The organism is Aeribacillus sp. FSL K6-8210 (assembly GCF_037963925.1).
Lineage (GTDB): Bacteria > Bacillota > Bacilli > Bacillales > Aeribacillaceae > Aeribacillus > Aeribacillus composti.
On the sequence record NZ_CP150172.1, the window covers coordinates 1,836,788 to 1,952,130 of the forward strand.

The following is a 115,343-nucleotide window of genomic DNA, read 5'->3' on the forward strand; positions in this document are numbered from 1 at the left end:
ATGTACTTCCATTAATTCATGAGCACCTAATTGATTCATACCTTCAATCCCTCCTAAGTAATTTTTTAACAGTTAGTATTATGTTTGAAATTTTTAATTTTATACAAAAAACCCCTCAGTCTGCGATACTGAGGGAAAACATTTAAGAAATTATTTTTACACGCTCTTTTCCAGAAAAGCTTTTACATACTAACATCTGACTAAATCTATTAGAATAATTTGTACGTGCTTGTATCGTTCCTTGTTCATCCATTGTGAGGATCCATCCTGCAGGCAATTCTCCTTCAAAATATTCAATGAAAGATTGAAGCTTTTCAGTCGATTCAGGGATCGTTACATACCCTTCCGTTAGTTGATACCATAAATCTCTGACAGAACGAAGGGCTTCTTTTAGTTTATATTCTTTTTCCAGTTGTTTGACACTTCGATAGATCATTTGATATTCACTCCCTAATAAAAACTTATAACATTGAAGAGTGAATCACTATGAAAAAAATTTTCCAGTTGAAGGTAAAAAAGCCAGACAATTTGCATCTATAGCCTAGTTGTGCGTGTATCTATTTGCCATCTTCTTGTCATTTGTTGTATACCCAGCCGATGCTTCGAATCCAGCTATTTTTGCATAGATGTCACTGTCCATTTTGTACTGAAGCTTTCTTTTTAATTTTCTAAACCTCTTCAATCTTTTGGGCAGCCATCAACCGAGCGGAAAGTGACTTTCTGGCAAATCAAGCTCTTTGACCGATAATGCAGTGATTTTCTTGTAAACAGGAAATCTTTACAGCGATCAGGACGATTTTGATAAAATAGGTAAGAGAAAAATAAGAAGTTTCTTTATTATTTTAAAAAAAGAAAGGAATTGGGATGAGGATATGAAATGTTTTTCAATTGATTTAGATGGCACACTATTAAATTCGCAGCATGAAATTTCACATGAAAATTTATCAGTTTTACATGAATTGAAAAAGCAAGGACATGAAGTCATTTTAAATACGGGACGTGCATTTCCGGACGTCATCAAGATTAAAGCGGTTGAAGAGCTCCAAGTGCCGATTTTTTGTGTTAATGGGGCTGTATTATATTCCGATAAAAGAGAGCTGATGTATGAAGCAACAATAGATGAAAAAACGTTTAAAGAAATTTTTGCAGCAGTAAATGCTCTGGATGTCGGAATTCTCGTTTACACCAATCAGGGTGGCTTTCCATCCACTTTACCGCCTTTGCATAAGCTGAGCTGGAAAGAGATCGAAGAGATGTTTCGCCAATTTGATTATGACTCTATTTTCAAGCTGGAAAATGTAAAAATCTATAAGCTGATTGGATTAGTGAATCATGATGAAACGGAAAAAATCGATCGAGTGAAGGAAGCTTTAAGCGAAAGAAGCGACCTCTCCATTGCCTCATCATTTCCGAATAATATTGAAATTACCTCCAGCGAAGCACATAAAGGAAAAGCGATTTTACGCTATCAAAAAATGAAGCAGCTGACATTTGAAGAAATTTATGCGTTTGGCGACGGAGGCAACGACATTTCCCAATTCGAGATCGCGACCACATCGGTTGCAATGGGAAATGCTCCAAAGGAAGTGAAAGAAAAAGCCGATTTTGTCACGAAAACGAACGATGAGAACGGCTTTGCCTATGCGGTAAAAGAACTGTTGAAGGCTGTATCAGTTTAAGCAATGCTTCATGCTGCCCGAAAGAATTCATGTAAAGCAGGAAGCCGCTTATTTTACTTATTTATATAAAATATAGAAAACGATTTTTTTTCCATTTTTGGCTTAAGTCAATATATTGTTTGAGCGGGGATAAAGACTCGCAAAAAAGGATTCTAAATTTAGTGAAAGCTTATCAAGATATGTCAGATATTTATTCCTTGTTTTAGCAAATGTAGTGGAATCTGCCTTCTATTTTGACTTGTATTAGAGAAAAGTCCGCATTGGAAAACTAGCTTAATAGTTTTCCTTGCTGGAAGGCAAATTTTTTTGAAAAATATTATCGAAATTTGCAAAAAAATAATGAACGTTTTGGACATATTGCTAAATAATTTGTTACTATATGTTATCATAGAACTGTTAACAAATGATGGGGGAGTGATACATGTGGCGATGCCAAAATATATAACAAACATCGACAAAATTGAACAAATCCCAAAAGAGGAACGGGAAAAGCTGAAGCCGATCACAGAAAAATATGTGTTTCGGGTCAATGATTATTATTTAAGCCTGATCGACTGGAATGATCCAAACGACCCTATCAGAAAATTAGTTATTCCAAATGAAGGAGAAATGCGAGAGTATGGGAGGTGGGACGCATCAGATGAAGATACAAACTATGTCGTTCCTGGCTGCCAGCATAAGTACAAAACAACAGCATTGCTGCTAGTTTCTGAGGTTTGCGGAGCATATTGCCGCTATTGCTTTCGAAAAAGATTATTTAGAAGTGATGTAAAAGAAGCGATGGCAGACGTACAGCCTGGTATTGACTATATTCGCAAAACTCCTGAAATCAACAATGTTCTTCTAACTGGAGGGGATCCTTTAATCCTTGCTACGAAAAAATTGCGCATGATCATTGAAAGCTTACGAGAAATCGAGCATGTAAAAATTATCCGCATCGGCTCCAAAATGCCTGTCTTTAACCCTATGAGAATTTATGAAGATGAATCTTTACTCCAACTCATTAGAGAGTTTTCATCTCCTGAAAAACGAATCTACATTATGGCTCACGTCAACCATCCGAGAGAAATTACGAAAGAAGCAAAAAAAGCTTTTGAAGCGCTCCATGATGCCGGAGCAATAGTGGTCAACCAAACTCCAGTATTAAAAGGAATTAATGACGATCCTGTTGTTTTAGGCGAATTATTAGATAAGTTATCATGGGCGGGAGTAACACCTTATTATTTCTTTGTGAATCGACCTGTTGCTGGCAACAGTGACTTTGTATTAACATTGAAAGAAGTTTACGATATCGTTGAACAAGCAAAAGCAAGAACGTCAGGTCTAGGCAAGCGCGTCCGCCTGTCAATGAGCCATACCTCTGGGAAAATCGAGATTTTAGCTATCGAAAACGGAAAAGCGTATTTGAAATATCACCAATCTAGAGATGGCAATTATGGACAATTTATGGTGCTTGATTGCCCTGATGATGCAACATGGTTTGATGATCTGCCTGGCAACGAAAAGTATTGGAAAAAACCAAAAAAGAAAACAGACCAAGTTGTTTCAGTCAATGAATTGCCAGATCATCCTAAAAAAATAGCACAATAAAAAGTGATGGACAGGGGCTGTCTAATAAGTCGATTTTCCGGCTTATAGACGCCCCTTAATGTTTTAGAGACGTTGATATATCGACGTTTATGATTTTTTGTTTTCGATAGGGATTTGACTTTCTGGATAACCACTTTTAAAAAAATACATTATAAGAAAGGCAATTTATGACGTGAAAAAAATAACGAAAAGAAGGTACAGGTTGTTCTTGTGAATGAAGTGGAGCTGATGAGAATTTTGTTCAATAATAGCATGTATGATGCATTTGTATACAATAGAAGATTTTACCCCTTGGTATGGCCGTTCAGATATTATAGCAAGAGAATTTTTTTGCAAAAATTAGGAAGGCGATAAATTGAAGGGAAGTCTGTGCAGAACAGCACACCGACTCATCAGTTTTAATCGAAAAGAATTGAAAAACGATGAAATTTGCGGTTGTTTTTATTGTTTAAAAATATTTCATCCTTCTAAAATGGTGCGATGATGAAAAGACTGCCATTTGCCCTTTTTACGGCACCGATTCAATGATCGAGCAAGTTCCGGTTATCCTATCACAAAAAGTTTTTGAACCGCATGTGTAAGAAATGGTTTTAGTCTATTAAATTATTTATCATTTGGAATGAATTAGAAAGTTGAGGAAATGAATTTGAAAATCGGAAAAATGGCTCGAATGTACTTTTAGACCGAGTAAGTGTCCTGTAATTTTTTTCTACAAGACTTTTTACATCATTTTAAACACCGTCATCTCAGAAGTAATGGAGATTTCGAAACGGCGCCAAGCGTTTTATATGAATTAACGAACATTTGTAAAACTAAACGGAAGCGATATTGTAAAGACAATAAGACCCTTTTTTTAGCAGCTCCACAAATAAGCGGGGGATGAGTTGTATTTGGAAAAGAAACAGCTTCTCCCATCATCGTTACAAAGAAAATTCCAAAAGATAAAAGCTTTGCTTCTTTGTCATACGTGTATGATTTCTTCAGAACTTTTTTAAAAATAATCTGAATGGATTGCGGCTGCACAAAGGCGCCGGAAGAGAACGGTGCAAATGTCTGTAACCGCCACCCATTATTTAGTAAATCCTGATTATTTCCTCATAATTTTTCTTCAGTTTTCCTGAAAAACACCGAACTCCATTTGTATTCAAGCAGAATCATTCCTCTTTTCATATGTCATCTTATATACGAGAATATTGAAGGGAAAAGTTGCAGTTATAGACGAAATACCGCTTCTTTCAATGAAAAAAGAAGGGTTTTCGGAAAATTTTGCGAATACTGGAAGAGAAATTTTTTTATGAAAGGATGTGCCTGTCTGTATGGAGAAGGAAAACGAAATATTACGGCATTTGCCAAGAGGGAAAAAGTCAATGTCAGATATTTCAGGCTACAGTTATATATCATTGCTGAGAAAAGGAAAAAAAGCTTCTGTTTATCGGGGGATACGCGATCGTGATCATCAATGCGTTTTGCTGAAAGTTTTAACATCACAATCCCCATCGATAATTGATCATGCATCTTTTTTGCACCAATATGACTTCTACTCGCAGCTGAAGATGAAGGAAATTGTGACGCCTATAGAAGTTGAGCAATTGGGGAACACGTATGCACTTGTTTACCGAGATCCTGGGGGAATGTTATTAAAAGAATATATCAAAATTCATCGTCCACGAATTAGCGAATTTCTTCAAATTTCTTTACAACTTGCAGAAAAATTAATCGTCCTTCACGAACAAAACATTTCCATCACTATACTAAGTCCAGCTCACATTTTCATTCATCCTGAAAAACTAGATGTGCAATTTTTTGATATTGGAGGAGCCGAAGAGGATGATGAAATTTACGATATTTATCATTCGCCGGAACAGAGCGCACAAATCAATCCATCCTCCAGCCATCTCAGCGATATTTATTCGCTTGGTGTCATTTTCTATGAACTATTAACTGGCCGTCTGCCTTTTGACGTTGACTCTGATTTTGAATGGATGCATGCTCATATGACAAAAAAGGTCATTCATCCGTCTGAAAGACGTCAAGATGTGCCGAATGTGGTTTCCGACATCGTTTTGAAAATGCTTGCAAAAGCACCTGAAGATCGTTATCAGTCGGTTTTCGGACTGAAAGAAGATATTTTCCATTGCTTAAAGATGCTGGAACAAAACGGAACAGTCCAATCATTTCAGATTGCCCGATACGACTTTTCTTCACAATTTCAAATTACAAGCAAGTTATACGGAAGGGAGAAAGAAATACAAAGCTTAATGGAAGAACTGAAAATGGTTCGATTTGGTTTGACGAAAATGGTGCTTATTTCAGGAAGCGCCGGAACAGGAAAAACAGCGCTTGTGAATGAAATTGAAAAGTTATGCGCAAAAGAAAATGGTTATTTTGTTTCCGCAAAATTTGATCAATTTCAGCGGGATATTCCATATGAACCGTTTATTCGCGGATTTCGTCAGCTGATTAATCAATTATTGGCGGAAAGCAGAGAAGAACTTCAACGTTGGAAAAGAGAGCTTCTTGAACATTTAGGTTCAGGAGCGGCGGTTATCACGGAGGTCATTCCTGAACTGGAACTGTTGATCGGCAAACAAGACGCTGTACCTTTATTGCCTTCTTCCCAATCGAAGCTTCGTTTTCATTGGGCATTCAGGCGTTTTATGCAAACATTTGCGAAAAAAAGCCATCCATTGTTATTCTTTTTAGATGATCTTCAATGGTGTGATACAGCATCGCTAGAATTGCTGCAATCCATACTGAACGATCCAGAGTTTGAAAGTTTGCTCATCATTGGGGCTTATCGCGATGATGAAATGAAAGAAGGACATCCTTTCTTAACGAAATTAAAAGAAATGAAAAGAAGCAAAGAAAATATTAGGGAATTTCCACTCGGCATGCTGAATGTTGATCATATTAACCAAATCATTGCGGAAACGTTGGGATGCAGCCCGGACGATGTTCGCGAGCTTGCCATTGTACTATATGAGAAAACAGCGGGAAACCCATTATTTTTTAAACAGCTTTTCCAAACAATATACGATGAAAAGTTTCTATGGTGCAACTTAAAAAGAGGAAAATGGGAATGGAATCTCAACAAAGTGAAGGAGCAGCCCGAATACGATGAAATGATCGGATTCATTGTCAGCAAAATTGAAAAACTGTCGCCGTTAACCCGAAAACTTATCTTGACAGCTTCCTGTCTTGGACATCGCTTCGATTTTCAGTTTTTGTCTTTTCTTCATGATGGAATCAATACGGAGAAAATGACCGACGCATTGTCCGAAGCAGTCCAGGAAGGGATGATAATCCAGGTTTCAGATCAAGGAAGGTATCAGTTCATTCATGACCGTGTCCAGCAAGCTGCCTATTCATTGCTTGATCAAAGGAAAAAACAAGAAATTCATTATAAAGCAGGTCAATTCCTCTTCAAAAGAACAAGTAAAGAAGAACATGAAAAGTTTTTTGAAATGATCAACCATCTTAACTTGGGCCGGAGGTTCATTCAACATCCCGAAAGAAAAGCAGATTTGGCTGAGCTCAATTGGTCGGCGGGTGAAAAAGCTAAAAACGCAGCGTTATTTGATCAAGCATTGAATTATTTTCAAACAGGGATTGAATTGCTACCCGAAAATTATTGGGAATCCTGTTATGAATTAAGTTACAAGCTTTTTTTAGGCAAAGGGGAAAGCGAATATTTAAATGGACTTTTTCGGGATTCGGAAAGGACATTTAACGAAATGTTAACATATGCCAAAACAAAGGAAGATCAATTAAAAGTCTACAATATGAAATCTTTGCTGTTTTCTCATCAACAGCAGTTTGAAAAAGCGGTTGAGGCAGGGTTAAAAGGCCTTCGATTGTTCGGATGGAAGCTCCCGCAGCATCCGGGCAAGTTTAAAGTGCTGCTCGAGATGATTTTAACAAAAACAGCGCTTAGAGGACGTTCGGCTGCTGATCTCACCGCTTTGCCGACGATGACAGATAGGAACAAACGTTTACTAATGGAGATTTTAATTAATTTGAACAGAGCCAGCTACCAGTATGATCAATATCTAGTCAGCATTCTCATGCTTCGGGCGCTCCGGCTTACATTACGACATGGAATGACTGATGTGTCCGCTCTTGCTTACAACAATTATGCATTATTTTTAAGCGCCGGGTTTCAAGATTATGAGGGAAGCTTTCAATTTGGACAGCTTGCTTTACACACAGCTACCCGATTTCAATCAAAACACCTAATGGGGCGGGTCGATTTCGTTTTTGGCACATTTGTGAACCACTGGAAAAAAACGATGGAGGACAATCTTTTTTATATTAAACGTTCACAAAAACATTGCGTTGAATCCGGCAACCTTCATCTGGCCGGGGAATCGAGCTCATTTCTGATCATTACAATGTTGATTAAGGGGGAACCGCTCAATCAGTTGTTAGTAGAAATTGAGAAGCAGCTAGAGTTTGTCTTGCAAATTAAATTGGAACATTCCATTAAGTTTTTAAAAGCGGTGAAATCTTGGCTGCAATGTCTCGTTCATCTTAATGCGAAATTTACTATGTATGAAGAAAGAGAAAATCTAGATGAATCATCGGTTATCGTTTATGATACCATTCAATTGAAAATCGCATTTTTGTTAAAAGAAGATGAGCTGGCATATCAACTGGCGGTCCGTCTTGAAAAACTTGTCAAAAAATCACTGTTGCTCATCATTTCGCCTGAATTTTACTTTTATCATAGTTTATTGTTAATCAGGCGTTGCGAACAGAAAGACAGGAAAAACATGAAAATAGTTAAAAAACAGCTGAAACGGGCTTTGAATCAATTTAAAAAATGGTCTGAGCATTGCCCTGACAATTTTCGACATAAACAGCAATTACTTTTGGCGGAATGGGACAGATTGCAAAAAAAAGAGACAGAAGCCATGAAATGGTATGATGAGGCAATTCATTCCGCAAAAACTTCTTCTGACATTCAGATTGAAGCACTCGCTAATGAATTGGCAGGGGACTTCTATGCCAAAAAAGGCATGCATCGCATTGCGCAAACATACTTACGTGAAGCGCATCGATGTTATCGGCTGTGGGGGGCGCACAACAAAGCGGAACAGCTGCAGCACGATTATCCTGAATTTACTTTGATTGAGGAAACAAATCAAACAAAAAACGATCATAAAAGCATGATAACGTGGGAAGGGACCAAACGAACAAAAGGTGAGGAACGGGGCTTGTCCGCCATCATTCAAGCAGCAGCCTCTTTGTCTGAGGACATGAACTTAGAGCAATTGCTCGGGAAATTATTAATGCTCATTGCCAGATTTAAAGGGGCTGAAAAGGTATGCTTCATCAGGCCAAATGGAAAAGAAACCGTTTTTTCGATTGAAAAAGTCATTTCCACACATGGCGAAACAAACGAAATGGATCAAAACGTTGGCGAAAACATTCCGATTTCTGTTATCCAGTATGTGCACCGTATAAAAGAAACGATAAAGCTCCAGGATGCAGTAAATGATTTTACTTTTTCAAAAGATCACTATATTCAAAAAAACAAAGTCAGGTCAGTGTTATGTTTTCCTGTCGTCCAACAAAAAACGGTCAAGGGGATCTTTTATTTAGAAAATAATCAGTTAAAAAACGCCTTTGAATCCGAGAATATGGAAGTGTTGACAACCATCGCATCACAGGCTGTCTATGTACTTGAACTGCTGTATTCATTTGGAAAAGAAACAAAAATCGCAGTCGAGAAAAAAGCAGAGACGATCAAGAATGAGTTGGTTGATCCGTTGACAGAACGCGAATTGGAAGTGTTAAACCTTGTTTCAATCGGCTTAACGAATAAAGAAATTGCAGAAAGACTTGGTTTGGCTGTCGGAACGGTAAAAGTCCACTTAAACAATATTTTCAGCAAATTGCAAGTAAATCGCAGAACAAAAGCAGTGGTCCAAGCAAAGGAGTTAAACTTGTTGTAAGGGGCTTGTCTAAAAAGTCCATAAAAACAGAGCGAATGGAGAAAACAATGAGTTTTTCCATTCGCTCTGTTTCCTTATTTTTGAAATTGGTTTGGGAATTTGCGGCCCATTTCAGTATGTTGTGGGCCATTGCCACAATCCCGAATTCTGTTCGGACTTTATGAAGCCCCCGTAACAGAAATCGAGTGAAACGCAAATTGCCCTTGATGTTACCGAACACACTTTCGACATCCACTTTACGCTTCGCATAAAGAGCTGCCTTTTGTTCGTCACCAAGAGCTGCTTTGGCTTTCGCTTTCATTTCTTCATAAATCGTGTTCCAATATACTCGACGATTTCCTTTGGCTTTCGTACACCCATTCTTCAACGGGCAATCCGTACAATCTTCACACTCGTACACTTTCAAATCTTGTATGTATCCAGATGCATTTTTTCTTTTTTGATAATACTTGAATACGACTTTCCGATTGTTCGGACAGATAAAGCAATCGTCTTCTTCGATGTATTTCCAGTTTTGTACTTTTGATAAATCCTTTTTAAACTTTTTACTTTGTTCCTTCAAATAGGTTTGGTATGGGGCTAATAATTCAAAACGAGGTTCTTTTTCTTCGCCAATCGCATATAAATAGTTTTCTTCACTCGCATATCCTGCATCGGCAATGACATACTTGAGTTTCTTTTCCTTCGGCATCGATTCCAATAACTTTTCCATAAATGGTTGGAAACAGCGAGTATCTCCTGGATTTTGATAAATTTCAAATCCCACGATAAATTGATGTTGTGTGGCGAGTTGAACATTATAACCCGCCTTGAGTTGGCCGTTTTTCATATGGTCCTCTTTCATTCGCATAAAAGTGGCCTCATGGTCGGTTTTCGAGTAGCTATTTCGTTCACCTAGAATCTGTTTTTGTACTTTGTATTTTCGTAATCGTGGAAGATAATCCGTTTGAATCGTTTTCAGTTGTTTGGTGAGTTGGGATTTTTTAGAGCGAAGTTCTTTTTTTCTTTCTTTGTCTTCTTCCTGTTTATAATCTTTTTCCAAAGCTTCTATTCTCTCAGAAAGTTGTGCCGATGATTTTTCTAATTCTTCTTCTAATTGTTCTTCTTTTAATTCCTCCAAGGCGATTTGGTGCGCTTCTTGTAGAAACGATTGAATTTTGGCTCGTAGTTTCTGATCATATTTTTCTACGGATTTTCGCCATACAAACGTATATTTGTTGGCATTCGCTTCTATTTTCGTACCATCCACAAAAATATGGTCGAGGTCGATAAGTCCTTGTTCTACTAGTTGAAGGACAAATTGTTCAAATACAGAATCCATCATGTTTGACATACGAACACTACGAAAATCATTTATTGTGCGATGGTCAGGGGTTTGCAATCCCGCCAACCACATCATCGGAAGATTTTCTTTCACCATTTGCGCTATTTTCCGACTTGAATAAACATTTTGAGTGTACGCATCATTAGCATTGCATAAATATAGTTAGAATTTTCTGTTAATTAATTTTTGTGAATTTGTGCCAAAAAGACAAAACCTAAAGAAAGGTGGCACTGCCCATTTGGTAAATATATACAGTTAAACCAGAGCGACAACGACAAAAGGGAGATTATGGACTGGCTCGCCCATCAAATTTTCGCAACCAAACATAAGCTGGTTTCCACAGAGCTCTCTTTAACCAACGAGTAATTCGAAGTAGGGATTTCTTACTTTTCATCTCCAATTGAATGAGAACATGTAAGCAATACGTGATCAGGGCTAAGAAAATTTGATTTTGAATAGCTGTTTCACTCATTCCATAAAAGTGCTTAATTTCTACGTGTTGCTTGAGCCATTTGAAAAAGAGTTCAATAGCCCAGCGAGATCGGTAAATATCACTTATCTCTTCTGGTTTTAAATCAAATCGGTTGGTGATGAAACGAAGTAAGTTCCCTTTTGTGTCCATAACTTCTAGTAGACGAAAGACATTTTCAGTACGATTTTGTGTGGTACCAATGTAGACCATTTTATCGGATAGAACGTGACAATCATCAGGAAGTGAAAATGTATAGACTTCACGAATGACTGCGTTTTTCTTCAGTCTTGAAACGAAGAAATAGCCATCATCTGTCATCCGATCAAAACGTTCATAGTCCACATAACCGCGGTCAAACACATACATGGCTTCTTGATCATCCACTAGGACTTCGAGTTGATTTCGGTCATGTTCTTTTGCTGTCGTAATCACTGCTTTTTCAGGATAGACGGTGTCTTTATCCATGAAAACGAGCCGTAAGTGTAGCTTTACACCAGCTTTTGTTTTACGGAATTTTGCCCATTTATAATGGGTCAAATTCAACGGGAGTGTACTTGAATCAATGATTTTCAGTGGCATATTCTTTCCGTTTTGATAATGGTACCGTTGAATTTTCCAAACAAGATCCAAGAACAAATTTGCAAGAATTAGTGGGTTGATCTGATTGTTTTTTCGGGATAGCTGAGAGGCACTTATCGATTCAAATCCGAGTGCTTTTTGAAGATCTTCGTCTACAAGTGCATCACTCATTTCCTCTAAGCTCTTAAATTCGAGCAGCTGGGCTACCAATAAAAGTTTAATATAGGCTTCTGTTGTCAGCTTTTTTGTGTAATAGTCCTGTTTCAATTCTTTGACTTGTTCGCTAAGTTTTTGAATATTTATGGGTGAAACCCATTTACCAAATGATGAAATTAGTGTATTCTTGTCCATAACAGTTATCCTTTACGATTGGATTTGGACAGGAACCACCTGTACTTCCATTGTAAAGGATTTTTTTGTTTCGAAATCAATAAAAAATTGAACATTCTTAGTATTTTGAATCATCAGATTTAATTACTGCAATGCTAGTGTGTACGCATATAAAATCACTTTCAATAACATTTTAGGGTGATAGGGTGCACGACCCCCACCAACATAATGAGTATACAACACTTCATCCGGAATCGATTCCACCATTTCATCCACTAAACGGGCGACATGATTTTCAGGAATATACATTTCGATATCTAAAATGCTCATGACTTGACGATTGCAATAAGGTTGGAAAACTAGTTTTTTGCGTTTCTTATTCTTTTGAACCTCTATTTTTTGAATACCCTCTAGAGTCATTTCTAATTGCGTGTTATAATTTTCTTGAATAGTCATTTGATTATTCATAAGAAATCGTCCTTTCTGTAGAATGTTTTTTGGTCAATTTCATTCTATAAAAAAGGACGATTTTTTTGTACCCTAAAAACAGAAAAAAGGGCTGAGCCCAAGGTCGATTCAATCGACTTTTCGGACAGCCCCTTTCTTACCTCTAGTCAAGTATTTTTTATTAAATAATTTGGTTAATATAGATTTTATTTTGGAAGGAAGGGGGACCCCTTCCTTCCAAAATAAATTTTCGCATGACAAATAGACCTCACGATTTCCATTTTTTTCGTCAGGTCTTTGTGATATAATCTTACTTACGATTACTGATGCATTGTTGCCTTTTCGTAATCGTATTTCAGATTATGTGTGATAAGGTGATAAGCCGATTTCAAGAACTTATTCACGCATGCTATGGACGCAACTTTATGAGGTTTCCTCTGGGGTTGCGTTTTTAATTTATCATAATAATCTACAATATGATTTTGTGTGTTTTTCCGTAGTTGGATCATGGTCTGGATCATGTAAAATAGAATCTTTCTAAGTTTGTTATTTCCTCTTTTATTAATCTTGTCTTTATAAAAGGTATTCCCAGATTGATATCTCATAATATCAATACCGACGTAAGCATTCAGTTGTTTATGGTTTTTGAATCGTCGAATATCTCCTAATTCTCCAATTAAACGAACTGCAGTCGTTTCTCCGATTCCTGGAAATGAAATTAAAATCTGATACTCTTGTTTATCTTTCGATAATTTAACCATCTTTTGGACAAGTTGATCTCTTTTCTCCTTCAAGTCTGCAATCCGTTTGACATAATCCCGCACTTGTTCACAGCGAATATCATCTTTTGAAATTGCTGGATACGCTTCTTTTGCTGCTTCGATTAAAGCGATCCCTTTTTCTTCAGCACGTGCCAATGATAAGTTTTTTCTTGTGTTGGCTTTTAAACGATTACGAATCACTGTTTTTGAACAAACTAACACATGATCCGGATGAGGGTATAATTGAACGACATTCAAAAATAAAGCAGAACGTTTACTGAATAGCTTTTCTAACTCGGGAAAACTCAATTGTAGAATCGCATGTAAACGACTATATAAATGCGTCATTTCACTACTTAACTGTAGATGAGCAAATTCACTAACATAAATTTACATCCGAACAAAAAAGGAGACATGAACCCGATTCCTTGATTAGAATAGATGTGTCACCAAACCATTCTCAAGGAGGTTCATGTCTCATGAATAGACTACCACATCACCAAGGAATCGACAAGTTTTTCGCAATGTTGGGGCTGGCCCTTTATTTCTCTAAGCCGGTCATGAAGCATCTCGTTCATATTATCGATGCGCTGACAACGAAAGGATTTGTGGGAACCTTGACCGATCTGCATCATGAGAGCTTTCATCCCAACCATCGAACGACACTGAGCCATTTTTTCACGAAAAGCCCTTGGGATGAAGAAATCTTGCTTCGCAAACTCCAGCAGTGGATGCTTCGTCATGTGGAACGAACGGCCAAGCGAAAGAATCACCCCATTTTTGTTTCGATCGATGATACGATCTGCCGAAAAACGAAGCCTTCGTCACAGGCGAAACACGCTATTGAAGGGTGTAATTGGCATTATTCTCACGCGGACAAAAAGTCGATTTGGGGACACTCTCTCGTCTGGCTCATGGTTCATACGATGACGCAAGCCTTTCCCTTTGCGTTTCGCCTCTACGACAAGGCGGATGGGAAAAGCAAGGGTCAATGGGCCATCGAGATGCTTTCTTCTTTGGATGTGCACGGTTCTGTTTATGTGCTGATGGATTCTTGGTACCCATCGAAAACACTCGTGGAAGCCTGCCTGAAAAAAGGATTCCACGTCATTGCGATGCTCAAGACGAATCGGGTTCTTTATCCAAAAGGCATCGCCATCCAAGCCAAACAGTTTGCCCGCTATATCGAACCGAACGACACCCATCTCGTCACGGTGGGAGAAGAGCGTTATCGCGTGTATCGCTACGAGGGAGCGCTGAAAGGTCTCGATGATGCCGTTGTGTTGTTGGCTTGGAAAGCCGATCAGCCGATGACACCTGAACATCTTCACTGCGTCTTGAGCACCGACCGGGAGCTAAGCGATGAAGAGATCTTGCGCTACTATGCCCAGCGTTGGTCGATCGAATGCTTTTTTCGACAAGCGAAAGACCAGCTGAAGCTCGATGGGTACCGCGTTCGTCAACGTCGGGCGGTGAAACGGTATTGGATCTTGGTGCAACTCGCTTATGTGTACAGTATGGTCGAATCCAACAGCGATTTCTCTACCGGGCTTGACTTCCTTCGAAAGAAGAAAGGACATAGCCTCGTGGAGTTTATTTACGATGCAGCGAAACAAGATATTCCCATTGATGTCGTTAAAAAACAGCTTCATGTGGCATAAGGGGTACTCCGTTTGTCTCTTTTTACATGGTAATTATTGTAATGAAAATTGCTCAACTACAGTACTTAATTCATCATAATATCTCGTCATTGCACGCATTTGTTTATAATATTCCCCTTCTTGATAAGTTTGTTCACGTTCAACTCTAAAGTGAGTTTTCGCAAGTTCATGAGCGTCGCTTTTATCTGTTTTTTGTCTCCTCATTGAAGCCATTTGAATATTCGCTTCGAGTGGGTTAACTCGATAATACATATAACCTTGATCACCTAAGAATCGTTCTAGTGGTTTTGAATATACGCCTGTTGCTTCAAAGACAATATCAGGTGCCTGTGCATCTTTTTGTGTTAAAGATATAAGGGTTTCGTTTAATTTCTCGAAAGAGTAGCGGTTATGGGTTATTTCACCCTCATATTCGCATTGACGATAACGGTCATAAATGACCATTGTACTTTTCCCCATACTGACATCAAATGCCACTACGTGTTTCATATTTTCTGCCTCTCCTTTTTAGCCAAACATAGAAGTTCTTCACATTGCCTTATTGATTCCATTTTCTTATACACGGTCTCTTCGGACCCAACATACTAAACTGATTCAAATAAGGATGTGAAGTTGGTCTGTTTTTAATACGGACTCTATTTGGTCCCAGGGGATGTTCGACCTTCCTTCACTTCTACTATAAAAAAATAGTAGCACAAACCTTGGCCTAGGTCTGTACTACTAATGTTAGTATGTTTTTTTGCGAAATTTGCCCATCTATAACTTTTGATATATGACAATTTCAAGAAATCAATGTATTGTGTTTTCAGTGACAGATGGAAAGGAGGATGGAAACATGAACAATAAAGAATTGGAAGAACAACAAATATTGGATATAGAATGGGTTGAGCTTATATTAGAAGCTAAAAAACTCGGATTAACAGCTGATGAAATTCTTCATTTTTTACATAACAGTGAATTTTATAAATATTGGATGAAAAAAGATATATCTACAAAATAATTAAAATAAACTAGAGTATGCATCCATGAATATTTTTAACTGTCAATTTAAATCACTACTTTCAACAAGATGATAATACAGAACGTATTATTCTAATAAATGAAATTACATAAAGCATATGACTAAAAGCCAAGAAATGGTGGTACTGTTCATTTAGTAAATAGTTATGTACGTTTTGATCGAATGACAGGAGATGGATCGTGAAAAATGCCTAATATGCACTTATTCACACGTAAATACGAGTGACTTCATGAATTTGAAAATTGTTCAATTGTTTGGGCTGGCTATTACAAATGCAATGGACAACCCCATTTACGCTATAATCCCTTTTATAAAGAAATAAAAAGGGCCTTATGTGAGACAAAGGGAACAAACTCAAAGTCTAGGCAGAAGGAGTGTTCAGTTATATTAAAGGCATCGGTGCTTCAGCCGTTTTTCGCTAAGATTCTGGAAAAAGCGATATTGTGTTTTATCTAAAACGGCAAGGCTCACAACTTCCTAAAGATGGAAGGGAAATGCTCCTATTACTGTAAAAAACCACAGAAATTCATTGAAGAGTTCTGTGGTTTCATATTTTTTAAGGAGCTTTTAAAAAGAACCCGTTAACTAACGGCATTATGTCGAGTAGACATGAAATGGAGAATACTTCAAGTTTTCATTCAAACTCAATGTCCGGCCTTTTCCTCGTTGCAAAAGTCTCTTCAGAAAATATCCACAAAGTTCCGCAAATGCCGTTATCATCACAATTTGCTTTTCGTCTCTTGCTTGTTGGCCCATCCTTTGCAAAATACCTTGTTACAAGATGTGTTTTGTTAAAAAACATTTTCCCAAAATTTGAATGTCCGTCAGCAATTACGAATATGATAGAAAACGATATATGACATTTATCATATTTTGAATATGACATATATGACTACACAGATCGATTTCCCTCATTTATGATTAGAAATATCAAATAAAGAAGGGAATCGAAACATGATGAAACAAATGCAAAAAAAATTAAGAAGGCAAATGGCTCCTTATGAAAAACCTAACACGCTGAATAGTGTTTGGCAGTTGATCAATACGACTGTGCCGTTTTTTCTGTTATGGTTTTTAGCTTATCAAAGCTTATCCATTTCTTATGTTCTTACTTTCGCTATTTGCATGATCGCAGCTGGATTTTTAGTTCGACTTTTCATCATTTTCCATGATTGCTGTCACTATTCCTTTTTTAAAAACCGCCTTGCCAATAAAATTTTTGGAACAATAGCTGGTATTTTAACGTTGTTTCCGTACAGCAAATGGCAGCACAACCATTCAGTCCACCACGCAACCAGCTCAAATTTAGATAAGCGCGGAACAGGGGATATATGGGTTTTGACAGTTGATGAATATTTGTCAGCACCGCCTTTAACTAAATTCGCCTACAGGGTGTATCGAAATCCGTTCGTGATGTTTGGGCTAGGACCGATTTACGTTTTCCTTATTAAAAATCGGTTTAACAGAAAAAATGCGAGGTTAAAGGAACGCATCAACACATATATAACAAACATATCAATCGTTGCCTTAGTTGGACTGCTTGGTTGGACGATCGGATGGGGGCCGTTTCTTATCGTTCAAGGCACAATCTTTTTCATTTCAGGCACTTTAGGCATTTGGCTTTTTTACGTACAGCACACATTTGAAGATTCTTATTTTGAAGAAGATGAAAACTGGGAGTATGTGAAGGCAGCTGTTGAAGGGAGTTCATTCTATAAGCTTCCGAAACCGCTGCAATGGTTTACCGGAAACATCGGATTTCACCATGTGCATCATTTGAGCCCAAGGATACCCAATTATAAGCTGGAAGAGGCACACAATCAAACGTATCTTTTACAGAATGTACCAACCATCACTCTAGCGACAAGCTTAAAATCACTCCGATTCCGCTTATGGGATGAGCAAGCGAAAAAGTTTGTCGGGTTTAAAGACTTATCGAAAAAGAAGGAAAAAAAGCCGAAAGTCCATATTGAACCTGAATTGTAAAATCTTTAGAGAATAGCGGCAAAGTTTTGAAGACGCAGTGTACCTTTTTATGATAAGATAACATGTAAAACAAATTTATTTAAGAGGATTTGACCATGACAAAAAAGTATATGATCTTAGAGAAATTCTCGGGAATTTCTCCTTATATATGGAGCGTTTTTAGCATTTTGCCGTTTTATTTTATTTTTCAATCTTCCTCCACTAAGGAAATCATTGCAGGGATCGTGCTGACAATTATCTTTTTCTTTGTATATCGTTTAGCTTTTATTTCCAAAAAGTGGCCTGTCTACTTGTGGACATCAATTTTAATTGGGATTTCCATCGCGATGACGATTCTTTTTCAATTTATCTATTTTGCCTTTTATATCGCTTATTATAACGGCCATATCAAAAACCGAATTGCTTTTTTAACATTGTACATCATTCACTTAGCGGCAACGACCATCTCAATCAACTATAACGTGGTTCTGCAGGAAAAGTTATTTTTAAAGCAATTGCCATTCGTCATCATTATTTGGATTAGCGTCATCCTTCTCCCATTCAATATTTACAATCGAAAAAAGCAAGGGCAGCTTGAAGAACAGCTCGAAGACGCCAACAAAAGAATTTCCGAGCTCGTTAAACAGGAGGAGCGTCAACGAATTGCTCGAGATCTTCATGATGCGTTAGGCCAAAAGCTGTCCCTCATCGGTCTAAAAAGTGATTTGGCAAGGAAATTAATTTACAAAGACCCTGAACAAGCCCGGAGCGAATTGAAAGACGTTCAGCAAACTGCCAGAACTGCATTGAATGAAGTAAGGAAAATAGTTTCGCAAATGCGCGGGGTTCGATTGAAAGAGGAAATCATACATATAAAACAACTACTCCAAGCAGCTGAAATCATGTTAGTCAGTAATGAAGAAGAATTCACACTATCAAACGTATCCCCGTTTATTGAGAACATTTTAAGTATGTGTTTGAAAGAAGCAGTAACAAATGTCGTCAAGCATAGCAAAGCTTTCACTTGCCGGATTGCCATTCAGCAATCTTGGAACGAAATATGTATGACGGTGCAAGACGACGGAATTGGCATTAAGGAGGAACGGGATCTTGCAAAAGGAAATGGACTGATCGGAATAAAAGAACGTTTGGAGTTTGTAAACGGCAGTCTGGATATTTATTCGGAAAAAGGGACTACATTAATCATGAAAATACCGAATGTAGTAAAGCAGACCGTTAAGGAGGGACTGAAATCATGATTCGAATTGTCATAGCTGAAGACCAGCGTATGATGCTCGGCGCCTTAGGAACATTGCTCAATCTGGAAGAGGATATGGAAGTGGTGGGGCAGGCGACTAACGGAGAAGAAGCTGTTTCTCTTGTGAAGCAATATCAGCCTGATGTTTGCATCATGGATATCGAAATGCCCAAAAAAAGTGGACTTGAGGCAGCTGAAGAGCTGAAAGATCTGGAATGTAAAGTGATCATTTTAACAACGTTTGCCCGTACTGGTTATTTCCAACGGGCTTTAAAAGCTCGTGTCAGCGGCTATTTATTGAAAGACAGCCCCAGCGAGGAGCTGGCAAGTTCGATCCGCAGCATCATGGCAGGCCGGCGAATCTATGCACCCGAGCTGATGGATGATGTTTACAGTGAAGAAAATCCTCTCACGGAACGGGAAAAAGAAATATTAGAACTTGTAGCCGATGGGAAAAACACAAAAAAAATCGCGGACGAACTGAAACTAAAAACCGGAACGGTCCGAAACTATATTTCAACGATTTTGGATAAGCTTGAGGTAACGAACCGGATCGAAGCGATTAAACAATCTAAAGAAAGGGGATGGTTTAAATAGTGATGTTAGACTAAAAAGTAGACACAGATTATTATAGTAATAATAGACTGAAAAATGAAGTGTCTACATGACAAAAAAACAAAGGCGGTACGAGGAAGACTTTAAGCGTCAACTATAGACATAAGAAAAATTGTTTTTTCGCAACTAAATCAAAACATGATAAGAGACGGAACCGAAATCTTGCAAGCGAACAAAATGAACAGTTATTAATACCTTTCCCAAAAACACGATAAGTTCCTCAATATATTTCGTGGAACGATGAGATTCAGGTTCCGCCTGCCAATAAATTCACGTATCATATTCATTCTGGTTAAGCCGATAACGGCACCCTGTTTGTTTGAATTTATATTTTTCTAGAAAAAATGATTATTATATGATTCTCGTTATACCATTTATGAGTTTTCAAGCATCGCGGGCCAAACAATCGCTTTGTGAGAGCCTGTGTGCGTCATGCTTCTCGGTATACGAATTATAGAAAGAATTGTTTTTCATAGATAAGTTTATTTCTTAAGTTCTGATATGCGCTTACTTTTTTACTGAACATAATCAAACATTGTACTAGTAAAGCCGCCAAAACTAGACAACTGGCAGCAAACGGAAGGGAGGAAGGCGCCAATCCTGCACGCAATACAATCCCTCCAAGAGAAGAACCTACTGCACTTCCTAAATAATTAGCGGAACTGTTTAAAGCTACAACAGCAGCGTCATGCTCAGGCTGGTAACGAAGCCGTTCATGTTGTTGCGGGGCTTGCGAAGCCCAGCCCATCGCCCCCCATAGAACAAAAGGTAAAAAGGATCGCATCGGGAAAGAGAGTGCAAATGGTATGCAGATCATAGCTAAAGCCATTATGGCTATAATTCCGGCCATAAGCATTTTCGGTCGTGCCGTCCGGTCAATGAAATATCCAACGGAAAAGCTCCCGATAACGCCCCCAATGCCCCATGCCCACCAATAAGGTGCAAGCGTGAGGGTGTCTTTTAAGTTATCCAAAATGGTTGAAATATTAGTATAGAGTCCCAAACTGGAAATGATTGTTAAAAAAGTTGCGCTGATGATTGCAGCAACTCGTCCGTTCGCCATCATGGCAAAACGTTGCTGCATCGATGGCGGTGCCAAAGCAGGAAAGTTTGGAAACGAGATAATCCCTATCATAGCGACAAAACCTAATTCTCCTATTTATAAAAAGGGATAAGCTTGAATTCTATTACGAATATGTAAAATCGGTGTCTTCTTCATTGATCGTTTCAATTTTCCGACCTTCCTAATCTCGTTCGAATCATACGTTTATTTTAAGCAAACATCTTCAGTCCCTTTATCGTTTATAATAGAACAATACGGCGAACTGGAGGAAGTAATTGCATCTAAAAATAAAAAGCGTTGACTTTTAGAGCAATGTTTTGTAATATTGAGACCATAAATACCCATACATGTATATGTAAAATGATTAGTTTAAACCAAATTTACAACATTCGATAGGAGGAAGAAGGGAATATGACGGTAAAAACTATCACGGTAAAAGAAATTGCAAACAAAATCATTCGCGGGGAAGACTTGTTTATAGTCGATGTACGCAATCAAGAGGAGTATGCTGATTGGAGAATTGAAGGAAAGAACGTACAAGTTGTAAATATTCCTTATTTTGAAGTTCTTGACGGTGTGGATCCATTTCTTGAGCAATTGCCTAAAGAGAAAGAAAACGAAATTTATGTGGTCTGTGCCAAAGGAGCATTCCTGTTAGAAAGGTTTTCGGGGACTTGAAAGAAAAAAGTCCTCTTAGTATGATGCAGGGGTGTCAACAAACACCTAACATCAGACCAAGGAGGACTATACAATGAATTGTACACAAAATCGCAAAATTGAACAAGTCACCGACCAAACGTTAGTGATTGGAATGGACATTGCCAAACAAAAACATTATGCGTCAATGGTTGACGCACGAGGTCGGGTGCTGAAGAAGCCGTTTCCTGTGATTCAATCGAGATCCGGATTTGAACAGTTCTATGCGTCGATACAAGAAGCGATGAAGGAATTTGGCAAAACCGAAGTCATCGTCGGAATCGAGCCGACCGGACATTACTGGTTGAACCTCGCCTACTTCCTCGAGGAAAAAGGGATCCCGTTGGTGATGGTCAACCCGATGCATGTCAAACGGTCAAAAGAGCTCGACGACAACTTGCCAACGAAGCATGATGCCAAAGATGCTCTTGTCATTGCGAAACTGGTTAAAGACGGACGCTTTAGCTATCCACGTATTCTCCATGAGGTGGAGGCGGAATTGCGGGCAGGAAGTACGTTTCGAGAGTCGTTGACAAAAGAGTTGAATGCCGTCCAAAATCAAATGATTCGTTGGCTCGATCGTTATTTTCCTGAGTTTGTGCAGGTGTTTCCGTCGTTTGGCAAAATGGCATTGGTGGTGTTAGAGAAAACGCCATTTCCGATGGACATTGCGAATCAGACGGTAGAGGGGCTAATGGAGCGTTATCGGCAAAGCGAGAGGCTAAAATGCCCACAGAAGCCGAAAGTGCAAAAGCTGTTAGAGGTGGCCCGCCATTCGATTGGGATAACGGAAGGACAACAGATGGCCCGTATCGAAATCGCCACGCTTGTCCGCCGATATCGCCAATTGGAACAAGAGATCGCAACCCTCACAGAAGAGTTGACGGCACTTGCTCAAACAACCGCCGAATACGAATGGCTCCAAACGATCCCAGGGCTAGGAGATGCGACGATCATTGAACTGTTATCGGAAATCGGAAGCTTTGCCCAGTATCAAGATCCGAGGCAACTCATCAAATTAGCGGGCTTGACACTGAAGGAGAACTCGTCAGGGCAACACAAGGGGCAAAAACGAATCTCGAAGCGAGGACGAAAACGGCTACGCGCCCTTTTATTTCGGGTGATGATGCCATTGATTCGCCATAATGAGGCTTTCCGTCAGTTGCACGAGTACTATACGACACGCCCAATCAACCCGTTACGTAAGAAGCAATCGATCGTCGTGTTATGTGGCAAGCTATTGAAAGTACTATACGCGGTTTGTGTGAAACAGCAAGCATTTGATGGGGAACGAATGATTCAAGATATCTTTTCCCAATTCCAAGCGCAGGCAGCCTAGAGTCGCCACCTTTCGCAAAAAGAACTGTCTGAACAACCAGATGACACGGAGAAGCTGGCACGATTTCATCCATTCGACCTAGAGTCCCTTAAGGAGCTTAGCCGGCCTCTGCCTGGTGAAGAGACCGAACGAAGGAATGTTGGCACAAGGATGCCCAGAGACATGGGAGGGTTCGTCCTCATCAGTTGTGCAGAGATCCAAGGTGCGTCGCATACACATCCCCCCACTGGAGTAAAAAATACAAAAATATCCAGTGGCCCCGAAGCGCACCCATGGACTGTTAGATATCAACAAAAATTCAAAAGTATGTGATGAGTTTTGTCGAAAAATATTTTTTTGGCATCCCTAAGATGCCAAGAAACCTTGATATATCAACATTTCTAGAGGGAGGAAAAATATACTCGTTATCCAGTTATTGATGGCGATAAAGATCACGTTCTTGGACTTATTAATGTGAAAGAAGTGTTTACCGATCTTGTGACAAATCCATCCGAAGAAAAACAAATGAAAGATTATATCCGCCCAATCATTCAAGTGATTGAATCAATCGCGATCCATGATTTGCTTGTGAAAATGCAGAAAGAACGCATCCACATGGCCATTTTAGTCGATGAATATGGCGGTACGTCGGGACTTGTTACTGTCGAGGATATTTTAGAAGAAATTGTTGGAGAAATTCAAGATGAATTTGATGTAGATGAAATTCCGTTGATCCAAAAAATTGATGAAACACGTACGATTATCGACGGGAAAGTGCTGATTAGCGAAGTGAACGATTTGTTTGGCCTTTCCATTGATGATGAGGATGTCGATACGATTGGAGGATGGATTTTAACGAAGCATTATGATATTAAAGTAGGCGATAGCGTCGAAATCGACAATTACTTGTTTACGGTGAAGGAGATGGATGGTCACCACGTGAAGACGCTAGAAGTCGTGAAGCAGGAAAAAGAAGAGAGAGAAGCAGATAATGAACTCGGTGAAAAAGAGGAATTGCATTTATGAGGCAGACGTTTATAGGACGTCTGCCTTTTATGGTGGATCCATGTAAAACCGAGCGATATCAACAGGAAAATCATCAACGTGAGCGATGCATGAAATCATTTCGTTCGTAAAAGGATGCAAAAATGATAGTTTAACGGCGTGAAGTGCTTGTCGATGAAATGTGTCTTTTCCGCCATAAAGAACATCTCCGACTAACGGATGACCGATGTAACTCATATGGACGCGGATTTGATGAGTGCGCCCGGTATCGAGGGAAAGCTCTACGAGCGATGTTTGTTCATCGGGAAACGTATGTAAGACGCGGTAGTGTGTTACCGCTTTTGCACCCGTTTTCGAAACTCTGCGTCTCGTCGGATGATGGCGATCGCGTCCAATCGGTGCAGAAATCGTTCCTGATTTATTTTTTAGGATGCCATGGACGAGCGCTACATACGTCCGTTTGATGAGCCGTCTTTCCAACATCCGATCAAGCGTGGCTCCTGCAAGCGTATGTTTGGCAAACAAAATCGTTCCCGATGTGTCACGATCAAGCCGGTGAATATGCCGTACTTTCGTCAAAATCCCTTGTGATTGTAAATAAAAAGCGACCGCGTTCGCTAAAGTCCCTATTTGAGAAGGTTCAGAAGGATGGATATCGATTCCAGCGCCTTTATTAATAATAAGGAGATGCTCGTCCTCCCATAAAACGGAAAGCTCTCGATATTCAGGAATAATGATGGAAGGTTCAGGTTTATAAAGATACAACTGCAGGCGGTCTTTTTCTTTTAATGGCGTTTGCCATGATACTTCTTTTCCGTTGAGCTTGATTCCTTTTTCCATTCGCAGTTGATGAGCTAACTTTTTAGAGGCGCACCATACTTCTTTTAGCAACGATTCAATCGTACGTCCTTCCCAAAAAGAAGGAATGACACATTCAAGCCAGTCTCCTTTTTTGGACCACATCATTATTTCACTCCAAAATTTCAAAACAGTGGAAACACTTTCTACCTCAATATATGTATCAGATATGATACACTCATAGTAGCGTTTTATAGTATGTTATGCAAGTGCGAAAAGGTGGTAAGAACATGAAAATGGTTTATGCAGCCACGAAAGAACAAGAGGAATATATGAATTATTTAGTCAATTATTTTTACACAAACATTTTTCCGTATTATTTTGATGATGAACAAATTAATAAGTTTGAAAATTCGAAAATCCTTTCATTACCAAGGGAATACGTTACATACAATGGAACGATGAAAGAAGCGTTTCAAATTATTTCATCACTTCAATCGTTAATTACTGTGATCGAATATGTAGGAGAAAGCGGAGATTGCGAACGGTATCGTGATCTATTTGAGCGGAACGTCAAATTACTTAGGCGGTACGGTATTACGTTTCCGTTTATGATCGAGCAGTTTATGAGCAAGCGTCATTACCCATGCAGTATGTATTTGCCTTCACAAAGCGATTGGTTAATGTAAGATGGAGCTCGTCCATCACAGGGCGAGCTCCTTATTTATTGCTATGTTGAATCGAAGAAAACCAGTCACGGAAAACTGCTTTTTCATGATAGCCATCGATTCGTTTTACTTCTTTCCCTTTTTCATAATGAACAAGGGTTGGTGTTCCATCAATATGGTACTTATCCCATCCATCTTCAAATTCAAGCAAATTAAACATTTTTAAGTCAATGCCCATTTGTTTTGCCAAAGGGACGACGATCGGAGTTATTTTTTTACAGTGCGGACAAGTCGGGCTGTAAAAATAGACGGTGACCGTTTCTTTGTTTTTTAACTTCTGTTCTAATTCGTTCGGCAAAATGATGTTTTGATAATTTGGATCATCAAGCTGCGCAACAGTTGCAGGGTCAAGTTCTTCTTTATGATAAGGATTATTTTTGGCAGCTTGTTTTTGCTGATACGATGTGATAAAGGAGATCGCCGCAAACAGCGCTACAATAATCGATCCGAAGATAAGGAGCTTTTTCAACTTATTTTCCCTTCTTTCTCTTTACGAATAATGAAGATGCTTAATACACTAATGAGAAAAAATGCAACTAACGCTAAAAATGGAATCGTAATAAAGCCAAGCCAATTAATGTACTGTCCCGTGCAAGGGACGCGGCCGCACGAAATCGCATGGGTTTGGAAAAACGAAATTTTTTGCAGAGCATAATGGTAAAGAGAAATCGCTCCACCGATGATGGATAATGCAAGGCTATAGCGAGCGATGCCATATTCTTTCCGAATGGCCGCAAGCCCTAACAAAACCACCTGTGGATACATAAAAATGCGTTGAAACCAGCAAAGATCACAAGGGATAAATTTTAAAATTTCGGAAAAGTAAAGGCTACCAAGCGTCGCGATCAATGAAATTCCCCAAGCGCCGATAAGCGCGTTTTCCAATGTTTTGGCATTGTTATTCATACTGTAGTCCCCTTATTTCTCATGTTTATTGCCATTTTCATTATATTGGACGAAAAGGAGGATGATGTATAAAATTTTGTGTAAAGCATTTTGCTAGACCAAAAGAAAAAAGGTAGGGTATTCTCTGATTGGACGAAAAACATTCCAGAGAAAGGAGAACCCTACCTATGTCTAAAAGTATATCGAATATCGACTGGGCAAATCAACTGGAAAATGCCATTCGTCAGTTTGTGAAAGAAAAATTAGAGCTGATTATGCGGGAAGAAATTAAAAATTTCCTCGAAATCGAACAAGCGGACACATCCAATATGAGAAATGGCTACTATCAACGAAATCTAGATACACAATATGGCCGGATTGAAGGGCTTTTGGTCCCAAGAGACCGAAATGGAGAATTTCAAACGCAGCTGTTTGCCCCTTACCAACGACACACCGGCTGGCTGGAAGAAGCCATCATCAAGATGTATCAAAGCGGCATGAGTACACGGGAAATTGGCAAGTGGATCGAACGAATTCTAGGAAGTACCTATTCTCCTACGACGATCAGCCATATTACCGATGTCGTAAAGGAAGACATCGAAAAATGGCGCAACCGTCCACTACACAAGCGTTATTCCGTCTTATATTTGGACGGTTTGTATGTGAAACTTCGCCGCGATACGGTAGAGAAAGAAGTCATTTATGTGGTGTTAGGAGTAAATGAAGAAGGATATCGCGAAATTCTCGATTTTTTCGTGGGAGGACAAGAAAGCGCCTATGGATGGCGGGAGATTCTCCAACAGCTCTACAAAAGAGGAGTCAAGGAAGTGTTTTTAGGCGTATTTGATGGTCTTCCGGGGCTGGAGGAAGCCTTTCGGGCGGTTTATCCGAAAGCTGACGTACAGCGTTGTGTCGTTCACAAAGTCCGTAACACCCTCAGCCGTGTTCGGAAAAAAGACCAATTCGAAATGGCGGAGGATCTGAAACTCATTTATCGATCTCCGAGTAAAGAAATCGCATTGGAGATGTTTCGACAGTTTGAATCGAAATGGTCGAGCAAGTACCCAAGAGAAGTGCAATCTTGGGCCAATGAGTTGGATGTCCTCCTCACCTTTATGAATTATCCAAACAGTATTCGAAGTGTAATTTACACGACGAATGCCATCGAACGAACGATCAAGGAGATTCGGAAACGTCTAAAACCGATGAATAGTTTGAGCAGTTTAGAAGCCGCGGAAAAAGTCGTGTATTTGACGATCCAAGACTTTAATGAGAAATGGGCGGGGCGAAAGTTGCGAGGATTTGCCGAAGCGCAGGAAGTCCTCCAGCGAATGTTTGAAGAACGTTACAATTAACCATATATTGTAAACGAAAATAAACAAAATAAGGGGATTCTCCCTTTCCCCACAGGAGACTGAATATTCAGTCTCCTGTGGGGAGGAAATCGGTTCCCTATCCATTCCAAATCCATTTCAGAGATACCCTATCCATCTTGCATTACACAAAATTCTTGACGGTACCAAAAGGGAGAATGTAAAATTTTAATAAATATATAAGCCGCTATTTTTATTTTATAGTACAATGCTTGTGTACAACTGGACATAGAGGTGAGAAATTTGGAACGAGCATGGTGGAAAGAGGCGGTTGTGTATCAAATTTATCCGCGCAGTTTTTACGATTCCAACGGGGATGGCATTGGCGATATCCGCGGCATTATCGCGAAACTTGATTATTTAAAAGAACTTGGCGTGGATGTGGTATGGCTATCTCCGGTATATAAATCGCCAAATGATGACAACGGATATGATATAAGCGATTATCGGGAGATTATGGATGAATTTGGTACGATGGAAGATTGGGAAGAAATGCTTGAGGAAATGCACAAACGCGGGATTAAGCTAGTGATGGATTTAGTCGTCAATCATACATCAGATGAGCATCCGTGGTTTATCGAATCAAGAAAGTCAAAGGACAATCCGTATCGCGACTACTATATATGGCGGCCTGGAAAAGATGGAAAGGAACCGAACAATTGGGAGTCAATTTTTAGCGGTTCAGCGTGGGAATATGACGAAACGACGGAAGAATATTATTTGCATCTTTTTTCAAAAAAACAACCAGATTTAAACTGGGAAAATCCAAAAGTGCGCCGCGAAGTGTATGACATAATGAAGTTTTGGCTTGATAAAGGCGTCGACGGCTTCCGAATGGATGTCATCAACATGATTTCGAAAGTGCCAGAATTACCGGACGGAAAACCGCAGGAAGGGAAGAAATACGCTTCGGGAAGCAAGTATTTTATGAACGGTCCGCGCGTTCATGAGTTTTTGCAAGAGATGAACCGCGAAGTATTGTCAAAATACGACATTATGACGGTCGGAGAAACGCCGGGAGTCACACCAAAAGAGGGAATTTTATATACCGACCCATCGCGTCATGAGTTGAACATGGTGTTTCAATTCGAGCATGTTGGTTTAGATTCCGGACCTGGAGGAAAATGGGATATTCGTCCATGGTCGTTGGCCGATTTGAAAAAAACGATGACAAAATGGCAAAAAGAGCTAGAAGGAAAAGGATGGAACAGTCTTTACTTAAACAATCATGATCAGCCACGCGCTGTTTCTCGCTTTGGCGATGATGGAAAGTATCGTGTGGAATCGGCGAAAATGCTTGCAACATTTCTCCATATGATGCAAGGAACACCGTATATTTACCAAGGTGAAGAGATCGGAATGACCAATGTGCGCTTCCCGTCGATTGAATACTACCGCGATATTGAAACATTGAACATGTATAAAGAACGTGTGGAAGAATATGGTGAAGATCCGCAAAAAGTGATGGAGAAAATTTATTATAAAGGGCGTGACAACGCGCGCACACCGATGCAGTGGGATGACAGCGAAAACGCAGGATTTACAACGGGGACGCCATGGATTCCAGTAAATCCAAATTATAAGGAAATCAACGTAAAAGAGGCTTTAGCGGATCCAAATTCGGTGTTTCATTATTATAAAAAATTAATTCAACTTCGCAAGCAGCATGACATTATTGTCTATGGAACATATGACTTAATTTTGGAAGACGATCCGTATATTTACGCATACACACGCACATTGGGAAATGAAAAGCTGATTGTTATTACTAATTTTTCTGAAAAAACTCCTGTTTTCCGGCTTCCGGATGATATCACCTACAAAACAAAAGAACTGCTTATCAGCAATTACGATGTTGATGAAACGGAAGAACTGAAAGAAATTCGCTTGCGTCCATGGGAGGCGCGCGTATATAAAATCCGTTTGTCATGAAACATTTGCTTTTTCCGGTGCCAATACTAAGCGATACAAACATTATTTTCTACCTATATCCTCCCGCCAATCCGCCCATAATAATCGGTGAAAGGGGAGGATCACATGAATAATAACAACAAAGTTCAAGACGTTATGACGAAAAATGTAGCGACAGTTTCTCCTAACCAAACAGTTCAAGAAGCTGCGCAAATCATGAGCCAAAAAAATATTGGGGCTCTTCCAGTAGTGGAAAACGGTCAAGTAAAAGGAATGATCACGGACCGTGATATTACACTTCGTACATCGGCGCAAGGAAAAGATCCAGCTTCCACTCCTGTATCGGAAATAATGACGAATCGCGTGGTCACTGGTACGCCTAATATGAGCGTTCAAGAGGCGGCAAGTGTGATGGCGCAACATCAAATTCGTCGTTTGCCAATTGTCGAAAATAACCAAATTCAAGGAATTGTCGCTTTAGGCGATATCGCGACAAACAGCGCGTCCGATCAAGCGGCGGGACAAGCATTGACAAACATTTCTGAGCCGTCGCAACCACAAGGATAAAAAAATGAAGGATGTCTCTGACTTATGAGACATCCTTTTTCTTGTGCGCCCGGCATGGGTGTAATCTATAGGGTGAAAGTCCCGAGCTGCGAAGGCAGAAGTAGCAGTTAGCTTAACGCAAGGGTGTCCGTGGTGACGCGGAATCTGAAGGAAGCGAGCGGCAAACTTTGGGTCTCTCGGAACACGAACTTCATATGAGGCTAGGTATCACTGGGTGAGTTTGCAAGACAAAACAAAGCCCTTTCTGCCGAAGGTGATACAGAGTAAATGAAGCAGATGGATGGAAGGAAAGATTACACTCTTACCCGGGGAGGTCTGGCTGGCACGCCAAGTAACCTTGGTAACCTATCTAGTGATAGATAGCTGAACAGTCAGAAGTCAGCAGAGGTCATAGTATTAGTTGGTCTAGAACAACTAAGAAGGACCGAACAATTAAGAGAGAATAGCCCTTGGCATTCAGTGAGTCATGATGAACACAGAAAACGTAGTACCTCACTTGAGGGAGGAAGCGGTGAATCCCGTGGGAGATCTCTTGGAGGGTGGAGTGACCACTGGCATAAAGAGAACAGCTATTCACGGAAGTTATAAAGACTTGCGTCAATTATCTTAATTGAACCGCCGTATACGGAACCGTACGTACGGTGGTGTGAGAGGACGGGAGTTAATCGCTCCCTCCTACTCGATTTATGAAGGATATTGTATGATGATAACGAATATATAAAGAAAGGGAGGGATGTCCGTTGGATTGGAAAAATAAATATGAACAATGGTTAGCACATAAGTCATTAGACAAAGAATTAAAGCGTTTATTAACAGAGCGTCAAGACGACCTGAAATGGCTGGAAGATTGTTTTTATAAAAACTTAGAATTTGGCACAGGCGGCATGCGGGGAGAAATTGGTCCGGGGACAAACCGGATGAACATATACACGATTCGGAAAGCATCAGAAGGTTTGGCGCGATACATAGAGTCCTTTGGCGAAGAAGCAAAAAAACGCGGTGTTGTCATTGCCTATGATTCGCGGCATAAGTCTCGGGAATTTGCGATGGAAGCAGCGAAAACATTGGCTACTCACGGCATTCAAACATATGTATTTGATGAGCTGAGACCAACGCCGGAGCTTTCGTTTGCTGTTCGTTATTTGCAAGCATTTTCCGGCATCGTCATCACCGCAAGCCATAATCCGCCAGAATATAATGGATATAAAGTATATGGATAAGATGGGGGGCAGCTTCCTCCAGACACGGCAGATGCGGTGATTCGATAAAGTGGAAAATGAACTTGATATCCATGTTGAGGACGAAGCAATTTTAAAAGAAAAAGGGCTCATTCAAATCATCGGCGAAGAAGTGGACAATGCTTATATTGACGCTGTAAAAACGGTCTCCCTTCAACCGAAGCTTGCGGAAGAAGTCGATATTCACATCGTTTTTACACCGCTTCACGGCACATCAAACAAACCGATTCGCCGCGCGTTAAAGGAACTTGGATACCGAAATGTATTTGTTGTTAAGGAACAAGAGCAGCCAGATCCGAACTTTTCCACAGTTGCATCGCCAAACCCAGAGGAGCATGCGGCATTTGCGTTAGCGATAGAGTACGGCAAAAAAGTCAATGCTGACTTGTTAATTGCGACAGACCCTGACGCCGACCGATTAGGGATTGCCGTAAAAAATGAAAAAGGCGACTATGTTGTATTGACCGGAAATCAAACAGGAGGCTTATTGCTTCATTACCTGCTATCCCAAAAGAAAGAAAAAGGGATATTGCTGCAAAATGGCGTGGTGCTAAAAACGATTGTAACCTCCGAGTTTGGCCGCGCGATTGCGCAATCTTTCGGCTTAGATACGGTGGATACATTAACAGGATTTAAATTTATCGGCGAAAAAATCAAAGAATATGAACAAACGGGGCAATATACGTTCCAATTTGGCTATGAGGAAAGCTACGGCTATTTAATCGGTGATTTTGCCCGCGACAAAGATGCGGTGCAAGCAGCGGTATTGGCTGCGGAGGTATGCGCATTTTACAAAAAACAAGGGATGTCTTTGTATGAAGGATTAATACAATTGTTTGACCAATACGGCTATTACCGGGAAGGACAGCAGTCATTAACGTTAAAAGGAAAAGAAGGAGCAGAAACGATTCAAGCGATTTTAACATCGTTCCGCAATGAGCCTCCGACAGAAGCAGCAGGAAAAAAAGTAACCGTGATCGAAGATTATAAAACGAAAGAACGGATCCATACGTTGACGGGCGAAAAAACAGTGATTACCCTTCCAACTTCCAACGTATTAAAGTATATATTGGAGGACGATTCATGGTTTTGCTTGCGTCCTTCGGGAACGGAGCCGAAAATCAAAGTGTATTTCGGTGTGAAGGGACAGTCATTGGCCGACAGTGAAGCAAAGCTGCAGCAACTTTCCAATGTAGTGATGAAACGAGTTCATGACTTTCTTCGCACTGCTTCGTTATCTTAACCGTAAATAAACGAACGCATACAGAAAGGATCATGCTATATGTTAACAAATCAAGTAGCGATTGTTACAGGGGCTTCTCGAGGAATCGGAAAAGCCGTTGCATTTCAATTAGCGGAGCAAGGAGCAAAATTGGCGCTGGCGGGAAGTTCTGAAGGGGTTTATGAAACGGAAAAAGAGCTGAAAGAAAAAGGATTCTCTTATGTGAAGGCGTTCCAAGTGGACGTTGCCAATGAACAGCAGATGCAAAAGATGGTCACAGAAGTATTAGAAGAGTTTGGACAAATCGATATTCTCGTCAACAATGCAGGAATCGGATTTTTTAAAGAAGTGGAAGAGACGACCGTGGAAGAATGGGAGCGCATCTTTGCCGTCAATGTTCAAGGTGTGTTTATTGGGGTAAAAGCCGTGCTTCCGCATATGAAAGAAAGAAAATCGGGAACAATTATTACCATTTCTTCCGATGTCGGCCGCTACACGATTCCGAACGGGGCGGCATACACCGCGACCAAATACGCCGTTCAAGGATTTTCCGGTTCGCTTGCGCAGGAAGTAAGAAAGTACGGCATTCGCGTTGGCACGATTAACCCGGGAATGGTTGATACGTACTTTGCTAATTCGATTCAAGGCGTTCCGGAAAAACGCGATTGGCTGAAAGCCGAAGATGTCGCAAAAGCGGTCGTGTATATGGCAAGCGCTCCAAAGCATATGCTTATTGATGAGATTATTCTTCATCCGCTCATTCAACAATATCCTATTGCATAAGACAAAAAAGACAATGCCGATGGCGGCGTTGTCTTTTTTTCGTGCGCCCGGCATGGGTGTAATCTATAGGGTGAAAGTCCCGAACCCCGAAGACAGAAGTAGAGGTTAGCCAAGAGCAAGGGTGTCCGTGGTGACGCGGAATCTGAAGGAAGCTGGAGGCAAAACACCGGTCCGAGGAACACGAACCTCATATAAGGCTAGGTATGATTGAGTGAGTTTGCGAAACAAAACAAAGCTCTTTCTGTCGAAGGTCATATCGAGTAAATGAGGCGGATAGATGGTGTGAAAGTGCATGTACTTACCCGGGGAGGTCTGGCTGGCACGCCAAGTAACCTTGGTAACCTATCTAGTGATAGATAACTGAACAGTCAGAAGTCAGCAGAAGTCATAGTACTCTTTCAAGCTCGAGATGGAAGAGGAAGGACTGAACAATTAAGGAGAACGAATCGCTAGGCGTTCACCTTCTGTGTGGAAGCAGACAATCCGATAGGACTTACTTGAAGGAGGAAGTGGTGAATCCCACGGGGGACTTCAAGAGGGTGGAGCAGAAGATGGCACAAATAGAAGAATTCGTTCACGTGGAGAGGATATCAATGTTGATGGAAATGATTTTGTCACGGGAAAATCTCCTGGCGGCACTGAAACGAGTCGAACAGAATAAAGGAGGTCACGGAGTAGATGGCATGTCCGTAAAAGACCTACGAAGACACCTCTACGAAAATTGGGACTCCATTCGACAGTCGTTGAGAGAAGGAACCTACAAGCCCTTACCCGTCCGTCGAGTCGAAATCCCGAAACCGAACGGTGGAGTAAGACTTCTAGGGATCCCTACCGTGACGGATCGTTTCATCCAACAAGCGATTGCCCAAGTGTTGACGAAAATCTTTGATCCGACCTTCTCGAACCATAGCTATGGTTTCCGACCAGGTAGAAGGGGACATGATGCGGTTAGGGAAGCAAAGGGTTATATCAAAGAAGGATATCGTTGGGTAGTCGATATAGACCTAGAGAAATTCTTTGACAAGGTGAATCACGACAAACTGATGGGGATCTTGGCGAAAACGATCAAAGATCGAATTCTACTGAAGGTAATTCGCCGGTATCTTCAATCAGGCGTGATGATCAATGGAGTGGTAATGGAAACGGACATGGGAACGCCTCAAGGCGGCCCGCTTAGTCCACTTTTATCAAACATCATGCTTCATGAATTGGATAAAGAGCTTGAGAAACGTGGACATAAGTTTGTTCGGTATGCGGATGACTGTAACATCTATGTGAAAACAAAGAAAGCAGGAATTCGTGTCATGAACTCCATTACGAACTTTATAGAGAAGGAGTTAAAGCTCAAGGTAAATAAAGAGAAATCGGCGGTAGACCGTCCTTGGAAACGGAAGTTTCTCGGTTTCAGCTTCACACTCAATAAGACTCCAAAGGTACGGATTGCGAACGAAAGTGTGAAACGTTTGAAGAACAAGATCCGTGAAATTACATCAAGGTCGAAACCGTATCCAATGGAGAAAAGGATTGAGAAACTGAATAAGTATTTAATGGGATGGTGCGGATATTTTGCCTTGGCAGAAACACCAAGTAAGTTCAAAGAATTTGATGAATGGATTAGACGAAGGCTTCGGATGTGTTTGTGGAAAGAATGGAAAACCCCGAAAACAAGAATTCGGAAACTCAGAGGATTAGAAGTTCCAAGCCATAAAGCATTCGAATGGGGCAATACACGCAAGAAATATTGGCGGATTGCCTGCAGTCCCATTCTACACAAAACCCTCGACAACTCCTATTGGAAGCGTCGAGGGTTAAGAAGTCTATTCGAAAGATATCAAGCACTACGTCATACTTAATTGAACCGCCGTATACCGAACGGTACGTACGGTGGTGTGAGAGGTCGGGGGTTAGTCACCCCCTCCTACTCGATTATACGATTGGAGCGAAGGGGGAAGAAAAATGAGCAAGGACAAGCAGGATATTCAAGAATTGCTTACATTAAAATCCATTGCCGAAACATTGAATGAGTGCAATGATTTAAAGGAAATGCTGCAGACGGTATTAAAGGAATTAATACAAGTGATGAAACTGCAATGCGGCTGGATTTTTTTTGTTCATCCAAAAGAAGGATACTCTCTTATTGCTGACTATCAATTACCTCCTGCACTGACATGGGAAAATAAGAAGCCGATGTGCGAAGGAGGCTGTTGGTGTTTGGAACGGTACAGAGATGGGCGGCTGCAGCGGGCAGCGAATGTCATTGAATGCAAGCGGCTTGAAAAGGCAATCGAAGAGCAATGGGGAGATACCAATGGCGTTACCCACCACGCGAGCATTCCTCTTCGTGCAGGGGATGAGAAATTTGGAGTGCTCAATGTAGCTGCTCCGCATAAAACGAGCTTTACAAATGAGGAACTGGCATTATTAGAAGCGGTTGCTTATCAAATCGGGACAGCAATAAAGCGAATCAAGCTCGCCGAAAATGAACAAAATCTCGCGTTAATAGCAGAACGCAACCGCTTAGCGCGAGATTTGCACGATTCGGTGAGCCAATTATTATTTTCGCTGCAGTTGACGGCCCGCGGCGCAAAAGAAATGACTCAAGGCGAAACAATAAAAGATACGTTCGCCTACATTCAGCAATTAGCGCAAGAAGCCCTTCAGGAAATGCGGGCGCTTATTTGGCAGCTTCGTCCGCACGGGTTAGAACATGGGCTAGCCAACGCCTTTCAGCATTACGGAGATATGCTCGGGTTAAAAGTAACCGTGGATATTAACGGACTGATCGATTTATCTAATGAAGTCGAAGAGTGTTTATGGCGCGTGGGACAAGAAGCATTGAATAACTGCAAAAAACACGCGGGAGTGTCTGAGGTTGATATGGCGATCCACGTCCAAAAGCACTATGTCCATATGAAAATACATGATGAGGGATGCGGATTTTCCAAGACGGATGGACATCCTTTTTCTCTCGGCTTAAATAGTATGAAAGAGAGGCTTCAGAGCCATGCCATTCTCCTTGACGGACTTTTCTCTCGGCTTAAATAGTATGAAAGAGAGGGTCGCATCGTTAAATGGAGAAATTCATATTAAAAGTGCCGCAGGAGAAGGAACGGCGATTGATGTCATCATTCCGTTGAAAAAGGGGAGAGGATAATGGGGATCAATGTACTTATTGTGGATGATCATCATGTTGTTCGGCGAGGATTAGCATTTTTCCTCAACACGCAAAAAGAAATTAACGTAGTCGGTGAAGCGTCCAATGGAAAAGAAGCGGTGGAACGGGTGAAAGAACTGCAACCAGATGTCGTGTTAATGAATTTGGTCATGCCGGTTATGGATGGCGTGGAAGCCACGAAAAAAATAAAGGAGCTGTCTCCTCATACGAAAATTCTCATTTTAACAAGCTTTTCTGATGTGGATCATGTTATTCCCGCCATTCGTGCCGGCGCGTCGGGGTATCAATTGAAGGATGTAGAACCAGATCAGTTAGTACAAGTGATTATATCTGTGTACCGAGGCGAAAATCAGCTTCACCCGAAAGTCACCACGCATTTAATGACTCATGTGTCAAAGGGAGGGGATCGTAAGGAACAACTTATTGAAGTATTGACGAAGAGGGAAAAAGAAGTGCTTGCGGAAATTGCGAAAGGAAAAAGCAATAAAGAGATTGCCGCAGCATTAATGATTACAGAAAAAACGGTCAAAACGCATGTATCCAATATACTGGCTAAGTTAAATCTTGCGGATCGCACCCAAGCGGCTCTTTATGCTGTAAAACATCTCAGACTTTAGTTGTATTTTGAGGCTTCGGCTACTTTCGTATGTACAGCTCCCCCGATTTGCCGGTGAAAGAAGCCATTCCTTTGATTACACTATAATCAGAAAAACAAGGAAAAAAGGAGAGAAATGCCACGCATATCGTTGTAGTGAACGGAAGTTAATAGAGCTTATGAGGGGGATGACGAAAATATGACGAGGCAAGCAATCAAGAATGCTCTCAAGGATGTTCTTGACAAAGTTTTGGATAAAGCTGTAGGCAGGGCTGGAGGCGTACCAGGAGTGGTTGCAATGATAACTGATCGCGAGGGCAACATCTACGAAGGTGCAGCCGGGGTGCGCGAACTCGGAAAGGAAACGCCGATGACCACCGACACAGTGTTTGCTCTTTTCTCGACCACTAAAGCCATCACCGGCACAGTATTGATGCAATTGGTCGAGGAAGGAAAAGTCAGTCTCGACGATCCAGTCAAAAAGTATGTTCCTGAGATTGCCGAGATTAAGGTTCTTGAGGGATTTGACGCTGACGGGCAGCCTAAAGCCATCTCTCCTCACCGAAGCAAAATAAAGCTGCCGAGAAATGAACGGCAGCTTTTGTCTATTTCAGCAAATATACGCGTGCTTCATACGGTTTCAGCTTAAAGCGTGTTGCGTTTTTATGCGGTTTTACATCATAGTTTTGCAGCACCAAATTTTCTGAGCTTAATCGAATGCCATCATATCGATACAGCGCTGGTTTATCGCTTAAATTGACAATAACCACCGCTTTTTCGTTTCCAAGCGTTCTTGTGTACGCATAAATCGTCGGATGCTTTTCTAAAATCAAATCGTACGTTCCATAAATAAACACTTCGTTCTCCTTGCGAAGCCGAATCATTTTTTTGTAAAACTGAAGGACGGAGTTCGGGTCGCGCAATTGCGCCTCGACGTTAATGGTCTTATAGTTTTCGTTCACTTTCATCCATGGCGTTCCCGTCGTAAACCCCGCGTTTGGCGCGTCGGACCATTGCATTGGGGTTCGCGAATTGTCGCGCCCTGTTTTCCAAATCACTTTCATAATTTCTTCATGGGAGCGACCCTTTTCCCGTTCGATTTGATACATTCTTTTAATAGCAACATCATTGTAGTCTTCAATATTCGAAAATTGGACGTTCGTCATCCCAATCTCCTGTCCTTGATAAATAAACGGTGTTCCTTGCATCAAAAAGTACATCGCACCAAGCGCCTTCGCACTTTCGGTAAGGTACTCCTTATCATTTCCCCATGTCGAGACAGAACGAGGCTGATCGTGGTTTTCTAAAAACAATGCGTTCCAGCCGCGGTTTTCCAGCCCTTTTTGCCATTTTGTCAACGTACGCTTTAATTGGCGCACATCCACTCCGCCATTCGTTCCTTTTTGCCATAACCCTAAATGTTCAAACTGGAAGATCATATTGAAAATACTGTTTTCCTCACCGACCCATTCTTCCGCGTCCTCGACGGTAACGCCATTCGCTTCTCCAACCGTCATAATATCATAGCGTGCAAACGTTTGCATTTTGAGCTCTCTTAAATAATCCATAATTCCCTCTTGGTTCATATGGCCAGCAAAAGACGGAACATAATCTAGCCCTTTCGGATTCGGCAAATCCGGCAATCCCGGCTTTTTCTTAATATGTGAAATGGCATCCACTCGAAATCCATCAATTCCTTTATCCAGCCACCAATTAATCATTTTATACAACGCTTGGCGCACTTCTTCGTTTTCCCAGTTTAAATCCGGCTGCTTTACATCAAATATGTGCAAGTAATATTGATCAGTTTTCGGATCGTACTCCCACGCCGATCCACCAAAGATGCTTTCCCAGTTGTTCGGCTCTTTGCCATTTTTTCCATCACGCCAAATGTACCAATCCCGTTTCGGATTATCCCTTGATGAACGCGATTCAATAAACCATGGGTGTTCATCGCTTGTATGGTTAATGACTAAATCTAAAATCACTTTCATGCCGCGCCGGTGAATTTCCTCGAGCAATAAATCAAAGTCTTCCATTGTCCCGAATTCTTCCATAATCGCATGATAATCGCTAATATCATATCCGTTATCGGCATTTGGCGACTTGTAAATTGGACAAATCCATATGATATCGATTCCAAGGTCTTTTAAATAGTCAAGCTTCTCGATAATTCCGCGAAGATCTCCAATTCCATCGCCATTTGAATCCATGAAGCTTCTCGGATAAATTTGATACGCGACTCCTTCTTTCCACCAAGCTTTCTTCACGGCTGTATCCTCCTCTTTTTGTGCATACGTTTTCACTATTAACTGTACACTACATGATGCCAATATACAATCTTTTTTGCAAAAAAGAAGGCAGCCTTCTTTTGTATACATAGAAAGCTGCGCTTTTTCTATTCTTACTCTGTTTTGGAGCGATTCGCCTCGTAAATTTTTAAATTATGGTACGCCAATTTTAACAGTGGCGTTTCGATTTCGTATTGTTCCGCCAATGAAAGCAAATATCCTTGCAAATGATCCGCTTCAATGAGTTGTCCTTTTTCCATATCCCGCTGCATCGATGATTTCATCGTCGCTTCTATTCGGTTTAATTGCGCCAGTTGTTTTTCTTCGATATCATCGCGGCAATTGGTGCTCCATGAGCCCGCATCACGGCCGCAATCTCTTTTAGCAATCCGAAAATAATTTCTTGTCCGTACTTTCCAGAACGAATTGGTCCAATCGGCGCTCGAAACAGCGTCGTCACCCCTGACATTGTCGCGATAAATAAATATTTATTCCACATATCTGTCGCAATATGCTCGCTTAAACGAAAACGGGCGTTGCAGCCGGAAAATAATTGTTCCAACGCAAGAACGCGCTCCGTCCGCTCCCCGGACCATTCCCCAAATCGAACATCATGGGAAGCGCTTGTTTGCGCGATTTCTCCATGCTCATTCAGCGTTGTTTCAATAAAACAAAGCCCTCCTAACACGTTTTCCTTTCCAAACTCATTCCAAAGTATTTCCATATGCGCCATGCCGTTTAACAGCGGTAAAATCATCGTTTTTTCTCCAACATACGGTTTCACATCGCGAATCGCTTCCGGCAAATGGTATGCTTTGTTGGAAAAAATGACGACATCAAACGGCTCGGCTTGCTCACCCGTTACAAGCAGCTTCGGAGACAGCACCGCATCGCCGTGAACGCTATGAATCACTAGTCCCTTCTCTTGCAGCTGCTTTTTTCTTCGCTTGCGAACAAGAAATGTCACGTCCACTCCTTTTTCGAGCAATCTTCCGCCGAAATAACCGCCAACCGCGCCTGCACCGACTACAAGTATACGCATATATTTATTCCCCCTTATAAAACAAAAAGAAAGTTATTTTTCTTATGACAAAACAGTGAATGAACAGGAAAACACAAACGAAAAAGCTCGTCCTCATTTAACTTGAAATAAATACGAAAAAGGAAAAAAGGGGAATAGTTTCCCCTTTTTATGTCAGCAACAGCGTGATACTTTTCCGCCTTTGCCGTTATAGCGCGCTTCCTGCACTTCGCAGAAAAACTCTTTTCTTGATTTTATCGGCTCTCCTGGATGATGTGTTTTCATATGTTCTACATATTTCTCGTAGTTTGGAACACCAACCAGCACCTGCAACCAATGAAGCACAAATGCGGCAAATCATTATGAACGACTACAATAATGCCGATATATCCAAAATGATCGATAAAATAATGTAAATAATGCTCCACCATTATGCGTAAGTGGCTTCATACGATTCTTAACGGGAATCGTCGCTAGACATATTGCAAAGCAATATGGAGCGCAGCTTATCTGATGTGGCGGTGGTTTTTGGAGTAAAAGGAGTCCAGCTTGCGCACCATAGTTTGTCTGTGCGGAAAGTAAAACATCATTTTCCTTCGTTGTCTATCGGTTGTTCGGTTCATTCGATCGCGGAAGCGATGGAAGCGGAAGAAAGCGGTGCTGATTATTGTATATACGGCCACGTTTTTGCTACTGGAAGCAAAGTAGGGGTACCGCCGCGCGGAATAGAATCATTGCGAAGTGTCGTCAATCACGTGAATATTCCTGTTATCGCGATTGGCGGCATCCATTCCAATAATGCAGAACAAGTACTGAAAGCTGGTGCGCAAGGGATTGCCGTCATGTCAGCGGTATTTTTTGCCGACGATCCTGTTAGCGAAGCAAAGAAACTCGCAAAAATTGTGAAGAAAATGGTATGAATGTGGAGGAAATCGTTAGGAAAAAGAGAAGAGGGGATTTAAATGGAACGTTATCATTATGACGTTGTGATCGTTGGCGGCGGAATTATTGGCGCTTCTATTGCTTTTCAGTTGGCGAAACGTCATTTTCGCGTCGGTGTGCTCGAAAAAGGGCGGATTGCGAGCCAATCGTCAAGCGCGGCGGCAGGAATGCTTGGGGCGCAATCTGAATTTTTCGAAGAAAGTCCGCTTATTCCTCTCGCGATCAAAAGCAGGGGCATGACTCCTAAGCTTGCGGAGGAATTAAAGGAACTCACCGGAATCGACATTGGGCTTGTACAGAAAGGCATGTTGAAAGTGGCAGTAACGGAGGAAGAAGCAGCCGCCCTTCGCCGTCATTACGAATTTTGGCAGCATACCGATTATCCAGTACGATGGCTGTCGGTGGATGAGGCAGCGGAAATAGAGCCGAATGTTTCCCGTGATTTAGCGGGCGCGATGTACATCCCATCAGACGGACAAGTGAGCGCTTCTGATTTCGCTATCGCTTTTGCGAATGCCTCGATTGTCTATGGAGCAAAGTGGCATGAGTATACGGAAGTCATCGATTTACAACGAGCAGATTATTCATACATGATTCACACCAATCATGGAACGATCGCAGCCGATGTTGTGGTTATTGCGGCAGGAGCATGGTCTTCGCGTGTTCTTGCCAAAACGGGCATATCGCTGCCGATGTATCCAGTCAAAGGGGAATGTCTTCTTGTAAAAACAGAAAAACCGTTAATTCAAGCGACCGTATTTGCGAAAAACGGTTGTTATATCGTTCCAAAACGAGGAAATCGCCTGTTGATAGGGGCAACTTCGACACCGCACACATTTGACCGAAAAGTATCGATTCATGGAATCATGAATTTGCTTGAACGTGCGCATCATCTTCTTCCAGAAATGAAAAATGCGGAATGGGAAAAAGCGTGGAGCGGCATCCGCCCGCAAACGAGCGATGGCTTGCCATACATAGGGGAGCATCCGTGCTATCCGAATGTATGGATCGCGACAGGTCATTACCGAAACGGAATTTTGTTAAGTCCGATTACCGGCGTATTGTTAGCCGATCTCATTGAAGGAAAAGGAAGCGAGGTCGACCTTGCTCCATTTTCACTTACAAGACATCAAGCAAAGGTGGGAAAGTGATGGAACTCATTATTAACGGCGAATCGATTCATGTTCCAGATGAAGTGAAAACGGTTAGCGATTTGCTTGCCCATTTTCAGTTAAACAATAAAATTGCGATTGTCGAAGTAAATTTAACGATTATCCCAAAACAGCAATATGAAACAGCGGTGTTATGCAACGGCGATAAAGTAGAAATCGTTCATTTTGTAGGAGGCGGTTGATATGTTAAAAATCGGGCCATATGAATTTCAATCAAGATTGTTGCTAGGAACAGGAAAATATCCAGACTTGGAAGTACAAAAGCAAGCAGTGGAAGTGTCAGGTGCGGAAATTTTAACGTTTGCTGTTCGACGCATGAACATTTTTGAACCAAACCAGCCTAATTTTTTGGAAAATTTAGATCTTACCTGAATCCGTGACAAAACATCTTTACAATGGTCGCAAACCGTTGATACGATAAGGGAAAACGACGTTGACGATTCTTCATCAAGTAGGTGATGTGATGAAAGATTTCCCGATTCGGTTTGTATTGACAGATGAAGCGATTACCCCAAGTGCTGGGCTTGCTCTCGTTGGCTACTTACTCCATCGAACGAAACTGGATAAACGGGTAAACGCACTTCGGCTTCCAACGGTTCGTCGAGAAGTGCACATTTCCCATAGCGATGTCATTCGCTCGATGATTGGCTTGCTTGCCACAGGAAAAACGGATTTCGATCATATCGAAGCGTATCGTCAGGACGATATCTTTTCGGCATCGATGGGGATTCAGCACGTGCCTTCCTCTCCAACCTTGCGACAACGACTCGATCAGCTCGCTTGTCTTCCGATGACCGAAACGATTCTTTGGGAGGAGTCCATACGTCTGTTGATTCAACGACATGCCACTTTGTCCCCTTGTTGGACCAAAGGAAAGACGACATGGCTTCCCCTTGATATAGATGGTTCCCCATTTGACAACTCCGATACGAAAAAAGAAGGAGTCAGTCGAACGTATAAAGGATTTGACGGTTTTACACCGTTGTTTGCGTATGCAGGGAAGGAAGGGTATCTCGTTCATGCCGAGTTGCGTCCAGGGAAACAACATGTGCAAGACAACATGCCCTCGTTTTTAGTCACCGCTATCCGTCGAGCTCGTCAACTGACTTCATCTCGTCTGCTTGTTCGCATGGATGCAGGAAACGATGCAGAAGCGAATGTGCACGTATGCCTAAAGGAAGACGTGGACTTTGTCATCAAGCGAAACTTACGCCGAGAATCGACAGCGCTTTGGTTCCGGATCGCTTCGCAAAAGGGCAAACGTGTCGATGATGGACAAAGCGAAGGAGTACAAACCTATGAGCTATGCCTTCCACAGAAGGCAGCGATCGATGGGAACACGTATACGTACGTTCAAGTCACCCAAGTGACGGAACGGACGATGGAACGCAATGGACAGCTGATGCTCGTTCCTGATTATGAAGTGGAAAGCTATTGGGTGCGGCTCAAAGGATACGAGCATGTTCGAATGAGCGATGTGCTCGCGTTGTATCATGACCATGCGACATGCGAACAGTTTCATAGCGAACTGAAGAGCGACTTAGATTTAGAGCGGCTTCCATCTGGGAAGATGAAAACGAATGCGCTCGTGTTGGTCATGGGAGCCTTCGTTTACAATCTTCTTCGTCTGATTGGACAAGATCTATTAAGCGATCCGAGACATCCGTTGCACCACAAAGTGAAACGCCGCCGCATCAAGACGATTATTCAGACGGTGATCACGATGGCAGGGCGACTCGTCCGTCGATCACGACAGATCTGGATGAAACTGACGCGAAGGAGTGGCTATAGCGAGCCCCTACTGAACGTCTATCAGAAATGGAGAGAGGTAAGATAACGAACGAATGTTCGATCACTGATGTCCAACGTCACTCCCTGGGCTTTTTTGTCTATTTTTTTGGTTCGTATACCTAAAACAGAGATTTGTTCCATTTTCGGAAATAGAGATGACATAGGTCATAAGCATAAAAGGGGTTTATGGATTATCAATCCATCAAAATTACAACAAAATCAAAGTCGATTTCAATTCATCACGGATTCAGGATTTCTTTTTTATGGTAATTTTTGACGTTTTATGGTTGAGGATATTAGGGAATATGTAAAATAAGGTATTGTTTTAGTAGGAGGAAACATCATGAACATTTGCCCGCTATGCAACGGATTACGTAATGTGGCAGTGCATTGTTCGCGCTGTCAGAAGCAAATGGTGGATCAAGGAAAAATTACGGATTATTTTGATGATTACAGCCCGTATATGGATATTGATATGATGAAATTGGTCGATGGGTATCCGAAGACATTGATTCGGCACGAATGTGTGCATCTTTTTTATTGTCTGCATTGCTGTCACGAAGAAGTGCGGTTTATTAATCGAGTAGGAGGGAGCGATTAACTCCCGTCCTCTCACACCACCGTACGTACGGTTCCGTATACGGCGGTTCAATTAAGATAATTGACGCAAGTCTTTATAACTTCCGTGAATAGCTGTTCTCTTTATGCCAGTGGTCACTCCACCCTCCAAGAGATCTCCCACGGGATTCACCGCTTCCTCCCTCAAGTGAGGTACTACGTTTTCTGTGTTCATCATGACTCACTGAATGCCAAGGGCTATTCTCTCTTAATTGTTCGGTCCTTCTTAGTTGTTCTAGACCAACTAATACTATGACCTCTGCTGACTTCTGACTGTTCAGCTATCTATCACTAGATAGGTTACCAAGGTTACTTGGCGTGCCAGCCAGACCTCCCCGGGTAAGAGTGTAATCTTTCCTTCCATCCATCTGCTTCATTTACTCTGTATCACCTTCGGCAGAAAGGGCTTTGTTTTGTCTTGCAAACTCACCCAGTGATACCTAGCCTCATATGAAGTTCGTGTTCCGAGAGACCCAAAGTTTGCCGCTCGCTTCCTTCAGATTCCGCGTCACCACGGACACCCTTGCGTTAAGCTAACTGCTACTTCTGCCTTCGCAGCTCGGGACTTTCACCCTATAGATTACACCCATGCCGGGCGCACAAGAATAGGCTCTAGCATCATCGCTAGAGCCTGTGCAATATTTTGGGGAACGATATCGTTATTTTTCATCCGCAGAAAGGATTCGTTTTTCCGTTTCGATATCGAAAAAGTGTGCTTTGTTCATATCTAAGGCAAGGTCTAATTGGTGGCCTGGCTTGATTTCTGTGCGGGCATCGATGCGTGCGACAAATTCTTGTCCATTAATATTGGAATAAATCATCGATTCTGCACCAAGCAGCTCGGCTACCTCAACGCGGGCGGTAATTTTCGTATTTGGCGATGCTTCAAGGAAGAGTGGTTCATCATGGATGTCTTCTGGGCGAATGCCTAAAATGACTTCTTTACCAATATAGCCCTGGTCACGAAGCACTTTCATTTTTCCTTCTGGAACGCTAATAGTAATATTACCAATGACAAACTTGCCATCTTGCAATGTTCCTTTTAAGAAGTTCATCGCTGGAGAGCCGATAAAGCCACCGACGAAAATATTTTCTGGTTTTTCATATACTTCCCTCGGTGTGCCGACTTGCTGGATGACACCATCTTTCATGACAACAAGCCGTGTTGCCATTGTCATCGCTTCCGTTTGATCATGTGTGACGTAAATCGTTGTTGTTTCTAAACGCTGATGTAATTTAGCGATTTCGGAACGCATTTGCACACGAAGTTTTGCATCCAAGTTCGAAAGCGGTTCGTCCATTAGAAATACTTTTGCGTCGCGGACGATGGCGCGTCCTAATGCCACCCGTTGTCGTTGGCCGCCAGAAAGCGCTTTTGGCTTGCGATCTAAGTATTGCTCAAGGCCAAGAATGCGCGCTGCTTCGCGGACGCGGCGTTCGATTTCTGCTTTTGGGAATTTCCGTAATTTTAAGCCAAACGCCATGTTATCGTAAACGCTCATATGCGGATAAAGCGCGTAGTTTTGGAATACCATCGCAATATCGCGGTCTTTTGGCGCGACATCATTCATGCGCTTGCCGTCAATATATAAGTCGCCTTTTGAAATTTCCTCAAGACCGGCAATCATTCGCAATGTTGTCGATTTGCCGCAGCCGGATGGACCGACAAAGACGATAAATTCCTTATCTTTAATATGTAGGTTAAAATCTTTTACAGCGATTACGTTGTTATCGTAAATTTTATAAATGTGCTCTAAACGAAGCTCTGCCATATTCTCACTCCCCCTATTAGAAAACGTTTTCAACTGCTTTAAGCGTACCGAAAATAGCAGAATTCGTAAATGGACAACATGCACAAAAAAAGAGGGAGATTTCAGGCAAGATGACGAATAGACGGACTATGCGCTTGCCTCGTATGGTGATCCTGGCTTTACTGTAGTTCAATTGTCCGCATATTGCTGTAATAATATTGCTAAATACACAGCGACAGCTCCTTTAAAATGTTTAATATCGATTCCTGTTTTTTCAATAAATTTATCAATGCGATATTGTAAACTGTTGCGGTGCATATATAACTTTTTTGCCGCTAAGGAAACGTTTAGATTGCATTGAAAAAACGTTTTGATGATATGAAGTGACTCGTCATCCAATGTTTCGAGAAAAGGAAGCGACTTCTTGATCATTTCAAGTTCCGAGGAACCATGGATAAGCAATAGCGGAATCACATCTTCCATCTGATATACCGTTTGTGTTGGCATATACGTTTGTGCTAGCTGGAAACATTGTTTTTCGTGGCAAAATAATTCATAAAGATGGTCACCATATGGATGGATGTGCCCGATAAATAGATGAATGGTGATATAAAAATCGGTAGATAATGTATCAATAATTTCAGCAAACGGCAAAGGATCTAGGGTTGGTTTTTGTTTTTTTTCAATAATGACACCTCGGTAGTCGTGTTCCCAAACGATAATAATATGTTCGGAAAACAACCCGCTGATGACATCGAAAAAATCATCTTTGTTGACAACAGAACCTTTTATGAAAAAATGAATAAAGCGATAATACGGGGAGTGGGAGGAAAAATGCTGCAGCAACGTTGAATCTCCATGCGTGACCCAACGATGCCACGCCATTTCTTCATCGCTAATCGTACGGCTGACATCGGGAATCGGCGTGAGAAAAATCGATAATAGCTGTTTTTCCTGTTTCGATAGACGTTGTTTGCAAATTCCAATTTTATCTCCATCTTTTGTATAAAACCATTCATATGCATCAGTGTCGGCTACTTGTTCATTAATGACGATTGCATCCTTATAGTAGGATTTTAGCTGTTTGAGCATGGCGATGTTTCCTTTCTACATCTGAATGATTCCTTTCACTTATTATACAAAAAGAAAAACCGATTTTCCCAATAAAAAGGAAAATCGGTTTTTGAATGGCTACGTTGTTTCATGAGGAGGTTCTTCTTTTGCTAAGTCGCGCGCTTCCTCGATGTTTACGGCATCACCGTGGCCATGGACATAGCCCCCTGCCAATCCCTCATTGATCATACGGTCGATATCCATATAGTGTTCATCGCGTCCTTCATATTGGGAATCTTGATAATTCCGTTTGTTTCGTTCCGTCATAATGCGTCCCTCCTTGTTTTTTGTAGTTTGTATTATAAAAGCATAGATTATTCGTATTCATCATATATATGTCAAAAAGCAGGACAAGCAAGGAGGGAACACAATGATACGCACGGTGAAACAACTGCTGTACATAACAAGAACATCAACGCAACTAGCAGAACAGATGGCAGAAATAGTGAGCGATGAAACGTGGAAACAACAATTTATTCTGTATTTAGAGGATATAACACGTCAATATAAGCTATGGCAATATATTCACTATTTACTTGCCGGGGCATATGAAGAAAGCGACAGTGAAAAGATCGTAACAGCTTCGGTTTCCGAACTGTTGTATGCGCTTTGTTCCAATGAATTAAAAAAAGGAATGTTGTGTCGAAAAGCAAGTGAGATGTTATCGGGAGCTGCACAAAAAGCGGCAGATCACTCATTACAGCAGGCCATTCAATATAGCCAGCTATTTTTTACGATGATAAAAAACCAGCTAATTCATCAAATAGGGAGATAAGCTGTTTGGCACCATGATGTTGAATGTCCGGTTCGTCGAAAATCATCGGTTTGGCGTTCAGTTCGTACATGTACAATTGTCCATCTTTGCTAAGGCCAATATCCGCGGAAAACTCGCCAATAAAACGACATGTACCGTCTACATTGTCATAATACAGAAGAATTGTATGACTTTATCGCACAGCACCACCTTGCCCAATATGAACATATTTTTGTACAAGTTGCAGCCAATAAAGTCGATCAGCTTGAACTTCGGAAAATGATTGGGTTGCTTCAGCGTTATCTTCCACAAGCGCAGCTATTTGGCGTCACATACGGCGAACATTTTGGTTTCGATGACAAATTTTTTATATGTTTTACTGTGTTCGAAAAAGTTAGCGTTCACTCTGTTTTATTATCATACGAAGAATTTGCAAATGAACTTGAGCTTGTAACATATATTTCGGATACGCTTATAACGGAAGAAACAAATCTTCTTCTTTTATTTACTGACCAGAATAGCAATCTTCATTCCCTTATTCGCCATATACCACTAGCAAATGAAAAAACGGTTGTGATTGCCGGGCGAATTAATGAAGGAGAGCGTTTGTTTTCGCATGAAGGATTTGTCACTGGCGGTATGCTGGCAATTAGTTTTAACGGTTCTTCTTTTCGTGTTCAATCATCACATCCGTTTTTATGGGAACCAGTTGGCACTGCTTTTCGAATAACGAAATGCAGCGGAAATAAGTTATACGAGCTTGATGGAAAAAAAGCAATAAAATTGCTGCAACGTTATTTAGGAAAGGAATTTATCGATCGATTGCCTTTTTCCGGAGCGGAATTTCCGTTCATTATTGAGAAAAATGGCCATAAAGAATGTTTATCCATCGTTAAAGTAAATGAGGATGGTTCTATTGAACTAAACGGTTACGTCCATCAAGGGGAGAAGGTTAAGTTTAGCTACGTTCATTTAACGTCATTGGTTTGGACTATATCCGATGAATTAAACAAATTGACGAAAAAATACACGGAAGCGATTTTTTTCTATCGTAGCATCGCCGTACAAGGCTATGCATATCCAGTGCTAGAGCAAATAACGACAACGCTGGAGCAAGTTGCTCCTACTTTTACGCCATTTATATTTGTAGAACTGGTGATCAAGGATAGAGATATACGTTCAGCCACTTTTAGCATGCTTGCGTTATCGGAGGGAAATCAGAACGGAGAGAATAGCAGTGCTTCCGTTTCTTTATCTATTCCTGAGATGTTTCAAGGGGTGATGACGCTAGCGAATTTAATGTCCACCTCCTCTCGAGAAATGGAGAGGCTTCGCGTTCATGTACAAATATCACAATCACTTTTTGAACATAATACAGATATTGTATATTCTACTGATTTACATGGGAATTTTACGAACGTGAATCCCGCTTTCGAGAAAATTCTAGGTTACACAAAAGAGGAAATTTTACATACGAACGCTTTAAAATACATGCATCCGAATGATGTACCTCGTGTTAGCAGACATTTTTATCGAGCTTTGCGTGGAAAAATTCAATATTATAATTTGGAGATTCCTACAAAATCAGGGGAAACATTATTATTCCAAATTAAAAACGTTCCAATTATCGTTGATGGGAAAAAAGTAGGCATTTACGGGATTGGAAGAGATATTACCGAACAAAAAAAGCGGAAGAAAAAATTTCATATTTAGCGTATTATGACCCGGATACCCATCTTCCAAACCGGACAAAGTTTATGGAAATCATCGATGAACAGTTAGAAAAGGCGAAGCAAAAAAATAGGAAGCTAGCAGTCGTATTCATCGATTTAGACCGTTTTAAGCTAGTTAACGATAGTATAGGGCATTATGCGGGAGATGAAATTTTAAAACAAGTCGTTCAGCGCATTCAGCATGTTTTGCCAGCTGGAGCGTATTTAGGAAGGTTTCATGGGGATAAGTTTTGTTTACTTTTAACAGAGCGCACCGATTCAGAAGGAGTGTTTAAAACAGCAGCGCACATTTCAAAAGAAGTGATGAAGCCGATTGTATATGAAAACAAAGAATTTTTTATCACTATAAGTATTGGAATCAGCTTCTATCCAAACGATGGTGTGGATAAACATTCATTGCTCAAAAGTGCTGATATCGCCCTAAATAGAGCAAAACAGAGTGGGGGAAATCGAATACAATTTTATTCTGCAAAAATGAATGAAGAAACGTTATACCGTTTAGAGATGGAAAGATATTTGCGAAAAGCACTGGAAAATCAAGAATTTTTTCTATGCTATCAGCCGATTATTGATATACATAAAGGTGTTATTGTCGGAAACGAAGCATTAATTCGTTGGCGCCATCCAAAGCTAGGACTTGTTAGACCGAATGAATTTATTTCACTAGCAGAAGAGACGGGGCTCATTCATGAAATTGGAAGATGGGTATTAGTAACGGCTTGCAAACAAACAAAAAAATGGCAGCAATTATGGAATCAACAACTCTTCGTTTCTGTGAATGTGTCGGCGAGACAATTTCAGCATGAAGGCTTTATTGATGATGTAAAACAGGCGCTAGAGCAATCGCAGCTCTCCCCAAATTGCTTACATTTAGAATTAACGGAGAACTCTATGCTTCGTAATCTTCATTACAGTATTCAAGTAATGAAAGAATTACAGCAGCTCGGTGTCGGTATTGCTATTGATGATTTTGGAAGTGGATACGCTTCTTTTAGTTATTTAAAAAATTTACCAGTAAACATATTAAAAATTGATCGTTCATTTGTTGAGAAAATGCATACAAATTCTTCGGATATCGCGATCGTAAAGGCAATTATTACGATGGGGCACGGATTAGGGCTAAAAACAGTAGCCGAAGGGGTGGAAACGGTCGAGCAGCTGGAATTGTTAAAAATGCTGCATTGCCATCACGCACAAGGATATGCATTGTATCGTCCGGTAACCGCAGAAGAATTGTCAACATATATGACGGTAAGCCACAAATAGAGAATTGGGGAAAGAAAACAACTCTTTCCCCATTATCCGATGTGCGCGCAAATAAACCGTTTTCCGGTATTAAATGTGATTTCAAAGCGGTCTTTATATGTATCTCCACGCTCATAGTAATGTTGGACGTTGCTAATGAATTCAGTATTATCATAAATAATAAAATTAACACCAGAATATTTTTTAAATAACAATCCATTATAGCAGTATAAACAATCGTATAAAGAAAAGCCGAGTTCATTTAGCCACTGTACAAAATGAAAAAACGTTTTATCCGAAAGCGATTCGAGCCATTGTTGATAAGCGTATGGAAGCCGCTTTCGAAAACGGACGTGTTCGCCGCTTTGAAGAGGGAAAACTTCGATCCCTATATCGACCATCCCGTCTTTTTGTAATTGGCCGCACATCCAATGACCATGGCGGAAAATCTCTATATTTCCTTCTGTCATTTCCTCAAGTAATGATGCTTCCTCATCTTCTTCATCAAAAAAGATCCACTCGTCGTTTACGAATTCAATCGTTCCTTGTATATAAGCTCGTTTTTGTTCATTTATGCATTGAAGACGATGTTCGATGTTCACTTTTCCTCCTCCTCCTTTATTTCCTGTTTTGCCAAATTGTCTTCCATTTATTCACATCGTTCTTACAATCGGACAATTCATCGAAATGAGAGGTGCTGCATAAAATGGAATCATGCCAATACGGAGAATGCCAAATTAAAAAGAAAGCGAAGGTTAAAAAGAAAGCGAAGGCGGGAAGAACTATGATAAAATCCCTCAAGCGCGAGATAGCTTGGCTTAGCTAAGGAAAAGAAAAGGTATGGCGTTCGAGACGTGTTATGTTAAAAATAGCTTTTTTGTTATCTATCAAGAAAGGATTGGTTCGTATGTGTGGTATCACCGGTTGGGTTGATTTTCAGCGCGACTTGCGAATGGAAAAAGAGATTATCTCTAAAATGACAGAAACATTAGCGAAACGTGGACCTGACGATACAAATGCTTGGTTTAGCGAACATGCCGCATTTGGACATAAGCGGCTTATCGTGGTCGACCCAGCAGGCGGCAAACAGCCGATGACAAGAATGAAAAATGGGTATCGTTATACCGTTTGTTATAACGGAGAATTATATAATACAGAAGACATTCGTAAAGAACTATTAAAAAAGGGGTATACATTCCAAGGGCATTCGGATACGGAAGTATTATTAAACGCTTATATAGAGTGGAAAGAGCACTGTGTTGATTATTTTAACGGAATTTTTGCTTTTGCGATTTGGGATGAACAGCGCGAACAGCTATTTTTAGCGCGGGACCGACTTGGCGTGAAGCCGCTTTTTTATCGGCATGTCCATGATAGTCTTTTATTTGGCTCAGAAATGAAAGCAATTTTGGCACATCCGGAAGTAAAAGCAGAAGTGGACTATGAAGGACTAGCAGAAGTGTTTGGATTAGGTCCGTCACGGACACCAGGGCATGGCGTGTTTCGCGGAATGAAAGAATTGCGCCCGGCGCACGCGTTAAAGTTTTCCCGCGAAGGGATAAGAGTATGGCGCTACTGGAATGTGCAAAGCGATGTGCATAGAGACTCGCTGGATGAGACGGTGGAAAAATTGCGTTTTCTTCTTATTGATGCTGTTACGCGCCAGCTTGTTTCCGATGTTCCTGTCTGCACTTTTTTATCCGGCGGGATTGATTCGAGTTCCATTACCGCCATTGCCGCAACGGTGTTTGCGAAAGAAGGAAAAGGACAGCTTCATACGTATTCTATTGATTACGAAGGGAACGACCAATATTTCAAAGCAAATGATTTTCAGCCAAATGCCGATGCGCCTTGGATTGAACTAATGTCAAAAACATTCCAAACCGTCCATCATCATTGTGTCATTAGTCAGGAAGATTTGTTTCATCATTTACAGGAAGCGGTGATCGTCCGTGATGTCCCAGGCATGGCGGATGTGGACTCTTCGTTGCTATGGTTTTGCAAAGAAATAAGAAAAGATTTTGTCGTTAGTTTATCCGGGGAATGTGCGGACGAAATTTTTGGCGGCTACCCATGGTTTCACCGTCCTGACGATTTAGCGCGGAACGGATTCCCTTGGATGCGTTCGACAGAGGCACGGATGGATTTATTAAAAGAAGATTGGAGAAAGAAATTGCAGCTGGATGAATATGTACAAAAGCGCTTTGGTGAAACGATCGCGGAGGTTCCAAGACTGGAAGGGGAAAGTGCGGAAGATGCGAAGCGGCGCGAATTGTTTTATTTGAACATGATTTGGTTTATGACAACGCTTTTGGATCGAAAAGACCGCATGAGTATGGGCGCGAGTTTGGAAGTTCGCGTGCCGTTTGCCGATCATCGGTTAGTAGAATATGTTTGGAATATTCCTTGGGAGATGAAAATGTACGGCAACCGCGAAAAAGGCATTTTGCGCAAGGCATTGGAAGGAATTTTACCAGAGGAAGTGTTATATCGCAAAAAAAGCCCGTATCCGAAAACCCACCATCCGCTTTATACGAAGCTAGTAAAAAATTGGGTAAAAGAATTATTGCACGACCGCTCATCGATTCTTTATGAATTTTTTGATGCGAAAAAATTAGAAGAGTTAGTGGAAACAGAAGGAAAATCATTCCAAGCGCCTTGGTTTGGACAGTTAATGACAGGACCACAACTATTGGCGTATCTTGGCCAAGTGCATGTTTGGTTCCAAAAATACGGCATTACCATAAAAGAATAAGAGCTGCCTTTGTCGCAGCTCTTTTTGTCTATGCAGTTTCTATGCTTGGTATAAGTGATTTTCTCATCCACACTTTCGAACGCCAACGCCATAACATCAGCAATCCACGCAGCCATTCATCAGCAATAAAGGAAATCCATACCCCAATCAGTCCTAAACCAGCCTCAATACCGAGAAAATAGGAAATGGCAACACTAACGCCCCACATGGACAATATCCCCATATATACTGGAAATTTAACATCTCCAGCTGCTCGCAGTGAACTAATGATAACGAGATTAAACGAACGTCCGGGCTCTAATACTATTGTCAATAAGAGAAGCAATCGGCCTGTTTCGATAATTTGTTCATTATCTGTAAACAATGAAAGCAGCTGTCTTGAGAAAATGAAACTAATCGATGCCATCGTGATCGAGATGACGATGGCGCTGCGCAAACTTTTTAAACAACGTGTATATGCTTCTGTATAGCGTCCGGCCCCGACGAGATGGCCGACAAGAATTTGCGTCCCTTGACTTATCGCAATGCCAAATAAAAAAACAAACATCATAATATTTTGCGTATATACTCTCGTTGTCAACGCTTCTGCTCCAAGCCAAGTAATAAAATACGTAATAAGCATTTGCGCCGTATTGTACGCCAAGTGTTCTCCAGCGGATGGAATTCCGATTTTCAATAGATCCCGGATATGATGAAATGGCAAAGAACGAAGAACAGATAATGAAAATGGCATTTTTGTCCGTTTCAATAATAAAGAAAAGATAACGATCAATCCGATGAGACGGCTGACGGTTGTCGAGATTGCCACCCCTTTTACTCCTAATACTGGAAAATCGAACGGTCCAAAAATAAATAAGTAGTTGCCAATCACATTCAGTATGTTCATGCCGATGGTTACGTACATCGTTTCACGGGTAAAACCATAGCTTTTTAATATAGCTCCAATGGTCATAATGAGCGCTTGAATAAATAAAAATCCGCCGACGATCATTAAATAGTCGTTCGCCTCTGTAAGCAAATGGTTCGATAGTTTCATCGTATATAAAATTGGCTTTCCGAAAAAGAATAGCACACTGCTAAGTACAAGGCCGAACAAAAAGTTAACAGCGATAGAGATGAGCGAAACTTCCACTGCATGCTGCTTTCTTTCAGCCCCCAAATATTGCGCCACTAAGACGGCAGTGGCTAAGGCAATAAAATTAAACATGACAATAATCACAGCAATAATTTGATTCGCTACGCCGACAGCGGCAACAGAGTGATCCGAATACTGGCTTAGCATCAATGTATCGGCATTTCCCATGACCATATATAATAGCGTTTCAATAAAAATCGGCCATGTCAGCGCAAATAAGGAAAGTTTTTTCTGATCGGTGTTCATCAAGACAACTCCTTTAATCATTCCGACTTTAAAACTATATCAAGTTTATCTAGTTTATTGCATAATAAGAAGAGAAAAGAGCGATTTGATTTGTATATTTCCGACATGTGAAAGGATGTTTGGAATGGAATACATAACATTTTCTTTTCCGCCGTTTCCGATTTTTATTAAAGGGGCAGAAAGCGTATTTCCAAAAGGACAAAAACATTTTCGACGAACGTTTTCTGTGTTTGATTTGTTATATGTGAAAAAGGGATGCTTATATATGACAGAAGAAAACAAGGAATTTGCTGTAAAAGAAGGAGAATATCTTATTCTTATTCCGGGAAGAGAGCATTACGGGCATTATCCTTGCACGGAAGAAACACAACTAGTTTGGCTTCATTTTACGATCGAAGGAGGATATGACATTGTTCCAAAACAGTCGTTAAGCTGGCAAAATGTCATTGAGAGGGAAGCAACATATGTCGAGTCGGTTCAATATCGTTTTTGGATACGGCAATATGCGAAAGTAAAGCAAAGGGAACGCATCGAACAATTGCTTCAACAATTAGTCGAGCTGAATGAGGAAAGAGATCCAGATCGTTCATTAAAGCAATTACTCTATTTTGTTGAATTCATTTGGCAATTGCAAAAACAGGAGCTGCATATTCCAAGCGCTTCTGAAAAAGTGTGTGCCGAAGCGGTTGCTTACATCGAACGGCATTATGCTGAACCGATTACGATTCAGCAGCTCGCCCAATCATTACGATTTCATCCTGACTACATTACCCGTTGCATGCAAAAAACAATTGGCATGAGTTTTGTGCAATATTTGAATTATTATCGCTTGTCAAAAGCAAAAAAATGGTTGGCAGAAACGAATGAAACGATTGAAGCGATTGCCAAGAGAGCAGGAATTGAAGATGGCGCCTATTTTTCAAGGCTATTCAAAAAAATAGAAGGAGTTACACCGACAGAATATCGCCGTACTGTGCATCGGATGTAAAAAAAGCGAGAGGATACTTCCTTCTCGCCTTTTATCAATTTTCTACTTGATAGAGGAGAAAACCGTATGGAGGAATGTTTGCACGCAATGTTTTTGCTTCTACAGCAAATTGCTCGTTTGTCCATAAGTTCGTTAGCCGTTTTCCTTTAAGAGACAATGGGACCGTGACTTCAATATTTTTGTTGTTATTGTTGATCATAACTAAAATCGTTTCGTGCTTGTATGTTTTCGTATATATTAAATGATTTGTTTCATTATTTGCATCAATAAATGTAATATTTCCTCGACTTCCAAGAGCAGGATGAGTCTTGCGAAGCGAAATGAGTTTTTTCACATGTTCTAATATATCGCGGTTTTGTTTACTTTCATCCCAAATCATACATTTGCGGCATCCTGGATCTTGCCCACCTGTCATACCAATTTCGTCACCATAGTATATGCATGGAGAACCGGTAAAAGAGAGTTGGAATAAAAATAGCAGTTTGACTTTTCGTACGTCATTGTTACATGTCGTTAAAATTCTTGGTGTATCGTGACTGCCAAGCAAGTTAAAAGCGACTTCATTGACGTTTGCTGGGTAAGAATGCAGAACGTTCATAATTATATTAGCAAATTGTTCAGCACGGATTTCGTCTTTGGCGAAAAAGCGGATAACGCCATTCGTAAATGGATAATTCATGACAGCATCAAATTGATCGCCTCGAAGCCATGGCATTGCATCGTGCCAAATTTCTCCGAGAATATAAACATCCGGTTTGATTGCTTTCACCGCTTGACGGAATTCTCGCCAAAATTGGTGGTCTACTTCGTTTGCTACATCTAATCGCCATCCATCGATATCAAACTCGCGAATCCAATATGTTGCTACATCTAATAAATACTGCTTTACCTCAGGATTTTCCGTATTTAACTTTGGCATTTGCTCAACAAATGCGAACGTATCATAGTTTGGTCTTGGGACTGTCCGTAACGGAAATTCGTGAATATGAAACCAATCCTTATATTTTGAATTATTACCATTTTTTAGTACATCTTGAAACGGTGCAAAATAGTAACCGCAATGATTAAATACTGCATCTAGCATCACTCTTATTCCTTTTTGATGGCAAAGATCAACAAGTTTTTTAAATGTTTGTTTATCTCCAAAATGTGGATCGATTTCAAAATAATCTATCGTATCATATTTATGATTAGATGGCGCATAGAAAATAGGAGTAAAATAAATGCCGTTAATACCGAGCTCAACAAGATAATCAAGGTGTTGTATAATCCCTTCAAAATCGCCGCCGAAAAAACTTGTTGGTGTCGGTTCTTCGCTTCCCCAAGGTAGCGTTCCCTCTGGATTCAAAGACGGATTTCCATTTGCAAAGCGCTCCGGGAAAATTTGATACCAAATCGTATCTTTTGCCCATTCGGGCGCATGAAATACATCGATTTTATTTAAAAAAGGAAAGCAAAAATAGTAAGCGGTATCATCTGTTGGTGCCTCGTTGTAAAAACCTTTTTCCGTATATACTATCGTTTCACTGCCTGCTGTTAATTCAAACCCGTAACGAAGGCGGCGGTATGGAGGAACAACTTCAATAAACCAGTAGTCAAACAAATCGTCTGACCCGCTTTTCACCATGGGAGCACGGTTCAGCTGCCAAACGCCGTTTACCCATTCATACGGATCAGCATAAAGAAGGTAAACGGTTTCGATATCATTTTTTTTAGTACGAAGGCGAATATGTAACATTTTTTCATTGTACGCATAAGCAAAGTTATCTTTTGGACGATGATAAATGGCTTCTTTCAACATTTTCTTTGCCACTCCTTTAACAAGAGCAATCGTTTGCACATAAATATGTTTTTGTACTTAAAGAGTAGGATAATTGAACAAAAAAGTCAAATTTTTATTGAAAAAAACTTGTCAAATAAAAAATAGACGATATAATGAAAGTGAGCGGTGCAATCGTTTTCATGGATAACTTACTCTTTTTTTGTAGTTTTGTGCAAACGATTTCCTAATACAAGCGATTGCGCTATAAGTGAATTAACTTTTAGGAGGGGGATATATGAAAAAAGTTGTTTCATTGTTTATGGTGATGATTCTTCTGATCGGCGTTTTGGCTGCGTGTGGTCCAAAGCGTGATACCGAACAAGTGAAAGAAAACAAAAAGGAAACTACAACAGAAAATGTAAAAAAACCAGAAAAATTAGTTGTTTGGGTAAATGATGAAGAAAAGCAAAAACAGGCATTAAGCGATATCTTTAAAAAATACACAGAGAAAACAGGAATCAAAATTGAAATGGTCGCTGTGAACATGCTTGATCAAGCGAAAAAAATAGCGCTGGACGGTCCGGCAGGAAAAGGTCCAGACGTGTTTTTCCAGCCGCATGACCGCATTGGTGACATTGTTCTCCAAGGTTTAGCTGATCCAGTTGATCTTGGCGATGCAAAAAGCGAATATAACAAAACAGCAATTGATGCGGTTACTTATGACGGTCAAACTTATGGTGTACCTTTTGTCGTGGAAACATACGGTCTATTCTACAACAAAGATTTAGTACCTGAAGCTCCGAAAACGATGGAAGATCTTATGAAAATCGCGAAAGAAAAAACAAATGCTGCAAAAGACCAATATGGTTTCTTGATGGAAGCAGCAAACTTCTATTTTGTCTATCCATTCTTTGCAGGGTATGGAGGCTACGTGTTCCATAACAAAGATGGCAAAGTGGACACAAGCGATATCGGGTTGGCAAATGATGGAGCTGTAAAAGGGGCCGAACTTGTTCAATCTTGGTTTAAAAATGGATACATTCCAAAAGAAATTAACGAAGATATTATGAACGGCTTATTTACAAAAGGAAATGTAGCGACGGTTATTAGTGGCCCATGGAACATTGCCACATATCGTGATGCGTTAGGGGATAAATTAGCGACTGCTCCACTTCCAGTATTAGAAAACGGCGAACATCCAAAATCGTTTGTCGGTGTGAAAACTTGGATGTTATCTGCTTATTCGAAGAACAAAGAATGGGCGACGGACTTTATGAAATTTGTGACTAACGAAGAAAATTCACTTCATTACTATGAAGTTGCGGGTGAAATGCCAGCAAATGAAAAAGCGTTAACAAATGAAAAAATTAAAAATAACCCATTAATTTCCGGATTTGCAGAGCAAATTCAATACGGAGAGCCAATGCCAAACGTACCGCAAATGTCACAAGTATGGGATCCAATGGGCAATGCGTTACAATTCATCGCAAAAGGTGATGATCCAAAAGCAGTATTAACGGAAGCAGTAAAAACGATTCAAGATAAAATCGCAGCAAGCGGTGGAAAATGACGTAATAATTTGGTGGATAGAGCTCTCTATCCACCATTCTTATCACGTATAGGGGGGATACAACATGCCTGAAAAAAGGGTGCGGCATAATCCGGTTGTTGCCGTTGTGTTATCGGTCCTTTTTGCTGGCTTAGGGCAATTATACAATCGGCGCTATGTCAAAGGGATTTTATTTATTATCATTGAAGCAGCTTTTTTGATGACGTTTTATAACTTTTTAAACATTGGATTATGGGGACTCATTACATTAGGGGAAATTCCGAAAGTCGATCATTCGATTTTCTTGTTAATTCAAGGTCTAGTTTCTGTCATTATCATCGCATTTGCGGCCGCTCTTTACTATTTTAATATTATGGACGCGCGGAAAGATGCGCTTCGCCTTCAACGTGGAGAACCGTTTCCGTCGCTGATCGAATCTTGCAAAAACGCTTGGGATAAAGGATTCCCATATGTATTTGTCACTCCTGGTCTTGTCATGCTGGTATTTATTGTCGTGCTACCTCTACTTTTTATGGTATCCCTAGCGTTTACTGATTATAACTTATATAATTCTCCACCGCGCCATTTGTTGCATTGGGTTGGGTTTGAAAACTTTAAAAACTTAGTATCCGTGCCAATTTGGCAAAATACATTTTTCAGCGTATTTTCTTGGACGATTGTGTGGACAATTGTCGCTACCACTTCGCAAATTGCGCTAGGATTATTTTTAGCCCTTTTAGTCAATGACCCGCGCATTAAATTTAAACGGTTCATTCGGACTGTATTAATTTTGCCGTGGGCGGTTCCAGCGTTCGTGACGATTCTCGTGTTTGCAGCGATGTTTAACGATAAATTCGGAGCGATTAACCGCGATATTTTAAGCGCATTTGGCGTGATGATTCCATGGATGAACGACCCGTTTTGGACAAAAGTCGCCTTAATTTTGATTCAAACATGGTTAGGCTTCCCGTTCGTATTTGCCTTATTTACTGGCGTGCTGCAAAGCATTTCCCGCGATTGGTACGAAGCGGCGGACATCGACGGAGCTTCTCGCTGGCAAAAGTTTCGCTCGATTACATTGCCGCATGTGCTCTATGCGACGGCTCCGCTATTGATTATGCAGTATGCCGGCAACTTTAATAACTTTAATATTATTTATTTATTCAACGATGGCGGTCCGGCAGTGCGTGGTCAAAATGCCGGAGGAACCGATATTTTAATTTCTTGGGTATATGATTTAACGTTTACGACAAACAACTACAATATGGCTGCAGCGATTTCCATTATTATCGGATTGATTGTGGGCGGCTTTGCTTTATACCAATTTAGACGTACACGTTCCTTTAAAGAGGAGGGGAACATTTAATGAGTCGAAAAACAAAATCACGAATCGAAGTCACGTTGATTTATTTATTTATTGCATTTATGTTTGTTATTATCGCATATCCGCTTCTTTGGACCATTAGCATGTCATTCAATCCGGGAACGAGCTTATATTCTGCATCGTTAATTCCAGAAAAGCCGTCTTTGGAACATTATAAATGGTTATTTACAAGCCCGCAGAGTGATTATTTGCTATGGTATAAAAATAGCTTATTCGTTGCATTTGCCAATTCTATTTTATCTGTCTTTTTTACAGCATTAATTGCTTATGCGTTTTCCCGCTACCAATTTGTTGGACGGAAAATGGGATTATATTTATTTCTTGTGCTACAAATGTTTCCGTCATTGATGGCGATGGTCGCACTTTATATTTTACTAAATATGCTTGGGCTTTTAGACTCTCTATGGGGACTTATTCTCATTTATGTCGGTGGGCAAATTCCGTTTAACGCCTGGCTTGTTAAAGGGTATTTTGACACGATTCCACGTGAGCTTGATGAGGCGGCACGCATTGATGGTGCAGGACATTTGGCTGTGTTTTTCCGAATTATGCTTCCACTTGCGAAACCGATTTTAGCGGTTGTGGCGCTGTTCAATTTTATGGCACCGTTTACGGATTTCTTATTGCCATCAATCGTTTTACGCGATCCAGAAAAATATACGCTTGCAGTCGGATTGTTTAACTTTATTAGCGACCGATTTGCCAATAACTTTACTCGTTTTGCCGCTGGTTCTATTTTAATTGCTGCGCCGATTGCCATCGTATTCTTATTCTTGCAACGTTATTTAATTTCTGGCTTAACAGCAGGTGGAACAAAAGGGTAATAACCGTTATGATAGAATTGGTATTACCCCTTTCCGATGAGTCAAACGATACTAGAGATAAAGGGGGGAAGCGGAAATAGGGAATCGAGTATTCGCTTTATTTATGCTTCCGTTTCTTCTTTTTTGTGCGGTTCCGGTACAAGCTGCTGAAAAAGAAGAACGGACATGGCAAGATGAGGCAATTTATTTTATTATGGTCGACCGCTTTAACAACATGGATCCGACGAATGACCAAGACGTTAATGTCAATGATCCAAAAGGATATCACGGCGGTGATTTAAAAGGAGTGACCGCCAAACTAGACTACATTAAAGATATGGGATTTACGGCGATTTGGCTGACACCGATTTTTAAAAATGAACCGGGCGGCTATCATGGGTATTGGATTCAAGACTTTTACAAAGTCGATCCGCATTTTGGCACGATGGAAGATTTAAAAACGTTAGTGAAAGAAGCGCATAAACGCAACATGAAGGTGATTCTGGATTTTGTCGCCAACCATACCGGCTACCACCATCCATGGCTGAACGACCCAGCGAAGAAAGATTGGTTTCATGAGAAAAACGACATTTTTAACTGGGATGACCAACAACAAGTGGAAAACGGCTGGGTGTTCGGACTGCCTGATTTAGCGCAAGAAAATCCACAAGTAAAGCGCTATTTAATCAATATGGCCAAATGGTGGATTAAAGAAACGGACATTGACGGTTATCGCCTTGATACAGTCAAACACGTCCCGAAATCGTTTTGGCAAGAGTTTGCCAAAGAAGTGAAATCGGTGAAAAAAGACTTTTTCCTGCTTGGAGAAGTATGGAATGATGACCCGCGTTATATTGCCGACTATGGAAAATACGGCATCGACGGGTTTGTCGATTATCCGCTTTACAACGAAATCACGAAAGTGTTCAGCAAGCGCGATCAATCGTTGCGGCCGCTTTACGACGTATGGGAGTATGACAAAACATTTTACGATCGCCCGTATTTGCTTGGAACATTTTTAGACAATCATGATACGGTACGTTTTACAAGACTTGCGATAGAAAATAAGCAAAATCCAATAACGAGAATTAAGCTCGGTTTAACGTATTTGTTCTCTGCACCGGGCATTCCGATTATGTATTATGGAACAGAAATTGCAATGGACGGCGGGAACGATCCGGATAATCGTCGCTTAATGAATTTCCGTACTGACAAGGAAATCATTGATTATATTAAAAAATTAGGGGAACTGCGCCAACAGCTACCATCGCTACGGCGCGGCGATTTTACATTGTTATATGAAAAAAACGGTATGGCTGTCTTTAAGCGGACGTATAAAGACGAAACAGCGGTCATTGCCATTAACAATACCGGAAAAACACGAAAGGTTCATTTGACAAACAATCAACTTGCCCCGGGAAAAGAACTACGCGGACTGCTGGCAGGAGATTTAGTCCGAAGCGATCGCGACGGATATGATCTCATTTTAAATCGCGAGACAGCGGAAATTTATGTGCTTGCGAAAAAGACGGGGCTCAATATTCCATTTATTGCAACGTTAATTGCCATTTATGTGCTATTTGGGTTGTTTTTATATTATGTAAAGAAAAGGTCAAAACAGACAATCTAGGAGGGAAAAAAGATGCTCGAGGATACAAGCTTCGCCATTCAGCCGGAACAAGATGACAAAACGCAAGAAACGCACCGGATCGACATCGGGAATATGCATACATTTTCTCATACGGAACACGTATTTTCATTCCATTGCGACACAGGAATCGTCAAAATTCGATTTTACCGTGAAGATATTGTCCGTATCGCCTTCAACCCTTTTGGCGAAACAAGTTTGTCCACAAGTGTCGCTGTCGTAAAAGAGCCGGAAAAAGTAGATGCCTCCGTACATGAAACCGAGGAAGAGGTGACGTTAACATCGGCAAAACTGACGGTTGTTTTGCAAAAACGACCGTTTCGCGCCCGCATTTACGACAATCATGGACGACTGCTTGTTGCGGAAGGAAAAAAGGGGATGGCGTTTACCTACCAAGGAGAAGTATGCTGTTTTAAAATGATGGATGAAGCTGACCATTTTTACGGATTTGGTGAAAAAACAGGGTTCCTCGATAAGCGTGGCGAAACAATGACGATGTGGAATACGGATGTGTATGCGCCACACAATCCGGAAACGGACCCGTTATACCAATCCCATCCGTATTTTATGACGGTGCGAAATGGAAGTGCGCATGGCATTTTCTTTGACAATACGTACAAAACAACATTTGATTTTCAAACAGCGACCGATGAGTATTGTTTTTCCGCAGAAGGAGGGGCCATTGATTATTACGTTTTTGCTGGTCCAACGCCAAAGGACGTGTTAGAACAATATACGGATCTTACCGGCCGAATGCCGCTTCCGCCAAAATGGGCACTCGGGTATCATCAATCCCGCTATAGCTATGAAACCGAACAAGAAGTAAGAGAGATCGCACAAACGTTTATCGAAAAAGACATTCCGCTTGATGTCATTTATTTAGATATTCATTACATGAATGGCTATCGCGTGTTTACGTTTGACCGTAACCGTTTTCCGAATCTGAAGCAGCTCATTGCCGATTTAAAACAAAAAGGAATTCGTGTTGTTCCGATTGTCGACCCCGGAGTGAAAGAAGACCCAGAATACGTCATTTACCAGGAAGGCATTCGCCATGATTATTTTTGCAAATATATCGAAGGAAACGTTTATTTTGGAGAAGTCTGGCCGGGCAAGAGCGCGTTTCCGGATTTTACAAATAAAAAGGTGCGAAAATGGTGGGGAGAAAAGCACCAATTTTATACGGATTTAGGCATTGAAGGCATTTGGAACGACATGAACGAACCATCCGTTTTTAACGAAACGAAAACGATGGACGTCAAAGTGATACACGACAACGACGGCGATCCGAAAACGCATCGCGAGCTTCATAACGTGTATGGCTTTATGATGGGAGAAGCAACGTATAAAGGAATGAAAAAATTATTAAACGGAAAGCGCCCGTTCTTATTAACACGCGCTGGCTTTTCCGGCATTCAGCGCTATGCCGCGGTATGGACGGGGGATAATCGCAGCTTCTGGGAACACTTGCAAATGTCACTGCCGATGTGTATGAACTTAGGATTATCTGGAGTTGCGTTTTGCGGTCCGGATGTTGGCGGTTTTGCCCATAACACGAATGGAGAGCTGTTGACGCGATGGATGCAAGTAGGGGCGTTTACGCCATATTTTCGCAATCATTGCGCGATTGGGTTCCGCCGTCAAGAACCGTGGGCGTTTGGGGAAAAATATGAGCGCATCATAAAAAAATATATTCGATTGCGCTATCAGTGGCTTCCACATTTATATACATTGTTTGCGGAGGCACATGAAACAGGGGCACCTGTCATGAGACCATTGTTTTTCGAGTACCCGGATGATGAAAACACGTATAATCTGTATGACGAATTTCTCGTTGGTGCCAATGTATTAATTGCGCCGATCATGACGCCGAGCACGACCCGTCGCGTCGCTTATTTCCCGAAAGGAAACTGGGTGGATTATTGGACAGGCGAAGTGCTAGAAGGCGGCCAATACCATTTAATTTCTGCGGATTTAGAGACATTGCCAATTTTCATTAAACAAGGATCGGCTATTGCCTTAGGTGACGTTAAGCGTTCGACAGAAATGCCGGACGAACATCGGACTGTTCATATTTATAAGGCCAATGGTGGCAAAGCGACGTATGTACTGTATGATGATGATGGACAAACGTTCTCTTACGAAAAGGGAGATTATTTACGCATGTATATTGAGGTCGAATATGGCGAAAATTCCGTGCATATCGTAACGAAAAGCGAAGGAACGTATCAACCAAGTTGGAAGCTCTCTTTTGCAATTCATCACGCGACGGAACAGACGAAAGTCACGATCGATGGAAACGAACAAAATGCGATATTTGATCCTCATCAGCGTATCCTACTCATCCAAAGTGAATGAGCATCGAATGGGGGAGTAAATGATGAACGTTACGATAAAAGATGTTGCAAAACGAGCAAACGTGGCTCCCTCCACGGTTTCCCGCGTTATTGCCGACAGTCCGCGAATTAGTGAGAAGACGAAGCGAAAAGTGCGACAGGCAATGAAAGAACTTGGCTATCATCCGAATTTTATTGCGCGCAGTTTGGCCAATCAAGCAACACAGGTGATCGGCATTGTCATGCCAAGCGCAGCGGAACAGGCGCTGCAAAACCCGTTCTTTCCAGAAGTCATCCGCGGCATCAGCAAAGTAGCACATGAAAAAAAATACGCTTTGCAAATGTCCACAGGCGAAAAAGAAAAAGAAATTTACGAAGGGGTTGTGGACATGCTTCAAGGCCGCCGCGTCGACGGAGTGATTTTATTATATTCGCGCATCAATGATAGACTGATGAAATATTTGCAAAAACATCAATTCCCATTTGTCGTCATCGGGAAGCCGCATCAAAAGGAAGAACAAATCACCCATGTCGATAATGACAATTACCGGGCGGGCAAAGAAGCGACGGAGCATTTGATCGCGCGCGGCCATGAACGAATCGCTTTTGTCGGCGGCAATAAGCAATATTTAGTGACTGTCGACCGATTGCATGGTTACGAGGAGGCTTTGAGAGAAGCGGGCCTTCCTTATCGCGAAGACTATATCATGCACGAAGAATTTTTGCAGGAAGGCGGCCAAGAAGCGATGAAAGAGCTGCTTTCGCTCGCTGAGCCGCCGACAGCGCTCGTCGTTGCCGATGATTTAATGGCCTTAGGCGTGCTGAAGACATTGGATGAAATGGGACTGCGCGTTCCCGATGACATTTCGATCGTCAGCTTCAACAACACGCTGCTGGCGGAAATGTCACGCCCGCCGTTAACCTCGGTCGACATTCATATCTTCCAACTCGGCTACGAAGCAACGAAAAACTTAATCGAAAAAATCGCTAACCCGAACGAACCGATTAAGCGCATTATTATCCCGCATCGGCTTGTCAGACGGTTTTCGTGCGATTATTATCGGAAATAAAAAGCTGGCACAAACGGTCACCCTACACGTGATCGTTTAGAGTCAGCTTTTTCAAATTGAGAAGTTCATTTATCATGAATGGATAGTTGTATTTCTCTGATCGAAAATAGAGGAGTTTTATGCTGTTTCCTTAAAAGTTTTTTCTGGAGATGCTTCAAATGATTATAACGGCTTATTCCTCCTCATTTTTTTCTACAGCATGTCCACCAAATTCGTTGCGTAAAGCGGCTACCACTTTGCCTGTAAATGTATCGGTTTCTAATGAACGATACCGCATCAATAAAGACATAGCGATGACAGGAGTAGCGGTTTGTAGATCTAAAGCCGTTTCGACTGTCCATTTTCCTTCACCGGAAGAATGCATAATCCCTTTGATTTCCTCTAATTTTGCATCCTTAGAAAAGGCGCGTTCTGTTAATTCCATGAGCCATGAACGAATAACAGAACCGTGATTCCACACTCTTGCCACTTTTTCGTAGTCATAATCGAATTCACTTTTCTCCAATATTTCGAATCCTTCACCAATGGCCGCCATCATCCCGTATTCAATCCCATTGTGGACCATTTTTAAGAAGTGGCCGCTACCTGCTTTTCCTGTATATAAATACCCATTTTCCACAGCGGTATCTCGGAAAAGAGGCTCGACAACGTTCCAAGCTTCAGAATCCCCTCCAACCATGTAACACGCTCCGTTACGAGCACCTTCCACTCCACCAGAGGTTCCGGCATCCATAAAGTGAATTCCAATCTCCTTTAGTTCGTTATAACGACGAATCGATTCCTTATAGTGAGAATTGCCGCCATCAATGACAATGTCTCCTTTGCTTAAAAATGGTGTAATTTCGCCAATTACCGAATCAACCACTGTGTGTGGAACCATGATCCAAATAATTCTTGGTTTTTCTAATGATAGAGCGAGCTCCTCTAAATTAGATACGCCTTTGGCTCCATATTTTTTTATTTCTTCAACCGCATTTGCATTTACATCGAACGCTACTACTTCGTGCTTATGGTCGATGAGATTTTTACCTAAGTTGAATCCCATTTTTCCTAAACCGATTAACCCGATTTTCATGTTAATGACCTCCTAAAAACGTCTTTAATCTTATAAGGTAAGGAAAATTTGTTGTTAAATGTGGCTTCTATTTCTTATATTGACAACCTATAGTCATGCTTAACTACCACCAATGAAATCCGGCCTCCTCCAATAATTGATGAGAAGCTTCTGGTCCCATCGAACCTGCAAGATATGAGTGAAGAGGAAGGAGATTCTCCTCAAATGCATCCAAAATGGGTTGAACCCACTTCCAAGATAGTTCAACTTCGTTCCAATGAGCAAAGAAAGTCGAATCACCGCATAAAGAGTCGAAAATCAAGAGCTCATAGGCTTCGGGTACATCTTTCTGATTAGTCGTAAAGTGCATATGGACGGGTTCAATCCTTCCATCGTTTAATACATTTTTATTATTTAATTGCAATGAAACTCCTTCGTTCGGATTGATTTGAATCACTAAAAGATTAGGAGCTGTTTTCTCATTTTTCGGTAAATACCATTCCTTTAATGGATTTTGAATTCAATCACAATACGTGTGGACTTTTCCTTCATTCTTTTACCTGTGCGGATATAGAATGGTACCCCTCTCCAAACCTCATCATCAATCCACAAACGAGCCGCAACAAACGTATCCGTTGTTGAAGAAGCAGTTATTCCGGGTTCTTCTTTATATCCGACAACTGGTTTTCCATCGATTTCTCCAGGACCATATTGACCGCGAACAACGTGTAAACTTACTTCTTCTTTCTGTATTGGCCGAAGAGATTCCATGATTTTTCTTTTCTCATTCCGGATGTCTTTTGCGCTGATCCGTTTTGGAAGGTGCATAGCGGTCATCATCAACAATTGTAACATATGATTTTGAACCATATCGCGAATGGCCCCTGCCTGGTCATAATAACCTGCTCTTTCTTCAACTCCAACCGTTTCGCTAGCTGTAATTTGTACATTGGCTATATACTGATTGTTCCAGATTGCTTGAAATACAGAGTTGGCAAATTTTATAGCTTCCAAGTTCTGGACCATCGGCTTCCCAAGGTAATGATCTACTCGATAAATTTCGTCTTCTTCAAAAGCTTGACTTAACTTTTTATTTAAATCTTGCGCTGATTTTACATCGTGACCAAACGGTTTTTCGATAATCAGGCGTTTCCAACCTTTGGCGGATCCTAGTCCACTTTCCTTGATGTTTGCTGCAATCACCTCAAAAAATTCCGGCGCAACAGATAAATAAAACATGCGGTTTTCAGGAATATTCAATTCTTTTTCACGTCGTTGAACCATTTCAAGCAACTTTTTATACCCTTGGGCATTCGTTACATCTAAAGAAGTATAACGAAACGCATGGAGAAACTCTTCCATTTTGGAACGGTCATTTGTCAAACGTCTAGAAAATGTTCTTAATGAATTTTCCACATATGCTTGAAATTCAACATCGGATAATTCTCTTTTGCTCACCCCAATAACGGAAAACGACTGAGGCATTTTTTGGTCGAGAAATAAATTATATAATGCAGGGAAAATTTTTCGTTTAGCTAAATCACCTGTTGCCCCAAACAAGACAAAGGTCATCGAATCCAATGTTATCCCCCCTGTCTTTTTGAAACATTTTTCAAAAAGAATAAAGCTGATAGAGCAGATGTAACAAGGTTTACTACATTGCAAGAATTGGTATTTTTGTGAACAGGAAGAAGGTCTTGTTCTTGTATTTTTTCGTTCATGAAAGTTCAACAAAGACGAGGGCAGCTTTTGTTCCTTCCAGCGTTTTTAAAACATCGAGAGCATTCTCTCCGAAATAAATATCGCGCGGAATAGTAAAACGATTCATGCTGCTCCCTCCAGTGCTCGTAATTGGTTTACAGATGCTAGTATAATGCGTATAAAATTTATTGAGAAGTACGCACTTTATACATTTATTTGACAGTATGTGTTTTATTATTATAAAGTGAAAATGAGTATACCATGGGCTGTAATAAACATGGGAGGTGAAACGATGGGACACGTTTGCGGCAAGACGTATAACTGTGAAAAAGAATTAACACTCTCTGTTATAGGCGGTAAATGGAAAATGCTTATTTTATGGCATCTAGGAAAAGGGGGAAAGAAGCGGTTTAGTGAACTAAAAGCTCTCATGCCGGGGATCACCCAAAGAATGCTTGTTAACCAGTTGCGAGAGCTGGAGGAAGATCAAATTGTTCATCGCGAAGTCTATCCTGTTGTTCCACCAAAAGTAGAATATTCACTGACCGAGCATGGAAAAAGTCTGATGCCAATTCTTGATGCTATGTATGAATGGGGCAGAAACTATATGGAGACTGTTGTCAAAGGTCAAGTAAAAATCAATGAGGCCGCCAAGTAGAAAAAACTTTCCTCCTTTAAAGCTTCGAAAACTCCCTGCTCGTACTCCTTAATATACTTTTATAGGCAGGCAATTTTCATAGAAAATGCACACTTATCGATATAGAGATGAAGAAAGCAATAAGTTTATATTAGACGTTAAAAAACCAGCGGACAACCATCTTTATGAAAGATCCACTGTCCGTTGGTTTTTTTGTATGTATGTGGTTGCAGATCACAAAGCATCGCCTCTATCATCAGATCCCTCATCGTTTCTACAGACTTCTTTTTTATTCTCCTTTTTTTCGTTTATCCTCTTTTAGTATACTTTTCCACACTATGTAACACAAAAGTGTGTACTTGTTAAATTGAATGATGTGTCTAATAATATCAGTATCGCCACTGACTGGGGCGAAACGTTACTAGATGGATAACAAGAGAGGGGGAGACTATGAAACTGAGAGTTTCAGCAGTTCAATATCATCTTCATACCATCCAATCGTTTGAGGAATTTGCCAAACAAGTAGAACATTATATTAAAACAGCCGAAGAGTTTGGGGCGGATTTTGTCTTGTTTCCGGAATTTTTCACCACCCAGCTAATGTCTATTGGCAACCAGCAAGGGCAACCTTTGACCATTCAAGATCTTCCTGATTTTACAGAACAATATCGGTCTTTATTTATTAATTTGGCTAAGCAAACAAAGATGCATATTATTGGAGGAACCCATGTCATCCGTAAAGGCGGACGATTATACAACGTTGCTTATTTATTCTATCCAGACGGAAGAGTTGCCGAACAGCCAAAGCTTCATATCACTCCGACGGAAGTAAAGGAATGGAATATGTCTCCTGGAGAAAGCTTGCAGGTGTTCGAAACAGACAAGGGAACCATTGCGATGTTGACTTGCTATGACATCGAATTTCCAGAAATCGTTCGAATGGCAAAGGCGAAAGGGGCTGATGTCATTTTCTGCCCTTCATGCACCGATGATCGTCACGGATTTTATCGTGTTCGTTACACCAGCCATGCGAGAGCAATCGAAAATCAAGTTTATGTCGTCACCACTGGTACGGTAGGTTCCCTTCCTACGGTTGATTTCATGAGGGCAAATTTTGGGCAAGCGGCGGTGATTACACCGAACGATATCCCATTTCCTCCGCGCGGCATCTTGGTAGAAGGAGAAATCAATCATGATATGATTGTAACCGCTGATCTCGATTTAGAGCTGTTATATCAGGTTCGCGAAAGCGGTTCTGTCACCACGTGGCGTGATCGACGCACGGATCTTTATCCGGATTGGAAATAAAATGTGACTAGCTGCTCTATAAGGATCATCGCTATTTGTTGCCGAACAGCTTGAACAAGAAGGTTTTTCACATGTTTATTCCATTGAAGGCGGTATGAAAGCGTGGAGCGAGCATTTACAACCGGTCAAAATCGCTGAGCTGAAAAACGGCGGTGCGATTTATCAATTTGTCCGTCTCGGGAAAGGCTGCCTGTCCTATTTGATCGAATCAAACGGAGAAGGTGCGCTTATTGATACAAATCGCATGACGGATGTATACGTTGAGTTTGCGAAGGAACGCGAGATTTCTATTAAATATGTCATTGATACCCATTTGCACGCAGACCATATTTCCGGCGGCCGCAAGTTAGCTGAACAATTGGGAGCGACGTACTATTTGCCTCCAAAAGATGCGACAGAAGTGACCTTTTCCTATGCATCGATTCAAGATGAGGACCGCATTCAGGTCGGTCATGCAGTGATCGAAGCTGTTTACTCACCGGGACATACAATTGGCAGCACTTCGTTTATTATAGATGACCAATATTTACTAACGGGAGATGTTTTATTTATCGATTCGATCGGTCGTCCGGATTTGGCTGGAAAAGCGCAGGATTGGGTGGGGATTTGCGCAAGACATTATATGAGCGCTATAAACAATTAGCAGATGACCTGTTGGTTTTGCCTGCACATTTTATGGTACCGGGTGAAATGAATGACGATGGTAGTGTTGGTACTACATTAGGTATGTTGTACGCAAAAAATCATGGTCTCAATATCGCGAGCGAAGAAGAGTTTCGAAAAACGGTGACGGAAAACTTGCCTCCGCAACCGAATGTTTATCAGGAAATTCGGCAAACAAATATGGGAAAGCTTCATCCAGATGAAGAGCAGCAACGCGAGATGGAAATCGGTCCAAACCGTTGGGCAGTCCGGTAATGATTAAAAAAAGGAGACTTGAGTCATTCATGCCGAGTCTCCTTTTTCTCCCTCCGCAAATATTTTTTAAATTAAGTAAAGGGAAAGCTATATTGATAACTAACAAATAAAGAAAATGCCTCTGTTCCAAAAATTTGTTTAGAAAAATAAATCGGTTGATTATATACTTATACATGTATATAATTGTTCATAAATAAAAACAATGAATGAGGTGGAAAGAAGAATTGGAAGGAATACTGCTTTTGGCTTTATTTATTTTGTTATCAATATCTGTCTATCGGCGGTATTATCCAATAAGAGGAGTTCCGTGTGTTGACTACCGCGATGAAAGTATAAATTCTTTAACGATTCTAGATCTTCGTGATTACAACGAAAAAACAAATCATTATCCCATTGCGAATTCCTTTCACATACCGTTTGCTTATTTAAAACGGCATGTTTATGAAATTCCTGATAAACCAATCCATGTGATTGCAAGTGATGAAGTAGGAAAAAATTTAGGCATTCGCTTTTTGCGCAGCCGCGGTTTTAAAGTGAAGAGCTATTCAATGGCCGATTGTCCTTGCAAAGAAAGGAGAAATGCCAAATGGAATACAGCAAAGAAATCAAAAACCGCCTAAAACGAATTGAAGGACAAGTAAAAGGGATTATTGGTATGATGGAACAAGAAAAGGACTGCAAAAGCGTGATTTCTCAACTTTCTGCTGCACGAAACGCTATTGATCGCACTATTGCTGTTATTGTAAGTTCCAATTTAGAGCAATGTATCCGTGAAAGCTTAGAAAATGGAGAAAAAACGGAACACCTTGTAAAAGAAGCTGTAGAGCTGTTGGTAAAAAGTCGTTAAAAGTTTGGGGCTGTCCAGAAAGTCAAATCCCCATTGAAAACAAAAAATCATAAACACCGATATATCAACGTTTCTAAAACATTAATGGGGACGTCAATAAGCCGTAAAAACGACTTATTAGACACCCCCAGATTTTTTTATCCCTATTAATATACATATAGGGGTAATGGTAATATTAAAGGAGGTCATTGACAATGAATGCAGATAAAGTATTAGATGCAAAGGGTTTTGCATGCCCAATGCCAGTCGTAAGAGCAAAAAAAGCAATTGATGAGTTAGAAGCTGGTCAAGTTTTAGAGGTGCATACAACGGATAAAGGTTCCAAAAACGATTTGACCGCTTGGGCAAAGGCAAGTGGACATACGGTTGTTAATATGAAAGAAGAAAATGGCGTTTTTACGTTTTGGATCAAAAAGGGATAATTTTTGCTATCTTTATACCCCTATGAGTATTTTGGGAAGAAGGTGGAAACAAAGTGTCGGAGCAAAAGAAAAAAACAACGATCATCTTGTTTAGCGGTGACTATGATAAGGCGATGGCAGCGTATATTATCGCGAACGGCGCTGCTGCCTATGACCATGAGGTTACAATTTTTCATACGTTCTGGGGGCTTAACGCATTGCGTAAAGATTCGACAGTTCCGGTGAAAAAAGGATTATTAGAAAAAATGTTTGCGAAAATGATGCCGCGTGGTGCTGACCGCATGGGACTGTCGCGGATGAACTTTGGCGGAATAGGAGCGAAGTTAATTAAGCGGGTGATAAAAAAACATAATGCTGTGCCGCTGCCGCAATTAATCGATATGGCAAAGGAACAAGGAATAAAGCTGGTTGCTTGCCAAATGACAGTCGATCTTTTAGGACTCCAACAGGATGAATTAATAGACGGCATCGAATTTGCAGGGGTTGCTGCGTATTTAGCAGATGCTTCTGAAGGAAATGTCAATTTGTTTATTTAAGGTGGGGCCTATGGTTCAAACCATTATTAATATTGGTCTAGTTCTATTGGTGATATGGTTCGTTGTCAATCGGTTTCTGCCCATAAAAGGAGTGCGAATCATATCTGTAGTGCAATTAAAGAAGGAATTACGAAAAAAGATGTTCATTACATTGACGTACGCACACCTATTGAGTTTCATACGAATCATATTCCTGGTTTTAAAAATATTCCGCTTCACGAGCTTCCAAAACGAGTTCATGAACTATCAAAAGATAAAGAAGTTATTGTGATTTGTCAAAGTGGAATGAGAAGCGCCAAAGCAAGCAAATTATTAAAGAAATTAGGATTTCAGCGTGTAACCAATGTAAAAGGCGGCATGAACTCTTGGTCATAAAGGTTGCTATGAAACAACTATTCTGCTAAAGAAATTTGAGGCGTTGTTCCATAAAAGGAAAACATTCAATGTTATTGATGTTCATGAACTAGAAGAAGTCGATTTAGGAAAATTTCTAGTTCCATAAATATTACGCCCTGACTGTTCAAGTTTCGGAGAATGAACTAGATACAGAAAAAGAAAATACTCTCGCCTGCTGTTTGAAGGAAAAAGCAGACGAGCCGAAAACTATCGGAAAGTTGCGGAAATTGATGCATAAATAAGAAGATCCTGTAGAATAGTTCCCATTTAAGGAGGAGAAAGTCATGATTCAAGTAGATATGACAATAGACGCTAAAGGGTTGTCTTGTCCGCTGCCGATTGTCAAAGCGAAAAAAGCGATTCATAAGTTGCAGCCTGGACAAGTACTGGAGGTACAAGCAACAGACAAAGGATCGAAAGCGGATATGAAAGCATGGGCAGAAAGCACTGGACATCACTATCTCGGTACAATTGAAGAAGAGGGGATATTAAAGCACTATATTCGTAGAGCAAGTGAGAGCGAGGCAAAGAATGAAGCGAAATTCCCCCATGTTATTCGCAATGAAGAATTAGCAGACAAAATAAATGATCCGTCAATTATCATTTTAGATGTCCGTGAACCGGCAGAGTTTGCATTTGGGCATATTCCTGGTGCCTTGTCAATTCCTCTTGGAGAATTGGAGGAACGGATCAAGGAACTCCCGCAAGATAAGACCATTTATGTCGTCTGCCGCACGGGAACGCGCAGTAGTTTGGCAGCCCAGAAATTAGCAGAAAAAGGGTTTTCAAACGTATGGAATATTGTCCCCGGTATGTCAGAATGGAATGGATCGCTTGAACAATGATTGAACAGTTGGTTATCAATATACAAATATATGATAAAGGTACAAAAAATCTTTAAACAACAAAAAAACATTTTTATAGTATACATGCGAACTATTTTGCAATTGGAAAATGAAAGGCAAAATTTCTCAATATTGAATTGTCCCTTATTGTGAATTAATCGATGGTTCATTGCATTGGGACGAAAATTCATTTATCGCCTTGGGCATCAAGCAATAGGCATACGATGATGAAAAAAAGAACATGATCGATCATTTTCGAATTAAAAAGGATAATTCACTTACTAGGGGGCTGTCCGAAAAGTCGATTGAATCGACCTTGGGCTCAGCCCTTTTTTCTGTTTTTAGGGTACAAAAAAATCGTCCTTTTTTATAGAATGAAATTGACCAAAAAACATTCTACAGAAAGGACGATTTCTTATGAATAATCAAATGACTATTCAAGAAAATTATAACACGCAATTAGAAATGACTCTAGAGGGTATTCAAAAAATAGAGGTTCAAAAGAATAAGAAACGCAAAAAACTAGTTTTCCAACCTTATTGCAATCGTCAAGTCATGAGCATTTTAGATATCGAAATGTATATTCCTGAAAATCATGTCGCCCGTTTAGTGGATGAAATGGTGGAATCGATTCCGGATGAAGTGTTGTATACTCATTATGTTGGTGGGGGTCGTGCACCCTATCACCCTAAAATGTTATTGAAAGTGATTTTATATGCGTACACTCAAAATGTTTATTCAAGTCGGAAAATAGCGCAAATGGTGAAAGAAAATCTTCCGATGATGTGGTTGGCGGGATTGCAAACCCCTGACCATCGCACAATAAATGATTTTCGTAGTGTTCGTATGTCAAACATGATGGATTCTGTATTTGAACAATTTGTCCTTCAACTAGTAGAACAAGGACTTATCGACCTCGACCATATTTTTGTGGATGGTACGAAAATAGAAGCGAATGCCAACAAATATACGTTTGTATGGCGAAAATCCGTAGAAAAATATGATCAGAAACTACGAGCCAAAATTCAATCGTTTCTACAAGAAGCGCACCAAATCGCCTTGGAGGAATTAAAAGAAGAACAATTAGAAGAAGAATTAGAAAAATCATCGGCACAACTTTCTGAGAGAATAGAAGCTTTGGAAAAAGATTATAAACAGGAAGAAGACAAAGAAAGAAAAAAAGAACTTCGCTCTAAAAAATCCCAACTCACCAAACAACTGAAAACGATTCAAACGGATTATCTTCCACGATTACGAAAATACAAAGTACAAAAACAGATTCTAGGTGAACGAAATAGCTACTCGAAAACCGACCATGAGGCCACTTTTATGCGAATGAAAGAGGACCATATGAAAAACGGCCAACTCAAGGCGGGTTATAATGTTCAACTCGCCACACAACATCAATTTATCGTGGGATTTGAAATTTATCAAAATCCAGGAGATACTCGCTGTTTCCAACCATTTATGGAAAAGTTATTGGAATCGATGCCGAAGGAAAAGAAACTCAAGTATGTCATTGCCGATGCAGGATATGCGAGTGAAGAAAACTATTTATATGCGATTGGCGAAGAAAAAGAACCTCGTTTTGAATTATTAGCCCCATACCAAACCTATTTGAAGGAACAAAGTAAAAAGTTTAAAAAGGATTTATCAAAAGTACAAAACTGGAAATACATCGAAGAAGACGATTGCTTTATCTGTCCGAACAATCGGAAAGTCGTATTCAAGTATTATCAAAAAAGAAAAAATGCATCTGGATACATACAAGATTTGAAAGTGTACGAGTGTGAAGATTGTACGGATTGCCCGTTGAAGAATGGGTGTACGAAAGCCAAAGGAAATCGTCGAGTATATTGGAACACGATTTATGAAGAAATGAAAGCGAAAGCCAAAGCAGCTCTTGGTGACGAACAAAAGGCAGCTCTTTATGCGAAGCGTAAAGTGGATGTCGAAAGTGTGTTCGGTAACATCAAGGGCAATTTGCGTTTCACTCGATTTCTGTTACGGGGGCTTCATAAAGTCCGAACAGAATTCGGGATTGTGGCAATGGCCCACAACATACTGAAATGGGCCGCAAATTCCCAAACCAATTTCAAAAATAAGGAAACAGAGCGAATGGAAAAACTCATTGTTTTCTCCATTCGCTCTGTTTTTATGGACTTTTTAGACAAGCCCATTTTAACAACAACATCAAAGGAGTAGTATATCAATGGAAATAACGTTCAATTTTATTATCGTAATGTTTCTTATTGGCTTTATCGGTTCCTTCCTTTCCGGTATGGTTGGGATTGGCGGTTCCATTATTAAATATCCGATGCTTCTTTACCTGCCCCCGCTTTTTGGCCTTGCTGCGTTCAGCGCCCATGAAGTATCGGGAATTAGTGCCGTCCAAGTATTTTTTAAGACGATTGGCGGTGTTTTAGTCTATCGGAAAGGTGGATACTTAAATAAGTCGTTAATTTTTATATGGGGTGCAGTATTTTAATTGGAAGTTTCATTGGCGGATACGTTTCTAGGATGATGAGTGAAGGAAGCATTAATCTTGTATACGGCATTTTAGCAGCATTTGCTGTTTTGATGATGTTCGTGCCAAATAAAGGGATTGATGATATTCCATTGGGCATGGTGAGCTTCAATAAATGGCTGGCAGCTTCGCTTTCATTTTTGATCGGAATTGGATCAGGAATCGTCGGAGCGGCAGGAGCTTTTCTATTAGTGCCGATTATGCTTTCTGTTCTAAAAATTCCAACGAAAATGACGATTGCCTCCTCATTAGCGATCACGTTTATTTCCTCAATCGGATCGACATTTGCAAAAATCACAACGGGCCAAGTTGAATTCATTCCTGCAATAATTATGGTCATTGCAAGTTTGATTGCATCTCCTTTAGGTGCAAAAGCAGGACAAAAAATGAGCACAAAAGTACTCCGAGTAATTTTAGCTGTCTTAATTTTAGCGACGGCAGCGAAAATTTGGATCGATATTTTTTAAGCCGTCAGTGAAAAAACTTTCATGTGTGATTCGAAAAAACGAATCAAGATGTATAATAATTATGGCGTATCATTTATTGGTTTTAAAGTTAGGAAAAACAAGAGAATATTTGGAGCTCTTACTTGGATGATAAGGATGCTATAGTGATCAAGTGTATGATGAAAACAAACATGAACTATATGCAATGATTCGCCTGATTATGCAATGGTGTTCAGCGCGCTTTCACCACAATCTAAAAACAATTTCGCTCTGCAAGTGTGTCTGAAAAGGATTTTGTCCGCATTCAATATAGCTGTCTTTCGCTTATAGAAGGAACAATGAATTTGTTTTTACGATCATCCGGATCAAAGATTCAACAGTTCATCTTTGATTGGCTGCTCTGAAAACATGTTTATAAGGTTGTGTTTGAACATGAAGCGCTGAGGAGGCTGATTGACTGTTCAAGAATCAAGTTGATTATAATTGCATGTAATTTTATTATCAGGGCTTTACAGAAAATAAAGCAGTTTATTGCTAAAAGACTTGGATTTTGCTTTTATGGCTGGGCTTCGTGTATTATTGAATTAATAAAAAAATTATTACGTTTTAGGGGCTAATGATCACTGCCACGCTGTCAACAATCAGAGCTAGTCGTCAAGGTATTGTAGATTTGTTGGTTATATGCTAATCTATCCATGCAAGAGTGATCAACCTCCGTTTTAGGATTGTCGTTGTTTGTGTTTTTATTGTCTGTTAATGCAAATTTTATTCCGCTGTTGTTTTGAAATATAAGTATTGTCAATTGGAGGTAGCAATGGAACTTTTAGAAGTGTTTAAAGCCTTGTCAAATGAAACGAGGCTGCAAATCGTACAATGGCTCAAGAATCCGGAAGCTCACTTTCCCAAACCGCAGCACGGTGATATACATGAAGATGGAGTATGTGTGAGTGATATCCATAAAAAAGTTGGACTGTCACAATCTACTGTATCCCATTATTTATCGATGCTGCAAAATGCCGGATTGATAAAGGCAAAACGTGTTGGGCAATGGACATATTATAAAAGGGATGAAGAGAACATCAAAAAATTGAATGAATTATTATCAAGGGATTTATAGGCCTATTTTTTTAATTGTTGCTTTTGGCTTGAATCCCTTTTTATTTTGTTTTATTATATTTATAGATTCAGATATCGAGAATTATCGATTTGTAATTATTTATATCGATGATTCTAGATATTTAAATAAATAAAAAATATACTTCAACAAATTTTCGGGTTTTATGAAACCGCTTTTTTGTAATCGTTATCAATTTTTGGGTGGTTGAAATGCTTCTTCTTTGTCAAAAAGCGAAAGTATTGGAAGAAGGAGTTTTGCATATTGGTGACGACATCAGATTAGATCGTCGTTCGATAAAGTGGTCATGACAAGGATCAGTGATGTCAAACTGCTAGCATTTGAGGAGGTGAGGGCAGAAACACAAAAAATGATGCTTGTTCAAGCGAACAAAATTGAAATAGTGTCATTTGAGATCATGACAATATGAATCTGCTAGTGAAATGAAAACTATGAAAGGGAGCGAAGCAAAGATGTTGCGAGATATTGATTTACAATCTATCCAAGAAGTAAGAAATTACCTTGAGGAAGCGAAAACAGCTCAAAAAATAATGGCAAAGATGAATCAGAGCGAGATTGATCATATTGTTGAAAGCATGGTTAAAGCGGCAAGGGAAGAAGCTGAGCGATTGGCTGCTATGGCAGTCGAAGAGACTGGCTTCGGGAATGTTCCTGATAAAACAGTAAAAAATCTGTTCGCAGCGAATGATGTTTACAATTCTATCAAGGATGTGAAAACAGTCGGGATTATTCGTCGCGATGAAGAAAACCGCGTATGGGAAGTTGCTCAACCTGTAGGGATCGTTGCAGGAATTGTTCCATCTACAAATCCTACCTCAACAGTCATTTTTAAATCATTGATCGCAGTTAAAGCAGGAAATGCGATTATTTTCAGCCCTCACCCAGCTGCTGCAAAATGTACAACGGAAGCGGCAAGAATTATGCAAGAAGCAGCAGAGCGTGCCGGAGCACCAAAAGGTTTGATTTTGTGCATTACCCAACCAACATTGGCAGCAACAAACGAGCTGATGAAGCATAAATTAACTGATGTCATCCTTGCCACAGGCGGTCCTGGATTGGTAAGAGCTGCTTACAGCTCCGGAAAACCAGCATACGGAGTAGGTCCTGGAAACGTACCTGTATACATTCATGAAAGTGCCAATATCGAAAAAGCTGTTGAACTTATTATTGAAAGCAAAACTTTTGACTACGGAACAATTTGTGCTTCTGAACAAGCTCTTTTAGTGGATGAGTCGATTAAAGAGAAAGTTGTTGCAGAGATGACAAAACAAGGCGCTTATTTCTTGAATGAAGAAGAAAAACGAAAAGTAGAATCCATCATTCTCGTAAACGGTGGACTGAATGCAAAAATTGTAGGAAAGTCACCTCAAGTGATTGGTGAAATGGCAGGTATTGAAGTTCCGTCCGAGGCGAAAGTGATCGTTGCAGAAGAAACAGGAGTTGGGAAAGAATATCCATTCTCAATTGAAAAACTATCTCCAACGCTAGCATTTTATACAGTGAAAGATATGCAAGCAGCAAGCGAGCTTGCCCAAAAACTTCTTGATGCAGGCGGACTTGGTCACACAGTCGGAATTCACGCTGAGGATGAAAAAGTAATCGAAGCTTACACAATCGATAAACCAGCAGGACGTATCATTGTAAATGCCGGTACAACATTTGGCGCTATTGGCGCTACAGTGAACGTAAAACCGTCCTTGACTCTTGGCTGCGGTGCTATTGGCAACAACGTTACATCTGACAATGTTACGGTCAATCACTTGTTTAACATTAAACGTGTTGCATTTGGAGTCCGCCAAATGCCAAAAAAAGAGGAAAGTGCACAAAATGAACCTGCATTAACGAAATAACTTGACTGTCCATAAAAACTCTTTTGATAGATTAAAAGACTGTATCAAACATCTGCCATGTTCTTTGATACAGCTAAAAAAATAAATTCGACACTCCGGAAGTGATAATGCGTTTACCCCCCTAAAAAAATTTCGTTGTAAGGACGATATTCAGTACAAAAATCCATGCAGGAGCATCTTTTCCTGCATGGATTTATTATTGCACACATCAACTAGTAAGCTCGTGCAGTTCACTGGATCTATTTTAAAAAGTTTTTTGTTAATTTGGAAATCGTAAAGTGGTAGCGGGAAAACTCCCAAAACAACACTAGATTATTGGTTGCGCTGCAAAAATAAAAAGCCAGTCATTGCAATTAAAAGCATTTTATGATGTTTCGACAAGTTGTCAGAGAGCTCAACGATATCATTGTACACATCACGAAAAATATTTGTATATTCATGAGGGAAATATCCATTGTAGAAACGGGCCAACTGCCGACCTTCGGAATCTGTTAATGTAAAATCACCAGAAAAGGCCTTAACCTTAACAGGGAGAATCAGCTTATCATCAGCATCTCTCAGCTCACCTTTTATGTTGACTAGACTTTTCCAATCCTCTTGTACATATTCTCCCAGTTTTCGGCCATGTACATCCTTCACAGTTACAATCGACTTTTTCATTCCTTTTCTCTTAAAGGTAAACAGCACATTTCCTTTATTCGAAAAAACACCATATGTAATCGGAAGCGTCATGATCAATGAATCACGAAGCAGCAGGCTCATTGGGTAAAAAATAGAAGGAATACGGATTGGCTTAATCGTTCCAACAAAATGGCCGCTTTTTTCAAACAGTAGGAGACGAGGAAAAAAACCAAGATCTTTTTTTAAAACTAGATGATCCAACTCAAGGAGGGAAGCTTTTGACTCATGAATTTGAATATCTTTCACCTTGTTATATTTAATCTGGTTTGAAACTCCGGTAAAAAACAAAAAAAGACCTACAATACCTATTGAAGAAAGATTTAACCAATTTTGTAAAGAATCTGGTCGATCGATGAAAAAAACAGAAATACCAATGAGCATAACTATAGAAGATAGAGCAAATGCTGCTTTCATTCTCCGTTTATACATAGTAGCAATCATCAAATCAACTCCAGTGAAACATAGGGAAGTCTTTCTACCTCATCAACTATCAGTTTAGATTAGTAGTTTATTGTATTCAATATTTTTTACATCCTTTTAGTAAAAAAATGGAGAAGACATCAAGATAGGCGGCTTTGAATTGCTCGTGCTCACCAGCCTTAGCAATCCTAAGTTATTCATTAGCACAATATGCCAAATAGAGAACTGTATGATTGGGCACGTTTTTTATTTATTTTCAAAGGTCAGAATAAAAGTTTAAATACAGGTTCTTTGAATAAAATGGAATAAATTTTTGCTTTTTGTATGGTATTTCCAGGAAATAGCACAGGGTTAAAAAAAGAAGTGAGGTTATCACTTTTTGAGGTGGTTGTAGGTTACATAATTTTTTTTCGTAACGTACGGATGGAAACGTCATGTTCGCCAATAATTTCGTAAACAGATTTGAAGCTTTCTTGGAGGTTTTTCATTTCTTCGTTTGTTTCCATTACAGCTTGTTTAATTGATTTTTGTTCCTGTTCAATCCGATTCAATCGCTCTTCAACATAATTTAAGCGTGTTTCTACTTGATCTAATCGCTCTCCTACTCGATCCAACCGATTTTCGACCCAATTCAATCGCTCTTCAACATGATTTAAGCGTGTTTCTACTTGATCTAAACGCTCTTCTACTCGATCCAATCGATTTTCGACCCGATTTAATCGTTCATCTACCTGGTCCAATCGCGTCCCGATATAATCCAGTCGCTCATGCACATTTTTAAGATCATTGTCAATAGACATCACTTTTTCTAAAATTAAGTCGAGTTTTTGTTCCATTTTTTGACTCCTTTTAAAAATCTCCTTTTCTCAATTTTATTCGAATGAAATGGTTCTGACAAGTACGGATTGGGTGCCTTGAATTGATTAAATGCAGTAAATACCCGAGCATTAATAAAACATTTACATCTGAAAGACTATGTGACGATAAAGGGATTCATGCTCAAACAAGTCGGTGGAATATGTTGAAGATTATGCTTTCGCTTTATCATTCATTGCTGGATATTATTACTGAGCTGTAGAATCGTACAATTTTAAAGAGATAGAATAATTGGTTGAAATTTTGACTGGTTACAAACATTTTTATGGTTGCAAAAATAGCCCACAAAAGTTTATCGCTGAAGTGACAAAATCATTAAAGGAGAATTGGATTACTGAATAAAATGCAACACGTAGTTATTAAATTTGTGATGGTATTCAGTATTTAATACCTAGTAGAATTACCCTAAAAACAAAGACCATTTTGTTTATTTAAACTACAACTCAAATACTTTGCTAAAAGTCACCGTATTAAGGAAGATTCATCTAATGCTTGAAAACGACGAGAATGGAAAATGTATGTTAAATTACCAAACTGGTTCAAAATCGAAACCCCTAGACGTGAATTATTTTATGCTCAGGAGTTAAGCCGTTAATAAAGAATTAACGACTAAGCGTAGAACAGAGTTTGTATTAAAATGATTAAGAAAAGAATTTATTTTTAAAACTTTAGATGCAGGAATTTTGTCAAGTTTTGCTGAATATTGTAAATCATTACATAATGTTTTAGTACAAAGATAGGATACTACTAAAATTAATGTGTTAAAGGTGATCGAATTGAAGTTGTTCACTCCCAGCGAAATACCATTAAGCTATTTTTATTTCGGATATAAAAAAGCAAAACACTATGTATTAAGAGAAACTAGTTTTTGTGATTATTTAGATTTAGAAAATTTTGAACGTGACCTTGATCAAAATATTAAATCTATACAGGAAGATTTTAAAAACTATAATGAAGAAGGTTCAATAAATAAGTTGGACCGTTATAAATTACAACCAGCCATTCTTTATTGGTATCCAAAATCATGGGATGAGGATCGAAATCCACGACTACGGCCCAAAGCTCTGTTTAAGTTTCGTGATCAAGTAGCATGGGCTACAGTTGTCTTAGCATTATCGGAGTGGTTTGATACTAATCCTTCTATGAAGGATGTAATCTCTTTGGAAGATAAAGGAAAAAGGCGATCGTTAGAATGGATGGTGTCATGGAGCTTTAATAATCGTTTGAAGAGAATCCACCAATATGATTATGAAAAAAAGGAATTTCAGCGGGGCTATATTCACTATAATGGATCCAGTCTTTATGAAAGTTATCAATGGGGTCTTAGACAATTAAACAGTCAAATGAAACAGGCTTTTTTAAAAATTATTGAAAAATATGGGGAAGCGTATCAAGGAAAAGCTGATATTCAAGAATTTTATCCTACATTAAATAAAGAGTATATAAAAAAATGTTTGAAAAACGATTGAACACTCTTGTGGAAAACGGGGTTTTAAAAAATAAGGAAGGATGGTTACAACTATTAGCAGATTTATTAAATTATAAGTTTGAATGTCCAGATATTGAAATATTAAAAGGATATAAACAAACAGGGAAATCCTTTTTCCTGCAATATGCCGAAAAAATAATGAGAAATAAAAAAGATGACTTGAATGAAGAAAATGCTCTTGAAAAAATAACAGAGTATTTAAACAATACCCTTCCATTAGAATTAATTGCATCTGGATTTTTATCAAATTGTGTATTAACAGAATATTTGGATAATCCAGTTAAAGAATTTATTGAAGAAAATAAAAAAATAGAAACTTATATTTTTCGCTATACTGACGACATCACGATTATCTCTTCAGATGGCGAATTTATCAAAAAAATAATTGGAAAAGTAAGAGAACGCCTTAATAATATTGGTTTAAGTCTTTCTAAAGAAAAAACGATACCTGCTAATGAAAATGAAATCGATGAAATGATAAAAGAGAAAATACAAAAGAATTCTTCCTTAAAGCAAATAGTTATTGAAAAGGGTTTACTAGATGCAATTAAAAATGGATACGAAAAATCCAAACTAGAACCTATTAGAATTACGAAAAATGATACTATTCCTGGTTCTACAGCAATGATCGAAAAGTTGTCTCAAGTATCAGAAATTCAATTACAGTCTATGGATAACGAAGAGTTAGAACAATTTATATATGAAATGTTACATTTGTTGGATGTACAATTTGATTCAAAAGAGATAAAAGATGAAACAAAAGTGGCTTTTGCTTCTTGGAGAATAAAGAGCGGATTAAAAGAAGCTTTAAATAGGGCTTTGAATATTGAAAAATATTCACCAGAGGCTTCTCTGCAAAGAGCTTTTAAGAGATATCCATATAAGATTTCTCTTTACGAAATTTATACCATTTTTTTAATCGATTGTATTATTAAAGGGAATAATAGAAAGTCTTACTTTGAGGTTTTAGAAAATTTTTTGCGTTCTTTAAAGTTAAGTATTCAGGAAAACTGGGACAGTTTTTATGGACCTTTCATAAGGACAAAAGTGCTTTTTGCATTTTCAAATGAGTGGAGACGTATCCCTACTTCTTATAGGGAGAGATTACGAGATATTATTAGTGATGCTGTTCAAGCGTGGTATGATTCACAGGAAATCCTTTGGTTTGAGAAGTATGCGATTTATTGGTGTTTTAGTATATGCCAAATCAGAACCAATCCTAAGTTAAATATCGATTGTTATAAAGTATTTAGGGCAATTTATTCATCATTAGAATATTTGCAAAAAATTTATTTATTAACTGTAGATGAGCAAATTCACTAACATAAATTTACATCCGAACAAAAAAAAAGGAGACATGAACCCGATTCCTTGATTAGAATAGATGTGTCACCAAACCATTCTCAAGGAGGTTCATGTCTCATGAATAGACTACCACATCACCAAGGAATCGACAAGTTTTTCGCAATGTTGGGGCTGGCCCTTTATTTCTCTAAGCCGGTCATGAAGCATCTCGTTCATATTATCGATGCGCTGACAACGAAAGGATTTGTGGGAACCTTGACCGATCTGCATCATGAGAGCTTTCATCCCAACCATCGAACGACACTGAGCCATTTTTTCACGAAAAGCCCTTGGGATGAAGAAATCTTGCTTCGCAAACTCCAGCAGTGGATGCTTCGTCATGTGGAACGAACGGCCAAGCGAAAGAATCACCCCATTTTTTTGTTTCGATCGATGATACGATCTGCCGAAAAACGAAGCCTTCGTCACAGGCGAAACACGCTATTGAAGGGTGTAATTGGCATTATTCTCACGCGGACAAAAAGTCGATTTGGGGACACTCTCTCGTCTGGCTCATGGTTCATACGATGACGCAAGCCTTTCCCTTTGCGTTTCGCCTCTACGACAAGGCGGATGGGAAAAGCAAGGGTCAATGGGCCATCGAGATGCTTTCTTCTTTGGATGTGCACGGTTCTGTTTATGTGCTGATGGATTCTTGGTACCCATCGAAAACACTCGTGGAAGCCTGCCTGAAAAAAGGATTCCACGTCATTGCGATGCTCAAGACGAATCGGGTTCTTTATCCAAAAGGCATCGCCATCCAAGCCAAACAGTTTGCCCGCTATATCGAACCGAACGACACCCATCTCGTCACGGTGGGAGAAGAGCGTTATCGCGTGTATCGCTACGAGGGAGCGCTGAAAGGTCTCGATGATGCCGTTGTGTTGTTGGCTTGGAAAGCCGATCAGCCGATGACACCTGAACATCTTCACTGCGTCTTGAGCACCGACCGGGAGCTAAGCGATGAAGAGATCTTGCGCTACTATGCCCAGCGTTGGTCGATCGAATGCTTTTTTCGACAAGCGAAAGACCAGCTGAAGCTCGATGGGTACCGCGTTCGTCAACGTCGGGCGGTGAAACGGTATTGGATCTTGGTGCAACTCGCTTATGTGTACAGTATGGTCGAATCCAACAGCGATTTCTCTACCGGGCTTGACTTCCTTCGAAAGAAGAAAGGACATAGCCTCGTGGAGTTTATTTACGATGCAGCGAAACAAGATATTCCCATTGATGTCGTTAAAAAACAGCTTCATGTGGCATAAGGGGTACTCCGTTTGTCTCTTTTTACATGGTAATTATTGTAATGAAAATTGCTCAACTACAGTTATTTAAAAGAAATTGATCCAACCGAATATATCTATCAAATTTTTTATATTTGGAAACAAAAAGAGTATTTAGCTAGTGAACTTTATGACTTAACAGAACAAGAAAAAAGAGAAATTAATCACAAAATGATAGACGAAATCGAGGAAGAACAATAACAAGATATAAGTGCTAACAGCTGACCTCCCGATAACACCATGTAGTTATTGGGAGGTCAGCTGTTGAATTATGCACGAGTATTTTAAAAGTTATTGTGATGACGACGATAAACGATTATCAAAAGTATAATGTTAAAATGCTTTATTATACTAACGTTATATAAACAATATACTTTCGTTATACAAATTTTAACCCTGTTAGGAACTATAAAAAATCATGAAAATTTTAATTTGCATGTAACTGGGCAGTGTCTTAAAAAATGATACTGGATTTTTTAAAAATTGATATCTGGATTATCTGCAAAATAAGAATCATAAATTTTAAGAAATTCAAAATCGATATCTGATATGTTTTGGTCTTTCATGATTTTAATTGTTTTTTGAATTCTTTGGTCGTTAGGGATATTACATAGCTCAGCAATTTCGTTTGATGTTTTATCAAATACAGAAAAAAGTGAATACAAAGTTTATCGTCATAAAAACACCTCTTATTTGGCTCATATTTACGTTTTAAGAAACAAATATAATTATATAGGTAATAAACTATATATCTTTAAAGTTTGCTTTAAATAGCCTTTTAAAATGTAAAATAAGGCTATTAGATTATCACACGTAAATTTTGGTTTTAGCACGATACCATTTTTGGTATGTAAGTGCGCTCTTGGATGTTGAAATTTATTTATGTCGGGTCTACTAGGTCTACTGAGTAGACAAAGCAAATAAACGCATTTATGCCGAGAAAATTTATTGATGTTGAGAAGAACCCTTAACTAAACTTGTAGACGAATGTCGGCATAGCGTGAGCTATTAAGCCGACCATTCGACAAGTTTTGGGATTGTTAAGGGTTCCGAGGCTCAACGTCAATAAAGCAATTGGAATAAAGCATCATTTATATTTTTTGCTTAATATATCAGTACCAATAGCTCCAATAATCATTAAAAGTAGCGGTAGGAATGAATAAATTATGGATCCTGATAAGAAACCAATTTCGTTGCCAGTTACTTTAGTAATTATAAATACAATTATTTTTGCAATTATGAATATCAAACCTATGAAAGTTAAAATATCGAAGAAAGATTTCCATTTTGGGTATTTTAACTTTTTACTGTCTTGAATTATTTTATTTTTCAAGTAATCATCTCCTTTTAAAAGCTCATCTACTGTGACGTTGAATATTTAACTTATTTTTAGGAGCGTTTCAATATTTGGATATCCTTTCTCATTTTCCCATTTCGAAATTGATTGTCGGCTTATGTTTAATTGTTCTGCTAATTCTTCTTGTGATAAATGGGCTTCTATTCTTTTCTTTTTTAGTATTTTATGAAAATCCATTGTTATTACACTCCTTGTTAAAATATTTTAAAAATGTTTTAAGTATTTTTAAAGAATCTTATAGTTGCAGTATGTAACCGTAAAGTAGCATTAAGGTGATTTAAATATATTACTAACTCAACTTTCTCACAGTAAATTGGATTTCTAAGCCTTACGGTTAATGGGTTTGTTGGTTGTTTCGAATACTTCTTGACATAAAAATTTGCAAAAAAAACACCTCAACTTTTGGTATAGTTTAATTGTCCAGAAAAAACATTACCAAAAGCAGGTGAGGTGTCTCTTATTATGATAACGAATAACAGACTGAACAATCAACTACCAAAAGAAGTAAAAGCTATATTTGATGAACTTGAAATCTTAAAATATTTAAGGAAAGTGGGAATTAACAAGGGTTTCGGTTATTCCTGCGCCTATTTATTCCAGCTAGTTTTTAGTTTAGTTTTTGAAGGCAAAAATTTGTTTCGACTTCTTCAAAGTAAAAAAGCTAAAGATTTGCCGGAAAAAAACGCTATTTATCGCTTCTTAAATAACCCTCAATACAATTGGCGCAGGTTTTTACTTGTTTTGAGTACTTTCACCATTATGAAGGTAAGTAGTTTAACGAGACACGACCGTCCGAAAGTGCTGATCGTGGACGACTCATCTTATGAACGAAATCGCAGTAAAAAGGTTGAACTGCTTGCTCGCTGTTTCGATCATTCTTCTCAAAAAATGCGTTATTACAAAGGATTTCGTATGCTTACACTCGGCTGGTCAGATGGTGCTACATTTTTGCCTATTGATTTTGCTTTATTAAGCTCTACGAATTCCCAAATCAATGGGATTGATAACCGAATCGATAAGCGTACATCCGGTTATAAGCGGCGTGTCGAAGCTTTACAAAAAGCGCCGGAAGTTATTCCCAATATGATTAAACGGGCACTTTCTCAAGGAATCGATGCCTCATACGTTTTAATGGATACATGGTTTACCCAACAGCCTTTGATCAAGTCCATTGTGGATCAAGGGTTGGATGTTATTGGAATGGTGAAGGATACAAAACAAAGATATCAAGTGAACGGTGAATGGGTGAGCCTAAAAAAACTATACCAAACAGCTAAACCATCACAACATCAAAAGGGTATTTTGCGCTCTATTCACACAACGATGGCAAATGGCGTACCTGTTAAAGTGGTATTTGTCCGTAATCGTAATAAAAAGAGACAGTGGCTAGCTATTTTGAGTACAGACTGTACTTTATCGGATCAAGAAATCATTCGTATTTATGGGATACGTTGGGATATTGAAGTATTCTTCAAAACAGTCAAATCCTTATTGAAACTCCAAAAAGAGTTCCAAGGAAGATCTTATGATTCCATGATCAGCCATACCACTATTGTGTTTACAAGGTACATTGTTTTGTCTTGGCAAAACCGAGTAAGTACAGATTATCGAACATTAGGCGGCATTTTTTATGAACTTTGTGATGAAATCGATGAACTAGATTGGGCCTTTGCACTTCAACTACTCATTGAAATTCTTGAAGATGCACTTCAAAATGTAAATCAAAAGATTAAAAAATTCATCGAAAGTCAATTACGTAAATGGATTGTAGTTTTGCCTAATTATATCAAGGCTTATTTACCAAAATTGAGCTGCGAAAGTTGAGTTACTAAATAAAGATATAAATAAAACATTTATTGCTTACAAAATCATTTCCACTCATTTTGGACATAGATGTGCCTTTTCTTTTATATTCATCGTAACATGCTCCAGAAATTTTAACGTAGATCACATTAAACTTTTTAAAATCAACATTTGAATGGTCTTAAATGGAAGTTTAAAAAATTGTTTGGAATAATATGTTATTTTAATTCCAAAAAACTTCTTTTCTCCAATCCTATGTTTATTTGTCAGAGAAGAGAGCTGCTCATACTTCAAAAAAATATTTGTACCTTTTTCTGTTTTTTTTGTCGGAATTTTCTATTTATCATCTTGATTTCTCCTCCTCATTTCGCTTTAATAAAAATGTATCCATCATTTTCCTGAAACATTTTTTGAAACATATGTAAAATCACTAGCATTGCAGTAATTAAATCTGATGATTCAAAATACTAAGAATGTTCAATTTTTTATTGATTTCGAAACAAAAAAATCCTTTACAATGGAAGTACAGGTGGTTCCTGTCCAAATCCAATCGTAAAGGATAAGCGTTATGGACAAGAATACACTAATTTCATCATTTGGTAAATGGGTTTCACCCATAAATATTCAAAAACTTAGCGAACAAGTCAAAGAATTGAAACAGGACTATTACACAAAAAAGCTGACAACAGAAGCCTATATTAAACTTTTATTGGTAGCCCAGCTGCTCGAATTTAAGAGCTTAGAGGAAATGAGTGATGCACTTGTAGACGAAGATCTTCAAAAAGCACTCGGATTTGAATCGATAAGTGCCTCTCAGCTATCCCGAAAAAACAATCAGATCAACCCACTCATTCTTGCAAATTTGTTCTTGGATCTTGTTTGGAAAATTCAACGGCACCATTATCAAAACGGAAAGAATATGCCACTGAAAATCATTGATTCAAGTACACTCCCGTTGAATTTGACCCATTATAAATGGGCAAAATTCCGTAAAACAAAAGCTGGTGTAAAGCTACACTTACGGCTCGTTTTCATGGATAAAGACACCGTCTATCCTGAAAAAGCAGTGATTACGACAGCAAAAGAACATGACCGAAATCAACTCGAAGTCCTAGTGGATGATCAAGAAGCCATGTATGTGTTTGACCGCGGTTATGTGGACTATGAACGTTTTGATCGGATGACAGATGATGGCTATTTCTTCGTTTCAAGACTGAAGAAAAACGCAGTCATTCGTGAAGTCTATACATTTTCACTTCCTGATGATTGTCACGTTCTATCCGATAAAATGGTCTACATTGGTACCACACAAAATCGTACTGAAAATGTCTTTCGTCTACTAGAAGTTATGGACACAAAAGGGAACTTACTTCGTTTAATCACCAACCGATTTGATTTAAAACCAGAAGAGATAAGTGATATTTACCGATCTCGCTGGGCTATTGAACTCTTTTTCAAATGGCTCAAGCAACACGTAGAAATTAAGCACTTTTATGGAATGAGTGAAACAGCTATTCAAAATCAAATTTTCTTAGCCCTGATCACGTATTGCTTACATGTTCTCATTCAATTGGAGATGAAAAGTAAGAAATCCCTACTTCGAATTACTCGTTGGTTAAAGAGAGCTCTGTGGAAACCAGCTTATGTTTGGTTGCGAAAATTTGATGGGCGAGCCAGTCCATAATCTCCCTTTTGTCGTTGTCGCTCTGGTTTAACTGTATATATTTACCAAATGGGCAGTGCCACCTTTCTTTAGGTTTTGTCTTTTTGGCACAAATTCACAAAAATTAATTAACAGAAAATTCTAACTATATTTATGCAATGCTAATGATGTAAAATAATACCTTAATTTAAAAATTATTTAAAAAATCTAAATAAATGTCCGTTTATTAAAAACGAAAGCGAGGGGAGATCGTGCAGTTGAACGATAGGCAATCGGTCAGGTTGTAACCGCTTTACTGATATAAAGAGCGAAAATTCGGAATTATCGAAAAGGAATTGGATACGGCAAGATGAGCCGTTTGATTTATTTTCCACTGATGATAATAAATAAAAAACTAGATATGAGATTTAAATTTTCCTAAAAAACAAACCTACAGCCGTTTTTTTACATTTGTCGATTTAAAAGGGGGATATGACGGAATGACTATGAAAGCTAAGCTTTTTGCTTTAATGGCAGGTTTTGTTTTTTTGTTATTGTCCAGCACGTTTCTAGTATTATGGTTGGAAAGAAACACTTTAGAGAAAAAAGGGAATGAAATAACTGATGAAGTATGGAAGGAAGCGGAAACAAAATTAGAGGTGGAAGTGGAGGCGTTTGCGAATCAAATTTCCAGAAATTTAGTTGAACTCGAGCAGTCGATGGAGAAAAATATGCTGAATGCAGCCTATTTATTGCAGGAGCAGGATCGGGTGAGAACGTTACATAACGAAGATTTGAAGCGTTTGGCAGAGCAAACAGGGATGACAGATTTTTATCTGACAAATCGAGATGGAATTTTTGTCGCATCTACAGAGAAAGCGGCACTAGGGAGTAATTTATTTGATATTTGGGACGGATATCGCAAATTGCTGACGGGTGAAGAGCAGATGCTGCCTTCAACCTTAACGATCAAAGCAGAGACCGGAGAGATTTTCAAGTTTATGGCCATTCCCCGCGCTGATGGAAAGGGAATTGTCGAATCGGCGTTAGATGTAAGCAATTTTGAATCGTCGCTCGCCCGTCACATCCAAGAGAAGGAAGAAGTGAAAGCAATTTATTTGTTTGATCCCAAACAAGTCGTATTGATGGAAACATTAAAGAAAGAACAGCCATCCCTGTGGGAAAAAGGAAAAGCTGCAAAAAACGAAAATGTTCAGTCGGTCTTTTCTTCCGGAAAAGCTCGGATTTTCCTGAAGGACAATCATGTGGAGGCTTATGTTCCGGTAAAAGCGGATGGAAATGTGCGTTATGTATTATATACCTTGTTAGATGCTGCCCCGTATTTCCAGCATGCCGAATCCACTAACCAAGTATTGCAGGAGTTTCAGCAGTTGATTAATGGGGTTGGATATAAAATCATGCTGGCGATTTTTATCTTTTCACTGTTGTTCCTCTTTGTCCTTTTTGGTGTGATCCGCTCGGTGTTAAAACCGTTGAAATTTTTCTCTAGAGTCCTGCGGGAAGCAGGGGACGGGCAGGAAGTAAAATGGGAGCAAGTAAAAGCGAAAGAGTTAAAAGAGATTCAAGAAGCAATTACAGAAGTGGTACAAAAGTACCGGGAAATGCTGTCGGCTATCCAAGGCAATTTAGTTGCTGTCACAAAGACCCAGAAGGAATATCGTTCAGAGATGGATACAACGCTGGAGACATTGGAACAGGTTACCAAGGCTGTGACAGATAATGCACACAACAATCAACAGCAAGCTGAGCAGCTGAATGAAGCCGGGGAAATCGTGGAAAATATGTCCCGTACCTTGACGAATGTTTCCAGCATGACATCCGAGCTCGAAGACTTCTCAAACAATGCCAAGGGTCTGGCGGAAAGCAGTATTCGGGGGTTGGAAAATATTACGAATGTAATAGAAAATATCTACAAAGGAGTAGAAGAAAGCGGCAGCCGAATCGAAAAGCTAGCCAAAAGTTCAGAGGAAATTGGAGGAATTATTTCACTAATTAAAGGTATTGCGGAACAGACAAACTTGCTGGCGTTGAACGCAGCCATTGAAGCCGCTCGAGCTGGAGAACAGGGGAAAGGATTCGCTGTCGTGGCTGAAGAAGTCCGAAAACTGGCGGAGGAAAGCAGAAGGGCAACTGATAAGATTGCTCAAATCTTATTGGATATTCAGCGAGAAATTGCCAGTACGAAAGAAGGAAATGACAATCAATTGTCAGTTATTATAAGCAGCAGACAGGGAATTCAGCATGCGAACGATTCTATTCAGCATTTGATTGATGCTACGAAAGAGTCGTCACGAAAGATTGCCCAGCTGGGAGATTCGGTTGAAACTATGTTTCAAAACGGCCAATGCGTGATTGATGTATTTGAGAATATGCACGGCAACATTCAATCCAATGCCGCAAACAGCGAGCAGCTGCTGGCCATGGTGGAAGAGGTGACGGGAGCGTTGAAGAGATTGAGGGATTTGTTAAATAATATGACAAATTCCACCAAAAAATTAGAGGAAGTAGCGGCTGCAACCCGCTAAAAATATGAATTGCTTATATAGAAAAGCCGCCGCAGCGGCTTTTTTTCTTCCCCAGAAGAAGAAAAAACAAATTGAACTGGAGAAATGAAAATATGAATGGTGTGGTGTATTATGGTATAGAGTGTAGGCAAAAGCAGACGGTTCGATTTTTCAACGGCTTCGTTACTTAACCTGTTTTACGAACTCTTTGACAATTATCTGCAAATAGAATATTCTATAATTAGAAAAATATCTAAATATCTAATTTTTTTGTTTCATAATTAGATGATTTTCTAAATATCTAAATAGAATATTACTTATTTTTTTAAAAGGTGGTGCGTTCTTTGTTATTTAACGAAGCGTTTAAAGCCATTGCTGATCCCACTAGAAGAAAGATTCTTTCCTTGCTGAAAAATGGGGATTTAACCGCTGGTGAAATCGCTTCCCATTTTGATATGCAGAAACCGAGCGTGTCGCATCATTTAAAAATTTTAAAGCAAGCGGATTTGATTCAAGATCGACGCGTCGGACAGCATATTTATTATTCGTTAAACACAACCGTCTTTCAAGATTTAATGAGTTGGTTTTATAATTTTTTACAAAAGGAAGGGGATAAATGATGAGAACAAATCGCTTCGTGGTCATGTTGACGGTTTTTAGTTATTTGTTAAGTTTGATTGCGATCCCATATCTACCTGATGAAGTGGCCACTCATTGGAATACGGCTGGTGAAGCGGATGGGTACAGTAGCAAATGGTTTGGGGCGTTTAGTCTCCCTTTCGTTATGACTTCAATCGTATTGTTAATGACACTTTTACCAAAAATGGATCCGAAAAAAGCAAACTATGAAAAATTTAAAGGGAGCTATAACATAATAATCAACGTATTAGTGATCTTTTTTATCGCTCTTCATATCGTGACATTAGCCTATAACCTAGGGTTTCCTGTAGATGTGGATTTATTTGTGCCAATCGGACTCGGCCTATTATTCATTGTATTAGGAAACTACATGCCTAAACTCAAACATAACTACTTCGTTGGGATTCGTACACCTTGGACGATAGCGAATGAAACAGTTTGGAACAAGACGCATCGTATAGGCGGAAAAGTGTTTGTGTTCATGGGATTAGCATTAATATTGACGGTATTTATTGAAGGAATATGGGGTTTTATCTTGTTTTTAGCCATTACATTGATCGGGGTTGTATATTTGTTTGTTAAATCCTACCTATATTTCCAGGAAGAACAACGGAATGGTTTGCGGTAAGTGAGCAAAATGAAAGAATAGTATGTTCGTTTCTGGAACAACAGTCTTCTATTTTTTTAGCATGTATTTTGTATAATATTTACAAAAAAGATGTGAGAGAGACGATTTTGACTCGTCTTTTTCTTTCTTTTTTATCATGAATAGGTATAACGATACGATATTGGAACGAGATAGATGATTTTTTTTGTACTTTTAAAAAATCATAATAAAGAGAAAGTTTTAAAGTCAGTTTATACTGACGTTTTTTGCAGATTTGATATAAAGTTTGGTAGAAACTCTATTATAGAAGGTGATATAGAGCAATATTTATGCCATCTTTTTTTAACCGATATAATAAAAGCAAGAATATTCCGATATTAATTAAAAAAATACAGTAATAATTATAGGCATGATTATAATATTGAAATTTGTAATTAAGATTAAATGTTGGTTGGTTCAACCAAGATGAATCTTAAAATATATACATTCAATTGAATGGGGTAATCTGATGAAAATATTTGATGCGCATTTACATATTATTGATCCAAAGTTTCCATTATACGAAAATCAAGGCTTCTTGCCCGAGCCATTTACAACAGAGGATTATTTACAACATGTATATACAATTGATTTAGTAGGTGGAGCAATTGTTTCAGGCTCTTTTCAAAAGTTTGACCAAACATATTTGTTGGATGCATTACAAAAACTAGGGAAGAATTTTGTCGGTATAACACAGCTTCCATACGATACGTCCGACGAAGAAATTATTGAGCTAAATAAACACGGTGTCCGAGGACTGCGTTTTAATGTAAATCGCGGGGGTTCTGAGGACATTCGTCGATTAGATTATTTTGCTAAAAGAGTTTATGAGCTAGCTAATTGGCATACAGAATTGTATATTAATTCAAAAGAGCTGCCGGCTATCAAGCCAATTATCGCCCAACTTCCAGCAGTATCCATTGACCATTTAGGCTTGTCGAAGGAAGGATTTCCACATTTGCTTGCATTAGTTGAAATGGGTGTACGTGTAAAAGCAACAGGATTTGGACGAATTGATTTTGACCCGGTTGAAGCGATGAAAGATATCTATAAGGTGAATCCAGATGCCCTCATGTTTGGAACGGACCTGCCTTCTACAAGGGCAAAAAGACCATTCCGGTTTTCAGATATCGAATTAATCCAAGAGCATTTTGATGATAAAGCAGTTAAAAAAATCCTTTATCAAAATGCAATGGAATGGTACTGTAAATAAAGTAAAGTGGAATTAAGTACGAAAAAGGGAAATATAAAGCGAAAGTTTTCAAAAAAATTAAGCAAAGGAAACATTTAACGCCTTTTTATTGCATATTTATATTTTTATTCAAACAATGCATATACGACAAAATGGGATGTCTATTTAGATGGCATCCTCTTTTTTTGTTTTGGAGAAAATGGATTATGTCATGTTCTTCGCATGGAACTGTTTTCAACCTGCAGTTTTAAAAAAAAACAAATTGACTATCCAGTCAATTTTAATAACGAGATTTAACAAAAAATTGGATAAGGAAATTAAATGTAGTATAATGTAAAAAAATGTCTCGAGGATAATCAATGACTCTGGTCTCTCCCGTTTTTTATTTTTCCACAGTCAAGGAAACCAATCTGCAAGTAAACCGACGATCAGCGTGCAAAATGAAAATACTATATTTAATTAAAGGCGATCCAGCCAATTTGCGAATACGATAAATGCATTGATGTTCCCAAAATCGAAAACACTCAGGAACAACCGACTGCATGGCTTCATGTCAATTGACCGATACTGATTGCAATTAATATTGGATAGATCGTCGTATATACACGGGTACACTGGTCAACGTTTGTTTGCATCGTTTTCCTCTCCCAATAATTAATGAATAGTACATTATAATTCTTCTGGGTATTCCAGATGCCATTAAGAGCGTTAATCCTTATAAATCAACAATATGAATGAATTTCATCACTCTAAATCCTTGTACATCAAAAGTTTCAAAACAAAAAAGAGTGCCCACAAAATATAAATAAAAAAGGAAAACCATACTCTTTACAGGTTTTCGTTATATAGTAACCTATTATTTTTATAGTTGAAACTTTTTGAATATTAAATGTATAATAGCTTTTGTATTCATAAATTGGAAGGGGAAGAAATAATGGGGACTCTTGTCAAACTAAGCAATTTTGTCAGCAATACTTTTGCAATTTGGGTACTAGTATTTGCGGCATTAGCTTTTTTTGAGCCTAAAGCATTTACATGGATCGCCCCTTACATTGTGCCGTTACTAGGTATTGTCATGTTTGGAATGGGATTGACCTTGTCGGCCAACGATTTTAAGGAAGTATTCACTCGTCCGATAGAAGTGCTGATTGGGGTAATCGCCCAGTTTCTTATTATGCCGCTTTTGGCCTTTTTGCTCGCTACCTTATTACCTGTCTCACCTGAAGTAGCGATCGGCATCATTCTTGTTGGCTGCTGCCCTGGCGGAACGGCTTCCAATGTCATGACGTACTTAGCAAAAGGTGATACAGCGCTTTCGGTCGCTGTTACGTCCGTGTCAACCCTGCTTGCTCCCATTTTAACACCGTCCTTAATTTTGCTGCTTGCAGGGAAATGGCTGTCCGTTTCAGCCGGCGATCTTTTTTGGTCAATCGTGAAAGTTGTACTTATTCCTATTATTCTCGGACTGATTGTACAAATGTTGTTTAAAAAACAAGTAAAAGCAGCCGTTCAAATTCTTCCGCTCGTTTCCGTTATCGCTATCGTGGCTATCGTGGCTGCTGTCGTCGCTCAAAACCAGCAGGCTATCGCAAAAAGCGGGCTTCTTATTTTCCTTATCGTCGTTGCTCATAATGGGCTTGGATTGCTGCTCGGCTACTGGTTTGCGAAGCTGCTTAAAATGTCAGAGCCGAAACAAAAAGCGATTTCGATTGAGGTCGGCATGCAAAATTCCGGACTTGGAGCTGCGCTGGCGACTGCTCATTTTTCGCCTCTTGCCGCTGTTCCGAGCGCAATTTTCAGCGTTTGGCATAACATCTCTGGACCGATTGTGGCGACCTATTTCCGTAAAAAAAGCGAAAAGAAGGAAAACAATCAATCAACGATTACAACATAACATAGAAAAAAATATAAAGATTAGCAACACAGACCAAGGGCAAAGGTCTGTGCTGTTATTTTTTGTAGTAAAAAGTGGTCGTGACAGAGCCAGAACTATGAGAGTTCGTATTAAAAACTGGCCAACTTCACTGTCCTTATCAGAATCTGTTTTAAAATATTGGAACCATGAGATCGTGTATAAGAAAAGAGAATCGATAAGGTTTTGTGAAGATTTCTACAAATCATTGAAGAGGAATGAATAATTGGCAAAGTGTAATGGCATTCGTAGTTAGAATGGAAAAAATTTTTTGTCAATTCAGCTGTGAAATTTTCCATAATCACACACAGTTTGAAATATGGGCGCAGCTTATGACATTTTTATAAGGTGGCGTTTTCAATTTGCCGAATCATTCCACATGATTGTTCCAAAACGGCGTTGGCGAATTACGGCAGTGTGTAAAAGTCAATCCATTAAGACAGAAGCAGGTAAGTTTCTGCTTTTTTTAGTTTTATGACAATATTCGACAGCATTTTTTGTGTCTATTATGTATATTTTGGACTAGAAAGAGTCAATAGAATGAGGGAGAAAAGTCCTACTTGATTTTAAGCTTTGAAATTCAAAATGCATTACTACAAATTTGAACGCATGAGAAAAGCTGGGAAAGCTAATGAAGAAACGTTTATAAACATTTAATCAGTAAATTTCTGGAGGGTGCAATTTAAAAATGTGCAGCTACAAAATTTTTTTCGAGCAGATCATTCAAAACTGTATTAGTAAATTGACTTATTATCTATTACATTAACGATCATCATGGATACAGTGTTCGTTTTCAAAAAAAAAAGGGAGTGGGAAGTATTAAAAAAGATCTTTCATCGCTTAAGAAGGTTAACTTAAAATGATGAGAAAGCTTTTTGTTGCGATCACCGACGAATTACTAGTTGGCAAATTATAAGAATTAATGCTTCGGCTAAATGAATAAAGCTTGATTAGAGTTATATTTTTAACATTTGTCTTTTTGAGCTAAAACTAACATTATCATGAGTGTATTCGGCATTATCAGGACTTTTAGAAATAATTTTAGGTTTATATGAGTAAAAAAAGCGTTAATAGGTAAGACGATACCCTTTATAAATGTTTTTTGGCATTGGGAATCGCTTCAAGGTAACTGATTAAATATTCATTCGTATTTAGTGATTAATTGTGATAAAGATTAAAAATATAAATTTCAATAGCTTGGGAGGTTAATATGGGAGATGTTCAATCAAAAACAGTCAATGCTTTTTGTCTTTTCCTTGTAACGATTCACTTGCTTATTCTCTATTCGTTCTTTTTTTGACAGACAAATTAGATACTAGGCTTGGGCAAATGGGTTCTCTGATTACATTAGTTTTAGGAATAGTCTTTTGTTATCAGTCCTATAAAATTAAATCCCCGTTTAGATATATTTTGCTAATAACAACGGCTTTTGTATCAATTTTAGCAGTACTAGTATTGCTGATATTCTTAATTGCTTGTTTTTAAAAGAAGGATTATGCACTCCTTTATATTGTTTCAACAATTTATGCTGAAAAAAAACAATACGATAAGAATTGAAAGAAATCAATAAAGCAGTCTGCAACAGTATACAGTAGATGCAGCAAGGAAGGGGAATACAATGAATACGAATCTTTTCTATACATTCCTTCTTTTATTCTTGTTTGCCTTGTTAGCAAGATGGTTCAAATCGAAAGAAGCGGAATGGCTTGGATCGCTTGGAGAATATAAAGTCCGAAAAGAAATAAATAAGATAGAAGAATCGTCTGAAAAATACAAATCTTTTCATGACTTGTATATTCCGAAACAAGATGGCTCCAGCGCAAATAGATCATATTATTCTTTCTGATCATGGGTTGTACGTGATTGAAACCAAAAATTACAGCGGTTGGATTTTTGGTGATGAAACGTCAAAATATTGGACACAAGTCATTTACAAACGAAAAGAAAAATTTCTTAATCCAATTTTTCAAAATAAAGGTCATATCAAGGCGTTAAGAAACTGGCTTGGGGAGGAGTTTGCACATATACCAATTCACTCGGTCGTCGTGCTTCTGCCGCGGGCAAAGTTCAAATCAGAAGTTCATTTTTCCAATGCATACGTTATTTATCCAAAACAGCTGAAACAAGTGCTTGAGCAGCATAGAACAAGCGAGATCGACGGAGAAACAAAACAACAGTTGATTCGAAAATTAGAAACTGTCATTGTCAAGAACAAGCAGCAACAAAAAGAAATAAAAAAGCGGCATGTACAAACGATTCAAACAAAAAGAAAGCAGGAGGATCGATATATTCAGCAAAACCGCTGTCCGAAATGCGGCAGCGCTCTAGTAATCAAAAATGGAAAATATGGAAAATTTAAATGCTGCAGCACCTATCCCAAATGCAGGTTTACACAAAAGATTCGCTAATTTTCTCTGTTGTAGAATAATTGAGGGAGCAATTGTACTCCCATGAAATATGAGTTAAATTCCAACTTCTGTGTGTGAACTCGTTTTATGGTTGGCTAACGAAACAATTTTTTGCAAGGAGCAAAAAAGTTACATGTTATTAACATAAGAACTACCATTTAATCATTTACTCTCGTAAAGCTGCCCTTGCTGCATCCATATATTCAATCCTCTGCAGGCGCGATCATAAATCTTTTGTTGTTCATCAAATGCAGTTGGGACGTTTTCTAATCCCAAAAATACCTTGATACGTTTTATTATTGTTTCGTAATATTTAATTTTGTCAGGCTGTCGATGTGTAAACGTGACGAAACTCCTCGAATGCTATTTATGTATGAGTTGAATGTAAAAAATTTGTTCCATTAACAAAAATGTTTTTTATTTACAAATAACATTTGACAATTCTTAGTAAATCGTTTATAGTAAATTTAAACTTAAGATCGGAAGGGTGAACTGACCTAATGAAGTACTAATCCTATTTATGAAAGGTTACAATTGAAGGCTATGTTTAGCAGACAATCTCTGCTGTGTTTGCAATGACTTCAATTGTCGTTTTTTCAGAATAGGATTGGTCTTCTATAGGTGGATCTAAAAGAATAGTTTCTTTTTGGTGTGCCCCTAAATATTTATGCCTCCTATTCTGAATGTATATAGGAGGCATTTTTTTGTCTCCTAAGTTAGTACAAAGGAGATGTTCATATGCTCTTATTAGAAGCTCATCATATAAAGCACTATGTACAGGATCGTTTATTACTAGATGTGGATCGATTGGAAATCCATCAAAAAGATCGAATTGGATTAGTTGGTCGAAATGGAAGTGGGAAAACGACGTTACTTCATATTTTAGCTAAAAAAATTTCTTCAGAGGAAGGGAGCGTTATTCAACATACTCAATTTGAACTTTTGCCGCAGTTTAAACGAACAGATACAACAAAAAGCGGTGGTGAAGTGACGCAAGAATATATTCAAAAAGCTTTTGTGAAAGATCCAGAGCTTTTACTTGCAGACGAACCAACGACAAATCTCGATACAGACCATATTGAATGGTTAGAAAAGAAACTGAAAGAGTGGCAGGGGGCATTTATCATTGTTTCACATGATCGCGAATTTTTGGATACTCTTTGTACGACCATATGGGAAATCAATGAAGGAAAGATTAAGGAATATACAGGCAATTACAGCGATTATGTAAAACAAAAAGAAGTAGAGAGACGTCAAGAACAGTTAGCGTATGAAAAATACGAGAAAAAGAGAAAGCAGTTAGAAGAAGCATTAAAATTAAAAGAGAAAAAAGCGGAAAGAGCAACAAAGACTCCTAAAAAGGTAAGTAAATCAGAGGCGAAAATTACTGGAGCGAAGCCGTACTTTGCCAAAAAGCAAAAGAAGCTGCAAAAAACAGCGAAAGCCATTGAAACGAGATTAGAAAAACTTGAAAAGGTAGAAAAAGTGAAAGAACTCCCGCCGCTTAAGATGAACTTGCCGAATGCAGAAGCGTTTAAAAATCGAATTATCTTACGTGTAGAGGATGTAACAGGCAGGATTAGCGAACGTGTACTTTGGAGCAATGCAAGCTTCTATGTACGCGGTGGTGATAAATTAGCGATTATCGGTCCAAATGGAAGTGGAAAAACGACGCTTGTAAAAAAGATCATCAACGAAGAGCCTGGCATTACACTTTCCCCGGCTGTGAAAATGGGGTACTTTAGCCAAAATTTAAATATATTAGATGTGGAAAAATCTATTATTGAGAATGTCCAGTCTTCTTCTAAACAGAATGAAACACTTATTCGGACGGTTCTTGCGAGAATGCATTTCTTCAGAGATGATGTATATAAGCCAGTAGAGGTTTTGAGCGGCGGTGAGCGGGTAAAAGTTGCGCTGGCAAAACTATTTTTAAGTGATATCAATACGTTAATTTTAGATGAACCGACGAATTTTCTTGATACGGAATCTGTTGAAGCATTAGAGTCTCTTCTAAAAGAGTATGAAGGAAGCGTGATCTTCGTCTCCCACGATCGCCGATTCATTGAAAATATCGCTACACGAATTTTGGCAATACGTAATCAAAAGATTGCACTTTTTGAAGGAACCTATCAGCAATATAAACATGCTCAACTGCAAAAAACTCGAGACACTGCAAAAGAAAAACGTCTCTTACTCGAAACAAAAATATCAGAAGTACTAAGTCGCTTAAGTATCGAACCATCTAAAGAATTAGAAATGGAATTTCAAAAACTTTTACGAGAAAAAAGGGAATTGGACAAGTTTGAATAATTGCGAAGAATTCTTTTTTGAACCAAAGGTAATTTCGATGTATAGCTTTTATTTAAAGAGCAATACCAATATCGTCTTGGACAGTTGAGCAAAAAATACAGAAAAGATTTTACAGGAAGTGATGAAACTGCTTGGATCACGATCATTTAAAGCTTATAAAATGATCACGTGTATGTGTTAAGCACAAAATGCTGTCACAAACTTCAGGTATTATTGTTTTCTAAAGGGATCAGATGGTGGAGAATCAGGGAGATTAATGGACAGCTTCTTCAAGAAAATGTTGTATAAAAGCGGAATAATTGCTAGTTTTCTTTGACTTTTTCAGATAAGATCTCTATAATAATCGGTGTACTGAAAATTTAAAGGAGGATTATTAAAAAGTGTATTCTGTCAGATTGCGTTTCCCAGCTTTGAACTAAGTAATTAAATACGTTCAAAGGCTCTGCTTGTGAATGCAGAGTAATGGGAGCAGTCTGTCCTTTTTTAATAATCTTCATTTCATATAGAAAATATGTAATATGAAGACAGACGGGTCTCGTCTGTCTTTTTTATATATGTATAATTATCCTTCTTTTATTTAGCAAAAGGAAGGTTTATCCCGCTTTAACGGGCAATAAGTCCCCGCTTCAAGACTAAAGCTGAAATAATAAGTCTAAGTGGGGAATAACTGCCCGTAAAAGCCCGATTGGTTTAGCTAACCATCAGTGGGGATGAAGGCCGATTAAAAACGCAGCGTCATCATTTCTTCATCGGCACTAGCACATGTCGCCCACTGATGGAAGTTTCACTTTATTTGGTGACGGCTTCAAATAGCCCCGTAATTTAAATAAGGATGGGTCTTCTTCCCTTTACTCTGAATCACAGGCAGATCGCCTGTGTTTTTTATTTGGAAAGGGAGAGATCACATGACCAAAAAAATCAAAAGTGCAGAACTTGTTAGTGAATTTGTAGCGGCATTCAGATGTCCACTCTGTAAAAGTTCGATGAGGGTTGTTGATTTGAAAAGCCTAATATGCTCTAAAAATCATACTTTTGATTTCACTAAACAAGGATATGTAAACTTGATGACTCGTTCCTCTACTAGTCATTACAAGAAGGAATTGTTTGAAGCAAGACGCAAAATCATTATGGAAAGCGACTTATACACATTCGTGCATGAAGCGATTGCAAGGTCGATAAAGGAGTATATGGACGTTTCTTTTAAACCTTTAATGGTTGCAGATGTAGGGTGCGGAGAGGGCTCCCATTTACAAAGGATTTTGGACGAATGTAAGGTTTCGGCAATGACTGGGGTTGGTCTTGATATTTCAAAGGAAGGCATTGCCATGGCTGCGAAGAGATACGAAAACCAAATTTGGATGGTAGGCGACTTGGCAACATCACCGCTTGCGGATCAATCGTTTCATGTAATTCTAAATATCTTATCTCCTGCCAATTACAAAGAATTCAAGAGGATATTAGTCGAAGATGGACTTGTCATTAAAGTTATTCCTCGTCCTCATTATTTGAAAGAGCTGAGAGATGAACTATTTGATCATAACGAAAAAAAGTTCTATAAAAATGATCAAACAGTGTCGCTTTTCAAAAAACATCTCCATCTACTGGATGTGCAGCATTTATGTTACACAAAGAACCTTAATAAAGCTGATCTTAAACACTTGGTGCAAATGACCCCGCTAGCATGGTCTGCGGATAAAGGGCGTATTGATGCGTTTATAAATCGGGATTCGGCTGAGATCATGGTGGATTTGGAAATTTTAGTAGGCGTAAAGAAAACATCTGCAACAAGAATGGGGGCTGCGAATCATGGAAAAAGTATTGATTGAGTTAAATAATATTGAAGTTTCATTTTCCGGCCAACTTGTATTAAATATTCCTCGACTGGCCGTACACCAATTTGATCGTATCGGGATTGTCGGAAAAAACGGGGCCGGAAAGAGTACGTTGTTGAAGCTTTTGGCAGACCAAATTACGCCTGATAAAGGTCAAGTACATCGCTTTGCCGATTTTGCTTATTTTGATCAGCTGTCAAGACCGGTTCAACGTGAAATCGATTATAAATTGCTAGGAAGGTTGTCAATCCCGCAAACAGAAGTGAAAAATTTAAGCGGCGGAGAACAAACTCGTTTGAAATTAGCGGAAATTTTCTCCACCTATCATGAAGGTTTATTAATAGACGAGCCGACAACACACTTAGATGAGGACGGTGTGCAGTTTTTCATTGATGAGCTAAGTTATTACTATGGCGCGCTTGTTCTTGTAAGCCATGATCGCCATGTGCTGGATGAACTCGTTACAAAAATTTGGGAGGTAGAAGACGGGCGTGTAACGGAATATACGGGGAATTATTCAGACTACGCAGAACAAAAAAAGCTCGCTCGGAATAGAAAGCTTAAAGAGTACGAAAAATACGTGAAAGAAAAAACGCGTCTTTTAAAAGCGGCTGAGGAGAAAATGAAAAAGGCTGAAAAAATTACTCAGCCAAATAAACGTATGTCAAAAAAGGAAACAAAAGCAAAGGCAAATAAAATGTTTATGACGAAATCAAAGGATACAAGCCAAAAGGCGATTCAACGTGCAGCAAAAGCGATTGAGCAGCGTGCGGAGCAACTCGAAGCAGTAGAGGCGCCAAAAAAGGAACAAACCCTTTATTTTCCTCAGCCAGCTGCTCTCAAGCTGCACAATAAGTTTCCCATTATGGCGGATCGATTGACGCTTAAGGCAGGAAATAAAATTCTGCTTAAAGAAGCCAGTTTCCAATTCCCATTAGGGAGCACGATCGCTATCACGGGAAAAAATGGTTCAGGGAAAACAACACTCCTTCGTCATATCATCCAGCAAGGGGAAGGAATTATTCTTTCTCCGAAAGCTGTCATCGGATCATATAAACAAATGGGCTATCAATTTGAAAAGAACGAAACAGTAGTTTCATTTATGAAAGAACGAAGCGACTATCATGAAAGTAAGATTCGTGCAGTTCTGCACGCAATGAATTTTACAGGAAATGATTTAGAAAAGAACGTCCGCAATTTAAGCGGTGGCGAAGCTATCCGTCTAGTTTTGTGTCAACTATTTTTAGGAAGATACAATATACTGATTTTAGATGAACCGACCAATTTTTTGGATGTTTTTTGTATTGAAGCGTTAGAGCGTTTTTTAAAAGGATATGAAGGAACTGTTATCCTCGTATCGCATGATCGCATGTTTATTGATCGTGTCGCAGATCATATATATGTCATGGAAAACCAACAATTGAAGCTAAGAAACTGAAGCAGGGAAGACATTCCTGCTTCTTTTTTATAAGAATCCTTTTTAGGCGGGTGATTTTTTAATAAGAAATTGTATAGTGTGAACGCTTATTTTTTAAAAATAGAACTATGTGCTAAATGAACATTGAAATAAAATAATGAAAATAATTAAACAAGAAGGTAAAGGAAAAATGGAAGTTTAAGGAGAAGAAAAAGGATTAAAAACAGAGAATTCTTTAAAGGGCATCAAACAGAAGCATAATGGATGCTTTTCACTCTAGAGCAAACAATCAAAATAAATTTGCTATTTACTGATTGTTAAAGTTTTTAATAAAAATGTTATGTTAACTGTATGGTGAGTCGGGATACAACCAAAGATTCCAGCCCTTTGTTTCTTTGTGATACAGTTAGAAAAAAGAGGATGGGTGATTGGGAATCATTCATTTTTCCATTGGTCATGTTTGCTTTTCTTATTGCTTTTGCACGTGCAGTGTTCTTTGTAGTCAAATCATTAGTCATGAGAAAAGTTCAGCACAAATTGATAAGAAGCTGGATAGAATCATTGAACTGTTAGAGAAACAAAGCAAAGGATAACCTATTCTTTTAGACGGTTTAAGGAGGCCGTTTTACAACATAGAATTAGACAAAAACTAACCTAAAAACATTGTGTCTGAGGGGGAACGATTGCCTTCAGGGAGATTTCAAGAAGTACCTATTTATCCAACGGCACTCAAATGTATGCCGATCCTGCGGCACGAACATTGTATCTGTACCAATGGATGAAGATGGAATGAGAATTTATGAAACATGCGAACTTAGATTAATACATACTATTCCGGAATTTTTTTAAGTCAGGAAAGAAAAAAACAACTATTAACTCTTGTGCGAAGATATCAAACGATTGTTTTATAAGAGAGAAAAACAAACAAATCAAAGCAATATCTGTGTCTTCTTGATCAGTTCCTTACCTACAACATTCATCTGGCAACCCGATGTATCATGCCTTGATAGCGATGATTAGATTTAAAAAATCCTAAACGGTACTGCACAAGCAAACTAAGGAGTTCAGTAAACGCTTTTGAATAAAAAATCCTTCTGTACAAAAAAGAAAATACCCACAAAATTTTGACTCAATCTTATTAAACGAGGATTGACATTTGGGGCATTTATTACGTATTTTATAGATAACAGCTATAAAATATTTAACTTTTCTGAAAATTGTGTTAATATAAGCTGATGAAGGAGATTTTCTATGGCAAATAAAACTTTAAAAGAAAGAATTATCGATACGGCTCTGCATCTTTTTGAACAATACGGCTATCATGGGGTTACTGTCGATCGGATTGTCACAGAAATCAACGCATCAAAAGGCGGCTTTTATCATAATTTTAAATCAAAAGATGAACTTCTTTATCACATTCACGACGTGTTTATCACCTATGTGCTCAACAAGGCACAGGCGGCCTATGAAAACTACAAAACCCCAACAGAGCGTTTATGTGCTATTATTCAATCATTTGTAAAAGTATTTCATTTATATAAGCCGCATATAACGGTGTTTTATCAAGAAAGCAATTATTTAAAGCCGGAGTATGCACAAAAAATTAATGAAAAGCGTGATGAGTTTAAGCAGGTGATTTTTCGGGTCATTCGCGAAGGAATTGACGCAGGCGAGTTTCGCCCAGAGCTTTCAGTGGAAATTACAGGCATGACGATTATTGGCATGGTGAACTGGACGTATAAATGGTATAAGCCGGAAGGACCGATGACAATCGAGCAAATTGCCGACTATTTTATTGATTTTATTCTGCATTCTGTCCTTACAGAAAAGGCTAAGCAAAAGGCGGAAAATATCATTTATTTCATCAAAAGCAAGCAGACTTCGCTTCAATCATTTTAAAATTTAAAAAATGATTTTTGGTTAACGTAAATTTTTCGTAAAAAACCGACTAGTCGGTTTTAGAATAATATGTTAGAAATGGGGGAGAGAGCATGAATTTTGAACTTACAAAAGAGCAACAGATGATTAAAGAAATGGTAAGGGAGTTTGCTGAGAAGGAAATTGCACCAAACGCAGCGAAATGGGATGAAGAAGCCTATTTTTCCATCGGAATATTCAAAAAGATGGGGGAGCTAGGGCTATTGGGAATCCCGTTTCCAGAAGAATATGGCGGAGCTGGTGGCGATACGATTTCATATGCTGTTGCTGTAGAGGAAATTGGCCGCGCCTGTGGCGGAACAGGTCTTAGCTATGCTGCTGCTGTCTCATTAGGCGCAAGCCCTATTTACTATTTTGGTACAGAAGAGCAAAAGCAAAAGTGGCTTGTTCCGATGGCAAAAGGAGAGGCGTTGGGAGCGTTTGGGTTAACTGAACCGAATGCCGGTTCAGATGCTGGCGGAACCCGAACGAGAGCGGTGCTTGACGGAGATGAATATGTGATTAATGGAGAAAAATGCTGGATTACGAATGCAGGACATGCAAGACAAGTGATTGTCACCGCAGTGACCGGAAAGGATGACAAGGATAAAAACATCATTTCTGCTTTCATTGTTCCAACAGACGCTCCGGGATTTACGATTCAATGCAATTACGACAAAATGGGTGTCCGTGCCTCGAATACGTGCGAGCTTGTGCTTGAAAATGTACGCGTGCCGAAAGAGAACATATTAGGGGATCCGGCAAAGGGATTTAAGCAATTTTTATATACTCTTGATGGCGGTCGCATTTCGATTGCTGCTCTTGCTGTTGGCATCGCTCAAGCCGCGTTTGAGAAAGCGCTTCAATATGCGAAGGAACGGACACAATTTGGCCAATCCATTTCTAAATTCCAAGCGATTCAATTTAAGCTTGCCGATATGGCGATGGAAATCGAATTAGCCCGCAGCATGGTGTATAAAGCGGCCTGGCTAAAAGATCAAGGGAAACCGTTTACAAAAGAAGCCTCTTTCGCTAAACTGTTCGCTTCTGAAGCTGGCTTCCGCATATGTAATCAGGCAATTCAAATTCATGGAGGATACGGGTATATGAAAGAATATGGGGTCGAGCGCCATTTGCGCGATATTAAGCTCATGGAAATTGGTGAAGGCACATCAGAAATTCAGCGGCTCGTTATTGCCCGTCAGCTTGGATGTTAAAGTACAGAAAAATGGAGAGATGAAAATTTATTCAAACAAAGGAGGCGCATGTTATGGCGGAGATGTTAGAGGTAACGGTTGGCAAACTATTAGAAGAAAAAGCGAATGCTTATCCAGAGCATGAGGCTGTTGTGTATGCAGATCGCGGACTTAGAATGACATACAGGCAGTTTGATGAATATTGTCGTCTTGTTGCTCGAAGCTTAATGAAACTGGGCATTCAGTCAGGAGAGCATATTGCAATTTGGGCAACCAACACTCCTGAATGGCTGGCATGCCAGTTTGCTACAGGCAAAATGGGTGCTGTACTTGTGACGGTCAACACGAACTACCGTACAGCTGAATTAGAATACTTATTGAAGCAATCAGATTCCACGACCCTTCTTTTAATCGAACAATATCGCGATACCTCTTACATTGACACGATCTATGAGATTGCCCCGGAGCTGTACGAATGTCAGCCAGGACAGCTGAAGGCGAAGCGTCTTCCACGTCTAAAAAATGTCATCGTTTTTGGTGATAAGCGTTACCCTGGCACATATACATGGAATGATATTTTGGCGATGGCTCAAGATACCGCTGAAGAGGAACTCGATCAACGAATGAACTCCCTTGACCCGCATGATGTCATCAATATGCAATACACTTCAGGAACGACAGGCTTTCCAAAAGGAGTTATGCTCAGCCACTATAACATTATCAACAACGCCTACAATATTGCTCAATGCATGAAACTCACGAAAGATGATCGTTTATGTATTCCTGTGCCATTTTTTCACTGCTTTGGCTGCGTGCTAGGCGTCTTAGCATGCGTCTCTGTCGGCGCTACGATCGTACCAATACAAGAATTCAATGCTACCCAAGTGCTTCAAACGGTTCAAGACGAAAAATGCACCGCTTTACATGGTGTGCCGACCATGTTTATTGCTGAGTTGAACGATCCTGATTTCGAAAAATACGATCTGTCTTCATTGCGGACAGGAATTATGGCGGGATCAAATTGTCCAATTGAAGTAATGAAGTCGGTCATCGAAAAAATGGGAGCCAAAGAAATTACGATTGCTTATGGACAAACTGAATCTTCGCCTGTCATTACTCAGACGAGAACGGATGATCCTATTCATTTGCGCGTCGAGACAGTCGGGCGTGCTCTTCCAAACGTTGAAGTCAAAATAGTTGAACCAGGCACAAACAAGGAAGTACCGTGCGGTGTGCAAGGAGAGCTATGTACGCGAGGGTATCATGTCATGAAAGGATATTATAACAATCCGGAAGCGACGAAAGAAGCGATTGATGAGGAAGGATGGCTCCGTACAGGCGACTTAGCAATAATGGATGAAAATGGATATTACCGCATTACTGGAAGACTAAAGGATATGATCATCCGCGGCGGAGAAAACATTTATCCACGGGAAATTGAAGAATTTTTATATCAGCATCCGAAAATTCAAGATGTTCAAGTGGTCGGTGTACCTGATGAAAAATACGGAGAAGAAGTAATGGCGTGGATTATTTTAAAACCAGGGCAAACTGCGACGGCTGAAGAAGTTCAAGAATTTTGCCGCGGAAAAATATCGCGTCATAAAATCCCCCGTTATATTGAATTTACCGATTCGTATCCGATGACAGCATCCGGAAAAATTCAAAAATTTAAATTGCGCGAGCAGGCTAAACAAATTCTTAGTACAAAGACAACCCATGAATAGGAGGAGTTGCATGTTTAAAAAAGTGTTAGTGGCCAATAGGGGAGAAATTGCAGCTCGAGTCATTCGAACGTGCCGGCGGTTAGGAATTCAGACAGTAGCCATATACTCAGAAGCAGATGCTGATTCGCTCCATGTAAAATGGGCAAACGAAGCTTATTTAATTGGAAAGCCGCATGTCAGTGAAAGTTATTTGAATATTGACAAAATCATTGAGGTTGCAAAAGCGACGAAAGCGGAAGCGATTCATCCAGGATATGGTCTCTTGTCGGAAAACCCGACATTTGCGCACCGTTGTGAAGAGGAAGGAATTGTATTTATCGGACCGAATGCTGATGTTATTGCGAAAATGGGAAGTAAGATTGAGTCGCGGAAAACAATGTCAGAAGCAGGCGTGCCGATCGTCCCCGGCATCTCCTTTCCGCTTCAAAATGTCGAGGAAGCAGCAAGCACAGCAGCGACGATCGGTTATCCTATTATGTTAAAGGCGTCTTGCGGCGGTGGCGGTATCGGAATGCAAATCGTCCATAATGAAGAGGAATTGCACAAAGTGTTTGAAGGCAACCAAAAGCGGGCGACTTCTTTCTTCGGCGATGGGGCGATGTATTTGGAAAAGTATATTCAGAATCCGCGCCATATTGAAGTTCAGCTTCTTGCTGACCACTACGGGAATTATGTGTATTTATGGGAACGTGAATGTTCGATTCAGCGGCGTCACCAAAAGGTGATTGAAGAAGCTCCTTCTCTGTTTTTAGATGAGCAAACAAGAAAAAGAATGGGGGAGACAGCCATTCAAGCTGCCCAATATATCGGTTATACAAATGCAGGAACGATTGAATTTCTTGTTGATGAACAGAAAAACTTCTACTTTCTTGAAATGAATACGCGTCTTCAGGTAGAGCATCCAGTAACTGAGGAGATCACCGGTCTGGATCTTGTCGAAGAGCAGCTGCGCATCGCTGCTGGGGAAAAGCTGGGCTATAGCCAAGATCACATCCAGCGTCAAGGGCATGCCATCGAGGTGCGGATTTACGCAGAGGATCCAAAAACATTTTTTCCATCCCCCGGAACCATTACTGCGCTTCAATTACCGGAGGGAGAGCGTATTCGCAATGAAACAGCGGTTCAAAGCGGAATGGTCGTAACGCCGTTTTATGATCCAATGATTGCTAAATTAATTGTAAAAGGCGAAAACCGAAAGGAAGCGATTAATCGCATGCTGCAAGCGCTTGGCAGCTATCAAATTGAAGGAATTAAAACAAACATTCCAATGCTAAAAGAAGTGTTGGCACACCCAGAATTTCAAGCGGGACATACAACAACCGATTTTGTAAATCGGTATTTAAGCAGCGTTTCTATCAAAAAATAAGATGTTGATCAAGTCTTCCACTTTTCTTGATTAGAGAGTGGAAGACCTTCAATCTGCAAGTTCAGGAAATGGAGGAGTAAAAAAAAGATGAATCAGATTGTTGCAATAATGGCAGGGAATGTATGGAAAGTTATTGTTTCTGTCGGAGAAAAAATTGAGAAAGGGCAAGATGTCGTGATTTTAGAATCAATGAAAATGGAAATTCCTATTGCTGCAGAAGCAAACGGAATCATTAAAGAAATTCATGTGAGGGAAGGCGATTTTGTCAATGAAGGCGACATTTTGCTTGAATTTGAATAAGAGGTGAGGCGCGTGGGCAACTGGCCTAAACACGTTACGATTAAAGAGGTAGGGCCTCGTGATGGGCTGCAAAATGAAAAGACAGCCATTGCGACTGAAGATAAAATTGCTTGGATCAATCAGCTTTCCAAAACAGGGTTGACGTACATTGAAATAACATCATTTGTTCATCCAAAATGGATTCCGCAGCTAGCCGATGCGTTGGATGTTGCAGCAGGAATTGAACGAGTTCCTGGTGTTACTTACGCAGCGCTTGTTCCGAATCAAAAAGGGCTTGAAAATGCTTTGACGACTCAAGTTGATGAAATCTCTGTATTTATGTCTGCAAGCGAGACGCATAATCAAAAAAATATTAATAAATCAATCTCAGATACCTATCCTGTCTTAACAGCTGTTGTTCAGGAGGCAAAGCGTGCTAAGAAAACCGTTCGCGGCTATCTTTCAACGGTTTTTGGTTGCCCTTATGAGGGGGAAGTTTCCATTGAGCAGGTAGCTGCTATATCAGAGCGGTTGTTTGAAATGGGAGTGGATGAGCTTTCTTTAGGTGATACGATCGGTGTTGCTACCCCTCGCCAAGTGGAAGCTGTGCTCAACTCGCTTCTAAAGAGATTCCCGAAAGAAAAGCTATCCATGCATTTTCACGATACAAGGGGAACAGCCTTAGCCAATGTGCTGCTTTCATTAGAAATGGGGATTACGACTTTTGACAGCTCGCTTGGTGGACTGGGCGGCTGTCCGTATGCACCGGGAGCTTCCGGAAACGTAGCGACTGATGATTTATTATATATGCTTCATGGCATGGATATTGCTACAGGCATTGATGCTGGGCGGTTAACGGAGGCAGCGCTATTTATTCAAAATAAAATCGGTCGAGCGCTCAATAGCCATTATTTGCAAACCGTTGATCCTTGTTTGTCCTAATAAAGGAGAGTGATTAAATGGAATCTTCTATTCTCTATGAGGCGGCGAATGGAGTGGCAGTGCTAACTTTGCATCGCCCGCAAGCAGTCAACGCTTTGTCTACAGCGCTGTTAATGGAGCTGAAGCAAAAGCTTGGGCAATTAAGGTTTGATCGCTCAATCCGTTGTGTGATCGTAACAGGAAGTGGAAAAAAAGCATTTTGTGCTGGTGCTGACTTAAAAGAACGTGCTAGTATGACTGAAACAGAAGTGAGAAAAACCGTTGCGCTGATTCGCGAGACGATCAATGAATTTGAACAGCTTCCAGCACCAACTATTTGCGCGATTAATGGCGTTGCATTTGGCGGAGGCCTCGAATTGGCGTTAGCTTGCGATATCCGTATTGCCTCTGATCAT

General features: G+C 39.6%; 87 protein-coding genes and 14 pseudogenes (2 of these 101 running past the window's edge). 74 read left to right on the top strand and 27 right to left on the bottom strand.

Going from position 1 to position 115,343, the window contains the following annotated elements:
* Positions 1–39: the 5' end (the start) of a spore coat protein gene (locus NSQ41_RS08835; protein WP_339211475.1), read on the bottom strand. It extends 528 nt beyond the left edge of the window; only the first 39 of its 567 coding nucleotides appear in the window; its start codon is at positions 37–39; its stop codon lies off the left edge, out of view.
* Between the two features lie 103 nt (positions 40–142).
* Positions 143–436: a hypothetical protein gene (locus NSQ41_RS08840; RefSeq protein WP_066246704.1), complete on the bottom strand. Its 294-nt coding sequence runs from the start codon at positions 434–436 to the stop codon at positions 143–145.
* Between the two features lie 436 nt (positions 437–872).
* Here NSQ41_RS08840 and NSQ41_RS08845 point away from each other — a divergent pair, with 436 nt between their 5' ends.
* The 4 genes and pseudogenes from NSQ41_RS08845 (at position 873) to NSQ41_RS08860 (ending at position 9,226) form a co-directional block, all read left to right on the top strand.
* On the top strand, positions 873–1,679 hold the full coding sequence (locus NSQ41_RS08845; RefSeq protein ID WP_066246706.1) for a Cof-type HAD-IIB family hydrolase: 807 nt from the start codon (positions 873–875) through the stop codon (positions 1,677–1,679).
* A 423-nt stretch (positions 1,680–2,102) separates the two neighbouring features.
* Positions 2,103–3,269 (top strand): KamA family radical SAM protein, encoded by a 1,167-nt coding sequence (locus tag NSQ41_RS08850; protein ID WP_144597999.1) that lies wholly within the window; start codon positions 2,103–2,105, stop codon positions 3,267–3,269.
* A gap of 367 nt (positions 3,270–3,636) precedes the next feature.
* Positions 3,637–3,863: pseudogene (locus NSQ41_RS08855) on the top strand (cytoplasmic protein).
* A 722-nt stretch (positions 3,864–4,585) separates the two neighbouring features.
* Positions 4,586–9,226: an AAA family ATPase gene (locus NSQ41_RS08860; RefSeq protein ID WP_144598000.1), complete on the top strand. Its 4,641-nt coding sequence runs from the start codon at positions 4,586–4,588 to the stop codon at positions 9,224–9,226.
* Here the strand turns inward: NSQ41_RS08860 and NSQ41_RS08865 are convergent.
* From NSQ41_RS08865 to NSQ41_RS08880, 4 genes and pseudogenes are all read right to left on the bottom strand, one after another.
* Positions 9,159–10,646 (bottom strand): IS1182 family transposase, encoded by a 1,488-nt coding sequence (locus NSQ41_RS08865; protein ID WP_339211477.1) that lies wholly within the window; start codon positions 10,644–10,646, stop codon positions 9,159–9,161. The two genes, NSQ41_RS08860 and NSQ41_RS08865, sit on opposite strands and share 68 nt — an antisense overlap.
* Before the next feature lie 190 nt (positions 10,647–10,836).
* Complete coding sequence (locus NSQ41_RS08870; protein ID WP_339193538.1) at positions 10,837–11,952, bottom strand: IS4 family transposase; 1,116 nt, start codon at positions 11,950–11,952, stop codon at positions 10,837–10,839.
* A 138-nt stretch (positions 11,953–12,090) separates the two neighbouring features.
* Positions 12,091–12,234, bottom strand: a pseudogene (locus tag NSQ41_RS08875) (IS5/IS1182 family transposase); the annotation flags it as partial.
* Positions 12,235–12,698: 464 nt separating this feature from the next.
* The gene (locus tag NSQ41_RS08880) at positions 12,699–13,295 is read right to left on the bottom strand and encodes a transposase (protein WP_339211478.1); all 597 of its coding nucleotides are present in this window, start codon (positions 13,293–13,295) and stop codon (positions 12,699–12,701) included.
* A 323-nt stretch (positions 13,296–13,618) separates the two neighbouring features.
* Here NSQ41_RS08880 and NSQ41_RS08885 point away from each other — a divergent pair, with 323 nt between their 5' ends.
* Entirely contained in the window at positions 13,619–14,800 is a 1,182-nt protein-coding gene (locus tag NSQ41_RS08885) for an IS701 family transposase (protein WP_063388773.1), read from the top strand.
* 33 nt (positions 14,801–14,833) lie between these two features.
* Here NSQ41_RS08885 and NSQ41_RS08890 read toward each other — a convergent pair whose 3' ends face one another.
* Entirely contained in the window at positions 14,834–15,289 is a 456-nt protein-coding gene (locus NSQ41_RS08890) for a transposase (protein WP_339211480.1), read from the bottom strand.
* Between the two features lie 346 nt (positions 15,290–15,635).
* Here NSQ41_RS08890 and NSQ41_RS08895 point away from each other — a divergent pair, with 346 nt between their 5' ends.
* The 4 genes from NSQ41_RS08895 (at position 15,636) to NSQ41_RS08910 (ending at position 19,641) form a co-directional block, all read left to right on the top strand.
* Complete coding sequence (locus NSQ41_RS08895; protein WP_242009324.1) at positions 15,636–15,800, top strand: anti-repressor SinI family protein; 165 nt, start codon at positions 15,636–15,638, stop codon at positions 15,798–15,800.
* Between the two features lie 975 nt (positions 15,801–16,775).
* Entirely contained in the window at positions 16,776–17,807 is a 1,032-nt protein-coding gene (locus tag NSQ41_RS08900) for a fatty acid desaturase (protein WP_339211481.1), read from the top strand.
* 95 nt (positions 17,808–17,902) lie between these two features.
* Positions 17,903–19,045, top strand: coding sequence for a sensor histidine kinase (locus NSQ41_RS08905; RefSeq protein WP_144598002.1), 1,143 nt, complete (start codon positions 17,903–17,905; stop codon positions 19,043–19,045).
* Complete coding sequence (locus NSQ41_RS08910; RefSeq protein WP_339211483.1) at positions 19,042–19,641, top strand: response regulator transcription factor; 600 nt, start codon at positions 19,042–19,044, stop codon at positions 19,639–19,641. Before NSQ41_RS08905 ends, NSQ41_RS08910 begins: the two co-directional genes overlap by 4 nt.
* Positions 19,642–20,110: 469 nt before the next feature.
* On the opposite strand, the gene NSQ41_RS08915 is transcribed toward NSQ41_RS08910, so the two are convergent.
* The gene (locus NSQ41_RS08915) at positions 20,111–20,794 is read right to left on the bottom strand and encodes a hypothetical protein (protein ID WP_339211485.1); all 684 of its coding nucleotides are present in this window, start codon (positions 20,792–20,794) and stop codon (positions 20,111–20,113) included.
* 339 nt (positions 20,795–21,133) lie between these two features.
* Between NSQ41_RS08915 and NSQ41_RS08920 the strand changes: the two genes are divergently transcribed.
* From NSQ41_RS08920 to NSQ41_RS08930, 3 genes and pseudogenes are all read left to right on the top strand, one after another.
* Positions 21,134–21,400 (top strand): rhodanese-like domain-containing protein, encoded by a 267-nt coding sequence (locus tag NSQ41_RS08920; protein WP_094245743.1) that lies wholly within the window; start codon positions 21,134–21,136, stop codon positions 21,398–21,400.
* A gap of 73 nt (positions 21,401–21,473) precedes the next feature.
* Entirely contained in the window at positions 21,474–22,757 is a 1,284-nt protein-coding gene (locus NSQ41_RS08925) for an IS110 family transposase (protein WP_094245744.1), read from the top strand.
* A 384-nt stretch (positions 22,758–23,141) separates the two neighbouring features.
* Positions 23,142–23,762, top strand: a pseudogene (locus tag NSQ41_RS08930) (hemolysin family protein); the annotation flags it as partial.
* A 27-nt stretch (positions 23,763–23,789) separates the two neighbouring features.
* On the opposite strand, the gene NSQ41_RS08935 reads toward NSQ41_RS08930, so the two are convergent.
* Positions 23,790–24,704 carry an RluA family pseudouridine synthase gene (locus NSQ41_RS08935; RefSeq protein WP_339195742.1) on the bottom strand — a complete coding sequence of 305 codons (915 nt, stop codon included), beginning with the start codon at positions 24,702–24,704 and terminating at the stop codon, positions 23,790–23,792.
* A gap of 125 nt (positions 24,705–24,829) precedes the next feature.
* On the opposite strand from NSQ41_RS08935, the gene NSQ41_RS08940 reads away from it, so the two are divergent.
* Entirely contained in the window at positions 24,830–25,228 is a 399-nt protein-coding gene (locus NSQ41_RS08940; protein ID WP_081189044.1) for a YhcU family protein, read from the top strand.
* Positions 25,229–25,259: 31 nt separating this feature from the next.
* On the opposite strand, the gene NSQ41_RS08945 is transcribed toward NSQ41_RS08940, so the two are convergent.
* Together NSQ41_RS08945 and NSQ41_RS08950 are read right to left on the bottom strand one after the other, a co-directional pair.
* The gene (locus NSQ41_RS08945; protein ID WP_062756337.1) at positions 25,260–25,736 is read right to left on the bottom strand and encodes a thioredoxin family protein; all 477 of its coding nucleotides are present in this window, start codon (positions 25,734–25,736) and stop codon (positions 25,260–25,262) included.
* Positions 25,733–26,173: a disulfide oxidoreductase gene (locus NSQ41_RS08950; RefSeq protein WP_339195588.1), complete on the bottom strand. Its 441-nt coding sequence runs from the start codon at positions 26,171–26,173 to the stop codon at positions 25,733–25,735. Before NSQ41_RS08950 ends, NSQ41_RS08945 begins: the two co-directional genes overlap by 4 nt.
* 167 nt (positions 26,174–26,340) lie before the next feature.
* Here NSQ41_RS08950 and NSQ41_RS08955 point away from each other — a divergent pair, with 167 nt between their 5' ends.
* From NSQ41_RS08955 to NSQ41_RS08995, 9 genes and pseudogenes are all read left to right on the top strand, one after another.
* Positions 26,341–27,507: an IS256 family transposase gene (locus tag NSQ41_RS08955; RefSeq protein ID WP_339195591.1), complete on the top strand. Its 1,167-nt coding sequence runs from the start codon at positions 26,341–26,343 to the stop codon at positions 27,505–27,507.
* Between the two features lie 261 nt (positions 27,508–27,768).
* A complete protein-coding gene (locus NSQ41_RS08960) occupies positions 27,769–29,457 on the top strand; it encodes an alpha-glucosidase (RefSeq protein WP_081189041.1) in 1,689 nt (562 codons plus the stop codon).
* Positions 29,458–29,562: 105 nt separating this feature from the next.
* Complete coding sequence (locus NSQ41_RS08965; RefSeq protein ID WP_062756343.1) at positions 29,563–30,003, top strand: CBS domain-containing protein; 441 nt, start codon at positions 29,563–29,565, stop codon at positions 30,001–30,003.
* A gap of 740 nt (positions 30,004–30,743) precedes the next feature.
* A pseudogene (locus NSQ41_RS08970) lies at positions 30,744–32,484 on the top strand (phospho-sugar mutase).
* 39 nt (positions 32,485–32,523) lie between these two features.
* The gene (locus NSQ41_RS08975; protein WP_094245749.1) at positions 32,524–33,246 is read left to right on the top strand and encodes an SDR family oxidoreductase; all 723 of its coding nucleotides are present in this window, start codon (positions 32,524–32,526) and stop codon (positions 33,244–33,246) included.
* Positions 33,247–33,839: 593 nt separating this feature from the next.
* Positions 33,840–35,099: a group II intron reverse transcriptase/maturase gene (gene ltrA, locus NSQ41_RS08980; RefSeq protein WP_094245397.1), complete on the top strand. Its 1,260-nt coding sequence runs from the start codon at positions 33,840–33,842 to the stop codon at positions 35,097–35,099.
* Positions 35,100–35,202: 103 nt separating this feature from the next.
* Positions 35,203–36,291: a GAF domain-containing sensor histidine kinase gene (locus NSQ41_RS08985; protein WP_339195600.1), complete on the top strand. Its 1,089-nt coding sequence runs from the start codon at positions 35,203–35,205 to the stop codon at positions 36,289–36,291.
* 108 nt (positions 36,292–36,399) lie between these two features.
* Complete coding sequence (locus tag NSQ41_RS08990; RefSeq protein ID WP_339195602.1) at positions 36,400–37,038, top strand: response regulator transcription factor; 639 nt, start codon at positions 36,400–36,402, stop codon at positions 37,036–37,038.
* Positions 37,039–37,215: 177 nt separating this feature from the next.
* Positions 37,216–37,665 (top strand): serine hydrolase domain-containing protein, encoded by a 450-nt coding sequence (locus NSQ41_RS08995; protein WP_339195604.1) that lies wholly within the window; start codon positions 37,216–37,218, stop codon positions 37,663–37,665.
* Here the strand turns inward: NSQ41_RS08995 and NSQ41_RS09000 are convergent.
* From NSQ41_RS09000 to NSQ41_RS09010, 3 genes and pseudogenes are all read right to left on the bottom strand, one after another.
* The gene (locus NSQ41_RS09000) at positions 37,622–39,286 is read right to left on the bottom strand and encodes an alpha-glucosidase (RefSeq protein WP_339195606.1); all 1,665 of its coding nucleotides are present in this window, start codon (positions 39,284–39,286) and stop codon (positions 37,622–37,624) included. The genes NSQ41_RS08995 and NSQ41_RS09000 overlap by 44 nt on opposite strands.
* Before the next feature lie 134 nt (positions 39,287–39,420).
* Positions 39,421–40,349, bottom strand: a pseudogene (gene panE / locus NSQ41_RS09005) (2-dehydropantoate 2-reductase).
* A 153-nt stretch (positions 40,350–40,502) separates the two neighbouring features.
* Positions 40,503–40,673: a YbdD/YjiX family protein gene (locus NSQ41_RS09010; protein ID WP_094245753.1), complete on the bottom strand. Its 171-nt coding sequence runs from the start codon at positions 40,671–40,673 to the stop codon at positions 40,503–40,505.
* 167 nt (positions 40,674–40,840) lie between these two features.
* On the opposite strand from NSQ41_RS09010, the pseudogene NSQ41_RS09015 reads away from it, so the two are divergent.
* The 6 genes and pseudogenes from NSQ41_RS09015 to NSQ41_RS09040 form a co-directional block, all read left to right on the top strand.
* Positions 40,841–41,248 (top strand): annotated as a pseudogene (locus tag NSQ41_RS09015) (DUF561 domain-containing protein); the annotation flags it as partial.
* A gap of 42 nt (positions 41,249–41,290) precedes the next feature.
* Positions 41,291–42,421, top strand: a complete 1,131-nt coding sequence (gene thiO, locus NSQ41_RS09020) for a glycine oxidase ThiO (protein ID WP_309218821.1) — start codon at positions 41,291–41,293, stop codon at positions 42,419–42,421.
* Positions 42,421–42,624, top strand: coding sequence for a sulfur carrier protein ThiS (thiS, locus tag NSQ41_RS09025; RefSeq protein ID WP_062753947.1), 204 nt, complete (start codon positions 42,421–42,423; stop codon positions 42,622–42,624). Before thiO ends, thiS begins: the two co-directional genes overlap by 1 nt.
* A gap of 1 nt (position 42,625) precedes the next feature.
* A pseudogene (locus NSQ41_RS09030) lies at positions 42,626–42,811 on the top strand (thiazole synthase); the annotation flags it as partial.
* A gap of 94 nt (positions 42,812–42,905) precedes the next feature.
* Positions 42,906–44,279 carry an IS1380 family transposase gene (locus tag NSQ41_RS09035; RefSeq protein WP_339211607.1) on the top strand — a complete coding sequence of 458 codons (1,374 nt, stop codon included), beginning with the start codon at positions 42,906–42,908 and terminating at the stop codon, positions 44,277–44,279.
* A 297-nt stretch (positions 44,280–44,576) separates the two neighbouring features.
* Complete coding sequence (locus NSQ41_RS09040; RefSeq protein WP_339211487.1) at positions 44,577–44,834, top strand: hypothetical protein; 258 nt, start codon at positions 44,577–44,579, stop codon at positions 44,832–44,834.
* Between the two features lie 676 nt (positions 44,835–45,510).
* Here the strand turns inward: NSQ41_RS09040 and ugpC are convergent.
* The 3 genes from ugpC to NSQ41_RS09055 all read right to left on the bottom strand — a co-directional run bounded on the left by ugpC (position 45,511) and on the right by NSQ41_RS09055 (position 47,982).
* On the bottom strand, positions 45,511–46,623 hold the full coding sequence (ugpC, locus tag NSQ41_RS09045) for a sn-glycerol-3-phosphate ABC transporter ATP-binding protein UgpC (protein WP_339211489.1): 1,113 nt from the start codon (positions 46,621–46,623) through the stop codon (positions 45,511–45,513).
* A 168-nt stretch (positions 46,624–46,791) separates the two neighbouring features.
* Positions 46,792–47,694, bottom strand: a complete 903-nt coding sequence (locus NSQ41_RS09050) for a helix-turn-helix domain-containing protein (protein ID WP_205424048.1) — start codon at positions 47,692–47,694, stop codon at positions 46,792–46,794.
* A 99-nt stretch (positions 47,695–47,793) separates the two neighbouring features.
* The gene (locus NSQ41_RS09055; RefSeq protein WP_012749319.1) at positions 47,794–47,982 is read right to left on the bottom strand and encodes a hypothetical protein; all 189 of its coding nucleotides are present in this window, start codon (positions 47,980–47,982) and stop codon (positions 47,794–47,796) included.
* A gap of 103 nt (positions 47,983–48,085) precedes the next feature.
* On the opposite strand from NSQ41_RS09055, the gene NSQ41_RS09060 reads away from it, so the two are divergent.
* On the top strand, positions 48,086–48,490 hold the full coding sequence (locus NSQ41_RS09060; RefSeq protein ID WP_328268072.1) for a hypothetical protein: 405 nt from the start codon (positions 48,086–48,088) through the stop codon (positions 48,488–48,490).
* Here NSQ41_RS09060 and NSQ41_RS09065 read toward each other — a convergent pair.
* Entirely contained in the window at positions 48,447–48,653 is a 207-nt protein-coding gene (locus tag NSQ41_RS09065; protein WP_339195746.1) for a YheC/YheD family protein, read from the bottom strand. The two genes, NSQ41_RS09060 and NSQ41_RS09065, sit on opposite strands and share 44 nt — an antisense overlap.
* Here NSQ41_RS09065 and NSQ41_RS09070 point away from each other — a divergent pair.
* Positions 48,620–51,468 (top strand): annotated as a pseudogene (locus tag NSQ41_RS09070) (EAL domain-containing protein). The gene NSQ41_RS09065 and the pseudogene NSQ41_RS09070 overlap by 34 nt on opposite strands.
* Positions 51,469–51,500: 32 nt before the next feature.
* Here the strand turns inward: NSQ41_RS09070 and NSQ41_RS09075 are convergent.
* The gene (locus tag NSQ41_RS09075; RefSeq protein ID WP_081188621.1) at positions 51,501–52,049 is read right to left on the bottom strand and encodes a DUF2777 domain-containing protein; all 549 of its coding nucleotides are present in this window, start codon (positions 52,047–52,049) and stop codon (positions 51,501–51,503) included.
* 305 nt (positions 52,050–52,354) lie between these two features.
* On the opposite strand from NSQ41_RS09075, the gene asnB reads away from it, so the two are divergent.
* The gene (gene asnB / locus NSQ41_RS09080) at positions 52,355–54,202 is read left to right on the top strand and encodes an asparagine synthase (glutamine-hydrolyzing) (RefSeq protein WP_339195624.1); all 1,848 of its coding nucleotides are present in this window, start codon (positions 52,355–52,357) and stop codon (positions 54,200–54,202) included.
* 28 nt (positions 54,203–54,230) lie between these two features.
* Here asnB and NSQ41_RS09085 read toward each other — a convergent pair whose 3' ends face one another.
* On the bottom strand, positions 54,231–55,583 hold the full coding sequence (locus tag NSQ41_RS09085; RefSeq protein WP_012749386.1) for an MATE family efflux transporter: 1,353 nt from the start codon (positions 55,581–55,583) through the stop codon (positions 54,231–54,233).
* Between the two features lie 124 nt (positions 55,584–55,707).
* Between NSQ41_RS09085 and NSQ41_RS09090 the strand changes: the two genes are divergently transcribed.
* Positions 55,708–56,571 (top strand): AraC family transcriptional regulator, encoded by an 864-nt coding sequence (locus tag NSQ41_RS09090; protein ID WP_013877336.1) that lies wholly within the window; start codon positions 55,708–55,710, stop codon positions 56,569–56,571.
* A 34-nt stretch (positions 56,572–56,605) separates the two neighbouring features.
* Here the strand turns inward: NSQ41_RS09090 and NSQ41_RS09095 are convergent, their stop codons facing one another.
* Positions 56,606–58,372, bottom strand: coding sequence for an alpha-glycosidase (locus tag NSQ41_RS09095; protein WP_339211490.1), 1,767 nt, complete (start codon positions 58,370–58,372; stop codon positions 56,606–56,608).
* A 256-nt stretch (positions 58,373–58,628) separates the two neighbouring features.
* Here NSQ41_RS09095 and NSQ41_RS09100 point away from each other — a divergent pair, with 256 nt between their 5' ends.
* From NSQ41_RS09100 to NSQ41_RS09125, 6 genes are all read left to right on the top strand, one after another.
* A complete protein-coding gene (locus NSQ41_RS09100; protein WP_339211493.1) occupies positions 58,629–59,903 on the top strand; it encodes an extracellular solute-binding protein in 1,275 nt (424 codons plus the stop codon).
* A gap of 64 nt (positions 59,904–59,967) precedes the next feature.
* On the top strand, positions 59,968–61,248 hold the full coding sequence (locus tag NSQ41_RS09105; RefSeq protein WP_339211495.1) for a sugar ABC transporter permease: 1,281 nt from the start codon (positions 59,968–59,970) through the stop codon (positions 61,246–61,248).
* On the top strand, positions 61,248–62,090 hold the full coding sequence (locus NSQ41_RS09110; RefSeq protein ID WP_012749390.1) for a sugar ABC transporter permease: 843 nt from the start codon (positions 61,248–61,250) through the stop codon (positions 62,088–62,090). Before NSQ41_RS09105 ends, NSQ41_RS09110 begins: the two co-directional genes overlap by 1 nt.
* Positions 62,091–62,193: 103 nt before the next feature.
* Entirely contained in the window at positions 62,194–63,699 is a 1,506-nt protein-coding gene (locus NSQ41_RS09115) for an alpha-amylase family glycosyl hydrolase (protein WP_339211497.1), read from the top strand.
* Between the two features lie 12 nt (positions 63,700–63,711).
* A complete protein-coding gene (locus tag NSQ41_RS09120; RefSeq protein WP_339211499.1) occupies positions 63,712–66,075 on the top strand; it encodes a glycoside hydrolase family 31 protein in 2,364 nt (787 codons plus the stop codon).
* A 22-nt stretch (positions 66,076–66,097) separates the two neighbouring features.
* Positions 66,098–67,123: a LacI family DNA-binding transcriptional regulator gene (locus NSQ41_RS09125; protein ID WP_339211501.1), complete on the top strand. Its 1,026-nt coding sequence runs from the start codon at positions 66,098–66,100 to the stop codon at positions 67,121–67,123.
* A gap of 172 nt (positions 67,124–67,295) precedes the next feature.
* Here the strand turns inward: NSQ41_RS09125 and gnd are convergent, their stop codons facing one another.
* Together gnd and zwf are read right to left on the bottom strand one after the other, a co-directional pair.
* Entirely contained in the window at positions 67,296–68,198 is a 903-nt protein-coding gene (gene gnd / locus NSQ41_RS09130; protein WP_181555732.1) for a phosphogluconate dehydrogenase (NAD(+)-dependent, decarboxylating), read from the bottom strand.
* A gap of 103 nt (positions 68,199–68,301) precedes the next feature.
* A pseudogene (gene zwf, locus NSQ41_RS09135) lies at positions 68,302–69,758 on the bottom strand (glucose-6-phosphate dehydrogenase).
* Between the two features lie 412 nt (positions 69,759–70,170).
* On the opposite strand from zwf, the gene NSQ41_RS09140 reads away from it, so the two are divergent.
* The 13 genes and pseudogenes from NSQ41_RS09140 to NSQ41_RS09200 all read left to right on the top strand — a co-directional run bounded on the left by NSQ41_RS09140 (position 70,171) and on the right by NSQ41_RS09200 (position 81,745).
* Positions 70,171–70,536: a winged helix-turn-helix transcriptional regulator gene (locus tag NSQ41_RS09140; protein WP_339192796.1), complete on the top strand. Its 366-nt coding sequence runs from the start codon at positions 70,171–70,173 to the stop codon at positions 70,534–70,536.
* A 429-nt stretch (positions 70,537–70,965) separates the two neighbouring features.
* Positions 70,966–71,823, top strand: coding sequence for a carbon-nitrogen hydrolase family protein (locus NSQ41_RS09145; protein ID WP_339211503.1), 858 nt, complete (start codon positions 70,966–70,968; stop codon positions 71,821–71,823).
* A gap of 22 nt (positions 71,824–71,845) precedes the next feature.
* Positions 71,846–72,741 (top strand): annotated as a pseudogene (locus NSQ41_RS09150) (MBL fold metallo-hydrolase); the annotation flags it as partial.
* A 224-nt stretch (positions 72,742–72,965) separates the two neighbouring features.
* Positions 72,966–73,361: a sulfurtransferase gene (locus NSQ41_RS09155; RefSeq protein WP_339211506.1), complete on the top strand. Its 396-nt coding sequence runs from the start codon at positions 72,966–72,968 to the stop codon at positions 73,359–73,361.
* Positions 73,328–73,588 (top strand): metal-sensitive transcriptional regulator, encoded by a 261-nt coding sequence (locus NSQ41_RS09160; RefSeq protein ID WP_063389517.1) that lies wholly within the window; start codon positions 73,328–73,330, stop codon positions 73,586–73,588. The genes NSQ41_RS09155 and NSQ41_RS09160 overlap by 34 nt, the downstream gene beginning before the upstream one ends.
* Before the next feature lie 194 nt (positions 73,589–73,782).
* Positions 73,783–74,010 (top strand): sulfurtransferase TusA family protein, encoded by a 228-nt coding sequence (locus tag NSQ41_RS09165; protein WP_066246718.1) that lies wholly within the window; start codon positions 73,783–73,785, stop codon positions 74,008–74,010.
* 53 nt (positions 74,011–74,063) lie between these two features.
* Positions 74,064–74,546, top strand: coding sequence for a DsrE/DsrF/DrsH-like family protein (locus tag NSQ41_RS09170; RefSeq protein ID WP_066246720.1), 483 nt, complete (start codon positions 74,064–74,066; stop codon positions 74,544–74,546).
* A 10-nt stretch (positions 74,547–74,556) separates the two neighbouring features.
* Positions 74,557–74,921 (top strand): annotated as a pseudogene (locus NSQ41_RS09175) (rhodanese-like domain-containing protein).
* 305 nt (positions 74,922–75,226) lie between these two features.
* Positions 75,227–75,787 (top strand): sulfurtransferase TusA family protein, encoded by a 561-nt coding sequence (locus tag NSQ41_RS09180; RefSeq protein WP_327873931.1) that lies wholly within the window; start codon positions 75,227–75,229, stop codon positions 75,785–75,787.
* A 417-nt stretch (positions 75,788–76,204) separates the two neighbouring features.
* Positions 76,205–77,992 carry an IS1182 family transposase gene (locus tag NSQ41_RS09185; protein ID WP_339211509.1) on the top strand — a complete coding sequence of 596 codons (1,788 nt, stop codon included), beginning with the start codon at positions 76,205–76,207 and terminating at the stop codon, positions 77,990–77,992.
* 7 nt (positions 77,993–77,999) lie between these two features.
* Positions 78,000–78,781: pseudogene (locus tag NSQ41_RS09190) on the top strand (sulfite exporter TauE/SafE family protein).
* A gap of 793 nt (positions 78,782–79,574) precedes the next feature.
* Positions 79,575–79,877, top strand: a complete 303-nt coding sequence (locus tag NSQ41_RS09195) for a metalloregulator ArsR/SmtB family transcription factor (protein ID WP_063389511.1) — start codon at positions 79,575–79,577, stop codon at positions 79,875–79,877.
* 470 nt (positions 79,878–80,347) lie between these two features.
* Positions 80,348–81,745, top strand: a complete 1,398-nt coding sequence (locus NSQ41_RS09200) for an acetaldehyde dehydrogenase (acetylating) (RefSeq protein WP_339211512.1) — start codon at positions 80,348–80,350, stop codon at positions 81,743–81,745.
* A 312-nt stretch (positions 81,746–82,057) separates the two neighbouring features.
* Here NSQ41_RS09200 and NSQ41_RS09205 read toward each other — a convergent pair whose 3' ends face one another.
* Positions 82,058–82,867: a hypothetical protein gene (locus NSQ41_RS09205; protein ID WP_339211514.1), complete on the bottom strand. Its 810-nt coding sequence runs from the start codon at positions 82,865–82,867 to the stop codon at positions 82,058–82,060.
* A 374-nt stretch (positions 82,868–83,241) separates the two neighbouring features.
* The gene (locus NSQ41_RS09210) at positions 83,242–83,682 is read right to left on the bottom strand and encodes a hypothetical protein (protein ID WP_339211517.1); all 441 of its coding nucleotides are present in this window, start codon (positions 83,680–83,682) and stop codon (positions 83,242–83,244) included.
* Positions 83,683–84,498: 816 nt separating this feature from the next.
* On the opposite strand from NSQ41_RS09210, the gene NSQ41_RS09215 reads away from it, so the two are divergent.
* From NSQ41_RS09215 to NSQ41_RS09230, 4 genes and pseudogenes are all read left to right on the top strand, one after another.
* Positions 84,499–85,191, top strand: a complete 693-nt coding sequence (locus NSQ41_RS09215) for a hypothetical protein (protein ID WP_339211519.1) — start codon at positions 84,499–84,501, stop codon at positions 85,189–85,191.
* Positions 85,173–86,534 carry a reverse transcriptase domain-containing protein gene (locus tag NSQ41_RS09220; RefSeq protein WP_339211521.1) on the top strand — a complete coding sequence of 454 codons (1,362 nt, stop codon included), beginning with the start codon at positions 85,173–85,175 and terminating at the stop codon, positions 86,532–86,534. The genes NSQ41_RS09215 and NSQ41_RS09220 overlap by 19 nt, the downstream gene beginning before the upstream one ends.
* Positions 86,535–86,633: 99 nt before the next feature.
* A pseudogene (locus tag NSQ41_RS09225) lies at positions 86,634–87,817 on the top strand (IS701 family transposase).
* Between the two features lie 63 nt (positions 87,818–87,880).
* Positions 87,881–88,036: pseudogene (locus NSQ41_RS09230) on the top strand (replication protein); the annotation flags it as partial.
* Positions 88,037–88,922: 886 nt separating this feature from the next.
* Here the strand turns inward: NSQ41_RS09230 and NSQ41_RS09235 are convergent.
* Together NSQ41_RS09235 and NSQ41_RS09240 are read right to left on the bottom strand one after the other, a co-directional pair.
* On the bottom strand, positions 88,923–89,168 hold the full coding sequence (locus NSQ41_RS09235) for a hypothetical protein (RefSeq protein WP_237282932.1): 246 nt from the start codon (positions 89,166–89,168) through the stop codon (positions 88,923–88,925).
* A 45-nt stretch (positions 89,169–89,213) separates the two neighbouring features.
* A complete protein-coding gene (locus tag NSQ41_RS09240; protein WP_261308713.1) occupies positions 89,214–89,369 on the bottom strand; it encodes a helix-turn-helix transcriptional regulator in 156 nt (51 codons plus the stop codon).
* A gap of 285 nt (positions 89,370–89,654) precedes the next feature.
* Between NSQ41_RS09240 and NSQ41_RS09245 the strand changes: the two genes are divergently transcribed.
* The 19 genes from NSQ41_RS09245 to NSQ41_RS09335 form a co-directional block, all read left to right on the top strand.
* A complete protein-coding gene (locus tag NSQ41_RS09245) occupies positions 89,655–91,016 on the top strand; it encodes a transposase (protein WP_094245809.1) in 1,362 nt (453 codons plus the stop codon).
* 547 nt (positions 91,017–91,563) lie between these two features.
* The gene (locus NSQ41_RS09250; RefSeq protein WP_339210605.1) at positions 91,564–92,679 is read left to right on the top strand and encodes an IS4 family transposase; all 1,116 of its coding nucleotides are present in this window, start codon (positions 91,564–91,566) and stop codon (positions 92,677–92,679) included.
* A 458-nt stretch (positions 92,680–93,137) separates the two neighbouring features.
* On the top strand, positions 93,138–95,183 hold the full coding sequence (locus tag NSQ41_RS09255; RefSeq protein WP_339211523.1) for a methyl-accepting chemotaxis protein: 2,046 nt from the start codon (positions 93,138–93,140) through the stop codon (positions 95,181–95,183).
* Between the two features lie 323 nt (positions 95,184–95,506).
* Positions 95,507–95,782 carry an autorepressor SdpR family transcription factor gene (locus tag NSQ41_RS09260; RefSeq protein WP_066250666.1) on the top strand — a complete coding sequence of 92 codons (276 nt, stop codon included), beginning with the start codon at positions 95,507–95,509 and terminating at the stop codon, positions 95,780–95,782.
* On the top strand, positions 95,779–96,429 hold the full coding sequence (locus NSQ41_RS09265; protein WP_066250668.1) for an SdpI family protein: 651 nt from the start codon (positions 95,779–95,781) through the stop codon (positions 96,427–96,429). Before NSQ41_RS09260 ends, NSQ41_RS09265 begins: the two co-directional genes overlap by 4 nt.
* A 487-nt stretch (positions 96,430–96,916) precedes the next feature.
* Positions 96,917–97,660, top strand: coding sequence for an amidohydrolase family protein (locus tag NSQ41_RS09270; RefSeq protein ID WP_144598021.1), 744 nt, complete (start codon positions 96,917–96,919; stop codon positions 97,658–97,660).
* Positions 97,661–98,573: 913 nt separating this feature from the next.
* Positions 98,574–99,533 (top strand): bile acid:sodium symporter family protein, encoded by a 960-nt coding sequence (locus NSQ41_RS09275; RefSeq protein ID WP_339211525.1) that lies wholly within the window; start codon positions 98,574–98,576, stop codon positions 99,531–99,533.
* 1,636 nt (positions 99,534–101,169) lie between these two features.
* On the top strand, positions 101,170–101,397 hold the full coding sequence (locus tag NSQ41_RS09280; RefSeq protein WP_339192811.1) for a hypothetical protein: 228 nt from the start codon (positions 101,170–101,172) through the stop codon (positions 101,395–101,397).
* Between the two features lie 13 nt (positions 101,398–101,410).
* Entirely contained in the window at positions 101,411–101,959 is a 549-nt protein-coding gene (locus NSQ41_RS09285; protein ID WP_339192812.1) for an NERD domain-containing protein, read from the top strand.
* Between the two features lie 738 nt (positions 101,960–102,697).
* Complete coding sequence (locus tag NSQ41_RS09290) at positions 102,698–104,272, top strand: Vga family ABC-F type ribosomal protection protein (protein ID WP_339192813.1); 1,575 nt, start codon at positions 102,698–102,700, stop codon at positions 104,270–104,272.
* Positions 104,273–105,177: 905 nt separating this feature from the next.
* Positions 105,178–106,098, top strand: a complete 921-nt coding sequence (locus NSQ41_RS09295; RefSeq protein ID WP_339211528.1) for a putative RNA methyltransferase — start codon at positions 105,178–105,180, stop codon at positions 106,096–106,098.
* Positions 106,079–107,542, top strand: a complete 1,464-nt coding sequence (gene abc-f / locus NSQ41_RS09300; RefSeq protein WP_339211530.1) for an ABC-F type ribosomal protection protein — start codon at positions 106,079–106,081, stop codon at positions 107,540–107,542. The genes NSQ41_RS09295 and abc-f overlap by 20 nt, the downstream gene beginning before the upstream one ends.
* Positions 107,543–108,772: 1,230 nt before the next feature.
* Positions 108,773–109,420 (top strand): TetR/AcrR family transcriptional regulator, encoded by a 648-nt coding sequence (locus NSQ41_RS09305; protein WP_339192816.1) that lies wholly within the window; start codon positions 108,773–108,775, stop codon positions 109,418–109,420.
* 92 nt (positions 109,421–109,512) lie between these two features.
* Positions 109,513–110,655: an acyl-CoA dehydrogenase gene (locus tag NSQ41_RS09310; protein ID WP_339211531.1), complete on the top strand. Its 1,143-nt coding sequence runs from the start codon at positions 109,513–109,515 to the stop codon at positions 110,653–110,655.
* Positions 110,656–110,708: 53 nt separating this feature from the next.
* A complete protein-coding gene (locus NSQ41_RS09315; protein WP_339211533.1) occupies positions 110,709–112,361 on the top strand; it encodes an AMP-binding protein in 1,653 nt (550 codons plus the stop codon).
* A gap of 10 nt (positions 112,362–112,371) precedes the next feature.
* The gene (locus tag NSQ41_RS09320) at positions 112,372–113,727 is read left to right on the top strand and encodes an acetyl-CoA carboxylase biotin carboxylase subunit (RefSeq protein WP_339211534.1); all 1,356 of its coding nucleotides are present in this window, start codon (positions 112,372–112,374) and stop codon (positions 113,725–113,727) included.
* 87 nt (positions 113,728–113,814) lie between these two features.
* On the top strand, positions 113,815–114,027 hold the full coding sequence (locus tag NSQ41_RS09325; protein WP_339211536.1) for an acetyl-CoA carboxylase biotin carboxyl carrier protein subunit: 213 nt from the start codon (positions 113,815–113,817) through the stop codon (positions 114,025–114,027).
* A gap of 12 nt (positions 114,028–114,039) precedes the next feature.
* Positions 114,040–114,948 carry a hydroxymethylglutaryl-CoA lyase gene (locus tag NSQ41_RS09330; protein WP_339211537.1) on the top strand — a complete coding sequence of 303 codons (909 nt, stop codon included), beginning with the start codon at positions 114,040–114,042 and terminating at the stop codon, positions 114,946–114,948.
* Positions 114,949–114,965: 17 nt separating this feature from the next.
* Positions 114,966–115,343, top strand: the 5' end (the start) of a protein-coding gene (locus tag NSQ41_RS09335) for an enoyl-CoA hydratase (protein ID WP_063389474.1). It continues 402 nt past the right edge of the window; only the first 378 of its 780 coding nucleotides appear in the window; its start codon is at positions 114,966–114,968; its stop codon lies beyond the right edge, outside the window.

Bases quoted from the DNA above. Each gene is read 5' to 3' on its own strand.
- NSQ41_RS08840 (WP_066246704.1), bottom strand. From the start codon at position 436: ATGATCTATCGAAGTGTCAAACAACTGGAAAAAGAATATAAACTAAAA.
- NSQ41_RS08845 (WP_066246706.1), top strand. From the start codon at position 873: ATGAAATGTTTTTCAATTGATTTAGATGGCACACTATTAAATTCGCAG.
- NSQ41_RS08860 (WP_144598000.1), top strand. From the start codon at position 4,586: ATGGAGAAGGAAAACGAAATATTACGGCATTTGCCAAGAGGGAAAAAG.
- NSQ41_RS08865 (WP_339211477.1), bottom strand. From the start codon at position 10,646: ATGGTGAAAGAAAATCTTCCGATGATGTGGTTGGCGGGATTGCAAACC.
- NSQ41_RS08870 (WP_339193538.1), bottom strand. From the start codon at position 11,952: ATGGACAAGAATACACTAATTTCATCATTTGGTAAATGGGTTTCACCC.
- NSQ41_RS08885 (WP_063388773.1), top strand. From the start codon at position 13,619: ATGAATAGACTACCACATCACCAAGGAATCGACAAGTTTTTCGCAATG.
- NSQ41_RS08890 (WP_339211480.1), bottom strand. From the start codon at position 15,289: ATGAAACACGTAGTGGCATTTGATGTCAGTATGGGGAAAAGTACAATG.
- NSQ41_RS08895 (WP_242009324.1), top strand. From the start codon at position 15,636: ATGAACAATAAAGAATTGGAAGAACAACAAATATTGGATATAGAATGG.
- NSQ41_RS08900 (WP_339211481.1), top strand. From the start codon at position 16,776: ATGATGAAACAAATGCAAAAAAAATTAAGAAGGCAAATGGCTCCTTAT.
- NSQ41_RS08905 (WP_144598002.1), top strand. From the start codon at position 17,903: ATGACAAAAAAGTATATGATCTTAGAGAAATTCTCGGGAATTTCTCCT.
- NSQ41_RS08910 (WP_339211483.1), top strand. From the start codon at position 19,042: ATGATTCGAATTGTCATAGCTGAAGACCAGCGTATGATGCTCGGCGCC.
- NSQ41_RS08915 (WP_339211485.1), bottom strand. From the start codon at position 20,794: ATGATAGGGATTATCTCGTTTCCAAACTTTCCTGCTTTGGCACCGCCA.
- NSQ41_RS08920 (WP_094245743.1), top strand. From the start codon at position 21,134: ATGACGGTAAAAACTATCACGGTAAAAGAAATTGCAAACAAAATCATT.
- NSQ41_RS08925 (WP_094245744.1), top strand. From the start codon at position 21,474: ATGAATTGTACACAAAATCGCAAAATTGAACAAGTCACCGACCAAACG.
- NSQ41_RS08935 (WP_339195742.1), bottom strand. From the start codon at position 24,704: ATGTGGTCCAAAAAAGGAGACTGGCTTGAATGTGTCATTCCTTCTTTT.
- NSQ41_RS08940 (WP_081189044.1), top strand. From the start codon at position 24,830: ATGAAAATGGTTTATGCAGCCACGAAAGAACAAGAGGAATATATGAAT.
- NSQ41_RS08950 (WP_339195588.1), bottom strand. From the start codon at position 26,173: ATGAATAACAATGCCAAAACATTGGAAAACGCGCTTATCGGCGCTTGG.
- NSQ41_RS08955 (WP_339195591.1), top strand. From the start codon at position 26,341: ATGTCTAAAAGTATATCGAATATCGACTGGGCAAATCAACTGGAAAAT.
- NSQ41_RS08965 (WP_062756343.1), top strand. From the start codon at position 29,563: ATGAATAATAACAACAAAGTTCAAGACGTTATGACGAAAAATGTAGCG.
- NSQ41_RS08975 (WP_094245749.1), top strand. From the start codon at position 32,524: ATGTTAACAAATCAAGTAGCGATTGTTACAGGGGCTTCTCGAGGAATC.
- ltrA (WP_094245397.1), top strand. From the start codon at position 33,840: ATGTTGATGGAAATGATTTTGTCACGGGAAAATCTCCTGGCGGCACTG.
- NSQ41_RS08985 (WP_339195600.1), top strand. From the start codon at position 35,203: ATGAGCAAGGACAAGCAGGATATTCAAGAATTGCTTACATTAAAATCC.
- NSQ41_RS08990 (WP_339195602.1), top strand. From the start codon at position 36,400: ATGGGGATCAATGTACTTATTGTGGATGATCATCATGTTGTTCGGCGA.
- NSQ41_RS08995 (WP_339195604.1), top strand. From the start codon at position 37,216: ATGACGAGGCAAGCAATCAAGAATGCTCTCAAGGATGTTCTTGACAAA.
- thiO (WP_309218821.1), top strand. From the start codon at position 41,291: ATGGAACGTTATCATTATGACGTTGTGATCGTTGGCGGCGGAATTATT.
- thiS (WP_062753947.1), top strand. From the start codon at position 42,421: ATGGAACTCATTATTAACGGCGAATCGATTCATGTTCCAGATGAAGTG.
- NSQ41_RS09035 (WP_339211607.1), top strand. From the start codon at position 42,906: ATGAAAGATTTCCCGATTCGGTTTGTATTGACAGATGAAGCGATTACC.
- NSQ41_RS09040 (WP_339211487.1), top strand. From the start codon at position 44,577: ATGAACATTTGCCCGCTATGCAACGGATTACGTAATGTGGCAGTGCAT.
- ugpC (WP_339211489.1), bottom strand. From the start codon at position 46,623: ATGGCAGAGCTTCGTTTAGAGCACATTTATAAAATTTACGATAACAAC.
- NSQ41_RS09050 (WP_205424048.1), bottom strand. From the start codon at position 47,694: ATGCTCAAACAGCTAAAATCCTACTATAAGGATGCAATCGTCATTAAT.
- NSQ41_RS09055 (WP_012749319.1), bottom strand. From the start codon at position 47,982: ATGACGGAACGAAACAAACGGAATTATCAAGATTCCCAATATGAAGGA.
- NSQ41_RS09060 (WP_328268072.1), top strand. From the start codon at position 48,086: ATGATACGCACGGTGAAACAACTGCTGTACATAACAAGAACATCAACG.
- asnB (WP_339195624.1), top strand. From the start codon at position 52,355: ATGTGTGGTATCACCGGTTGGGTTGATTTTCAGCGCGACTTGCGAATG.
- NSQ41_RS09085 (WP_012749386.1), bottom strand. From the start codon at position 55,583: ATGAACACCGATCAGAAAAAACTTTCCTTATTTGCGCTGACATGGCCG.
- NSQ41_RS09090 (WP_013877336.1), top strand. From the start codon at position 55,708: ATGGAATACATAACATTTTCTTTTCCGCCGTTTCCGATTTTTATTAAA.
- NSQ41_RS09095 (WP_339211490.1), bottom strand. From the start codon at position 58,372: ATGTTGAAAGAAGCCATTTATCATCGTCCAAAAGATAACTTTGCTTAT.
- NSQ41_RS09100 (WP_339211493.1), top strand. From the start codon at position 58,629: ATGAAAAAAGTTGTTTCATTGTTTATGGTGATGATTCTTCTGATCGGC.
- NSQ41_RS09105 (WP_339211495.1), top strand. From the start codon at position 59,968: ATGCCTGAAAAAAGGGTGCGGCATAATCCGGTTGTTGCCGTTGTGTTA.
- NSQ41_RS09110 (WP_012749390.1), top strand. From the start codon at position 61,248: ATGAGTCGAAAAACAAAATCACGAATCGAAGTCACGTTGATTTATTTA.
- NSQ41_RS09115 (WP_339211497.1), top strand. From the start codon at position 62,194: ATGCTTCCGTTTCTTCTTTTTTGTGCGGTTCCGGTACAAGCTGCTGAA.
- NSQ41_RS09120 (WP_339211499.1), top strand. From the start codon at position 63,712: ATGCTCGAGGATACAAGCTTCGCCATTCAGCCGGAACAAGATGACAAA.
- NSQ41_RS09125 (WP_339211501.1), top strand. From the start codon at position 66,098: ATGAACGTTACGATAAAAGATGTTGCAAAACGAGCAAACGTGGCTCCC.
- gnd (WP_181555732.1), bottom strand. From the start codon at position 68,198: ATGAAAATCGGGTTAATCGGTTTAGGAAAAATGGGATTCAACTTAGGT.
- NSQ41_RS09140 (WP_339192796.1), top strand. From the start codon at position 70,171: ATGGGACACGTTTGCGGCAAGACGTATAACTGTGAAAAAGAATTAACA.
- NSQ41_RS09145 (WP_339211503.1), top strand. From the start codon at position 70,966: ATGAAACTGAGAGTTTCAGCAGTTCAATATCATCTTCATACCATCCAA.
- NSQ41_RS09160 (WP_063389517.1), top strand. From the start codon at position 73,328: ATGGAATACAGCAAAGAAATCAAAAACCGCCTAAAACGAATTGAAGGA.
- NSQ41_RS09165 (WP_066246718.1), top strand. From the start codon at position 73,783: ATGAATGCAGATAAAGTATTAGATGCAAAGGGTTTTGCATGCCCAATG.
- NSQ41_RS09180 (WP_327873931.1), top strand. From the start codon at position 75,227: ATGATTCAAGTAGATATGACAATAGACGCTAAAGGGTTGTCTTGTCCG.
- NSQ41_RS09185 (WP_339211509.1), top strand. From the start codon at position 76,205: ATGAATAATCAAATGACTATTCAAGAAAATTATAACACGCAATTAGAA.
- NSQ41_RS09195 (WP_063389511.1), top strand. From the start codon at position 79,575: ATGGAACTTTTAGAAGTGTTTAAAGCCTTGTCAAATGAAACGAGGCTG.
- NSQ41_RS09200 (WP_339211512.1), top strand. From the start codon at position 80,348: ATGTTGCGAGATATTGATTTACAATCTATCCAAGAAGTAAGAAATTAC.
- NSQ41_RS09205 (WP_339211514.1), bottom strand. From the start codon at position 82,867: ATGATTGCTACTATGTATAAACGGAGAATGAAAGCAGCATTTGCTCTA.
- NSQ41_RS09210 (WP_339211517.1), bottom strand. From the start codon at position 83,682: ATGGAACAAAAACTCGACTTAATTTTAGAAAAAGTGATGTCTATTGAC.
- NSQ41_RS09220 (WP_339211521.1), top strand. From the start codon at position 85,173: ATGTTTGAAAAACGATTGAACACTCTTGTGGAAAACGGGGTTTTAAAA.
- NSQ41_RS09240 (WP_261308713.1), bottom strand. From the start codon at position 89,369: ATGGATTTTCATAAAATACTAAAAAAGAAAAGAATAGAAGCCCATTTA.
- NSQ41_RS09245 (WP_094245809.1), top strand. From the start codon at position 89,655: ATGATAACGAATAACAGACTGAACAATCAACTACCAAAAGAAGTAAAA.
- NSQ41_RS09250 (WP_339210605.1), top strand. From the start codon at position 91,564: ATGGACAAGAATACACTAATTTCATCATTTGGTAAATGGGTTTCACCC.
- NSQ41_RS09255 (WP_339211523.1), top strand. From the start codon at position 93,138: ATGACTATGAAAGCTAAGCTTTTTGCTTTAATGGCAGGTTTTGTTTTT.
- NSQ41_RS09265 (WP_066250668.1), top strand. From the start codon at position 95,779: ATGATGAGAACAAATCGCTTCGTGGTCATGTTGACGGTTTTTAGTTAT.
- NSQ41_RS09270 (WP_144598021.1), top strand. From the start codon at position 96,917: ATGAAAATATTTGATGCGCATTTACATATTATTGATCCAAAGTTTCCA.
- NSQ41_RS09275 (WP_339211525.1), top strand. From the start codon at position 98,574: ATGGGGACTCTTGTCAAACTAAGCAATTTTGTCAGCAATACTTTTGCA.
- NSQ41_RS09280 (WP_339192811.1), top strand. From the start codon at position 101,170: ATGAATACGAATCTTTTCTATACATTCCTTCTTTTATTCTTGTTTGCC.
- NSQ41_RS09290 (WP_339192813.1), top strand. From the start codon at position 102,698: ATGCTCTTATTAGAAGCTCATCATATAAAGCACTATGTACAGGATCGT.
- NSQ41_RS09295 (WP_339211528.1), top strand. From the start codon at position 105,178: ATGACCAAAAAAATCAAAAGTGCAGAACTTGTTAGTGAATTTGTAGCG.
- abc-f (WP_339211530.1), top strand. From the start codon at position 106,079: ATGGAAAAAGTATTGATTGAGTTAAATAATATTGAAGTTTCATTTTCC.
- NSQ41_RS09305 (WP_339192816.1), top strand. From the start codon at position 108,773: ATGGCAAATAAAACTTTAAAAGAAAGAATTATCGATACGGCTCTGCAT.
- NSQ41_RS09310 (WP_339211531.1), top strand. From the start codon at position 109,513: ATGAATTTTGAACTTACAAAAGAGCAACAGATGATTAAAGAAATGGTA.
- NSQ41_RS09315 (WP_339211533.1), top strand. From the start codon at position 110,709: ATGGCGGAGATGTTAGAGGTAACGGTTGGCAAACTATTAGAAGAAAAA.
- NSQ41_RS09320 (WP_339211534.1), top strand. From the start codon at position 112,372: ATGTTTAAAAAAGTGTTAGTGGCCAATAGGGGAGAAATTGCAGCTCGA.
- NSQ41_RS09325 (WP_339211536.1), top strand. From the start codon at position 113,815: ATGAATCAGATTGTTGCAATAATGGCAGGGAATGTATGGAAAGTTATT.